This is a genomic window from Vibrio sp. GJ43-1, assembly GCF_055808835.1.
On sequence record NZ_CM147885.1, the window covers coordinates 979,362 to 1,094,704 of the forward strand.

Annotated in this window: 84 protein-coding genes and 20 pseudogenes (1 of these 104 only partly in view); 64 read left to right on the top strand and 40 right to left on the bottom strand. The window is 44.4% G+C overall.

Going from position 1 to position 115,343, the window contains the following annotated elements:
* From AC0L66_RS21775 to AC0L66_RS21785, 3 genes are all read right to left on the bottom strand, one after another.
* Positions 1-700, bottom strand: partial view of a DMT family transporter gene (locus AC0L66_RS21775; protein ID WP_265674084.1) — the 5' portion only. 203 nt of this gene lie to the left of the window's left edge; the window shows 700 of its 903 coding nt (coding positions 1-700); it begins with the start codon at positions 698-700; its stop codon lies beyond the left edge, outside the window.
* A gap of 93 nt (positions 701-793) precedes the next feature.
* A complete protein-coding gene (locus AC0L66_RS21780) occupies positions 794-1,423 on the bottom strand; it encodes a 3'-5' exonuclease (protein WP_265674083.1) in 630 nt (209 codons plus the stop codon).
* A 151-nt stretch (positions 1,424-1,574) separates the two neighbouring features.
* Entirely contained in the window at positions 1,575-3,005 is a 1,431-nt protein-coding gene (locus AC0L66_RS21785; RefSeq protein ID WP_265674082.1) for a sodium-dependent transporter, read from the bottom strand.
* Between the two features lie 680 nt (positions 3,006-3,685).
* Between AC0L66_RS21785 and AC0L66_RS21790 the strand changes: the two genes are divergently transcribed.
* Complete coding sequence (locus tag AC0L66_RS21790; RefSeq protein WP_473569355.1) at positions 3,686-4,258, top strand: hypothetical protein; 573 nt, start codon at positions 3,686-3,688, stop codon at positions 4,256-4,258.
* 92 nt (positions 4,259-4,350) lie between these two features.
* On the opposite strand, the gene AC0L66_RS21795 is transcribed toward AC0L66_RS21790, so the two are convergent.
* A complete protein-coding gene (locus tag AC0L66_RS21795) occupies positions 4,351-4,770 on the bottom strand; it encodes a universal stress protein (protein ID WP_265674080.1) in 420 nt (139 codons plus the stop codon).
* A gap of 581 nt (positions 4,771-5,351) precedes the next feature.
* Here AC0L66_RS21795 and AC0L66_RS21800 point away from each other — a divergent pair.
* From AC0L66_RS21800 to AC0L66_RS21810, 3 genes and pseudogenes are all read left to right on the top strand, one after another.
* Positions 5,352-6,970: pseudogene (locus AC0L66_RS21800) on the top strand (ATP-binding cassette domain-containing protein).
* Between the two features lie 487 nt (positions 6,971-7,457).
* Positions 7,458-8,852 carry a glutamate decarboxylase gene (gene gad / locus AC0L66_RS21805; protein WP_265674079.1) on the top strand — a complete coding sequence of 465 codons (1,395 nt, stop codon included), beginning with the start codon at positions 7,458-7,460 and terminating at the stop codon, positions 8,850-8,852.
* Positions 8,853-8,961: 109 nt separating this feature from the next.
* On the top strand, positions 8,962-10,704 hold the full coding sequence (locus AC0L66_RS21810) for an aspartate:alanine exchanger family transporter (protein WP_473569357.1): 1,743 nt from the start codon (positions 8,962-8,964) through the stop codon (positions 10,702-10,704).
* A gap of 191 nt (positions 10,705-10,895) precedes the next feature.
* On the opposite strand, the pseudogene AC0L66_RS21815 reads toward AC0L66_RS21810, so the two are convergent.
* Positions 10,896-12,339: pseudogene (locus tag AC0L66_RS21815) on the bottom strand (sucrose-specific PTS transporter subunit IIBC).
* Between the two features lie 372 nt (positions 12,340-12,711).
* Between AC0L66_RS21815 and AC0L66_RS21820 the strand changes: the two are divergent.
* From AC0L66_RS21820 to AC0L66_RS21840, 5 genes and pseudogenes are all read left to right on the top strand, one after another.
* A pseudogene (locus AC0L66_RS21820) lies at positions 12,712-13,701 on the top strand (LacI family DNA-binding transcriptional regulator).
* A gap of 191 nt (positions 13,702-13,892) precedes the next feature.
* Positions 13,893-15,560 (top strand): glycoside hydrolase family 32 protein, encoded by a 1,668-nt coding sequence (locus AC0L66_RS21825; RefSeq protein ID WP_473569359.1) that lies wholly within the window; start codon positions 13,893-13,895, stop codon positions 15,558-15,560.
* Positions 15,560-16,483 carry an aminoimidazole riboside kinase gene (locus AC0L66_RS21830; RefSeq protein WP_473569360.1) on the top strand — a complete coding sequence of 308 codons (924 nt, stop codon included), beginning with the start codon at positions 15,560-15,562 and terminating at the stop codon, positions 16,481-16,483. Before AC0L66_RS21825 ends, AC0L66_RS21830 begins: the two co-directional genes overlap by 1 nt.
* A gap of 283 nt (positions 16,484-16,766) precedes the next feature.
* Positions 16,767-17,099, top strand: a complete 333-nt coding sequence (locus tag AC0L66_RS21835) for a zinc ribbon domain-containing protein YjdM (protein ID WP_265674073.1) — start codon at positions 16,767-16,769, stop codon at positions 17,097-17,099.
* 174 nt (positions 17,100-17,273) lie between these two features.
* Positions 17,274-18,818: a glutamate synthase-related protein gene (locus tag AC0L66_RS21840; protein ID WP_265674072.1), complete on the top strand. Its 1,545-nt coding sequence runs from the start codon at positions 17,274-17,276 to the stop codon at positions 18,816-18,818.
* Positions 18,819-18,935: 117 nt separating this feature from the next.
* On the opposite strand, the gene AC0L66_RS21845 is transcribed toward AC0L66_RS21840, so the two are convergent.
* From AC0L66_RS21845 to AC0L66_RS21865, 5 genes and pseudogenes are all read right to left on the bottom strand, one after another.
* Positions 18,936-19,184: an EAL domain-containing protein gene (locus AC0L66_RS21845; RefSeq protein WP_473569361.1), complete on the bottom strand. Its 249-nt coding sequence runs from the start codon at positions 19,182-19,184 to the stop codon at positions 18,936-18,938.
* Positions 19,165-20,844 carry a bifunctional diguanylate cyclase/phosphodiesterase gene (locus tag AC0L66_RS21850; protein ID WP_473569362.1) on the bottom strand — a complete coding sequence of 560 codons (1,680 nt, stop codon included), beginning with the start codon at positions 20,842-20,844 and terminating at the stop codon, positions 19,165-19,167. Before AC0L66_RS21850 ends, AC0L66_RS21845 begins: the two co-directional genes overlap by 20 nt.
* A 222-nt stretch (positions 20,845-21,066) precedes the next feature.
* On the bottom strand, positions 21,067-21,270 hold the full coding sequence (locus AC0L66_RS21855; protein ID WP_473569364.1) for a hypothetical protein: 204 nt from the start codon (positions 21,268-21,270) through the stop codon (positions 21,067-21,069).
* Positions 21,271-21,754: 484 nt separating this feature from the next.
* A pseudogene (gene emrD, locus AC0L66_RS21860) lies at positions 21,755-22,962 on the bottom strand (multidrug efflux MFS transporter EmrD).
* Between the two features lie 374 nt (positions 22,963-23,336).
* Complete coding sequence (locus AC0L66_RS21865) at positions 23,337-25,040, bottom strand: protein adenylyltransferase SelO family protein (protein WP_473569366.1); 1,704 nt, start codon at positions 25,038-25,040, stop codon at positions 23,337-23,339.
* Between the two features lie 168 nt (positions 25,041-25,208).
* Between AC0L66_RS21865 and AC0L66_RS21870 the strand changes: the two genes are divergently transcribed.
* Positions 25,209-26,393: a multidrug effflux MFS transporter gene (locus AC0L66_RS21870; protein WP_473569368.1), complete on the top strand. Its 1,185-nt coding sequence runs from the start codon at positions 25,209-25,211 to the stop codon at positions 26,391-26,393.
* Between the two features lie 233 nt (positions 26,394-26,626).
* On the opposite strand, the pseudogene gcvP reads toward AC0L66_RS21870, so the two are convergent.
* From gcvP to AC0L66_RS21885, 3 genes and pseudogenes are all read right to left on the bottom strand, one after another.
* Positions 26,627-29,492, bottom strand: a pseudogene (gcvP, locus tag AC0L66_RS21875) (aminomethyl-transferring glycine dehydrogenase).
* Positions 29,493-29,577: 85 nt separating this feature from the next.
* Positions 29,578-29,958: a glycine cleavage system protein GcvH gene (gcvH, locus tag AC0L66_RS21880; RefSeq protein ID WP_473569369.1), complete on the bottom strand. Its 381-nt coding sequence runs from the start codon at positions 29,956-29,958 to the stop codon at positions 29,578-29,580.
* A gap of 35 nt (positions 29,959-29,993) precedes the next feature.
* Positions 29,994-31,301: a serine hydroxymethyltransferase gene (locus AC0L66_RS21885; RefSeq protein WP_473569370.1), complete on the bottom strand. Its 1,308-nt coding sequence runs from the start codon at positions 31,299-31,301 to the stop codon at positions 29,994-29,996.
* Positions 31,302-31,731: 430 nt separating this feature from the next.
* Here AC0L66_RS21885 and AC0L66_RS21890 point away from each other — a divergent pair.
* From AC0L66_RS21890 to AC0L66_RS21910, 5 genes and pseudogenes are all read left to right on the top strand, one after another.
* Positions 31,732-32,356: pseudogene (locus AC0L66_RS21890) on the top strand (helix-turn-helix domain-containing protein).
* A 373-nt stretch (positions 32,357-32,729) separates the two neighbouring features.
* A pseudogene (gene gcvT, locus AC0L66_RS21895) lies at positions 32,730-33,864 on the top strand (glycine cleavage system aminomethyltransferase GcvT).
* A 273-nt stretch (positions 33,865-34,137) separates the two neighbouring features.
* Positions 34,138-34,557 (top strand): trypsin-like serine protease, encoded by a 420-nt coding sequence (locus AC0L66_RS21900; RefSeq protein WP_473569371.1) that lies wholly within the window; start codon positions 34,138-34,140, stop codon positions 34,555-34,557.
* On the top strand, positions 34,496-35,203 hold the full coding sequence (locus tag AC0L66_RS21905; protein ID WP_473569372.1) for a S1 family peptidase: 708 nt from the start codon (positions 34,496-34,498) through the stop codon (positions 35,201-35,203). Before AC0L66_RS21900 ends, AC0L66_RS21905 begins: the two co-directional genes overlap by 62 nt.
* A 258-nt stretch (positions 35,204-35,461) precedes the next feature.
* Positions 35,462-36,517: a S1 family peptidase gene (locus AC0L66_RS21910; protein ID WP_473569374.1), complete on the top strand. Its 1,056-nt coding sequence runs from the start codon at positions 35,462-35,464 to the stop codon at positions 36,515-36,517.
* Positions 36,518-36,650: 133 nt separating this feature from the next.
* On the opposite strand, the pseudogene fruA reads toward AC0L66_RS21910, so the two are convergent.
* The 4 genes and pseudogenes from fruA to fruB all read right to left on the bottom strand — a co-directional run.
* Positions 36,651-38,034, bottom strand: a pseudogene (fruA, locus tag AC0L66_RS21915) (PTS fructose transporter subunit IIBC); the annotation flags it as partial.
* 74 nt (positions 38,035-38,108) lie between these two features.
* Positions 38,109-38,403: pseudogene (locus AC0L66_RS21920) on the bottom strand (PTS fructose transporter subunit IIB); the annotation flags it as partial.
* Positions 38,404-38,460: 57 nt separating this feature from the next.
* Positions 38,461-39,429 (bottom strand): annotated as a pseudogene (gene pfkB / locus AC0L66_RS21925) (1-phosphofructokinase).
* A gap of 9 nt (positions 39,430-39,438) precedes the next feature.
* Positions 39,439-40,572: a fused PTS fructose transporter subunit IIA/HPr protein gene (gene fruB / locus AC0L66_RS21930; protein ID WP_473569376.1), complete on the bottom strand. Its 1,134-nt coding sequence runs from the start codon at positions 40,570-40,572 to the stop codon at positions 39,439-39,441.
* A 294-nt stretch (positions 40,573-40,866) separates the two neighbouring features.
* Here fruB and cra point away from each other — a divergent pair.
* Positions 40,867-41,857: pseudogene (gene cra / locus AC0L66_RS21935) on the top strand (catabolite repressor/activator).
* A 127-nt stretch (positions 41,858-41,984) separates the two neighbouring features.
* Here the strand turns inward: cra and AC0L66_RS21940 are convergent.
* Positions 41,985-42,161, bottom strand: a complete 177-nt coding sequence (locus tag AC0L66_RS21940; protein WP_265676835.1) for a hypothetical protein — start codon at positions 42,159-42,161, stop codon at positions 41,985-41,987.
* Positions 42,162-42,455: 294 nt separating this feature from the next.
* On the opposite strand from AC0L66_RS21940, the gene AC0L66_RS21945 reads away from it, so the two are divergent.
* From AC0L66_RS21945 to AC0L66_RS21955, 3 genes are all read left to right on the top strand, one after another.
* Positions 42,456-42,911: a LacI family DNA-binding transcriptional regulator gene (locus AC0L66_RS21945; RefSeq protein ID WP_473569378.1), complete on the top strand. Its 456-nt coding sequence runs from the start codon at positions 42,456-42,458 to the stop codon at positions 42,909-42,911.
* A gap of 29 nt (positions 42,912-42,940) precedes the next feature.
* Positions 42,941-43,480, top strand: coding sequence for a substrate-binding domain-containing protein (locus AC0L66_RS21950; RefSeq protein WP_473569380.1), 540 nt, complete (start codon positions 42,941-42,943; stop codon positions 43,478-43,480).
* Positions 43,481-43,915: 435 nt separating this feature from the next.
* On the top strand, positions 43,916-46,501 hold the full coding sequence (locus tag AC0L66_RS21955; protein ID WP_473569381.1) for a glycoside hydrolase family 3 protein: 2,586 nt from the start codon (positions 43,916-43,918) through the stop codon (positions 46,499-46,501).
* Between the two features lie 223 nt (positions 46,502-46,724).
* On the opposite strand, the pseudogene speB reads toward AC0L66_RS21955, so the two are convergent.
* The 9 genes and pseudogenes from speB to AC0L66_RS22000 all read right to left on the bottom strand — a co-directional run bounded on the left by speB (position 46,725) and on the right by AC0L66_RS22000 (position 59,152).
* Positions 46,725-47,656: pseudogene (gene speB, locus AC0L66_RS21960) on the bottom strand (agmatinase).
* A pseudogene (gene speA, locus AC0L66_RS21965) lies at positions 47,657-49,570 on the bottom strand (biosynthetic arginine decarboxylase).
* A 444-nt stretch (positions 49,571-50,014) separates the two neighbouring features.
* Positions 50,015-50,227, bottom strand: a complete 213-nt coding sequence (gene cspE, locus AC0L66_RS21970) for a transcription antiterminator/RNA stability regulator CspE (RefSeq protein ID WP_265676830.1) — start codon at positions 50,225-50,227, stop codon at positions 50,015-50,017.
* Positions 50,228-50,536: 309 nt separating this feature from the next.
* A pseudogene (locus AC0L66_RS21975) lies at positions 50,537-51,815 on the bottom strand (cytosine deaminase).
* A gap of 16 nt (positions 51,816-51,831) precedes the next feature.
* Positions 51,832-53,079 (bottom strand): cytosine permease, encoded by a 1,248-nt coding sequence (codB, locus tag AC0L66_RS21980; protein WP_265676828.1) that lies wholly within the window; start codon positions 53,077-53,079, stop codon positions 51,832-51,834.
* 451 nt (positions 53,080-53,530) lie between these two features.
* Positions 53,531-54,982 carry an N-acetylglucosamine-binding protein GbpA gene (gene gbpA, locus AC0L66_RS21985; RefSeq protein WP_265676827.1) on the bottom strand — a complete coding sequence of 484 codons (1,452 nt, stop codon included), beginning with the start codon at positions 54,980-54,982 and terminating at the stop codon, positions 53,531-53,533.
* Between the two features lie 338 nt (positions 54,983-55,320).
* Positions 55,321-56,544: a tryptophan synthase subunit beta gene (gene trpB / locus AC0L66_RS21990; RefSeq protein WP_473569384.1), complete on the bottom strand. Its 1,224-nt coding sequence runs from the start codon at positions 56,542-56,544 to the stop codon at positions 55,321-55,323.
* 205 nt (positions 56,545-56,749) lie between these two features.
* Entirely contained in the window at positions 56,750-57,631 is an 882-nt protein-coding gene (locus AC0L66_RS21995; RefSeq protein ID WP_265676825.1) for a LysR family transcriptional regulator, read from the bottom strand.
* Between the two features lie 78 nt (positions 57,632-57,709).
* The gene (locus tag AC0L66_RS22000; RefSeq protein ID WP_473569387.1) at positions 57,710-59,152 is read right to left on the bottom strand and encodes a sugar porter family MFS transporter; all 1,443 of its coding nucleotides are present in this window, start codon (positions 59,150-59,152) and stop codon (positions 57,710-57,712) included.
* Between the two features lie 563 nt (positions 59,153-59,715).
* Between AC0L66_RS22000 and iolE the strand changes: the two genes are divergently transcribed.
* The 8 genes from iolE (at position 59,716) to AC0L66_RS22040 (ending at position 67,663) form a co-directional block, all read left to right on the top strand.
* Positions 59,716-60,462 carry a myo-inosose-2 dehydratase gene (gene iolE, locus AC0L66_RS22005; protein ID WP_473569389.1) on the top strand — a complete coding sequence of 249 codons (747 nt, stop codon included), beginning with the start codon at positions 59,716-59,718 and terminating at the stop codon, positions 60,460-60,462.
* A complete protein-coding gene (locus AC0L66_RS22010) occupies positions 60,452-60,610 on the top strand; it encodes a hypothetical protein (protein ID WP_473569391.1) in 159 nt (52 codons plus the stop codon). Before iolE ends, AC0L66_RS22010 begins: the two co-directional genes overlap by 11 nt.
* A gap of 115 nt (positions 60,611-60,725) precedes the next feature.
* Entirely contained in the window at positions 60,726-62,597 is a 1,872-nt protein-coding gene (gene iolD / locus AC0L66_RS22015) for a 3D-(3,5/4)-trihydroxycyclohexane-1,2-dione acylhydrolase (decyclizing) (RefSeq protein ID WP_428794333.1), read from the top strand.
* A gap of 78 nt (positions 62,598-62,675) precedes the next feature.
* Positions 62,676-63,851 (top strand): Gfo/Idh/MocA family protein, encoded by a 1,176-nt coding sequence (locus AC0L66_RS22020; protein ID WP_265676821.1) that lies wholly within the window; start codon positions 62,676-62,678, stop codon positions 63,849-63,851.
* A gap of 12 nt (positions 63,852-63,863) precedes the next feature.
* Positions 63,864-64,850, top strand: a complete 987-nt coding sequence (gene iolC, locus AC0L66_RS22025; RefSeq protein WP_265676820.1) for a 5-dehydro-2-deoxygluconokinase — start codon at positions 63,864-63,866, stop codon at positions 64,848-64,850.
* A 180-nt stretch (positions 64,851-65,030) separates the two neighbouring features.
* The gene (locus AC0L66_RS22030) at positions 65,031-65,903 is read left to right on the top strand and encodes a 5-deoxy-glucuronate isomerase (RefSeq protein WP_265676819.1); all 873 of its coding nucleotides are present in this window, start codon (positions 65,031-65,033) and stop codon (positions 65,901-65,903) included.
* Between the two features lie 10 nt (positions 65,904-65,913).
* Positions 65,914-66,741: a class II fructose-bisphosphate aldolase gene (locus AC0L66_RS22035; RefSeq protein ID WP_473569393.1), complete on the top strand. Its 828-nt coding sequence runs from the start codon at positions 65,914-65,916 to the stop codon at positions 66,739-66,741.
* A gap of 76 nt (positions 66,742-66,817) precedes the next feature.
* Complete coding sequence (locus AC0L66_RS22040) at positions 66,818-67,663, top strand: MurR/RpiR family transcriptional regulator (RefSeq protein WP_265676817.1); 846 nt, start codon at positions 66,818-66,820, stop codon at positions 67,661-67,663.
* Positions 67,664-67,768: 105 nt separating this feature from the next.
* Here AC0L66_RS22040 and AC0L66_RS22045 read toward each other — a convergent pair whose 3' ends face one another.
* Positions 67,769-68,596, bottom strand: coding sequence for a sugar phosphate isomerase/epimerase family protein (locus AC0L66_RS22045; RefSeq protein WP_265676816.1), 828 nt, complete (start codon positions 68,594-68,596; stop codon positions 67,769-67,771).
* 393 nt (positions 68,597-68,989) lie between these two features.
* Here AC0L66_RS22045 and iolG point away from each other — a divergent pair, with 393 nt between their 5' ends.
* On the top strand, positions 68,990-69,976 hold the full coding sequence (gene iolG / locus AC0L66_RS22050) for an inositol 2-dehydrogenase (RefSeq protein ID WP_473569395.1): 987 nt from the start codon (positions 68,990-68,992) through the stop codon (positions 69,974-69,976).
* A gap of 3 nt (positions 69,977-69,979) precedes the next feature.
* Here the strand turns inward: iolG and AC0L66_RS22055 are convergent, their stop codons facing one another.
* The 4 genes from AC0L66_RS22055 to AC0L66_RS22070 form a co-directional block, all read right to left on the bottom strand.
* Complete coding sequence (locus tag AC0L66_RS22055; protein ID WP_473569397.1) at positions 69,980-70,834, bottom strand: MurR/RpiR family transcriptional regulator; 855 nt, start codon at positions 70,832-70,834, stop codon at positions 69,980-69,982.
* Between the two features lie 377 nt (positions 70,835-71,211).
* Positions 71,212-72,228 (bottom strand): ABC transporter permease, encoded by a 1,017-nt coding sequence (locus AC0L66_RS22060; RefSeq protein ID WP_473569399.1) that lies wholly within the window; start codon positions 72,226-72,228, stop codon positions 71,212-71,214.
* A 52-nt stretch (positions 72,229-72,280) separates the two neighbouring features.
* Positions 72,281-73,774, bottom strand: coding sequence for a sugar ABC transporter ATP-binding protein (locus AC0L66_RS22065; protein ID WP_473569401.1), 1,494 nt, complete (start codon positions 73,772-73,774; stop codon positions 72,281-72,283).
* Between the two features lie 85 nt (positions 73,775-73,859).
* Entirely contained in the window at positions 73,860-74,876 is a 1,017-nt protein-coding gene (locus AC0L66_RS22070; RefSeq protein ID WP_473569403.1) for a sugar ABC transporter substrate-binding protein, read from the bottom strand.
* Positions 74,877-75,559: 683 nt separating this feature from the next.
* Between AC0L66_RS22070 and AC0L66_RS22075 the strand changes: the two genes are divergently transcribed.
* The 3 genes and pseudogenes from AC0L66_RS22075 to AC0L66_RS22085 all read left to right on the top strand — a co-directional run bounded on the left by AC0L66_RS22075 (position 75,560) and on the right by AC0L66_RS22085 (position 80,784).
* The gene (locus tag AC0L66_RS22075) at positions 75,560-77,536 is read left to right on the top strand and encodes a bifunctional 5-dehydro-2-deoxygluconokinase/5-dehydro-2-deoxyphosphogluconate aldolase (RefSeq protein WP_473569405.1); all 1,977 of its coding nucleotides are present in this window, start codon (positions 75,560-75,562) and stop codon (positions 77,534-77,536) included.
* Between the two features lie 11 nt (positions 77,537-77,547).
* Positions 77,548-79,069, top strand: a pseudogene (locus AC0L66_RS22080) (CoA-acylating methylmalonate-semialdehyde dehydrogenase).
* 340 nt (positions 79,070-79,409) lie between these two features.
* Positions 79,410-80,784, top strand: a pseudogene (locus AC0L66_RS22085) (sodium-dependent transporter).
* A gap of 1,203 nt (positions 80,785-81,987) precedes the next feature.
* Here the strand turns inward: AC0L66_RS22085 and AC0L66_RS22090 are convergent.
* On the bottom strand, positions 81,988-82,206 hold the full coding sequence (locus tag AC0L66_RS22090; RefSeq protein ID WP_473569406.1) for a hypothetical protein: 219 nt from the start codon (positions 82,204-82,206) through the stop codon (positions 81,988-81,990).
* A gap of 743 nt (positions 82,207-82,949) precedes the next feature.
* Here AC0L66_RS22090 and AC0L66_RS22095 point away from each other — a divergent pair.
* The 14 genes and pseudogenes from AC0L66_RS22095 (at position 82,950) to AC0L66_RS22160 (ending at position 92,900) form a co-directional block, all read left to right on the top strand.
* A complete protein-coding gene (locus AC0L66_RS22095) occupies positions 82,950-83,372 on the top strand; it encodes a GNAT family N-acetyltransferase (RefSeq protein ID WP_473569408.1) in 423 nt (140 codons plus the stop codon).
* A 158-nt stretch (positions 83,373-83,530) separates the two neighbouring features.
* Positions 83,531-83,947 carry a GFA family protein gene (locus AC0L66_RS22100; RefSeq protein ID WP_265677835.1) on the top strand — a complete coding sequence of 139 codons (417 nt, stop codon included), beginning with the start codon at positions 83,531-83,533 and terminating at the stop codon, positions 83,945-83,947.
* 138 nt (positions 83,948-84,085) lie between these two features.
* Positions 84,086-85,414, top strand: coding sequence for a KAP family P-loop NTPase fold protein (locus AC0L66_RS22105; RefSeq protein WP_473569410.1), 1,329 nt, complete (start codon positions 84,086-84,088; stop codon positions 85,412-85,414).
* 137 nt (positions 85,415-85,551) lie between these two features.
* Entirely contained in the window at positions 85,552-85,926 is a 375-nt protein-coding gene (locus AC0L66_RS22110) for a VOC family protein (protein WP_473569412.1), read from the top strand.
* A 145-nt stretch (positions 85,927-86,071) separates the two neighbouring features.
* The gene (locus AC0L66_RS22115; protein WP_428750215.1) at positions 86,072-86,671 is read left to right on the top strand and encodes a KpsF/GutQ family sugar-phosphate isomerase; all 600 of its coding nucleotides are present in this window, start codon (positions 86,072-86,074) and stop codon (positions 86,669-86,671) included.
* A 143-nt stretch (positions 86,672-86,814) separates the two neighbouring features.
* Positions 86,815-87,200 (top strand): annotated as a pseudogene (locus AC0L66_RS22120) (tautomerase family protein).
* A 101-nt stretch (positions 87,201-87,301) separates the two neighbouring features.
* Positions 87,302-87,928 (top strand): LysE family translocator, encoded by a 627-nt coding sequence (locus tag AC0L66_RS22125; RefSeq protein WP_473569414.1) that lies wholly within the window; start codon positions 87,302-87,304, stop codon positions 87,926-87,928.
* A gap of 205 nt (positions 87,929-88,133) precedes the next feature.
* The gene (locus AC0L66_RS22130; RefSeq protein WP_265678131.1) at positions 88,134-88,556 is read left to right on the top strand and encodes a VOC family protein; all 423 of its coding nucleotides are present in this window, start codon (positions 88,134-88,136) and stop codon (positions 88,554-88,556) included.
* Between the two features lie 162 nt (positions 88,557-88,718).
* Positions 88,719-89,093, top strand: a complete 375-nt coding sequence (locus tag AC0L66_RS22135) for a VOC family protein (protein ID WP_473569412.1) — start codon at positions 88,719-88,721, stop codon at positions 89,091-89,093.
* A gap of 598 nt (positions 89,094-89,691) precedes the next feature.
* Positions 89,692-90,252 (top strand): hypothetical protein, encoded by a 561-nt coding sequence (locus AC0L66_RS22140; RefSeq protein ID WP_473569416.1) that lies wholly within the window; start codon positions 89,692-89,694, stop codon positions 90,250-90,252.
* A 135-nt stretch (positions 90,253-90,387) separates the two neighbouring features.
* Positions 90,388-90,774, top strand: coding sequence for a tautomerase family protein (locus AC0L66_RS22145; RefSeq protein ID WP_112417450.1), 387 nt, complete (start codon positions 90,388-90,390; stop codon positions 90,772-90,774).
* A gap of 150 nt (positions 90,775-90,924) precedes the next feature.
* On the top strand, positions 90,925-91,293 hold the full coding sequence (locus AC0L66_RS22150; RefSeq protein ID WP_428750243.1) for a VOC family protein: 369 nt from the start codon (positions 90,925-90,927) through the stop codon (positions 91,291-91,293).
* Between the two features lie 192 nt (positions 91,294-91,485).
* Positions 91,486-91,863, top strand: a complete 378-nt coding sequence (locus AC0L66_RS22155; protein ID WP_473569418.1) for a hypothetical protein — start codon at positions 91,486-91,488, stop codon at positions 91,861-91,863.
* Positions 91,860-92,900 (top strand): AAA family ATPase, encoded by a 1,041-nt coding sequence (locus tag AC0L66_RS22160; RefSeq protein ID WP_473569420.1) that lies wholly within the window; start codon positions 91,860-91,862, stop codon positions 92,898-92,900. The genes AC0L66_RS22155 and AC0L66_RS22160 overlap by 4 nt, the downstream gene beginning before the upstream one ends.
* Before the next feature lie 30 nt (positions 92,901-92,930).
* Here AC0L66_RS22160 and AC0L66_RS22165 read toward each other — a convergent pair whose 3' ends face one another.
* Complete coding sequence (locus tag AC0L66_RS22165; RefSeq protein ID WP_473569422.1) at positions 92,931-93,887, bottom strand: IS110 family RNA-guided transposase; 957 nt, start codon at positions 93,885-93,887, stop codon at positions 92,931-92,933.
* 782 nt (positions 93,888-94,669) lie between these two features.
* Between AC0L66_RS22165 and AC0L66_RS22170 the strand changes: the two genes are divergently transcribed.
* From AC0L66_RS22170 to AC0L66_RS22190, 5 genes are all read left to right on the top strand, one after another.
* Positions 94,670-95,050, top strand: coding sequence for a nuclear transport factor 2 family protein (locus AC0L66_RS22170; protein WP_473569424.1), 381 nt, complete (start codon positions 94,670-94,672; stop codon positions 95,048-95,050).
* 199 nt (positions 95,051-95,249) lie between these two features.
* Positions 95,250-95,459 (top strand): DUF3955 domain-containing protein, encoded by a 210-nt coding sequence (locus AC0L66_RS22175; protein ID WP_473569425.1) that lies wholly within the window; start codon positions 95,250-95,252, stop codon positions 95,457-95,459.
* Positions 95,460-95,625: 166 nt separating this feature from the next.
* Positions 95,626-96,285: a Bax inhibitor-1 family protein gene (locus AC0L66_RS22180; RefSeq protein ID WP_265678106.1), complete on the top strand. Its 660-nt coding sequence runs from the start codon at positions 95,626-95,628 to the stop codon at positions 96,283-96,285.
* Between the two features lie 155 nt (positions 96,286-96,440).
* The gene (locus AC0L66_RS22185; RefSeq protein ID WP_473569427.1) at positions 96,441-96,815 is read left to right on the top strand and encodes a VOC family protein; all 375 of its coding nucleotides are present in this window, start codon (positions 96,441-96,443) and stop codon (positions 96,813-96,815) included.
* A gap of 147 nt (positions 96,816-96,962) precedes the next feature.
* Positions 96,963-97,469, top strand: a complete 507-nt coding sequence (locus AC0L66_RS22190) for a GNAT family N-acetyltransferase (RefSeq protein ID WP_194664182.1) — start codon at positions 96,963-96,965, stop codon at positions 97,467-97,469.
* Positions 97,470-97,496: 27 nt separating this feature from the next.
* Here AC0L66_RS22190 and AC0L66_RS22195 read toward each other — a convergent pair whose 3' ends face one another.
* Positions 97,497-98,453 (bottom strand): IS110 family RNA-guided transposase, encoded by a 957-nt coding sequence (locus AC0L66_RS22195; RefSeq protein WP_473569429.1) that lies wholly within the window; start codon positions 98,451-98,453, stop codon positions 97,497-97,499.
* A 356-nt stretch (positions 98,454-98,809) separates the two neighbouring features.
* Here AC0L66_RS22195 and AC0L66_RS22200 point away from each other — a divergent pair, with 356 nt between their 5' ends.
* From AC0L66_RS22200 to AC0L66_RS22210, 3 genes are all read left to right on the top strand, one after another.
* Positions 98,810-99,115 carry an NIPSNAP family protein gene (locus AC0L66_RS22200; RefSeq protein ID WP_428750263.1) on the top strand — a complete coding sequence of 102 codons (306 nt, stop codon included), beginning with the start codon at positions 98,810-98,812 and terminating at the stop codon, positions 99,113-99,115.
* 149 nt (positions 99,116-99,264) lie between these two features.
* On the top strand, positions 99,265-99,777 hold the full coding sequence (locus AC0L66_RS22205) for a hypothetical protein (protein ID WP_473569431.1): 513 nt from the start codon (positions 99,265-99,267) through the stop codon (positions 99,775-99,777).
* 621 nt (positions 99,778-100,398) lie between these two features.
* Positions 100,399-101,262, top strand: coding sequence for a hypothetical protein (locus AC0L66_RS22210; RefSeq protein ID WP_473569433.1), 864 nt, complete (start codon positions 100,399-100,401; stop codon positions 101,260-101,262).
* Positions 101,263-101,810: 548 nt separating this feature from the next.
* On the opposite strand, the gene AC0L66_RS22215 is transcribed toward AC0L66_RS22210, so the two are convergent.
* A complete protein-coding gene (locus AC0L66_RS22215; protein ID WP_265677843.1) occupies positions 101,811-102,089 on the bottom strand; it encodes a type II toxin-antitoxin system RelE/ParE family toxin in 279 nt (92 codons plus the stop codon).
* On the bottom strand, positions 102,086-102,370 hold the full coding sequence (locus AC0L66_RS22220; protein ID WP_265677849.1) for a type II toxin-antitoxin system RelB/DinJ family antitoxin: 285 nt from the start codon (positions 102,368-102,370) through the stop codon (positions 102,086-102,088). Before AC0L66_RS22220 ends, AC0L66_RS22215 begins: the two co-directional genes overlap by 4 nt.
* Before the next feature lie 250 nt (positions 102,371-102,620).
* Here AC0L66_RS22220 and AC0L66_RS22225 point away from each other — a divergent pair, with 250 nt between their 5' ends.
* The 11 genes and pseudogenes from AC0L66_RS22225 to AC0L66_RS22275 all read left to right on the top strand — a co-directional run bounded on the left by AC0L66_RS22225 (position 102,621) and on the right by AC0L66_RS22275 (position 112,309).
* Complete coding sequence (locus tag AC0L66_RS22225; protein ID WP_473569436.1) at positions 102,621-102,878, top strand: type II toxin-antitoxin system Phd/YefM family antitoxin; 258 nt, start codon at positions 102,621-102,623, stop codon at positions 102,876-102,878.
* The gene (locus AC0L66_RS22230) at positions 102,866-103,168 is read left to right on the top strand and encodes a type II toxin-antitoxin system RelE/ParE family toxin (RefSeq protein ID WP_265677859.1); all 303 of its coding nucleotides are present in this window, start codon (positions 102,866-102,868) and stop codon (positions 103,166-103,168) included. The genes AC0L66_RS22225 and AC0L66_RS22230 overlap by 13 nt, the downstream gene beginning before the upstream one ends.
* A gap of 170 nt (positions 103,169-103,338) precedes the next feature.
* A complete protein-coding gene (locus tag AC0L66_RS22235) occupies positions 103,339-103,923 on the top strand; it encodes a DUF1294 domain-containing protein (protein ID WP_265677894.1) in 585 nt (194 codons plus the stop codon).
* A gap of 171 nt (positions 103,924-104,094) precedes the next feature.
* Complete coding sequence (locus AC0L66_RS22240) at positions 104,095-104,559, top strand: GNAT family N-acetyltransferase (RefSeq protein WP_473569438.1); 465 nt, start codon at positions 104,095-104,097, stop codon at positions 104,557-104,559.
* A gap of 138 nt (positions 104,560-104,697) precedes the next feature.
* A complete protein-coding gene (locus AC0L66_RS22245) occupies positions 104,698-105,126 on the top strand; it encodes an ester cyclase (RefSeq protein WP_473569440.1) in 429 nt (142 codons plus the stop codon).
* Between the two features lie 159 nt (positions 105,127-105,285).
* The gene (locus AC0L66_RS22250) at positions 105,286-106,233 is read left to right on the top strand and encodes an alpha/beta fold hydrolase (RefSeq protein ID WP_473569442.1); all 948 of its coding nucleotides are present in this window, start codon (positions 105,286-105,288) and stop codon (positions 106,231-106,233) included.
* Between the two features lie 144 nt (positions 106,234-106,377).
* Positions 106,378-107,005 (top strand): annotated as a pseudogene (locus AC0L66_RS22255) (LysE family translocator).
* Between the two features lie 10 nt (positions 107,006-107,015).
* Positions 107,016-107,336: a DUF4144 family protein gene (locus tag AC0L66_RS22260; RefSeq protein ID WP_265677876.1), complete on the top strand. Its 321-nt coding sequence runs from the start codon at positions 107,016-107,018 to the stop codon at positions 107,334-107,336.
* Positions 107,337-107,346: 10 nt separating this feature from the next.
* Positions 107,347-107,679, top strand: coding sequence for a YnfA family protein (locus AC0L66_RS22265; RefSeq protein WP_265677882.1), 333 nt, complete (start codon positions 107,347-107,349; stop codon positions 107,677-107,679).
* A 214-nt stretch (positions 107,680-107,893) separates the two neighbouring features.
* Positions 107,894-108,896, top strand: a pseudogene (locus AC0L66_RS22270) (metal-dependent hydrolase).
* Positions 108,897-109,133: 237 nt separating this feature from the next.
* Positions 109,134-112,309 (top strand): annotated as a pseudogene (locus tag AC0L66_RS22275) (HD domain-containing phosphohydrolase).
* 124 nt (positions 112,310-112,433) lie between these two features.
* Here AC0L66_RS22275 and AC0L66_RS22280 read toward each other — a convergent pair.
* The 3 genes from AC0L66_RS22280 to AC0L66_RS22290 form a co-directional block, all read right to left on the bottom strand.
* The gene (locus AC0L66_RS22280; protein ID WP_473569444.1) at positions 112,434-113,162 is read right to left on the bottom strand and encodes a 3-oxoacid CoA-transferase subunit B; all 729 of its coding nucleotides are present in this window, start codon (positions 113,160-113,162) and stop codon (positions 112,434-112,436) included.
* A complete protein-coding gene (locus AC0L66_RS22285; protein ID WP_265677454.1) occupies positions 113,162-113,818 on the bottom strand; it encodes a CoA transferase subunit A in 657 nt (218 codons plus the stop codon). Before AC0L66_RS22285 ends, AC0L66_RS22280 begins: the two co-directional genes overlap by 1 nt.
* Before the next feature lie 147 nt (positions 113,819-113,965).
* A complete protein-coding gene (locus tag AC0L66_RS22290) occupies positions 113,966-115,177 on the bottom strand; it encodes an acetyl-CoA C-acetyltransferase (RefSeq protein WP_473569446.1) in 1,212 nt (403 codons plus the stop codon).
* Between the last annotated feature and the right edge of the window lie 166 nt (positions 115,178-115,343).

Here is a 115,343-nt window from a genome sequence, read left to right on the forward strand (position 1 = left end):
TTAAGCCTAATTGCCCTATTTGTGTAAATATTCCTACTAAGACTAGCAAAAAGGTTAGCGTTAGATCTGGCATTACAAAGTCATCACCAATTAGGAGTAAGGACAGGGGGAGTGCAACCAGTGGGAAGTAAAAAATGATAACCGAACTGTTTTCCGTCACACTTAACTTTTTGACGATGACATAAGATACGGCACTCCCAAATGCGCCTAAAATCGCGATGCCGACGTTAAATAACGGCAGTTCACTGACACCATTTGAGCCGAGAGTGGGGTACACCATCACGTAGAGACCCAGTAGGCATAATAAAATGCAGAGAATGGTAGAGAACTGAACACGCTCTTTCAAAAAAATGAAGGCTAAAAAAGCGGTAAACACTGGGTGGGTGTATTGCAAAATTGTCGCCTCAGCCAGAGGTAGCGTGGTGATGGAGTAATACACACACATCAGAGCCATCGTGCCTGTTGCACCGCGTGCGAGAAGGAGTTTCTTATTATTGCCCCACACTGAAATCTTCTTACGCTTTACATCACCGTAGCTAATGATCAATGACACGAGTGCGCGGGCAGCGACAATCTCAAACACAGGTAGCCCAAACGTGCTCACGTACTTTACGCACGCCGACATGAAGGCGAAGCCCAGTGCAGAGAGCAGCATAAAGCGCACACCAACAGGGAATAATTCAGTAAGACGAGAGTTCATAGGGCGCTCATAGTTTGAAATACACGTTGGGTTGAGGGCGTATTCAGTGTGATAAATAATTCGTGTTAACCAAAGTCGTCACTGTAGCGTGAATTAACCTTGCGTCGCAGCGTATTTACGTAAGAAATTGTCAACCGACGCTTTAGGCGTTTTAGATAGCTTTTGGATGAGCTCAAAACTCGGCGCGCTGACTTGGTGCTGTTGCTGCAACGTATTGAGCAATACCATCCATAATGACGCGGTGACTTCGGCATCGGCTAACGCACGGTGAAACACCCCATCGTTTTCAATATGATGGTAACGGACGAGATCACCCAGTTTATGGGAAGGTGCGTCTTGCGTTAATCGACGTGACGCCAGTAGCGAGCAGGCAAACGTACCATTATAACGGGCTTGAATTCTGTCAAGCTCAGCGTCCAAGAAGCGTTGATCAAATGATGCGTTATGCGCGACTAGGTTGCTATTTTGGATCCAACATGAAAACTCACTCATGACTTCTTCACAGCTTGGCGCATTTGCCAACATGTGGTTGCTGATTCCAGTGTAATTCTCAATAAAACCACTGATCCTAAAGCCTGGGTTCATCAATGATTGAAAGCGATCAACAGCGACGCCATTCTCTAGCTTTACTGCGCCGATTTCTATGGCTCTATCGCCTTGATTTGGGGATAACCCGGTGGTTTCAAAATCGAGAACAATAACGGAATGGGCAGGAGAAGACATCAACTAATCTCTAATAAACAAGCAAGGTGGCAAAGTCTAACTTGAAGTGTGCAGTAGGGGAATATGTTAGCGTGGAATTCTGACATAAAAAAAGAGGAATCTGCTGATTCCTCTTAAATGATTATATCGAACTTATCTTAGCCGCAATGGCTTACAGTTTCTTAGAAAGGAAACCTGTCAAAGCAATGATACCGATACCCATTAACATGATTGGACCTTTACCACTGTCAAAGCCGCTTGAAATACCAGCAAATGCCACGATTGCTACCGCGACTGGGATAACGTATTTAACCAGGTTGTACCAAAGACCAAATAGTGGGAATTTTACTTCGCCATCGTTGGTGATCTCTTTCTCTAGCTCTTCGCGAGTCAGTCTCCAACCTGCAAAGATACACACCAACATACCGCCAACCGCTAGGAAGATTTTGTCCGTAAGCAAGTCGAAGATATCAAAGGCACCTGTATCGAATAGCGTTGGACCTAAGCCACCTAATGATAGGGAAGCGAAGATACATAGCACAGCCATTACCGCCGCTGCAGAAAGTACTGCAGTGATACGTTTAAAGCCTTTCTCATCGATAAGGTAAGACACGACCACTTCTAATAGTGAAACTGAAGAAGTCAGCGCTGCTACAGACAAGCCAATGAAGAAGAGCAGTGCGAATACCACACCGACGCCACCCATTTCAGCAAACAGCTGAGGAACAACAACGAATACTAGGCCTGGACCTGCAGCAGGTTCCATGCCAAGCGCAAACATCGCAGGGAACATTGCGATACCAGCAAGGATAGCAACACCAGTATCCATTGCAGTAACCATCGCCGTAGTTTGAACTAGGTTCTCTTTCTTCTTAAGGTAGCTACCGTAAGTGATCATACAGCCCATGCCAAGGCTTAATGAGAAGAAGGCTTGACCAAGCGCGGCTAAAACCACACCACTATCTACTTTCGAGAAGTCAGGGCTAAATAGGAATTCAACACCCGCCATCGCGCCAGGAAGCATCAGACCTTTTACTGATACGATGATCAGAATGAGGAACAGGATTGGCATTAGAACCTTACCTGCTTTTTCGATACCACCAGAGATGCCGCGACTTACAATGATGACGTTAAGGAGTAGATAGCCGCCCATCCACATCAGTGGTTGGATTGGGTTAGTGATGAAGCCACCAAAGCTGTCACCAATTGCTTCTGGCGTGCTTAGAAGACCAGTAGACACTTTCTGAACGTAAGCCAGTGCCCAACCACCTACCACAGGGTAGAAACCCATGATTAACAAGCCACTTAGGACGCCGATTACCCCAACGAACGTCCAACGACCATCTGTTGACTTAAAAGCACCAACGGCACTACGACCAGTCTTACGACCTACCGCAAATTCCGTTAGCATTACGCTAAAGCCAATAAAAATAACAAAGGCAAGGTAGATTGCGATGAAAGCACCACCACCGTTTTCACCTGCCGTATAAGGGAATTTCCAAATGTTCCCTAAACCTACAGCAGAACCTGCTGCTGCCATAACGAAGCCTAGCTTCGATCCCCAATTATCGCGGGGCGCTGTGTTTGTATTGCTCGTTGCCACGGTAACTCCAAAATTTTTCTGTTGTGTTTGTTTATACTAGGCGCCGAAAAATGTGATGTAATTTTTTATATACACTTTCTAAAGTTTTACTAGGCGCTGTAATCGTGACAAGTAAAGCAGTTTGTGGTTATAGATGGAAGTGTGAATAGTGCATTTTTCTAACATTTGTCATCAAAATGTTGTTAACTGCTGTTTTTTTGCTCTCATTTTGTCTGAGAGTCTGTTTTTTGAACCATAACTAGAACCTTTAGTGGTCGGACTTTACTCGTTAAGGTGCATACTTGTTACGTTGCACTCATAGAGCATAGATATCTAATTGTTAGGCATGATTAAAGTACTCATGACATGGTCGTCTAGGCGGCACATGGCTTTTTATGAGGGTTGTATAATATATGCACGTGCAAATTATACATTTCGCGTAAATTGTTAACGAATAGTGGCGAATGGTTGATTTATGTTGCTGGTTTTGTCGTGAGATTTGCCAATGTCCATTCGTCAATAGTTAAGTGCTGTTTTGGGAGCGGGGTGGGGTGTAAGGTTTTGTTGTCAGTTGTGATGGTGACTAACAGACTCGTAGTGTGAGCAATCTTCAAAACGCGTTGACAAAATCTAGAGAACTAGAGACGCTTACTGTCAGTCAAAATATTAAGTGACACCTGTACTTTAAGAAGATAGATGAAATGACCGATCTTACCGAAGACCAAGAACACGCACTCGCCACATTCAAAGCTGCCCTTCACCTTCCTAAAGGTGGGTTTCATGTCCTAATTGTTGAGTTGTGTAAACAGTATCAACTGCCATTTCAAACGTGCCGAGCGGTGTTAAAAAAAACGCAAAAGTCGATAGAGTTGAAGGTACGCCTGAATTTCCAAAATGTTGAACCTAGCGATCTGACTCAGGAGCATTGGTTGCGCTTAATTCATGAAACCCTGGCCAATTTAGCAAAAGACAACAAACCATTAATGGAAACCATGACCAGCGGCGAGCGTTATTGCCAATTGATCAGTGACATGCAGCAATCTTTTGATGCAAGCGATCGTGAGATGCAACTGGACAAACTCCTGACGATTTATGAGCAAGAGGTCTACAAATCTTTGGGGGCGATGCTGCATACGTCTGCCCTTTATTGGGAGTTGAGGGATGATTTATTTGCAATGAGTGATGAGCAATTGGCAAAGTTTGCCGATTATCCGCAGCATGTGGATGCCATTAAGCATTTGCAACAGTTGTCACTGCAGATAGAAAGCAACTAAGCTTAGGTGATGAATATCTTGAACAGTCAATAAGCAGCACTATCACTCGCGCTGCTTATTTTTTTATTACGATACGCTTCGTTCAACCAAACTTAGATTGGTACCACTAGAATATCGATAGGTGATTTATTAATAAGGTGTCTGGAGTAAGACACAATGCGGCTCCAGAAATCATGGTGATGCCCGCAGATAAGCAGGTCAACTTCGTTCTCAGCGATAGTGTCTTTTAGCTTGTCACCTAAATCCCCAGTGCCGACTAAGAATCGTTTGATAGGGAAGTCAGTATACTGTTGAAAGGCGACGAGCTTTTCATTTGAGGTGGCGTTGAGCGGCTGGCGTTCAGGCTCAGCTTGAATATCTACTAAATCCGGGTAGATCTCACCGTGGCTACCGTCAATGTGAATAAATGACACTTCAGCACCCATGAGCTTGGCAAAGGATACCGCCTTATCAATGACCACATGACTGTCATCTGACAGCTCTAACGCTACTAAGATATGCTTATATTTCATCACAGTGCCCTCATGTTTTTTCGCTTACCTTAAGCATAGATTTGGATTCATATAAATACTGTCTAAGCTGTCGCAGAACGCATAAAATGATATTAACTTTGCTTCGTAGCGAAGGCTTTGCCGTGATTACGTTGCAATTGTGGCTAGGTAACCGTTGTTTTGCGAGCTAACATCTTAACGGCTTGTTGTCTTTTTTGTCTATTTGGGTTTAAAATTTAGCCATCATATCAAGAGGAGCTAACGCCATAATGAAGTACTAATATCCTGACAGCCATTTTATATCTAATTAATTGGACTCTCGGGGTTAGTGGGCGTTACTTCGTCACCTCTATCTTGCATCAACGTACTATCGTTGGCTTTAGCCAAGCCAAGTTGCAGCCATTACCGCTGTATTTGCTGTTGTTTCGATGCCTTATCTTTAGGGCTTAGAAACTCCGCAATTTAAACGATGGTACCGTTAACTTGGATCTTGTGATCATTCGATAAAAGTAACGTTTAGCCATTCATTCAGAATGGCGTAACCCCTTTTGCATTCGTAGTAAAAGGAGGCGTATATGCCTGCACGTAATACACATCAACAACTGACACACACATCATCCCCATTATCAACGTTAGCTTCGTCATCGAGACCGTTATTGGCAGCCCAACAATTGTCATTCCAACTTGATACTGGTGAATGGCTATTTAAAAACATAAATTTTTCATTGGCAGATCGGTTTACCGGGCTGGTGGGAAGAAATGGTGTGGGTAAATCGGTATTGCTGTCGTTACTATTGGGACAGAGGCGACCGACAGAAGGTCATGTGATACGACATGGGCAGTTTGCGTCTTATTCTCAACAACCTTCGGCACTGTTAAATAGTGACGTTACGATTGCCGAATTTCTAGGTATTTCAGAAAAACGTGCGGCGTTAAGTGCGATTAACCAAGGGGAATGTGAGCAACATTACTTTGATATCCTTGGTGAGGATTGGTCATTGGAGCGTGATACCCAAGAAGTATTAAAATCACTTCGAATAGAGCCTGACTTAGACGCGTATTGCCACTCATTAAGTGGTGGACAAATCGCAAAATTGCAGTTGCACCAGTGTTTTCATTCTGACGCCGATCTGCTTTTGTTGGATGAGCCATCAAATCACCTAGATGAGGAAGGTCGGCAGTGGCTGATTGAACAGTGTCATCATTTTAGTGGTCAGATACTGGTGGTTACCCATGACCGAAATTTGCTTAATCAGGTGGATGCGGTCGTACAAATGACCCATTTAGGGATTGGTTATTTCAAAGGGAATTATGATTCTTATTGGGTGCAGTCGACACTACAGACGACGGCGCTCAACAAGAAAATTGCTCAGCTTAAATCTGAGCAAAAAAATGTGCTCATCAAGCGCAGCGCAGCCAAGAAAAAGCTCAGCAGCGTGCGGCAACAGGAAACCGAGTAAGGCGATCAGGGAGTCAGCCCAAAATCCTGTTAGATGCCATGAAAGATAAAGCGGGGCAAAGTCAAAGTAGCGCCGTCAAACAGCAAAAAAATCAGCAGGCGCACAATGACGCTAAGCTGCTGTCCCTACGAAAGAAGCAGGTGAGCCTCGATCCTCAAGCGTTCTATTTCTCCTCCTTAGCGTCCACTAAGAAAAGGACCTTACTCAGCATAGAAAATTGTGCGTTTGAGTATGGCTGTCGTGGGCGATATTCCTTTGCGATAAAACAGGGTGAACGCTATCACTTACAAGGCCGAAACGGGAGTGGAAAGTCGACGTTGCTAAAGGCTCTACATGGAATTCATCATCGTTTTTTGGGGAAAGTTACTCGTCACGTTGAAACGGTATATCTTGACCAACATTTCAGTCTATTAAATGAACAGCAGTCAATTCTGGAAAGTTTGCTCACATGTATTAGCGGCATGACGTTTGGCGAGGCGAGAACGCTTCTCGCAGGAATTGGGTTTCGTCGAGAGCTGGTTCACCGCAAAGTCGCGCACCTAAGTGGTGGAGAGAAAATGAAACTTTCCATGTTGATTGTGACACATAATGACGATGACACGGTTTTGTTACTGGATGAACCCGATAATCATTTAGATATTGATTCGAAGAATTTACTGGCGAACGCACTTAAAGAATATAAAGGGGCATTTATTCTAGTCAGCCATGACTCAAGCTTTGTTCTGGATGTGAATGTTAATACCGTCATTACCATGGAATAAAAGTTGGTGATAAACACAAGTTAAATTAATCAAGCCTTAGTGACAATAGAGTGAATAATTGCTTTAAAAGTAGGATTATAACCTTAATTAAATAGTGGGTTAAACCTGGTTGAGGCATTGATCAAAATAATCATCGGTCACGACAAAAAATACTTGTCATAGTTAAGCGGTTCTAAATGACACTGATATGTCGGTACTTTACCAATATTAATACTAAATTATGTCTAGTGTGAGTTTGTTTTAAAGTTAATTAAATCAGTGTCTTGAGTTGATTTATTGAGGTTTTGTACACGCAGAGATAATGCCTTCATAAGGCGCTATTGTCAGCTTAATCTTACGCTATCGCGTCATTTACGAGATGTTATGTTCGGTGTGTGTATGTTGCTGACCTCATAAGGGTGATCTATCTTTGTTTTGTCTCATATAAGAAATATCAATCAAGACATTCAAGTAAATCAAAGATGTTTACTATTAGGAGTAACGAATAATGCCTCTTCATGCCAAAGATTCAGTAAGAAATGATCTGTTAGATGATATCTACTCGTCACGCGACCTATCACTTTCTATGCCTAAATATAAAATACCAGAGCAGGAGCACGCTCCAAAGCATGCGTATCAAGTGGTTCATGATGAGTTATTTATGGACGGTAACTCGCGTCAAAATTTAGCCACGTTCTGCCAAACTTGGCTTGAAGATGAAATTCATCAACTAATGGATGAATGCATCGATAAAAATATGATCGATAAAGATGAGTACCCGCAAACGGCAGAAATTGAAGCGCGATGTGTTCATATGTTAGCTGACTTGTGGAATTCACCCGACGCAGAGAATACGTTGGGCTGCTCAACGACGGGGTCGAGTGAAGCGGCAATGCTAGGCGGCATGGCACTAAAATGGGCATGGCGTGACAAAATGAAAAAATTAGGTAAACCAACGGATAAACCTAATTTAATTTGTGGTCCAGTGCAGGTCTGTTGGCACAAGTTTGCGCGTTATTGGGATATTGAATTACGAGAAATTCCGATGGAAGGCGACCGTTTAATCATGTCTCCTGAAGAAGTCATTAAACGTTGTGATGAAAATACCATTGGCGTGGTGCCAACTCTTGGTGTGACGTTCACTTGCCAATATGAACCAGTGAAAGATGTACACGATGCACTTGATAAGCTGCAAGAAGATACGGGCCTTGATATTCCTATGCATGTTGATGGGGCAAGTGGTGGCTTTCTAGCGCCATTCTGTGATCCAGACTTGGTGTGGGACTTCCGCCTACCACGAGTGAAGTCTATCAACGCTTCTGGGCATAAATTTGGCTTGAGTCCACTCGGTGTGGGCTGGATTGTTTGGCGCGATGCCAGTGCATTGCACGAAGATCTTATCTTTAATGTGAATTACCTTGGTGGCAACATGCCTACCTTTGCCTTGAATTTCTCAAGACCTGGTGGACAGATTGTTTCCCAGTACTACAACTTCTTGCGCTTGGGTAAAGAAGGTTATCGAAAAATCCATCAAGCATGTTATGACACGGCAACATACTTGTCAGATGAAATCGAGAAGCTCGGTATCTTTGATATTATTTATGATGGGCGTGGCGGAATTCCTGCGATGAGTTGGTCATTGAAAGAGGGTATTGATCCAGGTTTTAACCTCTTTGATCTGTCTGATCGTATACGTTCACGTGGCTGGCAAATTGCTGCTTACGCGATGCCGCCGAAACGTGAAGACCTTGTGATCATGCGAATTCTCGTTCGCCATGGTTTCAGCCGCGACCAAGCTGATATGCTTGTATCGGATCTAAAACATTGCGTCGAGTTCTTCGCACAGCATCCAATCAGTCACGGCAGTGATGCGAAGGAGTCAGCAGGCTTTAATCACGGTTAACCTCATTAAGAAACCGTCCAAGGGGCGGTTTCTTTGCTAGTCTTTTGAGAGTATCAATTTACATAGTGCTCTCCACTTCGACGTTGTCTCATTTTACGGGAACGTGAGTATGAATATTTCAGATATACCATTTTCGATCATTCACTATATTGCTGAAAACCCATTTGTGTTTTTGTTTTTGTCTATTGGGATAGGGTATCCGTTAGGGAAACTTTCGGTTAAAGGCGTTAGCTTAGGGTCCACAGCGGGCACATTGATCGTAGGTATTGCGATCGCACTGACGGCATACTCTGCCTATGGGCTTCACATCAATGAGCCGGGATTAGTTTCCGACATCTTTTTGATGATGTTTATGTATGCCATCGGTATGAAAGTTGGACCGCAGTTTTTTTCCGGTTTAGCGCGAGGGGGAGTAGATTTTGTTGTTATTGGGCTGATTGTCGTGTGCAGTAACTTCGTCATTGTTTATTTCGGCTCCAAGCTTCTTGGTTTAGCTCCGGGTTATGCTGCGGGGATCATCTCAGGAAGCTATACAGTGACGGCGGTGATGGGGGTGGCACAGTCTGCGATTACGTCTGGGGCATTTAAAGCGCCAGAAGGAATGACGCTTGATCAAGTGAGTGCCAATATTGCAGCAGGCTATGCGATTAGTTACGTTCTCTCTACCGTGTTTATTATTTTACTTATTAAATACCTACCTGCGCTGTTTAAAATCGACCCGGTCAAAGCCGCAAAAGAGGCGGAAGCCGAGTTTGGTGCTGGTGGCGATGCAGAGCCTCTTCCAAGTACCAGCGGCTTTTCAAATCTTGGCGTCTTACCGTTGGATATTCGCGCCTATCAAGTCCAGCATGAAGAGTTAGTTGGGCAAGATGTTCAAGCTCTTTTTCATCAATTTCCCCATGCCGCAATTCTGAAAGTGGTAAGAGGTGAAGAGGTCTTTGATGCGTCTGAAAACCCAACACTTCAATTGGGCGATATCATTGGGGTAAGAGGGAGTTATCATGCGCTTATCGCCGGGGGCAATGCGGAGGTTGGCATTGAAGTTGACGAGCCGCGTGCCAGAAATGTTGATATAGAAGTGGCTGATCTTCATCTTGGTAAGTCTAAATATATTGGTCAGACATTAGAAGAAGTGGGCACCGAGGTGGGCTTTGGTATTTATATTAAAGCGCTGTTTAGACAAGGCCATCAAATGCCGCTGCTTGCTAAAACTGTGATAGAAACAGGTGATGTACTTCGAGTGGCGGGCTCTGACTGGTGTGTTCAGCAAACGGCTAAGAAATTGAATAGTGCGCCGATTGTAGAAAGCACCATAACGGAAACTTTTTACCTGGCGATTGCTTTGTTGATTGGTTATGTGTGTGGTCACTTCAGTGTGACACTAGGAGGCATTCCATTTGCACTAGGCACCTCGGCAGGGTGTATGCTCACAGGGATAATTTTCTCTTTCCTACGTACAAGAAACCCGACCTTTGGCGGACCGATGAGTGAAGGCGCTCGTAGTTTCTTGCAAGATATTGGTCTAAGCCTATTTGTGGCGGTACTGGCCGCAACCGTAGGACCGAAAATACTCGCGTCGTTCCAAGGTATCGTAGTGGTTAAAATCGCGGTATTGGGCTTGATTGCCGCATTACTTCCGCCATTATTGGCGTGGTTGTACGGTCTATATATTCGTAAGATGAATCCGGCTATTCTCGCTGGGGCATGTGCGGGTGGACGAAATAGCACCCCTGCGATGAAAGGAGCTCAGGATGCCGCTCAGAGTGCAATACCCGCGGTTGGGTATCCGGTTCCATACGCGCTTACCTCCATGCTAGTCTTAATTTTTGGTTATTTAGCGATGGTGATTTAGCTAGGGTGATTGAGTAACGGTTAACTAACGAGAAATCTTTACCGACGTTTTGGATTTTAGATACTGGTTTGTCATCGTCTTTAAATACAACGTAATAAGCCCATAGGTCAGGACCTATGGGCTTTTTTATGAGTGGTGCCCCGTTACTGTGACACGCCGTATCTTTTACGTCGCGTGTATTTGGATTCGCACTAAGCCGCTACGGGGGTATTTTCTACTTTGGCATTGTGGCGGGCGCCCAGAATAATCGTTAGAGCAAACGCGACAACAAAAGCGATCAGCATCCCAATGACGTAGTACATAATATCGTTTGGACGAATGGAGATAATGCCAGGTAACCCAGCCGCGCCTAACGCAGAGGCTTTGACGTTAAACATAGTGACAAAGGCGCTAGAAACGGCCGCAGCACAAATAGCAGCAATGAATGGATAGCGTAGTTTTAAGTTCACCCCAAACATTGCTTGGTTCAGTAATGCCAAGCAATGCGGTGACACCCGATGGCATGGCAATCCCTTTTGTTTTGGTATCTTTTGTTGTGAAGGCAACGGCGAGTGCAGCGCCGCCCTGAGCAATATTCGACATTGCTGCGATAGGGAAGATAAAGGTTCCTCCTGTAATCGCGATATCGGCGAGTAATTGCGTTTCAATGGCAATAAAGCTGTGGTGCATACCTGTGATCACAAACGGTGCGTAAATAAAACCAAATAAAGCCCCGCCGATAAAACCTGCTGAATCGTAGAGCCAATTTAGGCTGTCGCCCAGTAAGAAACCAATATCACGAGTGAAAGGACCGACGATGGTAAAGGTTAGGAAGCCAGTAATAAAAATGGCGAGCATCGGCGTAAGTAAGTTATCAAGCACCGATGGGATAATTTGACGTAAGCCGTTTTCTACTTTAGCCAGAATAAAGGCAGAAACTAAAACGGGCAATACGGAACCTTGGTAGCCCACTTTTTGAATCTCGAAGCCAAAAATATTCCAAGTCGGGATCGTACCAGAGACGCTTGCGCCACCAAATCCCCAGCCGTTCAACAGATCAGGGTGAACCATTAGCATTCCCAGTGCTGCGCCAAGGAAGGGGTTACCACCAAATTTTTTAGAAGCTGAAAATGCCAGTAACACAGGTAAATAAACAAAAGGGGCATTGGCAAATGTGTTGATCATCCCTGCTAAATCAGCCATGCCAGGGTAGGCTTCAATAAGCGACAGCCCGTCAATAAATAGCCCTTTAGCCGTAAGAAGGTTGAACACACCCATTAATAGACCACCAGCCACAATGGCTGGGATAATCGGCACGAATATATCCGAGAGTCCTTTGACCGCCTTTTGGACGACATTTTGTTTTTCGGCACCAGCAGAAGCAACTTCACTGGTCGACATGTCGCTCATCCCCGTCAGCTTCGCCATTTCAGCGTAGACTTGATTGACAATACCAGAGCCGAAAATGACTTGGTATTGACCTGCCACTTTAAATTGGCCTTTTACGCCATCAAGATTATCGATTGCATCTTCTTGAAGTAAGGCCTCGTCTTTAACGGCAAGGCGTAAACGTGTCGCGCAATGGGCGAGTGCGGCGAGGTTTTCTTTACCTCCAATGAGTACTAAGAGTTCTTTTGCTATAGCAGGGTAGTTCATAACGGGCTCCGGATATTTCTGGTATATCCCATGACGATAGAGAGGCTGGCGTTGATCACCTCAATGAACAGGGCGGTGCGCTGTTCAAAAGGGCATGGGTATTACCAGTATCAGTTCTTCGAATCGCTGGGTATCGTAATGACTATTTCTTATTGTATTAGGAATAGACTGTTAATTGTTGGGAACGTTTGCAAAATGGATTTTTCGGCAAAAAGAGTCTTTAGTCAAAATTTAATGCAGAAAAGTATGACAATGATCGACTTATTTAGCTAGGTTCTCGCGCTTAGTGTGATCATAAAGCACTATCTTTCATGATTATTAGTTGTCAAACTTGCAAACAATTGCAGAAAAGAACAAAAGGCTGAATATAGCATGGCAAGTTTGCATGACGTCGCGAAGCTCGCAGGGGTTTCAAAGTCTACCGTGTCTCGCGTTGTTAATGATGAGTACGGAGTAAAAGAAAGCACCAAGGTCAAGGTCAGAAAGGCGATTGAAGAGTGCGGTTACTTTGTTAATCAAGTCGCTAAGGATCTAAAATTACAGCAGACCAACTTGATTGGAGTCATTGTGCCAACTGTCTCTTCAGGCGCCGTTTCACAAGGGGCGGACGGTCTAAGTCGGGTGTTTGAACAAGCAGGGAAATACGTACTATTGGCCAATAGCCAGCATAACAATGACAAAGAAGTTGAGTTTATTCGGTTGTTCAATCAAAAACGGGTCGAAGGCATTATTCTCTATGCGACTCACCTTGATAAGGCGTTGGTTAAAGTGATTGGGCAGTCCGACGTGCCAGTTGTGCTGGTGGGGCAAGATGGTTCTTTGTTTGATATACCAAGCGTGATTCATGATGACAGCCGAGTTGGGTTTGTTGCTTCACCAAAGGTTGGTTGAGGCTGGCGCAAAAAAATCGGCTTTATTGGCGTAAATAGCCAGGATATCGCTGTAGATTCAATGCGTTATCAAGGATTGCTTCAGGCCACAGAATTCGCGGGACTCGGTGAACCTTTGTTCCATAGCCGAGGAGAATTTTCTATTGAATCGGGCTTTGAGCAGATGACGGAACTCCTCAATACTTACCCAGACGTTGACGGCGTATTCTGTGCCACCGATCGTATTGCTGTTGGCGCAATTGATGCCATTAAGTGTGCTGGAAAATTGCCTGGCAAAGAGATAAAAATTCTAGGAGTCGGTGATGATGAGCTGGGTAGCGTGTGTTCACCTTCGCTGTCGACATTTCATTATTCATTTGATTCAGCCGGAGAGACGTCGGCACAAGTGTTGTTAGATTTAATTAATGGAAAACAACAGCATATGAGCAAAATGGTACTTGGTTTTAAGAGCGTAGCTAGAGAAACCTGCTAATTATGTAGTACTTGGTGTGGGTGTCGCTGACGAAACTTCGGCGTAACGCGCCGCTTGTTGATTGCGCACTTATGTCATTATTTACTGGTGCGCTCACAGATTTTCGGTTGATGCGCGATTCTAACTTGAATTTTAAGATAGGCTCCTCTAGAGTTGCAAACGTTCCCAAAATATTAACTGTGAGAGTGACTATGTCGTTAGCCTGTTTTATTGCAGACTGTGGTGGAATCCAGAATGTAACCCGTGTACTTATTCCTGATGATGATCTTGTATTTGAAGTTAGGGATATTGATTTAGTGACAGGGACACCACCTTCAATGGATGACGTTGATGGGCAAACATGTGTGGGCATTGATCGAGCACTAGGACAAGTCCGTTACAAAAAGCCAGCGACGTTAACAAGTGCCGACCTGCTTGCTGTTGGTAAGCAGATAGCAAACCAACAGCGTGGAATGGCGCAAACGCGTGAAGTGGCAACAGAGTGTGAGTTTCGTCCACAGTGGCATGTTGCGCCACCGCAGGGTCTGCTTAATGATCCTAATGGTTTCGTCTTTCACAATGGACAGTACCATTTGTTCTACCAATGGTCGCCGTATTCCTGTGAACATAAGGACAAATACTGGGCGCATTTAGTGAGCAAAGATATGCTTGATTGGCAGGGACAACCTATCGCCCTGACACCCTCTGACTGGTTTGACTCTCATGGGGTGTTTTCCGGACATGCTGTAAGTCACGGTGATGAGTTGATGCTGTTTTATACGGGTAATACACGGATTGGCGAGCAACGAGATCGTCATACGACTCAATGTCTTGCCGTGTCAGCCGACGGTGTCACCTTTGATAAAAAAGGCCCGGTTGTCGCAACCCTTCCTCCTCAAGTCACGCCACATTGCCGCGATCCTAAAGTGTTTTACCATAACAACGAATGGTTCATGTTGCTCGGCGCACAGCGAGAGGACTTGCAAGGACGTCTCGCGGTCTATAAATCGAACAATCTTCATGATTGGGTGTATCACGGCTTGTATGGTGAAGAGATGGGGGATTTCGGTTACATGTGGGAATGCCCAGATATGTTCCAACTTAATGGTCGCTGGGTTGCGCTTATCGGCCCGCAGGGAATTGCGTCAACAAGTCCGCATCATACAGTGCCTCATCATAATGGCTATGTTGACGTTGAGTTATCCGATGAACAAGGCATAACATTTTCTGGCTTTAAGAATCTTGATCATGGCTTTGACTTTTATGCGCCACAGACCTTAGCAACGCCAGATGGTCGGCGTGTACTGGTTGGATGGATGGGATTACCAGATGAAATTAATCAACCCAGTATTGACAATGGCTGGATACATCAACTCACAGGCTTGCGTGAATTGACGTATCAAGACGATCGCCTAATACAGCGTCCGCTGCAAGAGCTGAAATCAATGAGAAGTCCTATTGAAGTGTTTGAGCTTAACCATTCGTCAAGAGACTTAGGCACAAAATCGTTTGAGTTACAGGTGGAACTTGAGTGGGGCAGCGAATTCGCGTTATTCAAAGACAGCCATCATGAGCTCAAGATAGTTCTAGACGCGGACACTCGCACGCTATTGCTAGACCGAAGCCAAACCTTAATAAGAGAAGGTGACCAAGTAAGGGAGCTGTCTCTCTCTAGTTCCACGGTAACACTGCAAATTTTGGCGGATTCATCGTCGGTGGAAATTTTTATTAATGATGGTGAGTATGTCATGACTAGCCGCGTGTTTACCCCGCTTAGCGCGACCAGCATAACGCTGTCTGGCTGCGCGACGTTTTCATTTTGGAGGTTGGCTTTACCAAAGTTGAACTCTGCAAGTAGTAACCAAGAAGGGTGTGAGTAATGAACAGAGTATGGTTGTCTGGTGATGCGGTTGTTGACTTAATTCCTGAAGGGGATGTGAATTATCTGAAGTGTCCAGGTGGCGCGCCAGCCAATGTTGCAGTCGCCATCGCTCGTTTAGGTGGAGAGTGCGCTTTCTTTGGCCGTGTAGGTGACGATCCACTTGGGCGATTCATGAAGCAAACGCTAAGTGATGAAGGGGTGGATACCAAGCACATGGTATTGGATGCGGCGCAGCGTACCTCTACCGTTATCGTTGATCTTGATGCTCAAGGAGAGCGAAGCTTTACCTTTATGGTAAAACCTAGCGCCGATCAGTTTCTTACCCAAGGCGATATACCACGATTTCAGGCTAAACAGTGGCTTCATTGCTGTTCCATTGCTTTAGCTAATGAACCGAGCCGAAGTAGCACGATGGCGGCGATGCAGAATATCAAAGCCGCTGGTGGTTTTGTGAGTTTTGATCCAAATCTTCGTGAAGAAGTGTGGGCAAACCCGGGTGAGATTCGAGTGGTGGTACTTAATGCGATTGAAATGGCCGATGTGGTTAAATTTTCCGATGATGAATTGTTGTATTTGACTAATACCAACACGTTGGAAGAAGGGTTAGCCTATATTGCCCCCCTTAATATCCCTCTGGTTCTCGTGACTCAAGGAGCAAAAGGCGCTTTGATTATCCATCAAGGGTGTCAGCAGTTGATCGCTGGTCAAAAAATGCAACCAATCGATACAACAGGAGCAGGAGATGCGTTTGTTGGCGGGCTACTGACACGTCTGGCGCAAAGCGATGAATGGGACAGTATCGCGACCATCATGGAAGCCGTTCAGTGGGCTAACGGCTGTGGCGCGCTAGCGACAACTAAAAAAGGAGCAATGAGCGCGCTACCAACTGAGCCTGAATTAATGGCGTTTATTCATCAGTAATCGTAGCAATTCAGTCGCGTTGGAGTGAATAAACCACTGTGGGAACAACGAAGCCGAGTAGGAACGATTCTCATGGTAGGAGATGGTTTTTTATTGCAAGATCTCGCTTCTTATTGTTGAAATAGGTTCCTATCGCCAATTGCTAAGCTTAGTTAGCGGTTATGCTGTACTCACAGCGCCAGTTGCCATTGTGCGCTGTGATTCATTTATTGAAAAGTTACTCGCTAACGCAGAAAGGACCCATTACCATACCAGGCAGTTTTACTAACAGAAGTATCATAATATGCCATTACCTCCTTGCCTTGCATGCCAATCCAACTATGTTTATCAAGACCAAAATCAGCTCATTTGCCCTGAATGTGCGTATGAGTGGAACCCCCAGCAATTATTGGATGAACGGTTTGTTGTCCATGATGTAAATGGCGCGCTGCTGGAACAAGGGGATAAGATCACAGCCATCAAAGATCTCAAAGTAAAAGGTAGCTCTATGGTCGTTAAGATAGGTACAAAGGCGGTGATTAAGCGAATTATCGAGGGTAAAGATCATCAGCTTGACTGCAAGGTCGATGGTGGGGTTGAAATTTTAGTTACCGCGAAGTATGTCAAGAAAGCATAATAAGGAACCGAACTATTACGGGAAATGGTCATTACTGGAAGTCCTATAAAAGCGTTTGGCATCGTTCTCGACTAAGCTCATCTAAGTCTCTTATAACAATGAGCGTTTGATTAAGCGTGAAGCTTTTCATTAAAAAGCGCCTGACCATAATACACATGGAACAAAGGATGGACTATGAGCAAGCCGATTATCTCCAATAACGTACCAATCAAAACCGATCTGACCAAAGACAAAGAATATTATTACTGCACGTGTGGTCGTTCATCTAATCAACCTTTTTGCGATGGTTCTCACGCGGGGACTGAGTTTAAACCGAAGAGTTTTGTTGCGGCTGAAAGTGGTGATGCGTATTTATGTCGTTGTAAACATACTCAAAATCCACCGTATTGTGATGGTTCTCATAAACAATTTACCCAGCAGCAAGTTGGGCAAGAAGGACCAGGAGTTCAAATACAATCGCCAGATAGTATGCCAATCGCAACCGTCACAATAGAAGAGCCTACCGTCGAATTTATCCACCAATTGGCTCGAGATGGTTTAAAAAAAGTCGGTCATCATGGACCGATGACGTCGATGGGAGTACCGCGGCATCTGTTGCCACATTGGGATGACTTACAAGTGATGGTGGCGCAAATGGCGACGAAGCCATTACTGGAGGATGTATCAGTTGCAACGGAACTTGTGATTGGCCCTATGGCGAAGAAACCCCTATCGCTAAAAATCCCCTTATTTGTGTCCGATATGAGTTTTGGAGCGTTGTCCGAAGAAGCCAAAGTCTCTCTTGCGACAGGCGCGGAGTTGGCTGGCACAGGTATTTGTTCTGGTGAGGGGGGAATGTTACCGGAAGAACAAGCGGCAAACTCGCGCTATTTTTATGAACTCGCGAGTGCGGGTTTCGGTTATGACGAATCAAAATTGAAAAACGTCCAAGCGTTTCATTTTAAAGGTGGACAAGGCGCAAAAACAGGAACGGGTGGGCATCTTCCAGGCAGTAAGAATATAGGAAAAATTGCCCAAGTTCGTGGCATTGAAGCAGGCACAGCTGCTGTCTCTCCACCGACGTTTAAAGATCTTCACACCGCAGAAGACTTTAAGCATTTCGCCGATCGAGTTCGAGAAATCACGGGAGGGATCCCCATTGGCTTTAAATTAAGTGCTAATCATATTGAAGAGGATATTCAATTTGCGCTCGATGCCAGTGCAGATTACATCATTCTTGATGGGCGAGGGGGTGGCACAGGGGCAGCTCCGGCAATGTTTAGAGACCACATCAGTGTGCCGACAATCCCCGCGTTAGCCCGTGCTCGAGCGTATTTAGATAAGCAAGGCGTCAGCGGTAAGGTAACATTAATCGTGACAGGTGGGCTGCGAGTGCCTATGGACTTTGTAAAGGCCATGGCGTTGGGTGCTGATGGCGTCGCGATATCGAATAGTGCAATGCAATCTATTGGTTGTGTGGCCGCTAGAATGTGTAATACCAATAATTGTCCAGCAGGTATTGCCACTCAAAAGGCCGATCTACGACAACGGCTTAATGTCGACAAAGCCTCAAAGCAACTTAATAATTTCTTTGACGCGTCAACCGAACTGATGCAAGTGATGGCGAGAGCCTGTGGCCATAATGCGCTAAGCCAGTTTAATCAACATGATTTGGCTACTTGGAGTAGAGAGATGGCACAGTTATCTGGAGTGCGGTATTCGGGGGTAACGTCTTTGTAGCGCCAATTAATTTGTTCATATAACGTGAGAGTCGCGGTAAGACTTGATGCGATAGCAATGCGCTACAAAGTGACAAACGAATAGTGAGCTCTATGCATTGTGACTGAGCTCACTTTGTTAACACGCTGGGCGCAATAGCGCTTCGATGTTTTCTGGGTGGGTTGGTTTACTAAATAAATAGCCTTGTACCACATCGCACGACATCGGTTTAAGCATTTGGGCTTGCTCTTGATTCTCCACTCCTTCTGCAACCACGTAGTACCCGAGGTTGTGAGCCATACCTATCATTGACTCCACGAGGTACTGTGATTTTCTATCGACTAATATATCGTCGATAAAGTACTTATCAATTTTTAGTACATCCACATCTAAGTGTTTTAATGAGGCGAAGGACGAATAGCTTGGTTCCAAAATCATCAATGGCGAGTTTAATACCCAGTGCTTTTAGGCGTTTAAACACGAGTTGATGAGTTGGTTTAGTTTGAATCACCGTTTCAGTGACTTCTAATTCAAGATCGTTCGGGTCCATTTTTGTTTCGTAGAGAACTCGTTCGATTAATGGAATGAAGTCTGGATCTAAAAAGTGCGCCGCTGAAATATTTACCGCTAGGCGTATTCGAGAGTACCCTGCATTCTTCCACATGACGGCTTGTTTACACGCTGTCGCTAGAACGTACTCAGTGAGCGGCTTAATCATTCCAGTTCGTTCGGCGATTTTAATAAATTCGTCGGGGGAGACTTGGCCAAGCTCTGGGTGATACCAGCGACAAAGTGCTTCGACGGTAATCACGCGCTGAGTATTCAACTCTACTTGCGGTTGATAAACAATGGTGATGTCTTTGTTGTCTATTGCACAACGTAATAACTGCTCGACGTTGAATTGGTATTCAGCTGCTATGGTGAACGCTTTGTCATAGGTAACATATTGATTTTTACCTGCATCTTTAGCTCGATACAACGCGGTATCAGCGGACTTCAATACCGTTGTGACATCTCGGCCGTGCTCCGGATAATGAGCGATGCCAATACTGCACGATTGCACAAATTCTCGACCTGAAATTTCAGTGGTTTGGGAGATCTCATTTAGGCAACGTAGCGCAATTTGTTCGCTGTTTTGTGTCGTCGCTGACTCTTTAACAACAATGCAAAACTCATCTCCTCCTAGACGGGAGATTAAATATGAATCATTGATGATCGGCGTTAATCGTTTGGCAATGTCTTGAAGGTAACGATCACCGACATCATGTCCAAAGCTATCATTAATATTCTTGAAGTTATCTAGGTCAATAAATATGACGCCAAAGCGTTGCTTGTTTTGCTGAGCTTCTTTTACTAGTGTTTCAAGCTTAAGGTAGAAATAGGCTCGGCTTGAAAACCCAGTCAACTCGTCGGTATACGCTAATTCTTTGATACGTTTTTGGTTTTTATCCCGCTCCATCACAATGCTGGCGAGCATCGCAGCGGATTCAAGGCTTTTTGATTCGTCTTTGTTTGGTGTTGCGGGGTAGTCGTAATACATGCCAAATGCCCCAAGTACTTCACCACTGGAGCTTTTAATAGGCTCAGACCAACAACTGCGCATTCCATGGGGGAGGGCAAATTGTTTGATATTTTTCCATCTTGGGTCAGTCTCGATGTTTTCTACGATGACACGTTTACTGGCATAAGTTGAGGTGCCACAAGAGCCGATATCCGGACCTATCTTTAATCCGTTGACGGCTCGGCAGTATTCTTCGGGCATACTCGGTGCACCACCATGAATTAAGGTATCACCGTGGAGCTCTAACATTGAGCAACGTAGCCCAGGATGACGAGACTCATATAATAAACCAATTTTGTTATAGATATCGGCGGCAGGGATACCTTTACCGATCATTTCTAGGATTTGGGTATGTTGTTTATTAAAGTCGCGGCGGTTGTGATGGTTCACTCGTCGATAATTTGCGCGAACACTTCTTGCGAGGTGAGCAGACTGGTTCCAAGTCATTTTGAGCAGCTGTGGAGCGATTATTTTTGATAAATTCATATAAAGTCCACATCGGGCTCTAGGGTATCAGTGCTGCGAATGAGACCCTGATAATGATGGTTGTTAATTATACATATTTGCAGTGCGTGAGAAAGGAGAATCTAGCCAGCAGATTTCGTGGTCGGAGTAGAGGATCATGCATTGTGGGTTGAGCGCGTTTAATAAAGATAATGAACGCGCCCTATGGATATTATGAACAGTTAATATAGTGGGTGTTTACCGCTATCTCGCCTTTAAGAGTGTCATCAATTTACCTTGTTTCCACATTGCTACTCCTGATATTGCCACGACAGGAACAATAATAAATAACACGAGAGTCATAAAGGTTGGGCTAGAGTTCAGTGGCGAGTACAGCGCCGTTCCAATAAGTAACGCACCGATAATATGCACCCATCGTAATATTAGTCTTGTTGTTCGAGCATTCATTATGTCTTCTCTTTTCGTTGTATGTAGCCACAATACAATGTGGCTTGTTATTCATTTAAAGATTGCGACGAACGGTTTGGTTTAATCGTGAACGGTGAAATAAAGGGATAAAGAGATAAAGAGATAAAGAGGAAAGATACAGAGGATGATGAGAATGGCTATCACGAGAAGTAATATAAATGTTTCTCTTTTATGTGTTGTTTTTGATGCAGCTTGATGTTGGATAGGTAGTGGATTGGAAGGCTCCAGCCGCATGAATGCGTATCTGCGACGAGTGTTGTTAGAATATGGATGATAACCGACGAAGCCAAGAGACGTTAGCTCGTCGTATCGCTTACTATCGCGAGAGAACACGCAATAGTAAGCGTGCTAGGGCGCTTAGATTTCTCGATAGCGCAACGTTGAATGTGAGCGCGCTATAGGACTCTACTCCGCAATATTTGGGCATATAAAGCTGAGTAGAGTCCGCAGTAATTAAGTCGGATTAAACCATTACTGTATCACTAGCATTATTCGGACCATTATCTCGTTTCGCGATATGCAGGCCCCACATAGCGAGTAATGCCATGACCAGCATGATGATACCGAGGGGTAATTGGCTGGTTGCAGGTATAATTGACGCCCCTAATGTAGTAAGACCTGCTCCTAGATTTTGCATGCCCCCTAGTACCGCACCACCTGTTCCAGCGTGATTTGGGAATGGCGTGAGTGCCCCTGTTGTTGCAGCTGGAAAGAGAACACCCGCCCCGAGAAAGTAAAGAGTCGAGCCAATAGTGAGTGTCCAAGCATCCGTCGAACCTTGCATACCCGGAATTAACACCACGATCGAGCCAATCATAATAGCAATCAATCCGAACTTAAACGCAGAACGGTTGCCGTAGCGTTTTGCGATGACCGATGAGAATCCCGCACCTAGCAAATAGCCAGGAATAGGTAACACAAACAAAATGCTTACGGTTAAGGCAGACAGCTTGAGCACGCCCGCAAATAACACTCCCGCAGCTGCTTCAAATACGGCGACACCAGCAAAGGTTGCTACTAAGCAGATCACATAGCCTTGGAATCGTTTATCAGACAGAACAACGCGATAGTTTTCCATTGCTGAGCTTTTTGTTCTTCGTTCGGCTGGCAATGTTTCCGTAAGTTTTGATGACATAATGATCACCACAGCAACGGCAAATAGGGTTAAAAACAGGTAGCTTGATCGCCAGCCCATTGTTTCAGTCAACACGCCACCTAGTATCGCGCTAATAGAGGTGAAAATATCACGCACATGCTAATAATGCTGTTTGCTCTGTGCAATTCTTCACCAGAAAAGCAGTCACGAGAAAGCGTTCTAGACATTGCGCCGCCACTGCCAATTCCGGCACCTTGAATAAAGCTACCGAGCAAAAATAATTCAAATGAGTGTGCGAATAGGCTGGTGAGAGCACCAATTAAATAGATCGCGAGTCCTGCAATAATAATAGGCTTGCGGCCGAGTTTGTCGGACAAAGGGCCATAAATAAACTGAGACAGTCCATAAGGAATAAGGTAGCACGCCATCACCGCTTGAAGCATCGCTGGATTGACACGAAACTCTTGCGCCATTTGTCCAATCGACGGCACATACATGGTTTGAGTCATCTGCCCTACAGCGGTAAGGATGGCGATAAGAAAGGTCAGTTTAGCTAATGGATATTTGGGTGCCATTTCTTTTGGTTCTCGTTGTCATAGCGTGAAGTTAATTTGGTGATAGAAAGCCATGAGGGCTTTGAGGCGCAGATAGTAGAGTTTCGACGTTGTTCTAGCAATAAAAAAGTGTGATATTAATCACGATAAATATTTTACTTATGCATTAGTAAAAGTAATGGAAGTGAGTCAATGGAAATCGCAGTTTAATGCCACTTAGTTGGGTTGTTGGTCATGAGAGAAAGTAACAGAAAGGAATAGAAGTGGCTTCGTGGGCGGTAAGGTAACCGACTCATCAGAGAATCAGAGAATCAGAGAATCAGGGGGTCATGCCTTTTGTTTCACATTTGACCCCGGTAGGTTCTACATTATTGAGCGTCAGATTTAGGGGCAGACTAAGACGAACAACTATAATGCGTTATGCCACCCACATCGAACAGACTCAATGGTCTTAGCCGATAATATTTGTCTTCAATCTCTTGTGACTGATCGCCATAAGGATTCTCCAACATCGCTTGAAGCTCATGAATCAACCCAAACTCTTGCTGTTCCGCTTGTTTGTAAGCGGGCACTACTAGCCACTCACGCCACGTATATTTCGGGTTAACTTGCTTCATTCGCTTTGATAAATCGTCGAGACTTAGCGAGGAGTCAATCTGGCTTCGCCAATGACTCAACCAATCCTTCCATTGTGTCATCAGTTCTTCTTCTGGTGTTGTATAGAAGCTCTGTTCCAACGTCGAAACATCATTTGGGATACGCGACAGTTGGCGAAAGAAGATGGTGAAATCCACGTGGGTCTGCACCATTAACTGAAACAGCGCTCGTAGAAGGTCACTGTCGGGTTTCTCAAGGCCGAGCTTCGTCGCCCACATACCGCTTAACTTCTCATGCATTATGGTTGAAAAATCATCTTGTATTCGCCCGAGTTTCTCAATGGTATCGGCGTCTGAGTCAATAAGCGGCATCAAAGCGGAACAAAAGCTTTCGAAATTTTTCTCGGCAGCGAGCGGTTGGTTGAAAAAAGAAAAATGACGCCCGCCTCCTGTCCAAGGTTGAAAATAAAGTTCAAAACGCTCACAAAATCCAAATGGGCCGAAATCGAGCGTGAATCCACCCACTGCGCAGTTGTCACTGTTAAAGTTACCTTGGCAGAAGCCAACACGCATCCATTGTGTGATTAACGAGGTGAGCCTATCTCTAAATGCCATCGCGAGTGCGAGTATTTTGTGCGAAGTTGATGCGTTTTGGTCTATCTGTTCTGAATATTCGCGCTCTATTGCATGATTAACTATCATCTCGAGTTCACGAATGGCATCAGGGTGAGTTTGACTGCGAGCTCGACGGGCAAATAACTCAAGCTGGCCAACTCGTATAAATGATGACGCGACACGAGTGGTGATTGCTACAGGGTTTGACACCATGATATCTGGATTGTCCGAGTGTGAGCCATCCGTGTACCAAGGTCGGTTGACTCTTTCTGATTGCGATACAAATAAACTTAGGGAACGCGTTGATGGTACACCTAACGCGTGCATAAATTCTTGCGCAAGAAATTCTCTAACACTCGAGCGTAGCACCGCTCGACCATCGGCCCCGCGGCAATATGGTGTTGTGCCACCGCCTTTTAATTGCATTTCCCAACGTTGGTTGTTAAGAATGCCTTCAAAGACAGAAATAGCCCGCCCATCGCCATAACCGTCACCCGTTTTAAATGGGCATTGTTCGATGTACTCGGTTCCATAAATGGAGAGAGCATACCCTGTTGCCCAGCCGAACGTCTTCATTGGACTCGGAACATGACTTAACTCGCCTGAGAACAAGTGACGGAATGCATCAGTTTGCGCAAATGCATCATCTAGCCCCAGTTCCTGAAAAAGCGAGCGGCTGTGGCTGACATAAATAGAGTGCGCGATTGGCGTCGGTTTAACTGGAACATAGTGGCCAGTAAACACGGGCCTGATCTGGTAGTCTTCACCTGTGCTAGTGGCATCAGGGTCGCGGTTAAGCGTATCCATCAATGAATAGTCAGCGGCTTTCGCTAAAGCCTCAATAGTGGATATTCGCTCATTTACCTTATTGCGTTCCGCTTGACTCATCCTTTTTAACCTCTCTATGTTCAAGTTTTAAACCTGTAAACTGATATCTTAAGGGAAAGTACTCAGTAAGTAGGACTTCTATTATAAAAACGAGCTAACCGTCAGTGGATTAGCCTAATCGATCATACAATATGCTTTACCGTTTCTGCCATTTACTACGGAATATCAATGACTAAAGGAATTCGCTACAAAGTTATTCTTCTCGCTTGCCTTATCATCAGTGTTGGTCAACTTAGCATGGGCTTGGTGTTTCCATCTCTACCGTGGATCGCGAAAGATTTTAATATCACACTTGATGAAGCTCAGTTACTGGTGGGCATCTACCTTTTAGGTTTTGGGCCTTCTCAGTTTTTGTATGGGCCGATATCGGATGCAATAGGTAGAAAGAAAGTACTATTAAGTGGGCTTGTGATTGCTCTTATTGGCTTAGTGCTCATCATCTTTATGCAACACTCGTTTGAAGGTATGGTGTTTGGACGATTTTTGCAAGGGCTGGGAACGGGTTGTTGCGCCGTACTTGCTAGGGCATCGACACGCGATCAGTTTAGCGGTGCACAACTACCATTGGCAATGTCATATATTGCAATGGCGGCATCAATTACCCCTGTCATCGCGCCCGTTTTAGGCGGTTTTATTAACTATCACTTTGGCTGGAGCATGGTGTTTGTTTCGCTGTTTAGCTACGTTGCGCTGGCATGGGTTGTCATCGCCGTTAAGTTTAAAGAAACCGTCGCAGAAAAATCCTCGATTCCTTCCCCTAGAATGATGATCACGCAATACCGTGAATTGCTTAGGTCTAGTTATTTTATGAGCTTTGCGAGTGTCGGATGGCTGAATTTTAGTCTGATGATTACAACGGTCTCGGTAATGCCATTTATCATGCAAGATCAAATTGGAATGCATTCTGATGAGTACGCATTATGGGCGCTTATTCCCGCGCTGGGTATGATTTTGGGCACGACACTTTGCAATCGAGTTCGCCCCATTATTGGTAGTAGAAAAATGCTACTGTGGACTCCGGTGCTTCATGTTTTTGCCGCGTTTTGGCTATTTCTATGTCCACTTGAACCAGTCTACTTGATGTTAGGTCAGCTACTCATGATTCTGGGTAACGGTATTGCTATGCCTTGTGCTCAGGCCATGGTGATGTTGCCCTACAAGAAGCAAGCGGGTGCAGCAGCAGCGTTGTCTGGTGGTGGCCAAATGATCGTATCGTCAATTGTCAGTATGTCTTTGGTGCAACTGGGGTTAAGTAAACCGTGGCATTTATCGATAGTGATAGCGGTATTTGCCGTAATTACGCTGTGCAATATTATCCGTGGGTTTAACGTCGCTCAGCCGACTGAATGCTGAGTATGGGTAAGCTATTGAATAATTAGGGATGTTGTGATTCTTTGTCTCGAGTGGATAACGTAAAGGGGGGCAGTGATATACGACATCATCGTAGCAAAGAATATAGCACTTACAGAAAAGGCGAACCAAACGGTTCGCCTTTTGTTATTCAAAGTCAGTTTCCGATTTAGTTATCGGTTTCTAACTCAGTTATCACAGTTTCCAACTTGGTTATCTGTGATCAACCGTAAACCCTAATCAATATAGTTATCGATGCTTGGGCAGCTACATACTAGGTTTCTATCGCCGTAGACGTTGTCAACTCGGTTAACGGTTGGCCAGTACTTAGACGCTTTCGCCTGTCTTGATGGGAAACAAGCGAGTTCACGTGAGTACGGACGTTCCCAAGTGTCAGAAGACAGATCCACTTGAGTATGCGGTGCATTAACGAGCGGGTTATTGTCTAGCGGCCAGACACCGTCTTTCACTTGTGTCATCTCTTTGCGAATGGCAATCATCGCTTCGCAGAAACGGTCTAGTTCTTCTAAATCTTCCGATTCAGTTGGCTCTACCATTAACGTGCCTGCTACTGGGAATGACATAGTTGGTGCGTGGAATCCATAGTCCATTAGACGCTTGGCAATGTCTTCTTCGCTAATGCCTGTTTCTTCTTTTAATGGACGAATGTCAATGATGCACTCGTGCGCAACACGGCCATTTGCTCCACGGTAAAGAACAGGATAGTGAGGAAGCAAGTTTTCCATCACATAGTTCGCGTTTAGAATCGCGACTTTAGTGGCTTCGGTTAGGCCTGGTTCACCCATCATCGCGATGTAAGCCCACGAGATTGGCAAAATAGACGCGCTGCCCAAGTCTGCTGCCGACACGGCGTAGTCTTCGCCTTGTACACCGTTCTCGATGTGACCTGGTAGGAAGGGTGCTAGGTGCGATTTAACACCAATAGGACCCATACCTGGACCACCGCCGCCATGAGGGATACAGAAGGTTTTGTGCAGGTTAAGGTGCGAAACATCAGAGCCAATAAAGCCCGGAGTCGTTAGGCCAACCTGTGCATTCATGTTAGCGCCATCTAGGTAAACTTGACCGTCTAGCTTCATGAACCATTTCACAGACTTCTTTTACTTGCTCTTCATACACACCGTGTGTTGAAGGGTAAGTGATCATAATACTGGAAAGGTTTTCGCGATGTTTTTCGATTTTCGCAGCAAGATCGACCATGTCGATGTTGCCTGCATCATCACATTTCACCACAACTACTTTCATGGAAACCATAGAAGCCGTTGCTGGGTTGGTACCGTGCGCAGAGCTTGGGATCAGACAAACGTTACGGTGACCTTCGCCGCGGCTTTGGTGGTAGCGTTGAATCGCAATAAGACCAGCGTATTCACCAGATGCACCTGAGTTTGGTTGCAATGAGAAGTCATCGTAGCCAGTAATTTCACAGAGTTTTTCTTTAAGATCTTGTGCCAAAGCCGTGTAGCCAGCCGCTTGCTCTAAGGGTGCGAACGGGTGGATGGAACCAAATTCCGGCCAAGTGACAGGGATCATTTCCGCCGCCGCGTTTAGCTTCATAGTACAGCTGCCCAGCGGGATCATACCGTGCGTTAGTGAGAAATCTTTATTTTCCAACTGCTTAAGGTAACGCATCATCTGAGTTTCACTGTGATGCGTGTTAAATACTGGGTGCGTTAAGTAGCGAGTGCTACGGCGGCAGTTTTCTGGAATGGCGGCAAATTCGTTGCCCGCAATTTCACTAGAAAGATCGTTAACGGATTCGTTTACGCCAAATACGTTAAACAAAGCGTTAATATCGTCAACCGTGGTGGTTTCATCACAACTGATACCCAACTTGCCATCTAACTTACGTAAGTTAAGGTCAGCATTTTGTGCCGCAGTAAATAGCGCATCGGTTTGCTCACCAGTGTTGATGGTGATGGTATCGAAAAAGCTATTATTTGCTAATTCAAAGCCTGACTTAGTTAGGCCAGCCGCCAAAATCGCCGTCATGTGGTGAGTACGACGAGCGATGGTTTTTAGACCTTCCTCACCGTGATAAACCGCATAGAAAGACGCCATGTTGGCAAGAAGAGCTTGCGCAGTACAGATGTTTGACGTGGCTTTTTCGCGACGGATATGCTGTTCACGCGTTTGCATTGCCATACGAAGTGCTTGGTTGCCGTTGCTGTCAATAGAGACACCAATGACACGACCTGGCATGGTACGCTTATGTTTTTCTTTGGTTGCCATGAATGCGGCATGAGGGCCGCCGTAACCCATAGGCACACCAAAACGCTGTGCAGAGCCAATGACAACATCCGCGCCCATTTCGCCAGCAGGCTTGAGTAGCGCTGACGCGAGTAGGTCCGTCGCCACCGTCACTAAAGTCTTATTGGCTTGCGCTGCAGCAATAATATCGGTTAGGTCGTGTACTTGGCCTGTTGTACCTGGGTATTGAACCAAAGCGCCAAATACGTCTTGCTCCGCTAGAGAATCTAGTGAACCAATGACGACATCAAAACCAATGAACTCTGCTCGGGTTTTGACGACTTCAATGGTTTGTGGGTGCACATCATCGGCGACAAAGAAGGTTTTGCTTTTGCTTTTTCCAGCACGCTTACAAAGCGTCATCGCTTCCGCTGCGGCTGTTGCTTCATCCAGTAGAGAAGCGTTCGCAATTTCCATACCCGTCAGGTCCATGACCATTTGTTGGTAGTTCAGCAGCGCTTCTAGGCGGCCTTGAGAAATCTCAGGCTGATAAGGCGTGTACGCCGTGTACCAACCGGGGTTTTCTAATACATTTCGCAGAATAACGTTAGGAGTAAAGGTGTTGTAGTAACCTTGACCGATAAATGAACGTTTGATTTGGTTCAGATTCGCGAACTTTTTCATTTCAACCAGCATGTCGGACTCGCTCATAGGTGCGGCCAGAGTCATGGGTTGTTCTAGGCGGATCTGTGCTGGAACGGTTTCTGTGATGAGGGCATCAAGATTTTGGACGTTGATGGCATCCAGCATTTTTTGTTGGTCTGATTTATTCGGACCGTTATGGCGAGCAACAAACTCGTTTTGTGTGCTTAGCGTGTTAAGTAATTCAGTCATGGTTCCTTTACCTTCTCAAAGATCCTCTGCGAGACCCTTAAAAAACAAGCTGCCCAAAATTGGGCAGCTTTGATTCGTGCTTGGCTTACTCGTCTTCGATAGACGCAAGATAGTCTTCAGCGCTCTTAAGATTGTCCAGTTCAGATGCATCAGCCATCTTCACTTTAACAATCCAACCGCCTTCATAAGATTCTTCGTTAATAAGCTCAGGGCTGTCTTCAAGCTCTTCGTTGATTTCTACAATTTCACCAGTGATTGGCGCGTAGATATCAGATGCTGCTTTCACAGACTCGACAAGAGAAAAGCTCTCACCGGCTTCAATTTCGTCTTCGACTTCTGGTAAGTCAACAAATACCACATCGCCCAGCATTTCTTGGGCGTGCTCTGAAATTCCGATAGTCACGGTGCCGTCACCGTTATCACGAACCCACTCATGGCTGTCAGAAAACTTCAAAGTGTTATCCATTGCTATATCTCCAAATATTTAAGGATGTTTATTCTTTATTGGTACAGTGGGAAGCGAGCGCACAAGGCTTTCACTTCTTTTTTAATGCGTTGCTCAACGTCTGGGTTGCCCTCGGGGGATTCAACCAAGCCATCCAGAACGTCACCAATCCACTCTCCGATGAGTTTAAATTCTTCAGTGCCGAAACCACGTGTGGTTCCAGCTGGTGTTCCTAAACGAATACCAGAAGTAATCATAGGCTTTTCGGTATCGAATGGGATGCCATTTTTATTACAGGTAATGCCAGCACGCTCAAGCGCTTCTTCTGCTTTGTTGCCTTTAAGGCCTTTTGGTCTTAGGTCAACCAGCATCAGGTGAGTGTCGGTGCCGCCCGTTACGATGTCGCAACCGCGAGTTTGCAATACTTCAGCAAGAACTTTTGCGTTCGCGATCACTGAATCAATATAAGTACTAAATTGTGGCCCTAATGCTTCACCAAACGCGACCGCTTTTGCGGCGATAACGTGCATGAGAGGACCACCTTGTAAACCCGGAAATACCGCAGAGTTTATTTTTTTGATGATGTCTTCGTGGTTAGTAAGAATCATGCCACCACGTGGGCCACGTAATGTTTTATGAGTCGTTGTTGTAACAACATGGGCGTGTGGCAGCGGGCTAGGGTGTGCACCTGTCGCGATGAGACCTGCGATATGTGCCATATCGACCATTAAGATGGCGTCTACTTCATCGGCAATCGCGCGGAATTTAGCAAAATCGATGGTGCGTGGGATAGCAGAACCGCCCGCGATGATCATTTTGGGTTTGTGCTCGATGGCCAGTTCGCGAACGGCGTCATAATCGATTTCAAGCGTGGTTTTGTCTACACCATATTGAACGGCATTGAACCATTTACCAGACAAAGCTGGGCGAGCTCCGTGGGTTAGGTGACCACCAGCATCTAGTGACATGCCCATAATGGTATCGCCAGGTTGCAGCAGCGCCAGTTTCACCGCGCCATTAGCTTGTGCGCCAGAGTGAGGTTGAACGTTTGCGTATTCACACTTAAAAAGAGATTTAGCGCGTTCGATAGCAATAGCTTCAACGGTGTCGACATGTTCACAGCCACCATAGTATCGGCGATTTGGATACCCTTCGGCGTATTTGTTTGTTAGACAAGTCCCTTGGGCTTGCATGACCGCTTTGGAAACAATGTTCTCAGAAGCAATAAGCTCAATTTGTTCATTTTGGCGAGTAAATTCGGCTTGAATGCCAGTGAAAACGGCGTCGTCAGTCGCTGAAAGATTGGTTGAGAAAAAGTTTTCTAAGCTATGGCTTTGGTAGCCTTTTAGGTACTGAGCAGTCATGGCAGTTTACCTTCCGTTATTTGTTCAATATGACGTTTATTCAATATGACGATTATTCAAACTATCTGTTATGTAGAGCTCGTAATGTGGTGCTCTTTTACGATTGAATAACGTTTGTCTTTGTACTGCGTGAACAAAATAACTTGTTCAAAAAGGCAGCGTGAATAGGTCCCAATGACTAGGACTAAATCATTCAGTTAAGGTGGGATTGAGCCACTTCACTGATTGCGTCAATGCATCTCTTCATCTAACAAGTCGGTAACATACCTCGCGGGGCGTGAACAATCAATCAAAAATTTCCTATAGGAAACACAGTTTCCAGTTTTGTTAACCAGCGCACGCTTTATTTTTGACCATGACCTTTAATGAATAAGTCGCTTCATGCAACAATGTGGACAGGATAAAGGAAGCGACTATTTAGAGGGATAATATGTCTGAAGACATCTATGATGAGTACCCATCGTTGACGCTAGCGAAAGACGCAGCGGATGAACATATTGAACCGCTTAAGCTAGGTGAACGATTAAAAGATATTCGAGCAAAAATGGGGCTGACATTGGAAGAGGCCAGTCAACGAACAGGCTTGGCACGCTCTACATTGAGCAAGATAGAAAATGAACAGATCTCTCCAACGTTTCAAGCGATGCAGAAGTTAGCGACAGGCCTGCAAATAGATATGCCACAACTCTTTGAACCACCAAAGAAAAAAGTGGCGACTGGCCGCCGAGACCTGACTAAGCAAGGGGAGGGGAAACCTCACCCAACGCCAACTTATGAACATGAGTTGCTTGCGACGCAGCTTTCTAATAAAAAAATGATGCCGTTTAAAAGCACAGTCCGAGCGCGTGCTTTTGAAGAATATAGTGATTGGGTTCGTCATGATGGAGAAGAGTTTTTACTCATCCTTTCAGGCACCGTACGCTTCTTTTCTGAGTTCTATGAGCCGAGTAGAAATGAACGCGGGTGACAGTGTGTATTATGACGCCAATATGGGGCATATGCTGATTTCTGTCAGCGACGATGATGCGCATATTTTGTGGGTGACGGCGAAATAGTCAGCAAACAGGTAGGTTTCTTATAATAAAGGCAAACGTTTGCTTTTGTGGCTAAATGCACATAAATCCCATCAAATAGGGCAAAAAAAACGTGAAACAGGCGGCTTTGTTCGCTTTTTGTTTTGTGATTGATTTGTTAAATGTCACATTTCTATCTGTTCGAATGTTGTTAATGATGAAAAATTGGCGCATTCTTGTTTATTATAGGAAACAAGGTTTCTGGCAGGTGTATTTTTAATCATTGAGTTTATTAATGATACATGGCAAGAAACGCTCTAAAGCAAATTAATGGGCTCTAGCGACGAAAGCGTTAGAGCTAATAAAGATGACGTGAAAGTTAAACAACGGCTGATTACAGCTCACGGAGAATAAAATGGCACAAGAACAAGTGACTCAAGATCTACTGACGACACCTTTACACGCTCTTCATGTTGAAGTTGGCGCTAAAATGGTTCCATTCGCTGGTTACGATATGCCAGTACAGTATCCTTTGGGTGTAAAAAAAGAGCATTTACATTGTCGTGATGCTGCTGGCCTTTTTGATGTGTCGCATATGGGTCAATTGCGTTTACACGGTGAGAATGCCGCGAAGATTCTTGAGTCATTAGTTCCTGTTGATATCATTGATTTGCCTGTCGGTAAGCAGCGTTATGCTTTCTTTACTAACGAGCAAGGCGGCATTATGGACGACCTGATGGTGGCGAACCTTGGCGATCATCTGTTTGTTGTTGTGAATGCAGCATGTAAAGAGCAAGACATTACTCATATCGAAGCACACCTTACGGATGGCGTTGAGATGGAAGTGATTCAAGACCGAGCATTATTGGCGATTCAAGGACCCAAAGCGGCGCAAGTTTTAGCGCGTTTGGCACCGGAAGTTGCCGATATGCTGTTTATGGATGTAAGAACCGTTAATTTGCTGGGCGCAGACTGCATTGTGTCGCGCAGTGGTTATACCTGTGAAGATGGTTACGAAATTTCTGTTCCGGCGGAGCAAGCAGAGGCACTAGCTCGCAAGCTTACTGCTGAAGAAGACGTGGAATGGATTGGCCTTGGTGCTCGTGATTCACTGAGACTTGAGTGCGGCTTGTGTTTATATGGCCATGATCTTGATACGACAACGACGCCAGTAGAAGCAAGCTTACTGTGGGGTATCCAAAAAGTACGTCGCGCCGATGGTGAGCGCGCTGGTGGCTTCCCAGGTGCGGATATCATTCTAGATCAAATAGAAACGAAAGCGGTTAGCCGTAAGCGTGTTGGTTTGGTTGGGCAAACTAAAGCGCCTGTTCGTGAAGGCGCAGTATTATTTGATGCAGATGACAATGAAATTGGTGTTGTCACCAGTGGAACTGCGGGGCCGACCGCAGGTAAGCTTGGTTTCTATGGGCTATGTGAAAACAGAGTTTATGGCAGTGGGTACGGAAGTCTTTGCAGAAGTGCGTGGCAAAAAGCTAGCAATGACCGTTGAGAAAATGCCGTTTGTGCCTCAGCGTTATTATCGTGGTTAGTCAGTATCCTGAATAGAAAGTACCGTGGATAACAAGTGCCGCTGACAGTCAGTGGTTATTTTGAAGACACCGCATTATGCGGTGTTTTTTTATGGCTATAAATACGTAAAAATGAACACTATCGGCACTTTAATTGATAGGGGTTTGAGTCATAGTGTGCATATTGAGACTTGGCTCGCGATGGAGTTTTTGGCATTTGCATAGCATCGCTTTGGGTGATATCAATTTATCAAAGTACATGTAATACGATAGTCAACAAGGAGTAACTATTTCGTGGCTAAAATCTTCAGTAAGTTGTCTTTAGTTCCTATTTTGCTCTCAACGTTAGCCTTAAATGTGGCTGCTGACGAGACCATTCACTCATCAGTGGCAGTTTCGCCATATATAGTCAATGGTTCGTTTGCAAATGTGAGTGATTATCCCTCATTTGTTAGCTTGTTTTTTGATATTAGGGAATATTATGACTTCTATATAGAGACACCATATTGTGGGGGGACATTACTTAATGAGCAGTATGTACTTACAGCTGCTCACTGTATTTATGGTGATGCGGAGGCACAACTTTTTACTATGGTTACGCCCATGTTGCAGTATGAAAGTGACTATATGTATATGTACACAGAAAAAAAGAGTGGTAGCGATCTATCACCCTTCGGATTATCGAAACGATATTTATCAGTTGTTACCCAATGATATCGCAATATTAAAGCTTGACTCAGCACTCAGCAATGGTAAGGCGCTTGTTCTTCCTGAGGATGAAAGTTACCGCAGCGGTGGTAATGTATTTACTGCGGTTGGTCACGGTAATACTAAGTCATATTTCGATGGTACTCAGTGGTTACAAAAGGTTGATCTGAATTGGGTCGCTAACGATGTCTGCGCGGGAGAATTTATTGACGGAAGTTACCTAGAAAGCTTCCATCTTTGTTTTACTGGTGATTATTCTGTCGCAAATGACTTACTTGCTGGGACCTGTCAAGGCGATTCTGGCGGTCCGATTTATTGGGATAATAACGGTATACAGACTCAAGTAGGTATTACCAGTTTTGGTCCTGCCAAATGTGGCGATACTGAGCGAGGTGTCACTTCGGTATTTACCGAAGTTGCCGATTACTCTGATTGGATAACGGATGTCTTGAATGGACAAGTAGTACCGACTTACGTATCGACAGATGAAAAGAGAAGGGCATATTTGATTAGCCAAGGGCTTGATATTAGCCCGAATGGTAGTAGTGCATCCAGTGGCTCTGGTGGTGGAGCTATGTCTCTATTTGCGTTGTTGATGCTCACACTTTTTGGCTGGAAGAGAGAGCGTAGCGTTAAGCCAAGTCACATTTGATTCTTTTTTTTATATCGACCTCGTAGCGCACTGTGGCTACGGGGTACTTTGTTTTCTATTCTAAATATAAGCGCGTAGCCAGCAGCCACACCGCTTAGATACCATTCTTAAAAATGATACTTGCTCAGTAAGTTCTGTTAAACGGGCTTAGAGAGGGTTTTCTCCATCCTTTTCAGCTTTTTTCTTTCTATACTGTTAATGAAAACACAACAAACTATCCAATTTGTGATGTGTATATTTGTATAGAGGGGGCTTTATATGGCAAGGATGTTGAAAAGGCACACTCGCAGGATAACTCTGAAAGCACTGCTATCTGTTTGTGCATTCGGTGTGTTTCCTATTCATGCTGCCGATGTTGATATCGCTCCTATGATTGTCAATGGTGAGAATGCCAACGTGGCGGATTACCCCTCCTACGTTGGTCTATATATCGATTCTACGGAGTATGATGGTCGCTACTCGGGCGGGGCCTATTGTGGCGGGACGCTACTCGACTCGGATCATGTCCTCACCGCTGCTCATTGTATTCAAGGCGATCTTGCGGCTGGCCTATTTACCACGGTGCTGCCAATGTTAGAAAATGAGAGCAACTTTCTCAATTCAGATCGAAGACGCGTGGTTGAAGTGTATATTCACCCAAGCTTTTCAAATAATATTACCGCTCTGCTGCCTGATGACGTGGCAGTGCTTAAATTAGAAACGTCAACGTCTTCTGGCACTGCTGCGACGCTCGCCTCTTCTGACCGTTACCGCTCTTCAAGCTATACTTTTACCGCCGTCGGACATGGTAACGTACGTTCCAATGTTGAAGGAACAAACATCTTGCAGCGAGCGAATTTGGTGTGGGTCAATAATTCAGTGTGTGGAGCCAACTTCAGAAATGGTGGAAATTTGACGGATAAGCAAGTGTGTTTCACTGGCGCAGTCAGTCCATCGACAGGCTTAAAAGCGGGTACATGCCAAGGGGATTCCGGTGGACCAATTTATTGGGATGATGGCGGCGTACAAACTCAAGTCGGCATCACGAGTTTTGGCCCATCCACCTGCGGTGACAGCAGTTCGGCGGTGACGGCAGTGTATACTGAAATCAGCGACTATCGTAGTTGGATCACCAGTGTGCTGAATGGTTTTGAATCACCATATTACGTGTCGAATGATCTCGCAAGACAAGATTATATCGCTCAGTATGGTCGAGTGGTGTATACCGGAGGTACGTTTGCGTCTGGTGGTTCATCAGACGGTGGGGGTAGTGTTCATTGGCTCTGGATCTGGCTATTAACGGGCGTTGCTGTGATAAGAAAAGTGAAGCCTTAAATAGTGACCAGCGTTGTGATTTTAACGTGTGGTGACGTTAATGTTATGCCTCATTGGCATTAAAAACGAAAAGGCGCTGTTAATGCAGCGCCTTTTTATCGAGACATGTTAACTCAAGTGGGAGTGTGCTCAATTAAGCGCCAGCAACTTGCGCGGCTTCTGCACGACGCTTCAAGAACGCGTAAGTAAAGCCTGTGACTGCAGTACCAGCGGCGATAGCAACTAAATACATCAGTACAGGAGAAATTGCACCAGGAATAAGTAGTACGAACAGACCACCGTGTGGTGCCATCAGTTTTGCGCCTACTAGCATAGATAGTGCACCCGTTAGCGCGCCACCAGCCATACATGAAGGGATCACACGCATTGGATCTTTCGCTGCAAATGGAATGGCGCCTTCAGAAATAAAGCACATGCCCAATACGAAAGAGGCTTTGCCTGCTTCACGTTCGCCTGCTTCAAATTTATCCTTAGCAAGGAAAGTGGCAAGGCCCATACCCAGCGCCGGAACCATACCAGCGGCCATGATAGCGGCCATAGGAGCATAAGTTTGAGAAGCCAGTAGACCAACACCAAAGGTATACGCTGCTTTGTTGACTGGGCCACCAAGGTCGAAACACATCATACAACCCAAAATAACACCTAGCAGAACCGCATTCGCAGAGCCCATGTTATTTAGGAAATCCGTCATTGCCGACATAATGCCAGCCACAGGACCACCCACGATGTATACCATCACAAGACCAGTAAATAAGCTGGCAATAAACGGAATGATCAAGATCGGCTTGAGCGCTTCCATTGATTGTGGCAACTGGACTTTATCGGCAATAAGCTTGGCTGAATAACCCGCTAGGAAACCTACCACGATACCACCTAAGAAGCCAGCACCAGTCGAGCTTGCTAGCATGCCGCCAATCAGACCGGGTGCAAGACCTGGACGGTCAGCAATGGAAAAGGCAATGAAACCAGCAAGAACAGGAATCATTAGTGCAAACGCGCTGCCACCACCTATGGTCATAAGCGCGGCAGGTAGAGACCCTTCTTCTTTAAAGGCTTCAATACCAAATACGAACGAAAGGGCGATAATCAAACCACCAGCAACCACTACAGGAAGCATGTGAGATACACTTGGTCATTAGGTGCTTATAAACGCCTTTTTTCTCTTCGGTTGCGGGTGCTTGATTATTTCCACCTGTGTGAGCATAAGGAGAGGCTTCAGAAAATGCCTTGTTGATCTCTTGTTCGGTTTTTTTCAATGCAAGACCTGTGCTGGTCTTGTACATGTTTTTACCGTTAAAACGATCCAGAGGCACTTCAATGTCGGCTGCGATGATAACAAGATCAGCATCGGCGATATCTTGATCCGTTAGCTGATTTTTTGCGCCTACTGATCCGCGTGTTTCCACTTTAATTTGATGACCAAGGCGTTTTGCTTCGTTTTCCAGTGCTTCTGCTGCCATGAACGTATGCGCGACACCAGTCGGGCAAGCCGTGATAGCGACAATTTTTTTCGTGGTAGCCAGACTGTCGTTATTCACAGGCTCGGTAGACGAAATGGTGAGTACGGCTTCTTGGCTTAATGGTTGAGCATCACTGATCGCTTTGCTTAAAAACGCTTTAGGGTCACTCGTGCACTCAGAAATACTGGCTTGATAAACACGTTTACCAATTAGACGCTGCGTATCAACGGGCGCGTTTGCTGCAATGATAATAGCGTCAGACTCTGCGATTTGTGCCTCAGTTAATACTTGAGTCTCAACAACACTAGAGTGGCATTCAACGCGGGCATCGTGGCCGAGTGCTTTGGCGGCCTGATCAAGTAATCCGGCGGCAATAATACTGTTTGCTACCCCGCTAGGGCAGGCGGTAATAATTGAAATTTTCATAGGTTCGACCTTTATGTCCATTTTGTCGTGTTAAATCAGAGTCATCAATACAGATGCTTAACGATTTAGCGCTTGTGACTGTATTTGTTTTTGTAGGGATACAACGTCTTCTTTACTTGGCACACCAACGCCAACCTGACCAACGGCCAGAGCGGAAAGGGCAGTAGCAAAGGAGAGTAATTCTAGTTTTGGCATGGCTTGCATGTGACCCCAGCAGAGCCCCGCAACCAAAGTATCGCCAGCACCTACGGTGCTAACTACGTGCATTTTGGGCGGCTTAGCTTGAAGCCATTGATTATCGTGTAACCATAGAACGCCCTCTGCACCCATCGAGACAACGATATTGTCGATGCCTTTATCTGAAAGCGTTTCTGCCGCTTCCAAGCATTGTTCTTGAGTGGTGAGTTCACGCCCGACAAATTGCGAGAGTTCTTCGTCATTGGGTTTTATTAACCAAGGCTTAGAATCTAGACCTTGGGTTAAGGCATCGCGGCTGCTATCAAACAGAACACGTTTGCCGTTGTTTTGTAGTTGTTCGATCCACTTCGCACACTGTTCTGCGCTAATTCCACGAGGTAAGCTACCTAAGCAAAGACAAAGTAATCATGAGTGAGCATCAATTGTTCTAGCGTCGCTTCAAACTGAGTGATGGCTTGTGCGTCCACCAGTACACCAGGAAAATTGATATCATTGACGTCACCGTTACTTTCAACAAGTTTGACGTTAATTCGTGTGGAACCCGAAACACGGATGAATTCATCTTTGGCGTTGAGTTCATCAAACAGCTGGCAAAACAGCTCTTGATTATCTGTCCCTAGAAAGCCCGTAACAGTGACGTCTGCGCCTAAGTCGGATAATACTTTGGCAACGTTTACCCCTTTACCAGCGGCGTGCAGGGAACCTTCGTTCACTAAGCTGACCGAACCTTGATTGAGCTTGTCTAAGCTGCTTGGTGAGATCCAATGCTGGGTTGAGGGTAATCGTGACGACTTTATTTGTTAGTGAGGTATCTAATTGAGTGTTCATAATCAATCCTTACCCTTCACCAAGACCTGAGTTGATGGCTTTGCCAATCGCCTCTAGTGCTTGCTGTGCATCTGCGCCGTCCGCGCTAAATTGCAACTCATGACCGTGCTTAACTCCCAGAGCAATCACTTTCATTAGGCTTTTTGCGTTGACCACTTTACCGTCGCCATTTAGATTGGATACTTGAATGGTGGAGTCAAACTTCTTCGCTTCAGCAACTAACATTGCGCCTGGGCGAGCATGTAAACCATGAGCATTTTTGATTTTGAACACCGCTACGTTATCGTTTTGCGTTTCAGCTGTGGCGGTTTGTTCACCCGTAAAGAAAGCCAAAAGTTGTTCTGTGGAAAGTGACAACAGTTTGCTTTGCTCTTGCTTAAATACGAGTTCAGTAATTTTACTAAGCATGGCTTCGTGAGCGTTGTTGCACGCAGCGAAAGCAATCAACGCTTGGACTGGCGTGCCATCAAGTTCACATTGGTTGATGGTTGAGACAAAAGCCATCCCTGTGCGGGTAACGGCTTTGTCGCTGCTGACAAGCCACAAACCGTTACCAAGGTGAGTAGGAGACTTGGTCACAAGGTCCGCAACAAACTCCGCGCCAGTACCTCCGGTGTTTTTAAGTAAACCACCCGCAACGGCAGCCATTTGAAGCATGTCACTTGCAGGGAAATTAAGTTGGATCAATGAAGCATCAAAATCGGCTTCAAGTTGCACTTCGCCATTCAATAGCGCCATGATCTCTTGTTCGGTTTTTGCTTGTTTCAGTTTTTTCTCAACGCCGTCGGCTGACAGCACTTTAGTGAGTTGTTTCAAAATGCCCAAGTGTTCATCTGATTTAGCCGCAATACCAATGGCGATATAAGCGATATTGCCATTGCCCCAATCCACACCGTTAGGGAAGTGATGCACGGCAACGCCCGTCATTTTCACAAGATCACGGGTATCTGTCGTGCCGTGAGGGATCGCAATGCCATTACCTAGAAAGGTAGAGTTCTGACCTTCACGATTCAGCATACCGTCGACGTAACCTTCTTGAACGAGCCCTTTTGCCGTTAGGTCGGCTGCGATTACTTTAATGGCGTTCAGTTTGTCGTTTGACGATTGATTAAGTTTAATGTTGTCGCTGTTTAATTGAAGCATGTTCGCTTACCCATGTTATTCTTGTTTTTGAACCGATTCAGTTAATGACTGACATAAAACTGAATCGATTCAGCAAAATTTCAAAAAAATTCAGCAAACCAAATTTTGTGTGTTGGCTTTGCTGTAGCGATGTCCTATCGACGATGTATCACTATAAATATAGGCCAGTTTTCAAAAGTGTGAACTTTGCTGAATCCTTTCAGCTTTTATACTGAACCGATTCAGCATATAATTCAACTTGTCAGTATGGTTGGAATTCATTTATATGATCCATCGCACAGAAAGGATCGAGATATGACTTTGGATGAAATAGCAAAGCTTGCCGGGGTATCAAAGACCACAGCAAGTTATGTGATTAACGGGAAAGCACAGAAATATCGGATTTCTGAAAAAACCCAAAAAAAGGTGATGGCAGTCGTCGAGGCCCATAATTATCGCCCCGATCACGCAGCCTCGTCGCTGCGGGCAGGACATAGCCGTTCATTTGGTCTTATTATCCCGGATCTTGAAAACTCCAGTTACGCGAGAATTGCTAAGCTCCTAGAGCAAAACTCTCGGAAGGCGGGATTCCAAATTTTAATTGGTTGCTCAGATGATGATCCAGAAACGGAAAAACGGGTCGCAGAGGCATTAGTGTCGCGTCGAATTGATGCGTTATTCGTTGCCAGTGCCATCACTGAAGCCAGTGACCACTATCTTCCAATTCAGCAACGGGGGACGCTTAGTTATTGCGATAGATCGCTCGTTAGATGATGAGCATTTTAGTTGCGTGATCAGTGAAGACTTTGGTGCTGCGTTTAATTTGACGTCTTCAGTATTGGATGAAACGACCACCAGTATAGGGTTAATTGGTGCACTACCTTCACTCAACATCTCTCGTGAACGTCAGTTAGGTTTTGAAGCCGCGGCTAAATTGGTGACAACACATTCTGTGGTGGCTTATGGTGAGCACTTTAATCGTGAAGAAGGTAAACGTTTGTTGGAAAAGTGGCTCGACGCTGACCAACTACCAGACTCGATTGTGACAATGTCGTACACTTTGCTTGAGGGCGTTTTGGATGTTTTCTTAGAAAGGCCCGAGCTGATGAGCAAAGTGAAGTTGGCGACCTTTGGTGATAATCGACTATTGGATTTCCTTCCTTTCAAAGTCAATTCCTCTCCGCAACAGTTTGACCTTATTTGTGATAGCGCGATGGAACTAGCCTTGAATGCTGCGGCTAAGCGCTACAACCCTGGTATTGAGTTGATTCCGAGAACGATGACGATACGTCACACTTCGGATTAATTGGCCTATTGAATCAGTCTCGAAGGGCGGCATGTCCTGACATAAAAAACAGCGTAGCGGTTTGCTTAACCTTTACGCTGTCTATTTATTTGCTGCATCGAAAAGAGTATTTGGTCCGCCGAAAAGATTACTGCTGAGCGCAGTTGATGTCACCTAGCGCTGTGCAGATCTGTTTTTCTTGTTTCGCCTCTGCTTCCATTTTGTTGCCAATTTCTTGATTGTTACGGTTCTCATTGGGTGCCGCGCATCCCGCTAAAATAGCCGCTAACCCTAATGCACATACCACTGCGAATTTAGAACGCATAACGAACTCCTTGTTAATTATTGTTACATAAACTTATCATCTTTATTTCGGTGGTTATAGTGATTAATTATATAGCCGCACTGATTGCTCATTAATTGACTGAGTTATAGGGTGAATATCACGGTAACGAGGCATTTTCGCACAGAACACGATATACCATAATGCTTATGTTCCTTACCCGATACTCTGTCGGCTTACCTATGAATACAAAATATGAGGTTTCCCTTTTCTTATTGGTTCGAAATTCGTAATGTTATGACTCAACAGGGAATAATAAGAGAATCCACACCACCAATGTCAGCTCAAAAAATGTCAGCTCAAAAAGCCACCATCTATGACGTCGCCAAACGGGCAGGCGTGTCAGCAAGCACTGTTTCACGCTATCTAAACCGTACGTCTTTTATCGCGAAAGACAAAGTAGATGCCATCGAGTTGGCGATATTTGAAACGGGGTTTAAGCATAAATCTCGTAAAGGCGAGCCAGATACGAAAAGGAATATGACGATAGGTGTGATTGTCCCATCATTTGATGCGCCATACGTCAGCCGGATTTTACTTGGTATGGATGAGCAGATGCACAAGCACAGTTATGACCTTATTATCGAGACCACGAATTGGGACATCGCTCGAGAGCGCAGTGAGCTGAATGATCTGGTCAGCCGCCAGGTAGATGGTGTGATTATTATTGGTGGTGAATTGGTTGAGAGTGAAATCGCTCAGGTGACCGCAGACATACGCGGCGACTTCTGATGTGTCGCAGTGGCTCTGGATTGCTGCCTATGATTAACGTTGATAATGAAATTGGCGCGTATCTTGCCACGAATCATCTGTTGCAACTAGGGCATAGCAAAATTTTTCATGCTATGGGCGCGAGAGGTAATATTGAAACAGAGCAGCGATTAGCAGGCTTTAAAAGGGCAATGACAGCGGCTGGGTTGCCAAGTGGCGAGCCCACATGGATTTCAGCGAATTTCGAACCAGACGAAGCGTGTCAGAGAACGATTGAAAAAATTGAATCTGGTGCTGAGTTCACCGCCGTGTTTGCCGCAAATGATCTCTCTGCATTTGGTGTTATTCAAGCCTTGCACCGAAAGGGGTTACGTGTGCCTGAGGATGTGTCAGTTATCGGTTTTGATGACTTGCCTATCGGCGACTTTTATATCCCAAGGTTGTCGACGATGCGTCAGCCGTTTGCACAGATGGGCGAGATCGCGATTCGTTATCTGTTGGATCTTATCAGTGGTAATAGGCCGGACTATGACATTCCCCCCGTGTCGATTGTGGTTCGAGACAGCACGAGTAGCATTGCGCTAAGCTAAGCTAAGCTAAGCTAAGCTAAGTTAAGTTAAGTTAAGTTAAGTTAAACTAAGCTAAGTTAAGCTAATTACTAATGGTCATTAATTAGCTAAATCAAGATGTACAGAATGTTGTGCGCAAATATTGGCCATGTGAATGTTCATACTTAAAGGTTTATTAGTAAGTTTCATGGTAAATAACTGATAAGTAATGATATAAATGAAGCTGGATAGATAAGTTTCATAGCATCTGAAGGTATTGTGGAATGTTTCTGAGTTTTGCTACCTACCCTGAGAGGGGCGTATACCCTGTGATTTAGGTCACGAATGAGTCTCTCGTTCGCTTATATCATCACGGAACATTTTGAGTTCAGTGCACCTTCACCTCTAACGCCTCTGCGAGAGCGTGCATTGGCATCTTATTTATACCTCCGGTATCACATCCTTAGGACATTTCAAATGACAACAATCACGCCGTATTTCTCAGACTGGCCTACCATCAACTCTTCTATTAAAAAAGATCCTACGATTGAGAAGGAAATTGTCCGTATTGTTGCTTTGATGACGGCAGAAGAAAAACTGGGTCAGATGATACAACCTGATCTTCGAGGCGTCACACCTGAAGAAGCGAAACAATATAAACTTGGCTCTATCCTAAATGGAGGCGGCGCGTGGCCAAATGAGAATAAACGCTCTTTAGCGCAAGATTGGGCGGATAAAGCCGATGAATTTTGGCACGCAACGGAAGAGGCATTCGCAGACCGACCATTTCGCATACCATTTATGTGGGCAACAGATGCCGTGCACGGTCATAATAATGCGTATAGCGCGACGGTATTTCCCCATAATATTGGACTTGGCGCGGCGCGAGATCCTGAATTAATTCGTCGAATCGGAAAAATTACCGCATTGGAAGTCGCGGCAACGGGCTTAGATTGGACATTCGCTCCGACCGTAGCGACACCTAGAGATCTTCGCTGGGGCAGAGTATATGAAGGCTATTCTGAAGATCCTGAGATCACTTACGCTTACGCGTCACAAATGGTGATTGGCTTACAAGGTGACCAGAATGAACTGAAAAGTGAGTATAAAGTCATCTCTAATGTAAAACATTGGGTAGGGGATGGCGGAACTCAGGCCGGAGTCGATCGTGGGGTGAACGCCTACTCCGAAGATCTGCTGCGTAACATTCATGCAATGGGCTATTTCAGTGGCTTAGAGGCTGGGGCACAAGTGGTTATGTCGTCATTTAACACTTGGGAAAATCCGGCTAACTATGATCATTCTCCACACAGTGATATCACTGGAGAGGGTGATGCATACAACTATAAAATTCATGGCAGCAAGTATCTTTTAAACGATGTACTTAAAGACAAAATGGGCTTTGACGGATTGATTGTGACCGATTGGCATGGTCATGCGGAAATTAATAAATGCACAGACGGTAACGCTACGTATGCGATTAATGCTGGTAACGACATTTTAATGGTACCGGTTCATGAACACTGGATTGAAGTGTATCGCTCGGCATTAGCGGATATTCACTCTGGCGTTATCTCAATGGCACGTATTGATGACGCCGTAACGCGGATTTTGAGAGTGAAAATGAGAGCAGGATTATGGACGAAACCCGCGCCTAGTCAGCGCGTGCTTGCTGGTAACCAAAGTTTGCTGGGTGCACGGGCACACCGAGAGGTGGCTCGTGAAGCCGTACGTAAATCTTTAGTGTTATTGAAAAATAAGAATCAAATACTGCCACTGAGTAACAATCAGAAAGTGCTGATAACAGGCAGCGCCGCCGATGATCTTCAAAAACAATCGGGTGGTTGGAATCTGACGTGGCAGGGTGATGAAAACACGTTAGAAGACTTTCCTGGAGCGACGACACTGAAAATGGCGTTAGTGGCTGAACTCGGAGAGCATAATGTCACGTTTGACCCAGCGCTCAAAGAAGAAGTAAAGCCAGGTGATATCGCGATTGTGGTGATTGGTGAAGATCCCTACGCGGAAATGATGGGCGATATTAAAGCGTGGCAAACCCTAGAATTCGCCCAGTTGAAGCGCAGTTATCGCAAAGATGTTGAGAAAATACATCGCTTACATGCAGCGGGCGCCAAAGTTATTACGGTGTTCTACAGTGGTCGTCCTTTGTATCTTAACGAAGAAATAGCGATGTCTGACGCATTCGTTGCTGCTTGGCTTCCTGGTAGTGAAGGCGAGGGCATTACCGATGTATTGGTCGGGGATGAAGAGAGACGCCCACGTTATGACTTCCAAGGTAAGCTGTCTTATAGCTGGCCAAATAAAAAACAGAGTGCGACCGTGAATCGAATTCCTCCGCACATCCCCAATTACCAAGTATCAGAGCATGAGCAAGATCCTCATGGGGAGCATGCGCCATTGTTTAAGTATGGTTACGGGTTGAATTATTCCTCGTTATTACAGCAGCGCGATCTGGATCAGCTTGATCTCGATACGAGTGATGGTTCCTCTGAAGGCAGTGTACCTCCGGCAATAGAGTTGTATGGTGTTCGCTCAACGATTGGTGATTTTCAGTTACTTGTTGCCCAAGCACCCGGTGAAAATGGAGTTGAAGTGTCTCGGAATAATCCAATGAGCTTTGCATCGATCGAGACTAAACCCTATAACTACCAGCAACAGCAAGATGCAGTAAGCCTTCAATTCAAAGCGGCTGGCGCGTCAGTGTTCATTGCAACAACGGATGGGGAAACCGAAGACTTCAGTCGTTTTGCACATTCAAAAGGTGGTTTGAGTTTTGACGTTAAGGTTAGCGAGTGCCCAGTCGGTAGCGTGTATGTAGCAGTGCAATATCGACAAGAACATGGCTTAGTGGCGAGTGTTGTGAAAATTGATATTACGGAGCAACTGCAAACTCTTGATGAGTTTGTGACCGTCACGGTTTCAAGCGAAGAATTTATTAACAACGGGGTGGAATTAAGCCAACTTGATACGCCATTTATGTTGTTAGCCGACACACGATTTGCGATGGTATTAGCGAACATCCGCTGGTGGAATGCGCCTTAGTTTGTTGAAAAACGCACTCAGTCTATTAAAAGCGATATTCGATTAAAAGCGTTAGCCTATTAGGTTAACTGGGCTAATGAAAAAAGGGGGATTCATTGAGAATCCCCCCTTTTTGTGATCTGGGTTGTTGATGAATGCTAGCTATCGACTTTAATGACCAGAGTTAGCTTCTTATCATCGGGCTTAGATTCTTATCATCGCGCTTAGCTTCGAGTGCGTCGCTTTAATCGGCAACCGTTGGTTTTGACGCCAATACGTACAGTAACTCAAGAGCAATAGTCGCCCCGGCTAATGCAGTAAGATCGCTCTGGTCGTACGGAGGCGATACTTCAACCACATCCATGCCAACTACGTTCATACCTAGGCTAAACCACGGATAATTTTCAACACTTTATCAGAGTTAAGGCCACCACAAACTGGGGTGCCGGTACCCGGAGCAAAGGCGGGATCTAAGCAATCAATATCAAACGTGATATAAACCGGTTTATCACCTGTGATGGCTTTAATCTGCGCCACGATTTCTTCGACACTCATATCATTAGCTTGCATGGCATTAATGACGTTGAAACCATGATCGTCGTAGTCATATTCCGTGCGAATCCCAACCTGAACCGAGTGCTTCGGTGAGATCAGGCCTTCTTTTGGCGCATGATAAAACATCGTCCCGTGATCGTAGCTGCTGCCATTCGCATAAGTATCGGTATGAGCGTCAAAATGAATCAACGCCATTTCACCGTGGTGTTTTGCATAAGCACGTAAAATTGGCAGCGTAATGAAGTGATCACCACCAAGTGCGAGCATGGTTTTGCCATTTTTTAAGATGTCGCTTGTCGCGGCTTCTAAACGATACGTAAAATCTTCAGCATCACCACAGTCAAAAACCAGATCACCTGAGTCGATGACTTTGAGTTTATCAAATACGTTAAATGTCCAAGGGAACTTTTTCCCTTCCCACGCAAGATTGACAGACGCACGTCGGATAGCATCTGGGCCTAAACGCGCGCCGGGACGGCCAGAGGTCGCCATGTCGAGTGGTACACCTAGAACCACCACATCAGCGTCGGTTCCAATCGGGTTTCTCACGTAAGGACGGCGGACAAATGTCATCGCATTCGAATACAGAGAATAATCAGTTTTTGTAAACAAATCATTCATTTATAAATCCTCTAGATAGGTATAATCGGATTAGGCCATACTCTAACTCTTCTAAAATAAGCGCTTGCTCGTCAGTATGAATATGACGCTCAACCAGTTCTCTATAGTTACTACGAATAGCATCAACGTCAATGTGCACATAACGCATCATGTCTTCCACCGTATCACCAAGATCGATGGTTGCGAAATCAATATCACCACTATCTGTGACATTCACCACTGCACTGTGTGTATCACCAAATAAATTGTGCATGTCGCCCAAAATTTCTTGGTAAGCGCCAACAAGGAAGAAGCCCATTAAGTAGGGTTGATCCTTGTTCCATGCAGGAAGCCAGTAATGTGGATTCAATACCTTGCCCATCAACATACTGCTCAATGGTACCGTCTGAATCACAAGTAATATCAAGCATAATGGCTCGAGTTTGGTCTTCTCTGTCTAAACCAGATAATGGAAGAACAGGGAATACCTGCTCAATACCCCATGCATCGGGTAATGATTGGAACAGCGAGAAATTCACAAAGAACTTATCGGCCAATCGCTCGTTCAATTCGTCAAGAATTGGACGGTGGAAACGGTTTTTGTTGTCCATCTGACGATGCAATTCGCCATAAATGGTTAAGCTCAATTGCTCTACCCATGCTCTTTGGTGCAAATCCACCACACCTGTTGCGAACAGGGTTTGAGCTTCTGATAGATCGCTTTGCGTATCGTTATAAATTTCGATCAACGCACGAGCATCGGTTCCCGATTTTAGGTTTTGCCAGTTCTGCCACATGTTTTGCAGTAAAATCGGCGCTTCCTCAGACGGCGCATCCACTTGCTCGCTGGCATAGCTTTCAGTACCAATAACATTGGTGATAAGCACAGCGTGATGCGCGGTTAATGAACGGCCAGATTCTGAAATGATCACTAAGCGCTTTTTCGTCATACAGCGCACAGACGTCACCTACCGTGCTAACAATGTTACGAGCATATTCAGCCAGCCCGTAGTTCATAGAGCTGCTTGATTGGCTGCGAGTACCATCGTAATCAACCGCTAGGCCACCACCTACATCAAAGTAGGCAATCGGCACAGACATTTTACGCAACTCGCAGTAAAAGCGAGCCGATTCGTTCACACCATTACGTACGTCACGAATATTCGCCATTTGCGAGCCCAAGTGGAAATGCACAAGTTGCAGCATATCCAATTGATCTTCTTGCTTTAGGCGCTCAACGACTTGTAGCACTTGCGAAGCGGACAAACCAAATTTAGATTTATCACCGCCACTTGATTGCCATTTTCCTGCACCTTGAGACGCTAAGCGAATACGTAAGCCAATGCGTGGCTTAACATTGAGGCTACGGGCCTCTCTTAATACCGTATCAAGCTCTGACAGCTTTTCTAACACGATAAAGACTTTGTGCCCTAGCTTCTCACCAATGAGTGCCAAACGAATGTACTCACGGTCTTTATAGCCGTTACAGACGATGACAGAGCTTGCACGTTGCGCCATTGCAAGCACGGCAAGTAGTTCGGGTTTGCTGTAGGCTTCTAGGCCGAGCTGCTTAGTTTCTGCTTCAGCTTGGCTTGCTAGGATTTGCTCAACCACATCTTTTTGTTGGTTTACTTTAATTGGGTAAACCAGCAAGTAATCATTTTGATAACCGTAATCATTAATTGCTTGGTTAAAAGCGTCACAGATACCGTGGACACGTTGGTGAATAATTTGCGGAAAGCGCACCAACGCCGGAAGTGTGAGACCTTTATCTTCCAAAGCCTGAGCGATACGAGTTAAGGGAATATGATGTTGAGCATCTTGACGTGGTGAGACGTAAACGTCGCCATCATCATTGATACCGAAGAAGTTTTGGCTCCAATGTTGCACATTGTAGTTAGCACGAACATGGTCAAGTTTGGAAGTGTTAGTCACGGCTTATATTACCAAAGCAATAGGTTTTACTAATCTTTCTCGATTGGATAATGAATATTAGCGTTAACCTGAAAAATTACACCCCGTGATTGTCGTCCTTGATGGTCACGAAACACCTCTTAGCAGGGCAAAGTTGTGGAGAAAACGCCCTCTAGAGTCGGACGCATTAACGGATAAAAAGGCGCCTGAGTCTAATGAAAGATTTTTATCGATTCGATAGAGAATTATTGTCGTGAGAGGGGGCTGGTATGTCCTTGATTATGCGTTGGTTGATGAGGTCTTTGAACGTCTGATATGGGGGGCTTCCAAACGATGGAAGTTGGAGAGATTAAGCGAGTGTAATTGGCTAACCACTTGTTTTTAATGGGTTAGTGGTTGTTTTGCTAACGAGCGGGTATAAAAAAGGCCTCGATTACTCGAAGCCTAGAAATTTTTAGCGCGCTGTTATTGAGGAACAACGTTAGTCGCTTGTGGGCCTTTTTGACCTTGTTCAACTTCGAAAGTGACCGCTTGGCCTTCTTTTAGAGTTTTGAATCCGTCACCAGAAATAGCACGGAAGTGAACGAATACGTCTGCTCCGCCATTTTCTTGCTCGATGAATCCGTAACCCTTTTCTTCATTGAACCATTTTACTTTGCCAGTACTTGTGTTAGACATTTTTTGTCCCTTACCTTTCAGATTAAAACGCTCGCCTTGCGGCTGTCTTGCTTAGTGGTTCTGTTTATTTAATCGAGGCGTAAATGGATAAAACGAATGACAAATACTCGCATATGGAACTATCTGACAATACAACTCGCACTCTTTTTACTCTTACGTTAAATAACTCTGAACACCAGAGCAAAATTAGTTTAGCACAGCAATTGGGCGATTAAATGAAATTCTCATGACGACGAGCACAAAACAGGGCAACAATTATACAATTGTTGCCCTGGGTAGAAGCCGATATGAAGGGGGATGTCCTTCGGGCTAGCGCTTAAATGTGACGTCTTCAACCGCATCTAAGTGAATCTGCGTTTGTGCAGGTTTCGTTGTGGCAATAATCTCACCCTTGCGGATTGAGTAACTGACTAGGTACTTGGCGTCGAACGGCATCAAATCCATTGTCGGCAGGCAGAAGCAATAAGCTTCCGTCTTTACCCAAGTCTAATCCATGCGTGGCCTGGATATTGAGGGTCTTAGCTGAATTGGTACTGATCAAATCCAACGATTGATTGATTTGATCATAACCCATGACTTGGCAGACATGCAGGCCCATGTGCAGTACTTGTAGCATGTTTGCTGTACCTAATGGATACCAAGGGTCAAAGACATCATCATGACCAAAGCAGACGTTAATATCAGCAGCAAGCATTTCTTTTACGCGTGTGACACCACGACGTTTCGGGTAGTCATCAAAACGACCTTGCAGGTGAATGTTCACCAACGGGTTAGCAACAAAGCTGATACCCGACATTTTTAAAAGACGGAATAGGCGTGAAGCATACGCACCATTGTATGAATGCATGGCTGTGGTGTGGCTGGCTGTGACCTTGTCACCCATTTCATATTTGTGTGCCAGTGCCGCGAGTGTTTCAACAAAGCGTGACTGCTCGTCGTCAATCTCATCACAGTGGACGTCAATCAAGCAATTGTACTTGTTGGCAAGCTCAAATACGTAGTGCAGTGATTCGATACCGTATTCGCGCGTGAATTCGAAGTGTGGAATCGCACCAATCACATCTGCGCCAAGCTGAACCGCTTGTTCGAGTAGTGCTTTACCGTTGGGATAAGACAAAATGCCTTCTTGTGGGAACGCAACGATTTGAATGTCGACCCACGGTTTCATTTCTTCGCGTACTTCCACCATAGCTTTAAGCGCAATGAGTGTTGGATCAGAGACATCAACGTGGGTACGAACATGTTGGACACCATTGGCGATTTGCCATTTTAGCGTCTGCTTAGCGCGCTTTTTAACGTCTTCAATAGACAGTAATGCTTTACGCTCTGACCAGCGCTCAATGCCTTCAAATAGTGTTCCAGAAATGTTCCAACTCGGCTCTCCAGCCGTTTGCGTGGTATCTAAATGGATATGAGGTTCACAAAATGGTGCGACGGCCATGTGTCCGTCAGCATTGATGACGCGATCAGCCTGCATTGGTTGTGAGCCTGCGGCCTCGATTGCCGTGAACACGCCGTTTTCAACAAGAATGTCAAAGCGACCTTCTCGTTGATCAATCGCGGTATTTTGAATGAGTAGAGATGACATAACTGGCACTTCCTAATTATTGAGTATCAGCGCTAGCAAGTGCTGCACTGTTTTTATTGAGCATTGGGTTTAATACAAGATAGCTCAAAGCACCACCGAGTACGGCATTCACTGGAACCACACCTGGTAAGAAGTGTCCTGCCGCTACACCCAACGCGACCGCAATAATACCTGCCCAGTTCACCGTTTGGAATTGAGTAGTTTCAAAATGCTGATACTTTTTACGATTCGCAATGAAATCCGCAATGATAACGCCGCCGATAGGAGGAATCGCAATGGATAGGAACGTCAACCAACCAACAAAGTTGTTGTATAACCACAGTGCGCAGAGTGTGCCTACGACACCGTTAGCCATAGAGATGTATTTGCTTGGCAGTCCCGTTACATTGGAGAAACCTAAACCAGACGCGTAAAGCGCGTTATCGTTGGTGGTCCAAATGTTCAAACCAAGCACAATGATAGCAGGCAGTAGTAAGCCCTGTGCAATCATCACTTCAGAAATATCAGATTGACCCGTTACTGCCGCACCAGCTGCGCCGAAGATAAACATCAGTGAGTTACCAATAAAAAAGGCCGTCATGGTAATAAACACCGCGCCTTTTGGTTTCTTACCAAAACGAACGAAATCGGCAGTGAGCGTACCTGCGCTGACAAAGGAACCAACGACCATCGCAAGTGCGACTGAAAAGTCTATGGGTTCGGATGGTTGTATTTTTTGTAGCTCGGCGACACCGCCAACGCTATCAACCGCTGTGAATACAGAGTAACCACCGAGTATAGCAATAGCAGGCACCGCGATAGTAGAAAGTACCATCAAGGCAGAAATGCCAAAGTAAACAGTCGCCGTCATTAGTAGGCCACTGACGATAATTAGCGTATTGGTATCAATGCCTGTGGCTTTTTGTACTGGAATAGCAAACATCGCCACGCCAACACCAAACCAGCCTACTTGAGTGCCGCCAAGTAAAATTGATGGAAGCCATGAGCCTTTAGAACCAAAAGAGAAACGAGCAAGAAGGTGTGTAGAGAGGCCAGTAGAAGAGCCGATGTAACCAAGAAAAGAAGTATAGATGCCGAGGATTAAGTTGCCGATGAGAACCGCGAGGAAGAAGTCATTAAAAGAGAGTCCGGTACCGAGGGAACCACCTGTCCACATACTTGCGGAAAAAAATGTCAGTCCCAGCATCACCATAGTGAGTGACGCTACCCCTTTCCTAGCCGATGTGGGAACCGGTCCAAGACTGTAGTTATTATCCGCAGCCATTTTTTACCTCTCGTTAAATCAAAATACTTAAGTCAAATTCCTTACGGAATGCCTGCTTATTTCGCGCAAACGGCGTGCATTATGGAGATGTAACTTTTAGAGTCAAGTAGAGTTTTTGAGCGAAGAATACAATAAATATGGCTTTATGATATTTTTGTTATTTAAAACAATTCATTAGTATTCTCATGAGTCATTAAAAAACTATTCAATTTGTTTACTTTATGATGTTTTTATCTAAAGCAAAGGATTGCTAGTGAGATTGAGTGGTGGAATGGTCATTTCTATTGTTATGCTTGTAGAGGCATAGGTGCGATATGATTGATCTAGCGAGCGATTTCTATGTTGATATGTTTGAACAAGCGCGCTGATCTAACTTAACGTCATTTGTCCTAGTAACAAAAAAGGCACCTTGTTGGAACAATAAGGTGCCTGATAATACGAATGACGATTATTAGTTCAGCTTAGTCCATGCTGATGTCCAATGGCTGCCCACACCCGGTTCATACTGCGTTGCAGTGGGTGACCACTGAATACAGTAGCCTGAATATGGGAAAGGTTTACATTGATAAATCTGACCATCCGTCGCTAATACCTTCGTCCCTTCTGTGTATTGAGACAAGCTATTTGGGAAAACGAAATCGTAATCGCCAGGCTCAGTTGCATCGACTAACATGAAATCACGCGTTGTTTGATCAATCAGGTTATCATTTTCATCTTTTACGCGAGTCACAAGCATGTGATGCCCCGGCTCGGATTTAGACAATAGCAGGCTGACATTTTTTGATTCACCATCTGCTAGTGTAACCTTCTGGTTAGCAAGCGATTCTTGGCCGTGGTTGTAGACGTCCATTTCAACTTTAACGTTACCCGTTGCCGAGATGACCAGTGCGAGCTCTACGGGGGAATCCGATAGAATATATTCTGGTTGTAGTCCAGAAATGTCGACACCAATCACAGGTGGAGGCGTTACGATGTCATAGCCAATTTCCACGCGCTCTAAAGCACTATTTTCAGCGACATACAGAGGGTTTGCTCCGTAAATAGGCGTGGCATTTCCCTGACTGTCCATGGAGCCCGCTTTAATATCGGTGCGATCGCTATTGATTTTAGTCGCAAGAGCATGAGCCCATTGATTAGCTTGGCCTTGGTCAGCGCTTTCAATCGTAATGCTGGTGGAAAGGTGTGGTAACTCGCCATTGTTATCAAACACACGAGTATAGACAGAATCACCAGTATTAAGATCCATTGTCGGGTTGATGCTACCAGCTGGTGTCCAACCCGGAATACCAGGGTTTTCGCCACTAAACTCGACATCAATAACATTGTAGAAAGCGGCAGCGGTATCGCCCACATCCCAGACAGCAAGAATGACTTGATAACCACTACGTTCCGGCACTTGGCATTGGTGTGACATCAGTTTAGGTGGTTTTTCCATATTACCGTTAACGACACAGAAAGGAGTCAAATCCAACGAGTCGCGAGTGAGTGCTTGATTAGGGTTCCAATCTGGCTTCGTAATATAGTATTTCCAGTCCCTAGTGACGTGGTTTGCGGTAAACGTCCATTCAAAATTTTGCATCCCAGAGGTAATAGGGCGTTTGACCCAGCGGTCAGCTGTTTGTTCGTTGAGTGGGGAAAATTGAGTGAGCCCAGCGCTAGCAATTTGCCCATCTACAGGCCCGCCTTGAGGAAAACCTTCAGGTCCTTCAATACTTTGTGGTTCCCACTGTACTGAACCACAACCCGTATTTTTTTCACCCGTGCTGGCGGGGAATTTACATAATGTCCCCCTGGCTTCCGCAATACCATTTTCAATGGCTGATACATAGCCATGGCTAAAAACCTGTGGGCTCATTGCAAGCCCGATAGCAACCACTGGTAAAAGAACTTTTGAATTCTTCATACTATTCCCTTCTCTTATAATTTTAACGGTACATCTCTTGTAAATGGTTTGGACGTACTGCTGCGCGGATCTTTACTTTCGTTACGTTCGCACGTGCAAACGTTAGCCAGTAATTTAGCGTCATAAAATAAGTGAGGCGAATGGGTTGCGTGTTTTATGGAATTAATTTCTACATTTTCGCTTTTATATCCAAAAAATCACATTGACAAGATGATTATTCTAAATGTTTGTACTATGAATGGAGTTAATATTGATATTATCACTTACTGAGAAAGGTACTGCTGGCGAAGCTAGAACTTAGCATCGCCAGTGAAAGGGGTTTTAGTCTGCGTGTCGCGTTAAACTAATGTCTCTATTCCGTAGTCGCTGCCATAGTTTTCAACGACAAAATCGATGTCTTTGTCACCACGGCCAGACAAGTTAAGCAATATCGATCCTTTTTCACCTAGTTGAGCTAGCTTAATAGCATAGGCCACCGCATGAGCGGACTCGATGGCTGGGATGATGCCTTCTAGTCGAGATAGTTCAAAGAATGCATCGATGGCTTCTTGATCGTTGATGTGGCCATAATTCACTCGCCCAGAATCTTTTAGGTAGGCATGTTGTGGCCCAACCGACGGATAATCTAACCCACTTGCAACGGAGTAAACTTCTTGCGGTTCGCCGTTTTTGTCCGTCAGCATATAAGACTTGAAACCGTGCATGACTCCAGGCTCACCGAGTGTCAGCGTGGCCGCATGCTCACCAACGGAATGCAAATCGCGACCGGATGGTTCAACACCATAGATGGCGACTTGGTCGTCTTCTAAGAAGGCGCTAAAGAGTCCCATGGCGTTAGACCCACCTCCAACGCAGGCAACAAGATTGTTAGGTAAGGTATTGGTCATCTCTTGAAACTGGATACGAGCCTCGTTACCAATAATGGATTGGAAATCGCGAACCATCGCAGGGAAGGGGTGGGGGCCAACCACGGAACCAATTGCGTAGAGTTGAGTGTGTGGATCTGATAAATAAGCTTCAAATGCGGCATCTACCGCCTCTTTTAATGTTTTACGACCATGAGTGGCGGGGATGACGTTTGCTCCTAAAATACGCATCCGTACCACATTTGGGTGCTCTTTAGCGATATCCACTTCGCCCATATAAATATCACACTCAAGTCCGACTAATGCAGCTGCCGTCGCCAAGGCAACACCATGTTGTCCTGCGCCTGTTTCTGCAATCAGTTTCTTCTTACCCAGCTTTTTGGCGATTAAGGCTTCGCCCAAACAATGGTTGATCTTGTGAGCGCCAGTGTGGTTCAAATCTTCACGCTTTAAGTAAATATCAGCGCCGTATTTCTGTGAGAGATTTTGAGCATGGAAAATAGGACTTGGGCGACCAACAAAATGCTTATAAAGGCGGGCCAACTCGGCCTTGAAAGCCGGATCTTGGCGACATTCATCGTAGGCTGCACTAATCTCATCCATAATTTCTTGAAGCTGAGGTGGAATAAAACTTCCCCCATATTCGCCGAAATACCCGTCTTTATTTGGCATTTTGTGCTCAAAAGTATTTTCCATGATCGTTATCTCATCGGTTGTGAACGTTAGCTTGTTATAACGCAAATGAATGCATGTACACATGGATTCATTGCAAACTTGTGATTACTCACAATAGAAAATCGCGAGCGAGGAAGGGCGATGTGCTGAGAAATGTGGTGTCGCTAATATGCTCGGTGACACTCGAGGTATTGATTGACCTTGTTAAACGAGTTGCTTTTAACCGCTACGCTAACAGAAACTCTTTAAAGTGGATGGCGACGGCTGACGCCGTAGCAGGTGGCTGATAATAAACATTTAAGCTCCAAACACTGGTATCAAAATCCTCCAAAATGGGGATGATTTCGCCACGCTTAATGTAATCGTCGACCAAAAATAATGGCAAGTAGGCAATACCTGCCCCGTTTAATGTTGCCTGCAACAATAGGTCGCTATCGTTGACCTCAAGTGACTTAGGCACCTTTACTATCTGGCATTCATTATTTTGATGAAACACCCAGTCATTGCTGCCAGTCAGGGTGGTGGCAAATAGACATTGGTGGTTGGTTAACTCACAAGGAGCGGCGGGGGTCATATGTTTTGTCAGGTAGTCCGGTGAAGCGACAACGACAAATGGACTTTGCATGATTTCGCGGCGTACCAAATGCAGATCGCGCTCTCGGTAACCCTGATAGGAGGCATTGGCGCTGATGGTGATATCACTGTCAGCAGCATGATCGAGCGCCCAAGGGGTGATGTTGAGATTGAACGTCACGTTCGGGTTAGACGTTAAGTATTGGCTTATTTTTTCCATTAAGAAATGGTTAGCAAAGACGGGTGTGCAGATAATATCGATATGGCCTTTATCGTATTGTTGATAATCTTGCATGCTACGCACCACGGCTTCCGAACGATCGACAATAATGGAAAAATCGTCGAAGAGTTTTTGACCCGCGGGTGTGGGTTTCAACAGGCGGTTATTACGTCGATATAGGGGCAAGCCAAACTTTTGCTCCAGCTCTTGTAACCATCGGCTTCCTGCGGAAACGGAGATATTCAGTTTTCGGGCCGCCGCTGAGATCGAACCTGTGCGTACGACATAAATAAAGAACGCCATTTTATCTAACATAGATTCTACCGCGGCTTATAGTGAAAAAGAAAACAGGCTATTCACTCAAATAGCCTGTTATTACGATGGTTGTGTGATTTATACAGTTGCTTCAGTTGTCTTAACTGGCGCTTTTTTGCCTAACTTTTTAGCCATGACCTTTTCCATATCTTCAAGGCTAACCCCTTTAGTTTCAGGGACATATTTAACAACAATCACCATACAAATCAGTGACAATGCTGCGAATACCCAGAAAGCAAAGGCGCCATTGAAGTTCTCTTTTAGATACGGGTTTTCATTGAGCATAGGGAAGCTTTGAGTGACGATGAATCCCGTAAACCACTGAGCACCAACCGCGATAGCCATCGCTCGTGAACGAATGCTGTTCGGGAATATTTCAGAAATCATGGTCCAGCATGCGCAGCCCCACGACGTCGCATAAGCCACCACATACAAACACAAGGCAAATAAAGCAGCGTAGCCTTCTGTTCCGGTGTAGAGGACATAGCCCACAATCGTCATGCCCAATGCACAGCCAAGCGTGCCGTATTTCATTAGTGGTAAGCGACCAACTTTATCGATTAAGTACATACCTAGTGCGTTACCAAGAATGAAAACAATGCCGACAAACGTTGTTTGGAATAACGCGTTTTCAGTACCACCCGCGATAGGTTTTAGAATTTCAGGTGTATAGTACATGATGACGTTAATACCAGTCAGTTGTTGCGCGGCGGCAACAAAGGTACCAATGACTAAAATTGAAAATAGAAGCGGTGAGCGTAGGCTGATTTTGCTGTTTTTTGATGCGTTTGCTGGCACTAATGATTTTTGAATATCAAGAATAACACGGTCAGCATGTTCAGGGTTTGATATACGGGAAAGGGTTTCTTTTGCTTTACCAAGTTGGCCCTTCAATACAAGCCAGCGTGGCGATTCTGGAATCATGATCAGTAAGCAACCAAATAATGCTGCAGGCAATACCTCTGATGCCAACATCCAGCGCCAACCGACATCAACCAGCCAAGCTTCAGACATGCCTTTGGCGATTAGGTAGTTAACGTAGAAGACGCCGGCTTGACCAATCACAGCAGATTGTTGGAACATACTGACCGCACGTCCTCGAAAATCTTTAGGCGCGACTTCCGACATATACATTGGAGAAACCACACAAGCGATGCCAACTGCCACGCCGCCCACGATTCTTAATAATACATAGATGGTAAAAGTGGGAGCAATGGCAGAACCAATGGCGGATATAATGAATAGTACCGCTGATAAGAATAATGCGCTTCGACGTCCATATTTAAGAGCAACGGTCCCCGCTGATACCGCGCCAATGATACTGCCCAGAACAACACTTGATACGGCCCAGCCAGTCTGCGCTGGTGTTAAACCGAAATAATCTCTAATGGGTCCAATAGCACCTGATATTACGGCGGTATCGTAGCCGAGCAAGATCCCTCCTAATGCGGCGATACAACAAATTCTAACGATATAGGCGATATTGTGTTTATGAGACTGTGTCTCAGAGTTAGGTGACATTACATGCTCCTTTGTATGAGACCCGGCACTAACTTAACCATCAAATAAGGCAGTGTGGGCAGCTATCCGATCAACCAATGAATGTAGGGTAAGCGTATCGGATTCAATAAGTCGCCAGCGAATATAATAATAATTGTAAATACGTTTGATAAATATTTTTCATATTGGCGACGAGGTAAATCATAAAGCCTCAGGCTAAATAGGGCTATAAATTAAATGACCCATTGTTTTATAATGTTAACTCGATCAACATATGGAAAATATTTATCGAATGTCATGGTGGTGTTAAGTTGTTGATTTAATCCAATATATTGCAAGTGTGATCTGTGCCACTTTTCCCCTTTAGCCCGCGAAAACCCTAGCTTTTTTCAACTTTCATTTAAATTTTCCATTAATTCATTTCGAGTGAAAAATATTTTTCATGTTGTGTTTTTTAGATTATATTGGTCCCCAGTGAAGCAAACTGGTGCGGTCAACCTTTCTATCACATACGCATTTGCAGTGATTAGAAAATAACGGACCTCATTACATTTAACTTATAAAAACATTTTTGGAGTACGAACATGAGCAAAGTTCAATATGGAATTAGTCCTTTAACTTGGACAAACGATGATATGCCAGAGCTTGGTGGCGAAATCCCGTTGGAGACATGTTTGAGTGAAATGTCGGAATCTGGCTTTACTGGCACAGAGCTAGGGACAAAATACCCAAGAGAGCCAGAAGTTCTTATTCCACTGCTTAAAAACCACAATTTAGTGCTGGCGTCTGGTTGGTTCAGTGGCAATTTAATGACATTAACCGCCGAAGAAGAAATTGCAGAAATGCAAGGTCACATCCTCCTACTTAAAGCGGCTGGCTGTAAAGCGATGGTTTACGGTGAAGTGAGCAATACGGTTCATGGTGATATTACTAAGCCATTGTCATCTCGCGTTATTTTAACGGATGACGAGTGGAAAACGTACGCGGACAAATTGACAACGGTCGCTGACTACCTATTAAACAAGCACGATATCAAACTGTCTTTCCACCACCACGTGGGCACGATTGTTGAGACAGAAGAAGACATCAACCGCTTGATGGAACTGACGGGTGATTCTGTGTACCTCACTTTGGATACTGGTCACATCACGTACGGTGGTGGTAATCCAGTCAATATTATTGAGCGCTGGGGTCACCGTATTGGTCATATGCACTTTAAAGATCTGCGTATTGAAGTGATGAATGCGGCGCGTGATGCAGACAAATCATTCCTAAATGCAGTGCTTGATGGCGTGTTTACCGTTCCAGGTACCGAGCGATGTGAATTATGACGACGTGTTTGCGGCGCTTAAAGCTCGTAACTACGAAGGCTGGTTATTAGTCGAAGCCGAGCAAGACCCGGCTAAAGCACATCCACTAACGTTTGCAAAAACCGCGTACGAGAACATCACAGGCTACGCGAATAAATACGGCTTGTAATAAAAAATGGCTTATTGAAGGGGAACCCAACAATAAGCCCAAAAGTCGACATATATGGAATACGCAATTGGCACGGCAATGTACCAATTGCGTGTAAGAAATATCGAGGAAGAAGATGAAAACTGTACGCCTAACTGTTGCTGAAGCCCTAGCGAAATACCTTGCAGCGCAGAAAATTGTAGTCGATGGAAAAGAAGAGCAACTGTTTGGTGCTGCCTTTGCCATTTTTGGTCACGGCAATGTGACATGTTTTGGTCAGCAGCTTAAGAATATCGAAGAACAAATCCCGACGTGGCGTGGTCAAAACGAGCAATCCATGGCGACCGCGGCCATTGCTTATGCAAAAGCGAATAAACGCCAACGTATTGGCATCGCGACGAGCTCAATTGGACCTGGTGCAACGAACATGGTCACTGCAGCGGGTATTGCTCATACTAACCGTCTGCCTCTCTTACTTATTTCGGGTGATGCTTACGTTAGTCGTCTACCAGACCCTGTGCTTCAGCAACCAGAAAACTTTGAAGATCCATCGGTCACCTCTAACGACGCGTTCAAACCTCTTACTCGTTATTGGGATCGTGTGTTGTCGCCTTCACAGCTGATGCATACGCTACCTCAAGCGCTAGATACCATGCTTGACCCAGCAACTTGTGGTCCAGTTTTCCTTGGCTTGCCTCAAGATGTCCAAGGCATGGCTTATGATTTCCCAGAAGTCTTTTTTGCTGAAAAATGTCACCGAATCCGTCGCCCTGAGCCGGAAATGATTGTGCTTGAAGAAGCGAAAGCGATTCTAACTCAAGCGAAAAAACCACTGATTATTTCTGGTGGTGGGGTGCATTACTCATTGGCGACCGATGAACTTGCGGCATTTGCTGCTAAGCACAATATTCCAGTGGTGGAAACCATTGCTGGTCGCGCCACTATGCTGCAAGACAACCCGTTGAATGCTGGGCCTATTGGTGTGACAGGTTCTAATTCTGCCAACCATATGGCGAATGAAGCCGACGTGGTGGTTGCCATTGGTACGCGTTTACAAGACTTCACCACTGGTTCTTGGAGCGTATTTAAAAACCCAGATATGCAACTTATTAGCATCAACGTGGCTAAATTTGATGCGATTAAACACCGTTCACACCCAGTGTTGGGTGATGCACAAACCTGTATGAACAAGCTTTCAGGCCTGTTGGCGGACTGGCGCTCAAGTGACGAGTGGGCTGCGAAAGCCAAAGCAGAAGCGGATGAGTGGAAAGCGTTGGTTCACCGCCGCACCCACCCACAAGACGGTGAATTACTGGCGGGTACCTCTTCTTATGCTGAGGTAATTGGCAAACTTAATCACAGTATGGAAGAGGGTGACACCGTTCTGACTGCCGCTGGTGGCTTACCCGCCGAGCTCTCGATGAACTGGCAAAACTACCAAATTGGTAAATTTGATATCGACTTTGGTTATTCCTGCATGGGCTACGAAATTGCGGGTGGCTGGGGCGCTAAAATTGCCAACCCTGATAATGATGTCGTGGTTCTTGTCGGTGATGGTTCATACCTAATCCAAAACTCGGACATTTACTCGTCAGTGCTAACTGGGCACAAAATGATTGTCGTAGTGTGTGACAACGGTGGTTTCGCCGTTATCAACAAACTACAAAACAACACGGGCAACGAGTCATTTAATAACTTGCTAGAAGATTGTCGTCGACCAGATGGTGAGTTGGCTCGCGTCGATTTTGCCAAGCACGCTGAAGCACAAGGCGCGATAAGCGAAAAGTTAACCTCAATTACTGAATTTGATGCCGCGTTTGCAAGAGCAAAAGAAGCGGACCGCACTTACGTCATTGTTGTTGATATTGACCCGGTTTCTCCAGCTGCTTGGTCTAAGTGTGACTGTTGGTGGGAAGTTGGGCTTCCTGAAGTGACTCGCAATGAAGAGACCGCCAAGAAAGTGGCCGACTGGGAAGAAGGTCGCGTCAGTCAGCGTCGCGGTGTTTAAAAAGAATATTACAAAATCTCAATAACTTAACCACGATACATCCGTGTGATCGGATGTATCAGGTAACGGAGCAAAATTATGTTTAATGAAGAACGTCGCTTTGAACAACCTCTACGCTGGGCAATGATTGGTGGAGGACGTGGTAGTCAGATTGGTTATTCCCACCGCAATGCTGCGCAGCGTGATGGTTTGTTCAAATTAGTCGCTGGAGCGTTTGATCTTGACGCCGATCGCTGCCGTGACTTTGGTACCAACTTGGGCTTAGCTGGCGATCGTTGCTACGCCAACTATAAAGAAATGTTTGCTGCGGAAGCGCAGCGTGAAGATGGCATTCAGGCGGTGTCTATCGCAACACCAAACTCAACGCACTATGAAATCTGCAAAGCAGCTCTAGAAGCCAATCTTCATGTGGTCTGTGAAAAACCGATCACTTTTACTTCAGAAGAAGCAGAAGAGCTAAAAGTCATCGCCGCTCAAAACAACCGTGTCATTGGTGTGATGTACGGCTACAGCGGTTTCCCTATGGTTCAGCAAGCGCGTGAAATGGTACAGCGTGGTGATTTAGGTGACATTCGCGTCATCAACATGCAATTTGCTCACGGGTTTCACAATGAAGAATATGAACTCAACGATCCAGGTTTGAAATGGCGTGTTAGCCCAGAAGTTTCAGGCCCAACTTATGTGTTAGGTGATATTGGCACCCACGCCTTTTACTTGTGCGAAGTGATGACAGGCTTAGAGGTCGACCGCTTGTCTTGCATGCGTCAAAGCTTCATTAAGTCACGCACGCCGTTAGAAGATAATGCGCACGTCATGATGGAATTTAAAGGCGGCGCGGTCGGGACACTTTGGGCATCAGCGGTGAATGCAGGTTCTATGCACCAACAGAAAATCCGAATCGTCGGCTCAAAAGCGTCGATTGAATGGTGGGATGAGCAGCCCAACCAACTTCGATTAGAAGTCCAAGGTGAGCCGTCGCGCATCTTAGAGCGTGGCATGGGTTACTTGCACCAAGATGCACCAGGTGTGGCAGCGAATCGCGTTGGCGGTGGTCATGCAGAAGGCTATTTTGAGTCTTGGGCGAACCTTTATCACCGTTTTGCACTGGCTTTTGATGCCGCTGATCGTGATGACCAAAATGCCTTGTCTGAGATTTGGTTCCCAGGCATTGACGCTGGTATCGAGGGGGTTCGTTTATGCGAGAAGTGTGTGGAGTCTGCAGACCAAAATGCGGCTTGGGTAGAATACAACTAATAGGGAAACACTATGACTAAGATTGCACTCCCTCAGGATCGCAAGCTCGACGCCATCGTGTTAGGTCGCGCTGGGGTTGACCTTTATGCGCGTGAATTTAATACCGACATGGCCGACATTACCGGTTTCAACAAATTTGTGGGCGGATCAGCAGCAAACATTGCGGTGGCGATTAGCCGCTTGGGCGGTAAAACCGGGTTTATTGGCTGTGTTGCCAATGATGCGTTTGGCGGCTACGTCAAAGGCTACATGCAAGAGCAGGGTATTAACCTTGACGGCATGATGACGGATGACTCGGGTTCTCGTACCTCGGTGGCGTTTACTGAAATGAAGCCCAGTGACTGTACGGTTCTTATCTATCGTAACAACGCCTCTGACCTCACTATCAAGCCAGAGCAAGTGAGTGCGGACTATATTGCCAGCTCAAAAACACTGGTGGTAACGGGTACTGCGCTATCTGAAAGCCCAAGCCGAGAAGCCACGCTTATCGCGATGGAACATGCTCGCAGAAGCGGCACGGTGGTGATTCTTGATGTGGATTATCGTCCTTATTCATGGCGCACCGATGTGGATGCGTCGATTTACTACGGCATTGCCGCAGGTTTGTCTGACATCGTGATTGGTAATCGTGAAGAGTTCGACATGATGGAAACCGTCCTTGCACCAGGCAACAAAGATGATGACCAAACCGCGCAGCGTTTTTTACGTGAAAACACGCAGGTTGTTGTGATCAAAGCGGGCGAGCTGGGCTCTAAAGTGTATTGCAAAGATGGCTATAAATTTGAGCAAGGCATTTTTAGAGTGAAAGCAAACAAACCGTTTGGCTCTGGTGATTCATTTGCAGGTGGACTGATTTGGACCTTGGTGAACGGCGGTGAACTAGAGGACGGTGTTCGTCATGGAACCGCGGCGGCGGCCATTAACGTGAGTGGTACCAGTTGTACAGAAGCCATGCCAACAAAAGAACAGTTGCTCGACTTTGTAGAGAGTAGAGCATAACGCTTTGGGCTTGAACCTTCATTTATCACGAGGGTGTAAGTCAGCCGGGTCGGTATTTTTATAGTAATAAGACACTATGGATTGCAACCATCTCGACCCGGCATTTTTGTCCGTAATGAGTGAAACAATAAAAATTATGTTGAGTGGCGAAGACGACTCAACGATAGAGGAGAAAGAAATATGGGTAAGCATATACCCCCGTTCAACAACCAAAACCAGCCGATTGTCGATGTGAATGATGACGTCACCCCGCTTTGTTATTTTAACCAAGTACGTTTGAGCCAGAGCGAGCAACATATCCATACCGTTGAAGGCTATGAATCTGTGATTGTTCTCGCGGGTGGCACATGTTGTATTACGGTGAGTAATGGCAGCGATGAACCACAGGTGTTTGATAATATTGGTAAACGACGAACCGTTTGGGATGGTGAACCAGAGTCTGTCTATGTTCCTCTGGGCTATACCGCAACTATCGATTGTGTCAGTGAGGACGCGGACGTGATGATTGCAGGCGGTAAATTTGATGCCTCGTTAGAACCGTTTTGTGTACGAGCAGACGAAGTGGAAATGGTTCAGTACGGTTCTGATGACACAAAAACACACCGTAAAATCAAACACGTTTTGGGTCAAAGTAATGCAGATAAACGCGGACGTTTACTCGTAAGCGAGTTGTTTACTGTCGGCGCTGGTGGTTGGTCGGGTTTCCCACCGCATAAACATGACGAAGACCGCATCAAAGAAGATGGCAGCAAAGAAACGCTGTATGAGGAAGTGTACCAATTCCGCTTCAACCCTGACTTTGGTTTTGGCGCTCAGTTCCTTTATGAACATGAAGACGACTTTGGCCCGGTGTACCACGTTCGAACGGGCTCTGTGATTGCGATAGACAAGGGTTATCACCCTAGCGTCGCGGCGCCTGGCTATGAAATGTATTACTTCACTATCATCGTGGGTAAAACCTCGAAGTCTTTAGTTCAACACTTTGACCCTCACCATGAGTATCAGGTTGAGACCATTCCGGGCATCAAGGACATGATAGCCAAGTTTAAATAAGGGGAACGTTATGCTGGTTAATTTAAACGATTTATTGCCTGACGCTGCAGCGTCTAATTACTCGGTACCGTGTTTTAACGTTTTTGGCTTTGAGGATGCGCGCGCCGTTGTGGAAGCGGCGGAAGAAGTGAACAAAGCGGTGATCTTGGCATGTAATAAAGACGTGGTGGATTTTTATGGCGTCGAAACCGCGGCTGCGATGTTTCTGGGTCTCGCCACCAAAAGCACAGTGCCAGTGTGTTTGCATCTAGATCATACTTACGAAGAAGACATCGTGTTTCGAGCGCTAAAAGCGGGTTTTAGTTCTGTTATGTTTGACGGCTCTCAGCTTAGCTTAGAAGAGAATATTGCACGCACTCGTAAGGTCGCGGATGTGGCGCATGCGCTTGGCGCATCGGTAGAGGGTGAAATAGGGTCGGTACCTTATGATGAAGGTAGAGAGCATATTAAAACGATTGATACGAGTCCGGAAGACGCCGCGAGATTCGCCCGCGAAAGTGGTGCCGATTGTGTGGCTATCTCTGTAGGAAATATCCACCGTTTGACGGAGCCAACATGCACCATTGATTTTGGTTTGCTTGACCGGATCGCCGCTGAAGTGCCTATTCCATTAGTGATTCATGGAACCAGTGGAATTCGTGATGAAGATATGGAAAAACTCAAGCACAGCAGGGTTTCAAAGTTCAATATCGGTACCTGCTTGAGGCAGGCTCTTGGCAACAATTTACGTGGTTATATGAATGATGAGCCTGAAAAATTTGACCGTATTTACTTCATGCAAAAAGCGATGCCATACGTGAAAGAAGAAGCAATACGAAACTTTGAGCTTTTATCTTAGAATTAATACCCCAGAGTGCTGAGCCTTGGGGTATTATTGATTTTATAACACCAGAAAAACAGGAAAGATGTAGGGTATGGAAGTTGAAACTACGGAAATTCTTCAAGTGCCTGCTGATTTAGATTCGCTAAAAGAGCTGATCGTAAAGCGTTACGACACGCTTAGCCAACGGTTACAACAAGTGGCAGATTATGTGTTGGCTCAACCAATGATGGTCGCTGTTGAAACGATGGCAACGATTGCGGAACAAGCCAATGTCCCGTTATCGACACTCAGTCGATTTTCCAATGCAATGGGCTTTAGCGGTTTTAGCCACATGCAGGCGTTGTTTCGTGATCAGTATCTAAACAGACCTCGTGATTATAAAGACCGAGTGCGCAAGGCAAGAGACCAAGACACATATCGACCTGAATCACCTACCGCGATCTTCAATGACTATTGTGCGGCGAATGTGGATGCGATAGAAAAACTGCAAGTATCAGTCTCGCCTCATAAATTAGAACGTGCTGTCAGCTTAATGGACCAAGCTGAGACCATTTATATCCAAGGGATGCGCCGAGCGTACCCGGTGGCGTTCTATCTTTGGTATGCGTTGATGAAATCGGATAATAACGTGGTTCTGTTAGATGATCACGGTGGCATGCTAACGCCGATGATACGTAACATGAATGAGAAAGATGTGCTCTTTACAGTGACGTTCGCACCGTATGCGATGGAAACGAGTAACGTGATTGAATGCGCGCACGACAGAGGCGTTCCTATTATTGCTATTGCGGATAATCAGATGATGGCGCACGGCAGTAAAATGGACGTATGTTTTGAGGTAGAGGAGGGCGAAGTGATGGGCTTTCGTTCTTTGAGCTCTTCAATGTATCTTGCTCAGACATTAGCCGTTAGCTTAATGTGCCGAGAAATTAAGTAGCGTGAGGGGGACAATATTTCGCTCACCTCAATATGAAAAAGCCGATGATTCATCGGCTTTTTTTATGCTTTCAATTTATTGAGGATTGGTCGCACTTTTTTCAGATCAGTTAAATAGACGTTTCATGCCGAAAAGCATACTCGTCGCCGTGTCGTAATGGTCGCCTTCCCACAGCTGGTCATTTAAAAATTCCCCAGAGTAGAACCCATCATACCCCGTGCTTTGTATCGCCGCTGTCCATTCTTGTAGAGGGATCTCCCCTTGTCCTATTAGGCAGTTACGCAGTTCTTTTTCATCAACCCAAGGTGCGCCTATATCAGGGCGGTGACCATCCGATATATGGACGTTGTAGATTAGAGATGCGTCAATCTTCGCGATGTCTTCCGGTGTCGCGCCACGACACGCCCAAAAATGCCACGTGTCTAAAACAAAACCAAAATTATCGCGATTTACCGCATCGTGCAGCTGGAAGTAGTGTTTCAATGTTGCAATTGGCGTCCATGCCGCGCCTTCATATTGAAAGCGAATGCCATGTTCTTTACCGATGTCGGCGATGCTCCGAATATTTTGAGCGGTAATTCGGATGTTATCCTCAGTGGATAGTCCAGTAAGCGCTTCGAATGCGTTTAATTGGATGGTTGGTGCGCCAATATCTTTAGCAAACTGACATAGAATTTCGGTGTCTTTGAAAAGCTGCTTTTGCGCAGCGCTGCCTGTGCTCTCGACACTCCCGATAATATCAATAGCGGAAGGAGCGATATTAGCATCTTGTAGGCGAGTTTTTAGCTCTTGGCTAGTGAGGCCAGCGTTGATGTAACGCCATAGTTTCTCTGTGTGAATCTCTAGACCGTCATAGCCAGTCTCTTTGGCTAGACGAATATCGCTAACAATATTGTTGTGCAATGAGCACATTCCATGCAATGCGTAACGCATAAATTATCCTTCTATAGTTATGAGCCGTCATCTTGCTATCCACGTTCGATTTCGTCGGTGGCGTTTAACAGAGTAAACTCTATTTTCAATCGCGTGATAAATATTTTCCAATTCCTTTTTCTCTTTATGTGACTACACATCAGTATTTACATTGAACTAGGCATTGTGTGAGTTTTTTGGTAGGTTTTTAGGGGGTTTTAAGGTAACTTTGTGTGATAATTATTTTTCATCTTGTCGTTGTTGATGCGTATTTTTTGGACTGCGGTTTATTAGTAAGCGTAGGGTTGAAGAGCGAAGACGAGAAATAATAGGCTTCATGGATGCGGTATTCGCATTTATCTTTTTAACGCTTACGTTCAGTAATGACGTACGTGACATGGCAAGGAAATTAGTATGTTTAACATTGCTTTATTTGGTGCGGGCCGTATTGGTAAAGTACACGCCGTCAATATCCATAATCATCCTGACACCAAGCTGTATTCGATAGTAGACCCTTATGTTGAGGGAGCCAATCAACTGGCTCTGCAATATAATGCAAAGATCCAAACAATAGAGGAGGCAATGCTAGACCCAGATGTACATGGGGTGTGTATAGGCTCTGCAACGGATACTCATGCCAATTTTATTGAGCTTGCAGCACAAAATGGTAAAACTATCTTGTGTGAAAAACCGATAGATTTGGAGCTCAGCCGTGTGCGAGATTGTTTGGCAGTGCTGGCGAAAACCCCGGTTTCTATGCTAGTTGGATTCAATCGTCGATTTGATCCGCAATTCAAAAAGCTTAAGTCGCAGTTTGGCGCTGGTGTGATTGGAAAAGCAGAATCATTACTGATTACTTCGCGAGATCCCTCTCCCCCTCCTGCCAACTATGCTAAAGCCTCGGGTGGTATGTTTCGTGATATGAGTATTCATGACCTTGATATGGCTCGTTATATTCTAGGCGAGGATCCTATCGCTATTACCGCTCACGGAAGCTGTATGGTAGACAAAGCAATCGGAGAGGCTGGGGATATTGACACTGCGGTTATTGTCATGAATTTTCCATCAGGTGCTATCGCCACTATTTCAAACAGTCGTCGCTCTGGGTATGGTTATGATCAACGTATGGAACTGCATGGTGAGAAAGGGCTACTACAAGTGGGCAATATGAAAGAAGATCTCGTTCAGCACTGGGGTGAAAGTGGTTGTGTTAGTGCAAAACCACAATACTTCTTTTTAGAGCGATATGAGCAAGCTTACATTGCCGAGTGGGCCCATTTTGTCGATGTTCTAGCAGGAAAAGCAACGCCTATCTGTGATGGCAACGATGGCGAACGCGCCTTGGTACTAGCCGAGGCGGCTTTAGAGTCGATGCAAACAGGTAAAACGGTGCTTCTTTAATTCTTATCGATTTGGCAGCACGTATTTTTCAGGAGTGCTGCCTTGTTTAAATGCGAGCGCGACCGCGATGGACTGCACTAAACATAACGAAGCGGACTGTGAGCGAAAAGCGTCAACCTTCGCCTCTTTCACGACAAAACATACGTCACTGTACTCCGCCAACGGACTGACTAGACTGTCGGTAATCATGATTTGCTTCGCCCCAGCTTTACTTGCTAATTTATTTAGATTGACGGTTTCCTGAGCGTAGGGCGAAAAGCTGATTGAAACCACGGCGTCGTTTGCTCCAACCATACTAAGTTGTTCTTCATACATACCTCCTAATCCATCAATCAGAAATGCTCGGCACTCTAAGTGGCGCAGCGCATAAGTAAAGTAGGAAGCAACACTGAAAGAACGGCGTTGCCCAATGAGATAGATGTTGTCAGCGCTGGCTAAAATGTCGAGTGCTTGCTGAAGCTTTTCGGGCGATGTTTGCTGAGCAAGCTGCAGCATGGCTTGGGAATTTTCGTTAGCAAACTCATGTAAAATGTCCAAGGGTGTTTCTCTAGGGTGATCGTCACTGAGCGCTTTGACTAACTTTGCCCGCTGTGTGTAGCTGGTTGTCTCATCGACCAGGTGTTGACGAAATATTTGTTTCAGTTCATTAAAGCCACTGTAATTAAACGCATTCGCAAAACGGATTAATGTTGATGGGGGAACATCGGCGGCTTTGGCAATAACGGCGACGGTATCGAAGGCAATGCTGTTGGGGTTTTCCAGAACGTAGTGGGCGACTTGCTGCAAGCGTTTGCTTAACTTACTGTGTTGTTGACGAATTTGGCTTTCAAGTTCGCTAAGGTTGCTTGCAGAACCCATAATAAATACCTTTAGAATGTCTACGCCAGACGCAGCTGGCTTGGTGAATGACTATAGTACAGAGCTATTCACCGATGTGAAATAGCGAAAACAGAAATGAAACACTTATTTCATTACTTCATTATTTTTAACTCTAGATTTTGTATTAATTCGGCTTTTTAGCATCAGTCACCTTTCGTCATCGTCATTTTTGGCAACGCCTCCCTTTAGTCACAGTCACCGCTTTAGGTGTCGCGTATTCGTCAACGTGAGCTTGCCATACCGTAATAAAAAAAAGCCACGATAGCAGGACACTTCGTGGCACGGAAAACCTCAGGGGAGGTCCCTACATTCAATCTTCTGTGGTAACGGTGTATCTAGAGTGAGTTGTATGACGGCTATTTGCTTTTCTTCTGGCGCTTCATATCAAAGATAACCGCGACAACAATCACCAAGCCTTTGACGACTTGTTGCCAGTAAGCGGAAACATTGAGTAGGTCGAGACCATTTTGCAGTACACCCATGATCATCGTGCCGACAATCGTGCCTTGAATGGTACCAATTCCGCCAGCGTGCGATACGCCGCCTACCGTTGCTGCCGCAATCGCATCAAGTTCGTACATGTTACCCAATCCAGGTTGCCCGGAGTTAATACGAGCCGTCAGAATTAAGGCTGCAATACTAGCGAGGAAACCTGCATAGACATAGACCAGGATTTTGTATTTTGTCACGTTAATCCCTGACACATAGGCGGCGGTTTCGTTACCACCGATGGCGTAAGCGTATTTGCCAAATCGGGTGTAATTGAGTAACAAATAAGTAAATAGCGCCATGACGAGGAATATCACCACAGGCACTGGAATACCCGCAATGCTACCTTGACCTATCCATTGGTAGGAATCGATTAGGCTACTGATAGGGCGACCGTCTGAATATAAAAGCGCAGCGCCACGAGCGATGATCATCATGCCTAAGGTAGCAATAAATGGTGGGATGCCCGTGTAAGCGATCAGTGCTCCGTTAATTAAGCCACAAAAAGCCCCCACACCGAGCGCGACCAAAATAGGCACAATAACCAGCAGTTCAGGCAAGTTTGGGTACATTCTCATGCCCCAGTCGAGGGTTTGCGCGGTACTGGCTGATACCACGGCTGCTACCGCTAACACCGAACCTGAAGATAAGTCTATCCCGCGGGTGATGATGATGATGGTGACGCCTAACGCAAGTAGACCGATACTGGCCATCTGTGTCATTACATTGAGTAAGTTAGCGACGGTGAGAAAAACCGGCGATAAAATGCTCATGACCACGCACATGGCGACAAAGACGACATAGATGGCGTATTTGGAAATAAAACGAGTTTTGTTGCCAGTTTTCGGTTGATCCGACGTGGCTTGAAGAAGTTTAGCTATCATAACTACTTTCCTTGATAGGTTGGGCTAGCTTGCGGTGCCAATTAAACACGTATTAATTGAACGCTAATGACATGACTTGTTGCTGAGAGGCCTCGTGACCATCCAGTTCGCCTTTGAATTGACCATCATGCATGACGAGAATGCGATCACTCATGCCAATCACTTCTGGTAATTCTGATGAGATCATGACCAGGCTTTTCCCCATGCCTGTGAGCAGACGCATCAGTTTGTAGATCTCGGATTTTGCACCAACGTCGATACCTCGTGTTGGCTCGTCGAGAAACAGAATGTCTGGCTTGGTTAGCATCCAACGAGCCAGCAATACTTTTTGTTGGTTGCCACCGCTTAAATTATCAATGGCTTCAGACATGCCAGGGGTTTTCACTTTGAGTGACGAGCATTGCGTTGAGCAGTCTTTCTGCATTTTTCTGACATCAAGTAAATTACTGACCTTATGGCGGTAAGCGTCAAGGTGAGCAATGGAGGTATTAGCAAAAATATCCAACATCAAATACAGACCAGAATGGCGGCGATCCTCGGTAAGAAAGGCCATCTTGTGGTTGATGGCGTCGGTAGGGGTTTTGATTTCAACGTTGTCACCGTTGATCCAAATTTCGCCTACGTCTTTTTTTCTCACTCCAAACAGCGTTTCAATCAGTTCGGTGCGACCAGAGCCCACCAGTCCGGCTATTCCAAGGATCTCGCCTTCATGAAGCTTGAAGCTGATATCACTGAACTGACCCTCAACAGAGAGGTTTCGTACGTCTAATCTCACTTTGCCTGGTTTAGCCGTGATTGGCGGATAAACGTCACCAAGATCGCGTCCTACCATCATGTGAACGAGTTCGTCGTTGTTAGTGGAAGCCGCTTCACGTTCACCAATGAAATTGCCATCTCGAAAGACGGTGATGTCATCACAAATACGGAAAATCTCATCCATTTTGTGGCTGATATACACCACTGCGACGCCTTGGGATTTGAGTAATTCAATGATCTCGAACAGATGGTCAACTTCTTTGCCCGTTAAAGCAGAAGTGGGTTCATCCATAATGATGATCTTAGAGTGATAGGAAATCGCTTTTGAAATCTCGATCATTTGCATGGTGGCAACGGTAAGTTCACTCATGGGCGTGCGAGGGTCTAAGTGTAAATCCAGCTTTTCCAATAACGTGGTGGTATCACGGTACATCTTGCTATGGTCGATGAGATTGAAAGGCCCCTTAGTGGGCTCTCTACCCAACCAAATGTTTTCAGCAATGCTGCGGTGAAGAATAGGGGACAGTTCCTGATGAATCATCGAAATTCCAGACTCAAGCGCATCTTTAGCGTAGGTGAAGTTGACGGGAGTTCCTTGATAGCGAATGGTGCCATCGTCTCGTTGATATATCCCAAAAAGCACTTTCATTAGGGTGGATTTTCCGGCACCATTTTCGCCCATTAAGGCCATGACGCGCCCCTTTCTTAATGTCAGTTGCACATTATCGAGGGCTTTAACTCCAGGGAAGGATTTAGAAATACCACGCATTTCCAAGAGGGCTTGACTCATAATTACAGCTCCGTTTGAAATGTTCTATGCGCTAGTTCTACTTGAACGGTAAGACAGCACATAGAACATATGAGTAAAGGTGACGTTAACCTTGTTTAGCTTTGAACTCAGCAAGGTTGTCTTTGGTGACAAGCTCGGCAGGTATCCATGTGATTTTTTCACGCGGTTGTTTTTTGATGCCATTGAGTGCTGCGTCGATCGCGCCGCGAGCCTGACCACCGCCGTCTTGGAACACGGTGGCATCCAGTGCGCCGCTTTCAATCGCCATTAATCCATCTGGCGTTGCATCCACGCCAACCACAATGGTGTCATCAAGTTTGCCTGCGGCACGCAGTGCCTGAATAGCACCCAGCGCCATGTCGTCGTTATTGGCAATGATGACATCAAGTTTGTCGCCCGAATTGATCCAGTTTTCCATCACGACCATGGCTTGCGAGCGCTGCCATAACGCGGTTTGCTTACGAATGATGTTGAAGTCAGGTTTGTCTTGGAAATAATCTTCGACACCTTCAGTTCGAAGGATCGCGGCTTCAATGGTCATCATGCCCATCAAAATACCGATGTTGCCACCATCACTTTTATTGGCGACGTACTTCGCTTGTTCTTTACCAAATTGCAGCTCTTCAGAGCCGACGTAAGCCACTCCTTCTGGAAGGTAAGAAGGGCGTCGGTTGAGGTAAACCAATTCGATCCCTGCATCCAATATTTTGTCTGTCATCGGTTGCGTTGCATCGGTATTTACTGCAAGCACCAAAATAATGCCGTCGACTTGTTGGATGATGAAGTTTTGTACCTGACCGAGCTGCTTAACCGTATCTTCTTTAGCATCGACAAAGATGAGTTCAATATTGTCTTGCTTCTCTGCATAGGCGGTCATTGAGTCTTTCATATTGACTAAGAAAGTATCGTCAAAGTTAGGAATGGCGACGCCAATTGTCACAACATCGCTTTTGCTCTCTTCTCCGCCACACGCGACAAGGCTCATTAAACCAATAGCAACGAGGCCCGTTTTTACCACTCGTTTAGTGGTCTCTTGATAGCAAGCAATCTTATGCGAGAAGCGGGTTACACATTGAAAAAGAGTGTTCATTTTTGATGACATTGACTGTCTCCTTGTTGTTATCACTTTTACTGCCTATCACGGGACGTTTCACAATGTAATGTCGACGATTAATGAATAGGCATTATAAATTGGGTCTTTTTATTCCATTAAAGGGTGATATTTATTGTGTATTTTAAATGATAAATATTTTTCATTTGTTTCGCTGATAACTATATAGATAGAAAATTATTTTTGCCATTAGATAGTGAGCACAATTGTTATAATTGTTACATAGATCTTGTAGGTGTTAATTTTTGTGATATGTCGCAGTTTTATAACTTGATGATAAATAAAGGTAAAATATCAAGGTTGTTTCTGTTTTTATCTCTAAGTTATTGATTTAGATTGGCTAAAGAATTTGGGTTACAAAAATAATTCGATGAAAAAAGAGTTGGAAAATTTTTTCTATTTTTTCATTTTTTAGCGTAAGACTAAAGTCTAATGACAAGCCGGTAATGTAACCGTGATCACTCATTTGGATTAAATATTTCGTTTTCCTTTGATTTTAGAACATACATTTCATATAAAGAGTAAAACAGAATGATCGTTCTCTTCATTAACCTAATTTCATTTTGTTTGATTGATCATCTTTTCAGTTGGTAAAACAGCACACACTGTTGTTGCTATTGGAACCGCTAAAGCGCAGTGAGTGAAATGAACGCTTAGTCGTAGGGAATAGAAATATGAAGTTGGAAGATAAAACGCTGGATTTAATTTGTTTGGGTAGAGTCGCGGTTGATCTGTATGGGGAGCAAATAGGCTCGCCGTTAGAATCAATGAGTACATTTGCAAAATACTTAGGTGGTTCGTCTGGCAACGTTGCGTTTGGCACGGCTAGGCAAGGGCTAAAGTCTTCCATGCTCGCTCGAGTGGGTGATGAACATATGGGACGATTTGTACGCCAAGAATTGCAATCTGTCGGCGTTGATACAAGCCACCTAATTACTGATAAAGAGCGGTTAACGGCATTAGTGTTGCTGGGGATTAAGGACGAAGAGACGTTTCCGTTGGTGTTTTATCGAGATAACTGTGCAGATATGGCGATCAGTGTGGACGATATTTCTGAATCCTATATTGCCTCGGCAAGATGTTTAGCCATTACCGGGACACATTTATCCCACCCACGAACGCGTGATGCGGTACTGCTGGCCTTAAACTATGCGAAAAAACATGATGTTAAGACAGTGCTCGATATTGATTATCGTCCGGTATTATGGGGTTTAACTGCATTAGGCGACGGAGAAACGCGCTTTATTGGATCCGATGAAGTAACACAACAGTTGCAGCACGTGCTGGGTCTTTTCGATGTGATTGTTGGTACGGAAGAAGAGTTTCATATCGCGGGCGGATCAACGGACACGGTGGAGGCGCTGCGTACAGTACGGCGTGTGAGTCAGGCCGATCTTGTATGTAAACGAGGTGCATTAGGATGCTCTGTGTTTACAAACGAAATACCTGAGTGCCTTGATGACGGTATCACGATTGAAGGGGTGCGTGTTGATGTCCTTAACGTTTTAGGCGCAGGCGACGCGTTTATGTCCGGGCTGTTGCGTGGTTATCTCAATAATGAAGGTTGGGAGCACGCTTGTCGTTATGCCAACGCCTGTGGCGCTTTGGTGGTATCTCGACATGGTTGCGCGCCAGCGATGCCAACGAAAGAGGAGCTCGACAACTACTTACTCAGGGCATCAAGCGTACCGCGTCCTGATCAAGACCAGCATTTAAACCACTTACATCGTGTCACGACTCGAAAAAAACACTGGAACGATTTATGTGTTCTGGCTTTTGATCATCGCAGTCAATTTGAACAAATGGTTCTAGATACGGGGGCAGATCGGTCTCAAATCGCCCCGCTAAAAGCGTTGATCTACCGTGCGTCACAAGAGGTCTCTGCTGAGGAAGGGCTAGCCGAGCAGTCGGGTGTGCTTTGCGACAGCCGATTCGGTCAGTCGGTTCTGAATGCGGCGACAGGAACAGGGGTGTGGATAGGTCGGCCCATTGAACTTCCGGGCTCTCGACCGCTGCAACTTGAGCATGGGAATATTGGTTCACAACTCCTTTCATGGCCTGTGGATCATGTGGTGAAATGTCTTGTTTTTTGTCATCCAGATGACGAGCCGACGCTTCGTCACGCGCAGGAAAAGACGGTGAAGGACGTGTACCAAGCTTGTTGCCAGTCGGGGCATGAACTGCTTCTTGAAGTTATCTTACCGAAAGGCTGTGAATCAAATGATGAGTTTTATGTTGCGTTATTGCAGCAATTCTATGCAATCGATGTCAAACCCGATTGGTGGAAATTGCCACCATTGTCACCTTCTTCGTGGCGTTGCGTAGAACGAATCGTCCATGAAAATGATCCTTATTGTCGAGGAGTGTTGATTCTCGGTTTAGATGCGCCGATCGATGAGGTAAAAGCGGGTTTTAACGCAGCGGCAGATTGCTCGCTTGTTAAAGGCTTTGCAGTGGGGCGCACTCTCTTTGGTCTACCGTCTAGCTTATGGTTATCGAATGAGATAGGGGATGATGAGTTCGTCGCTCAAGTAAAAACCAACTACCAACGATTAATTACTGCATGGCGTGAGCGCCAATTGAACGAGCCGAATTCAAATTCAGTGCAGAGCCTTTTACAAACAGAATCCACTACATTGGTATCAAATTAAGGAACGCAGTTATGGAAACCGTATTTAACTTTATTAATGGTGCAGTTCATGATGCTGTTGGTGAACCGCAGTCTAACCGTATCTCTCCCATTTTTGACCCCGCGACAGGGCAGCAGACTAAGCAGGTTAGACTGAGCGATGAGGCGCAAACCCAACACGCGATTGCAGCCGCTCAACATGCTTATGCCGACTGGGCGAAAACCTCGCCACTAAAACGGGCCCGAGTATTATTTGCCTTTAAAGCGTTAGTGGAAGAGAACCTAGAACGCTTGGCTCGTTTGATTTCTAGTGAACATGGAAAGGTGTATTCGGATGCTATTGGAGAGCTAGCGCGTGGGCTTGAAGTGGTGGAGTTTGCATGTGGCATTCCGCATTTACAAAAAGGCGAACACTCTTCTAATGTGGGGACAGGGGTGGATAGCCACTCACTCATGCAACCTTTAGGGGTTTGCGTTGGTATTACCCCGTTTAATTTCCCAGCAATGGTTCCAATGTGGATGTTTCCGATTGCGTTGGCGACGGGTAACACGTTTGTATTAAAACCGTCAGAGAAGGACCCTTCTCTGGCAGTCGAGCTAGCGCTCTTGCTTAAGCAAGCGGGTTTACCTGACGGTGTATTCAACGTGGTTCAAGGGGATAAGGAAGCAGTGGATGTTCTGCTGACGGATGAACGTGTTCAAGCGGTGAGTTTTGTTGGCTCAACGCCCATAGCAGAATACATTTATGCAACGGCTTCTGCGCACGGCAAACGATGCCAAGCATTAGGCGGTGCCAAGAATCATTGCTTAGTGATGCCCGATGCGGATTTAGATATGGCCTCTAATGCCATTATGGGCGCGGCTTACGGCGCGGCGGGAGAACGGTGTATGGCGTTATCGGTGGTGGTCGCGGTGGGAGATGAAACCGCGGATCGCTTAATTGATAAATTACGAACCCAAATAGCAACGATGCAAGTGGGGCCGGGTATTGTTGAAGGTAAAGAAAATGACATGGGGCTAGGTGATTTCTGCGCCGCATAAACAAAAGATTTGTGACCTTGTCACAAATGGGGTTGAGCAAGGCGCGTCTTTGTTGGTTGATGGGAGAGATTTGACAATCTCAGGCTACGAGCAAGGTTATTTTGTGGGACCGACCTTGTTTGATCATGTCACGCCAGAGATGACCATTTACCAAGAAGAAATCTTTGGTCCGGTACTCGCCATCGTCCGTGTGCCCAATTACGCCACCGGACTGGAATTGATTAATCAGCATGAGTACGGTAACGGCACGGCGATTTTTACTCGCGACGGTGAAACCGCTCGTCAGTTTGAAGAAGAAGTGCTTGCCGGGATGGTTGGCGTGAATGTGCCACTGCCCGTACCCATGGCGTTTCACAGTTTTGGCGGATGGAAGCGCTCTATCTTTGGACCGCTAAATATGCACGGTGGCGACGGTGTTCGTTTTTATACACGCATGAAAACTGTGACAAGCCGATGGCCTGCCAGCGTGCGTTTGGAAGAGCACGCTAGTCGCTTCAATTTTCCTACGATGTAACGTTAAATTGGTCGTTATCAAGCAGTCGCTCCGGCGACTGCTTTTTTTTGAGCCGCAGTTGCCGTTTTCCGAGCGATGAAAATATCTTGGCATTGAATGAGTGCGTCCCTTTCGCACTTTTTGATGTTAATACCGTAATTCTACGGTTTCGTTTGCCACTCTCTCTTCCTACTATACGCAGCGCTTTTTCTAGTGACGCGTGATCACACAACGCGTCGCTTTCATTACTGCTCAGAAACACAATCAAATTCATCTATTTTTTAACATTACTTTCGGAGATGTTGTGGCAAGTCACCTTTCACAATCAAGAGATACATGGGGATCAAAGCTTGGCTTTGTTATGGCCGCCATGCTGGTTCCGCGGTCGGACTTGGGAATATTTGGAAATTCCCGTATACCGCTGGTGAAAGTGGGGGTGGGGCGTTTGTTCTTATCTACTTAGCTTTTGTTATTTTCATCGGATTTAGCGTGATGTTGACGGAATTTGCTATTGGTCGACATACCCAAAAGTCAGCCGTTGGTGCATTCAAAACAACGGATCGACGTTGGACATTTACTGGTGTCATTAGCGTGGTGAGTGGTTTGTTGATCATGGGCTTCTACCCTGTGGTAGGGGGTGGTCTATCGCTTACGTCTACAAAGTCGCAACGGGGCTGCTTAACACTCCTGAATTAATCAGTGACAGCTTTAGCGGTTTTATTTCAACACCACTAGAACCATTAATGTGGATGGGTGCTTATCTCATATTGAACGTTCTCATTGTCATGAAGGGTATTTCTGGTGGCATTGAAAAAGCTCAGTGAAATCTTAATGCCCATGCTGTTTATCATCTTGATTGTAGTGTCAGTAAAGGGATTATCTTTACCTGGATCAAGTGCGGGACTGGAGTTTTTATTTAGCCCAGACTTTTCAAAAGTAGACAGCAACGTTGTATTAGCGGCACTTGGTCAAGCGTTCTTCTCTTTGAGCTTAGCCACAGGCTGTATGGTGACGTACGGTAGTTATCTAAAGAAAAAAGAAAACCTAGTACAAACAACCGCGATGGTGGTAGCAATGGACAGTGGGGTTGCATTGTTGGCTGGTATTGCCATGTTCCCAGCGATGTTCGCATTTGGTATGGAGCCTGCGGCTGGTCCGGGGTTAGTCTTTGTTGTGGTACCGCAGCTGTTCGCAGAAATGGGCGGTGTAATAGGTTTGCTATTTGCGTTACTTTTCTTTGTAGGCCTTAGTGTGGCAGCGCTGACTTCTTCAGTATCATTATTAGAAGTGGCGGTTTCATACTTGATTGACGAAAAAAACATGACACGCGCAAAGGCAGTGCTTGTCTCTAGTATAACAATGATTAGTATGTGTACGTTGTCATCATTATCGCTAGGTGGCATTGGTCCCACACTGTTCGATACTGGTGTTTTTGATATTTTTGACTTACTTACCGACAAGATTTTCTTAGCGGTATGCGGCATGTTTATTTGTATCTTTGCTTAGGTTGGAGATTGGATAAAAAAGATTTAGAAAATGAAATCACCAATAATGGTGAAGTGTCATTTCCTCTGTTTCATGTTTGGTACGGTTTGGTGAAATACGTTATTCCTTTCGCCATCGCGATAGTCGCCTTTATGGGTGTGAAAGCAGGCTTTGAAAGCGGGAAAGGCGAAATAATGCTACTTGGTATCGCATTCATCGCATTCACAGTTGTGGTTTCTAAACGATTTTAATCGGCATATTCAACATAAAAACTAGGCTCTGGAATAGAGCCTAGTTTTTGATATCTTGTTATCACTCACTGACTTCAGTCCTATCCCTCCACTATCAATCCTTTTTTGCCGACTAGACGGCAGGTTCGTCAACCCTCATCACTGTGCGCAATACTGTTTTTATACACAGTTCTTTTGATTTGGATACAAAAGCCGAACTTATACGGAAAAACTCAAGCTTTTGTGATGAGCAACAAGTTTAGTAATCACTAGCTGGCTGATTTTAAAGCAGTAATGCTCTAACATAGAATAATTCTATGATAATAGAAGGCGGTAGCGTGCGAGAAAGTACGGAATAAGTCCGTCTATAAAGCGTTAGTTGCACTTAGAAATTTAGTGGTCAAATCATTGTCCCTTTAGCTATTCAGCGACAAGCCCCACTGCTTAACTTTCTTTCCGGTGGCAGCACCAATTAGTCGTTCGCTTTAGCCATCGAGGTTTCGCGGCACTGCTTTTTGTGTCCGTCCGGGAGCAACGAAAGTAACATCTTCCTCAACCCGTTTTTCAGTGACTTCGGTGGGGTCTTTTTCGCGCCAACTCGCATTTATCGAAATATGTCAGTTCTGTCAGCTATCAAGCACGGCGTGGTGGTAGTAATTTAGTTTGCGGCAAGCAATGAGCACCTTGGTGCAAATAAGAGAATAGGGCGTAGGCAACTAACAAACTACTCAAGTGGACGCCATAAGCTTGGCGGTTTTGGTTTGAAGTTAAGTGCGCTTGGTAAGTTAATCGTTAGCGCCACTTAGCAGGGCGTTAGTTGCACTTAGAAATTTAGTGGTCAAATCATTGTCCTTTTAGCTATGCAGCGACAAGCCCCACTGCTTTACTTTCTTTCCGGCGGCAGCGCGAAAGAGTCATTCGCTTTAACAATCGAGGTTTCGCGGAGCTGCTTTTTGTGTCCGTCCGTGAATAACGGGAGTGACATCTTCCTCAGCCTGTTTTTCGGTGACTTCGGTGGTGTCTTTTTCACGCCAACTCGCATTATTCGAAAGATGTCAGTTCTGTCAGCTATCAAGTATGGCTTGGTGATAGTAATTTAGTTTGCGGCAAGTAATTAGCATCTTGGTGCAAATAAGAGAATAGGGGCGTAGGCAACTAACAAACTACTCAAGTGGACGCCATAAGCTTGGCGGTTTTGGTTTAAAGTTAAGTGCGCTTGGCAAGTTAATCGTTAGCGCCACTTAGCAGGGCGTTAGAAAGGTTGCTGGAACATAAAGCAAATGGTAGTAATTGGTTCGTCGTTCGCTGATGCGGAGAGCACAATCTAAGCATCAAATTCGTGTTGGTCATCGCAGTTTCTTTGGTGTTGTCGCCATTTAGTTTTGGCGCAAGGGTAATATGCCATTGTATTTGGTCACATCCAACTCGTTGTTCTAGTGGCAATTACCTTCACCGAGAGTTATACGGGTAGCTTGTTCTAGCAAACCTCAAGTGTAAACAATGTTGAAAGTATGCTCTAGTTAAGAGCAACGTGCAGCAACCCAGTTGCTTTGAGTTTAACGGCAGTAGTTGCTTTGTCAGTGTTGTAAGACGTTCGTTCACGGCGAGTGAGTTTCTAACAAGTTACTCAAACGGACGCCATACGCTTGGCGGTTTTGGTTTGGAGTTGCGTGCGCTTGGTTAGTTAGTCGCAAGCGCCGCTTAGTAAGGCGTTAGTTGCACTCAGAAATTTAGTGGTCAAATCATTGTCTCTTTAGCTATGCAGCGACAAGCCCCACGGCTTAACTTTCTTTCCGGTGGCAGCGCGAAAGAGTCATTCGCTTTAGCCCTCGAGGTTTCGCGGCACTGCTTTTTTTGTCCGTCCGTGGGCAACGAAAGTCACATCTTCCTCAACCCGTTTTTCAGTGACTTCGGTGGTGTCTTTTTCGCGCCAACTCGCATTAATCGAAATATGTCAGTTCTGTCAGCTATCAAGCACGGCGTGGTGGTAGTAATTTAGTTTGCGGCAAGCAATGAGCACCTTGGTGCAAATAAGAGAATAGGGCGTAGGCAACTAACAAACTACTCAAGTGGACGCCATAAGCTTGGCGGTTTTGGTTTGAAGTTAAGTGCGCTTGGTAAGTTAATCGTTAGCGCCACTTAGCAGGGCGTTATGAGCACACGCAAGAAAGGAAGTCTGCGGGAAAATGAAGTACTCAGAAAGGGAAGCATGTAGTAATGACTTCGAGTTTTTGTTCGAGTTAAAGAAAGCGGCAGAATACGAGGCGGTGTCACGTGTTTTTGGTTGGGACGAATCATTTCAGCGTCACTTACACGAAATTGAATGGTCTCAGGCTAAACCTACAATAATGGAACTCAATGGTAAGAGAATCGGCAGCTACTTATTGCAATCACAAGACGGTGGCTACTACTTCGGTCGTTTCTTTTTGCTTCCAGACTATCAAGGTAAGGGTATTGGAAGTGCTGTTATCAAAGACTGTATTAGCAAAGCCAAGTCGCAACCCATAACTCTGTGTTACCTTGTGGGTAATCAAGTCCACAGCCTATATGAACGATATGGCTTCAGGGTTACACATCAAGATGAGCACTTTGTATACATGTGCAACTAGTGCTCATAACAAACGGTTCAAGTGGATTCGTAACGCTCGGCACTTTTAGCGTCAATATTGGCTTGTGTGATTACGGTGTTTAATTTTAGTTCGGTGGTGCGTCACTCACCACTTAACCGGGCGTTAGCTGCTATAGCCAACTCAGGAGGAGTAAGCATATGGAATATCCATTGGAAGGATCGTGCCAATGTGGTGAGGTTCACTATAAATTGTATGATGCACCACTAGCGGTTTTTGCATGTCACTGTACAGAGTGCCAAAAACTATCAACGAGCCCGTTTAGTGTAACAGCAGTGATAGATTCTTCGAAAATTGAGTTCGAAGGAAAGCTCAGCAGCTGGGAAAGAATCGCAGAAAGTGGAAATAGAAACCAAGCCCGTTTCTGCTCTAGCTGTGGAAACAGAGTTTATCACTTTAACCCTGACGAACTGTCAACAGTAAAGTTAAAACTCAAACCTATTAACCTCAAAGATGAAAGTATCTTTGAGCCAAAGGCGCACGTGTGGGTCAGCGAAAAGTTAGGCTGGTATGAGCTCCCAGAGGGCGTCAAGGTCTTTCCCAAGCAACCAAAATAGCAGCTAACAAACGCTTCAAGCCGACAACCAACGCGTGGCATTTTTGGTTTAAGCAAGTTTAGTGATTAAGGTGCTTTGCTTTGGCTCCGCATTGCGTTGGTTGCAGCTTAAGCGGGCGTTATGTGATAGGAGAAAATTTTGAGACTTACGATTCCTGATTTAAATTTAACAATGGACGAAGGTTTTTCGCCTGAAGTTGATATCTTCTCACGTAAAGAATTTGGTGAGAGGTTGTCAAATCTAATTATTAATTCCAATGAAAATTTGGTCTTAGCATTAGATTCTCAATGGGGTGAAGGAAAAAGTACATTTATTAAAATGTGGTGTGGGGAGAACCAAAACCAGAGCGAAAATTCATTTGAAGCTATTTATTTTGATGCATTTGAAAACGATTATCAAAAGGACCCGTTTTTAGCTCTAGCTTCTGAGATTTACGAGTTACTAGAAGATAGTACTGAAATAAAAAGAACAGAGTTTAAAGAAAAAGCTACTAAAGTTTTCAAAGCTTTCAGCCGTGGTTTAATTAAAACTGGTATCAAAGTTGGTACAGCAGGGTTAATTGACGGCTCCGATATTGATAAGGTAGAAAAGGAATTATCAACGCTACTAGCAGATCAAGTTGATTCAGTTATCGCTTCTAAATTTGAGAGTTCAAAAGCTGATAAGCTAGCATTATCTAATTTTAAAAGTTTCATCTCTGATATTGCCATAAATCATACTAAAGGTAACCGAATCGTTTTCGTTATCGATGAACTAGATCGCTGTAGACCCGATTTTGCTTTAGAGCTATTAGAAAAAATCAAGCATTTGTTTTCAGTGCCGGGCATAACTTTTTTACTTGTAATGAACCGCTCACAACTTGAAGAATCCGTTAAATCACGATATGGCATTGGCATAGATTCTTCAACATATTTACAGAAATTCATAAACGTGTGGTTGGCGCTTCCAAGAGTAGACTCCCAAAATTACAATGATTTTGGTGAGATTTTTGCTCAAGATTGTCTCAATAAAATGGCTGCAAATGAACCAATTCTTAATAAGGAAGCATTTGGAACATTGTCTGAGTTGATAAAGTATAATCAGCCATCATTCAGAGATATTGAGAGAATGCTTACATACTTCGCTATCATTGAAAATGTCAGGAATGATCAGATGGTGAAATATTATCAATCAATGATGGCATTGGTATGCTACTTAAAGGTTGCATCACCTCGTTTACTTGATTCGATCATAAAGCGAAATGTAACACACACCGACGTATTGAAGTCCCTAAGATTGGAAAACCCCGAGTTGTTAGATTGTTATGCACTTGAGTATTTAGCTGTAGAGATTGAGTTTGACTTAGCGTCAGAAGAAAGACGTACACAAATGTTTGAACAAAATTTACTTGATCGTTTTGAGATGCGCCGTATATCTCCAAATGTTATTGGTTATTTTTGTGGTCTATTAAACAATATGCACCCGTGACAGCTATCACATAACAAAGCAATCAAGGTGATGCGTTACACTCGGCGGTTTTGGTATGGAGTTCAGTGTGCTCTGTTGGTTCAGTGGGGCACACCTTATTGCAGGCGTTAGGCGCAAACGTACAACAAGGAAAGTGTATGAATTTAAATCAAGTAACCTTGGCGGTTCATGATATGGAATTGGCGGTCAAGTTTTATACAAAGCTTGGCTTGAATCAAATTGTTGGTGACGAGTATTATGCTCGGTTTTCCTTTCCTGATGGTGATGCAACTTTCTCAGTCTATCTAGACATGGAAAAACAAGGCTTAGATTGTCGCGGTGTAGTTTACTTCGAGCATGAAAAACTGGATGAACTCGTTATGCATCTTAAGTCTGAAGGTATCGAATTCACTCATGAGCCAACAATGCAAAGTTATCTTTGGAAAGAAGCTGCATTAACTGACCCGTCCGGCAATAAAATCAAACTGTATTGGGCTGGCGAAAATCGGTTAAACCCACCGTGGAAGCTTTAGGCCAGGGCCTAACAAGTGCTTCAAGCAGATTCGTAACGCTTGGTACTTTTAGCGTTAATTTAGGCTTGAGTGATTACGGCGTAAAACTTAGCTTGAGTGGTACGTTACTCACCACTTAAGCAGGCGTTATGCAAAAGGAGATTTAATGAAAATCATAGATCGCGTTAAATTTGTTTTGAGTGAAGAAGCAAAAGCTATCCAATCTGTACATGTTAATGACTCCTTCGAAGAAGTAGTAAAACTAGTCGCAGACTGCTCTAGTAAGGTAGTTACAACAGGTATAGGAAAGGCTGGTCATATTGCTCACAAGTTTTCAGTCACGTTAAGTTCTACTGGTTCTCCTTCGGTGTTTCTTCATCCTGCTGAAGCTGCACATGGAGATTTGGGGATTATTAGTCCCAACGATATATTAATAGCGTTTTCTACTAGTGGTAAATCACGAGAAGTTATTGAAATATTGGAGCTAGCTAGGCATTTGGGTGTAACGCATATAGTTGGTGTAACCTCTCACCCAGACTCAGAGTTGAGAAAGCATTGTGAATATGTGTTGGACATGGGAGTTCATAAGGAAGCTTGTCCATTGGATCTCACTCCGACCACTACAATCGCTGTAATGTTAGCAATGAGTGATGCAATAGCGATCGCTGCAATGGAAGTGAACGGGTTCACAAAAGAAGAATATGGATTAAGGCATCACGGTGGTTACTTGGGAAGAAAGGCACGTACGGACAATCAACCAAATTAGCATAACAAGCGCTTCAAGTTGATTCGTAACGCTTGGCGGTTTTGGTGTTAATTTTGGTTTGGGTGATTACGGTTTAAAATTTGGCTTAAGTGGTGCGTAACTCACAACTTAAGCGGGCGTTATGCGTATTAAAAGGAGTGCCTATGATCGTAATATTTGGAATAAAAGAGCGTTTAGACCCAATAAAAGCAAAATTATCAGATGTAATTCATCTGTGTATGCGTACAGAGTTAGGAATGCCTGAGGACAAAAGAGCACACCGTTTTATACCGATGAACAAAGAGGATTTCTATTATCCAGGGGGAGGAGTGATGCTTATACTGTACTTGAAATTAATATGATGTCGGGGCGTACAGAAGAAACGAAGAAGTCTCTCATCAAAGCGTTATTTATTGCAATTGAAAATGAGATGGGCATTACTCCAGTAGATATTGAAATTGTCATTAAAGAGCAGCCTGCTCATTGCTGGGGTTTCAGGGGTATGACTGGTGATGAAGTGAGAGATCTTACATATAAGGTCAATATCTAATATGTAGAGCGGATTGTACGCTGCATGATGTTTAGTAGCGTTGTTTTCTCGCCTAAAGTAGTAATAATTATTAATCGTAAACTTTCATACAAGGATCGTAAATGTTTCCGTTAGAAGTATTTGTAACTTACACGCTAGCTTGTTTGTTACTAGTGATATCACCTGGCCCTGATAATTTATTAGCGATTGGGCGCGGTTTAAGCCAAGGCAAATTAGCAGCAATAGTGTCTGGTTCATCATCTGGTGTAGGTATTCTTTTTCATGTAATGACTGCAACTTTTGGGCTGACTTTATTGATACAGACATCATCAATTGCGTTCTATGCTGTAAAGCTTGTTGGTGTAGCATATCTAATGTGGCTTGGTATAAAAGTTCTGAAATCAAAGAATTTATTCACATTAGAACCCGCGAAGAAACAATCGCTAAGTACTGTTTTTGGGACGGGCTTTTTGTCCGCGGCATTAAACCCAAAACCAGGTATGTTTGTTTTAGCGTTTGTTCCTCAGTTTGTTAATCCAAGTTTGGGGTCGGTGACAACTCAGATGATTGGCTATGGTACATGGTTCGCTTTACTGACAGCGATAGGCTTTAGTTTGATGGGTGTGTTTTCTTCCCAGTTATCAAATTGGTTTAGGAACAAACCACGATTAGTGGCAGGTCTTAATATTGGTGCAGGTCTTACATTTGTATCATCAGGTCTAGCTGTGGCATTTATGCGGCAGCGTTAATTTGATCCGCATAACAATGCAATCAAGGTGATGCGTTACACTTGGCGGTTTTGGTATGGAGTTTGGTGCGTTTTGCTGATCCAGCGGGGCACACCTTATTGCAGGCGTTATGCGATTGAACAAATCTCAGCTTGACCTCTAGTTAAGTTCAGAGATTAAGATGCTTCGATTGATACTCATGTCATTGATAAAAGGATAATTTAATATGACCAAAATAGAGCATTTAAATATTACAGTTCCAGATATTGACGAAGCATTCGCGTTTCTCTCTATAGTTGCACCGGACTTTCAAGTGAGAAAAGATGTAAAATCTCCGGATAGACATCGTTGGGCTCATGTTGGCAACGAGCAAAGTTATTTTGCGCTTCAAGAACCCCACCTAGACTCAATAACTCCAAACAGCGTTCAAAAGACGTATAAAAATTGTGGCGTAAATCATATTGGTTTAGTCGTGGAAAACCTCGAAAGCATAGAGGCTAACCTTATCGAACAGGGCTATTGTCGAGGTATTTTTGCTCCTGAAGAAACATATCGAAAGCGCGCTTACTTTTTCGATAAAGCTGGTTTTGAATGGGAGTTAACCGAATTTTTGTCCGCAATACCCGATGAAATGTACTTATATGAGTGAGTGGCAAAAATCGCATAACAAACGCTTCAAGTTGATTCGTAACGCTCGGCACTTTTGGCGTCAATTTGGGCTTATGTGATTACGGAGTCCAAGTTAAGTTCAGTGGAGCGTCACTCACAACTTAAGCGGGCGTTAGGCGCAAACGTACAACAAGGAAAGTGTATGAATTTAAATCAAGTAACCTTGGCGGTTCATGATATGGAATTGGCGGTCAAGTTTTATACAAAGCTTGGCTTGAATCAAATTGTTGGTGACGAGTATTATGCTCGGTTTTCCTTTCCTGATGGTGATGCAACTTTCTCAGTCTATCTAGACATGGAAAAACAAGGCTTAGATTGTCGCGGTGTAGTTTACTTCGAGCATGAAAAACTGGATGAACTCGTTATGCATCTTAAGTCTGAAGGTATCGAATTCACTCATGAGCCAACAATGCAAAGTTATCTTTGGAAAGAAGCTGCATTAACTGACCCGTCCGGCAATAAAATCAAACTGTATTGGGCTGGCGAAAATCGGTTAAACCCACCGTGGAAGCTTTAGGCCAGGGCCTAACAAGTGCTTCAAGCAGATTCGTAACGCTTGGTACTTTTAGCGTTAATTTAGGCTTGAGTGATTACGGCGTAAAACTTAGCTTGAGTGGTACGTTACTCACCACTTAAGCAGGCGTTAGTTGCACTTAGAAATTTAGTGGTCAAATCATTGTCCCTTTAGCTATGCAGTGACAAGCCCCACTGCTTAACTTTCTTTCCGGTGGCAGCGTGAAAGCGTCATTCGCATTCGCCCTCGAGGTTTCGCGGAACTGCTTTTTTTGTCCGTCCGTGAGCAACGAAAGTAACATCTTCCTCAACCCGTTTTTCAGTGACTTAGGTGGTTTCTTTTTCGCGCCAACTCACGTTAATCGAAAGATGTCAGTTCTGTCAGCTATCAAATACGGCGTGGTGATAGTAATTTGGTTTACAGCAAGCAGTTAGCACCTTGGTGCAAATAAGAGAATAGGGGTGTAGGCAACTAACAAACTACTCAAGTGGACGCCATAAGCTTGGCGGTTTTGGTTTGAAGTTAAGTGTGCTTGGTAAGTTAATCGTTAGCGCCACTTAGCAGGGCGTTATATGCTAGTCGTTTAAATTTAGAGAGTGATATGTTTAAAAATATTAGAGAGAAACATGAACATCATGTTATGAGTCTTGAGTTGGCTCTAGGTGAATCTGAGCTATTAGGCTTGTCTCCGTCAATTCCTGATTATAGAGCACTTACTCGTCAAGACATGGAAGCGTTGTTTCAAATCATTGATAGCGTACAACCTAAGTTAAATTACGACCATATGGGAGGGGCTTGTTTGTATGTGCATTCACATCTAAAAGAAGCATTTGCCCAACAAGGGTATAAATCGGAATTGGTTTTTGGCGATGTACTTGTTAATGGTCAGCCACACATGGGATGCGATTTAGGTACGCTGAAAGATCAGTTGAATACTGGTGTTTCAGATGCATCGCAGAAAGTTCACTGTTGGTTGTTACTAGAAAGTGGGCAATTTTTTGATGCGTCATTGTTTAGAGATATTACTAATGGTTTGTATGCGGCAGAGCTTTATGGCTATGGAAATACTGGGCTAGATGGATTTCATTTTGAGTACAGACCAATGCTCTTAGGAGCAGCATTCATTTCAAAAACCAACCCTAACCCGCAAGTGCGCATATAACAAACTGTTCAAGAGTGATTCGCAACGCGTGGGATTTTTACTATGCGTTGTGTTTAGTGTTTAAGGTGGTATGCGGTTGCTTAGGTATTGCGTTGCTCACCCCTTAACAGGGCGTTATACGTTTAAGGAGAAACGATGATAATCATCTACGGAATTAGAGATAGACTAAATCCAATTAAGGCAAAGTTATCTGATGTTATTCAGTCTTGTATGACTGATATATTGACGCTTCCAGCTAGTAAGCGTGCTCATCGAATTGTTCCGCTCGATAAAGAAGACTTCTATTTTCCTGCCGATAGAAGTGACTCATATACAGTAATCGAGATTAACATGATGGAAGGTAGGAAACCGGATACTAAGAAAGCATTAATTAAAGAACTTTTCAATCGAATTGAAACTGAGCTAGGTATTTCGCCAGTGGACATTGAAATCACAATCAAAGAGCAACCAGCACATTGTTGGGGTTTTCGTGGCATGACAGGGGATGAGGCGCAGGATCTCAAATATCGGGTCAACGTATAACAAATTGCTCAAGTCGACAGCTAACGCTCGGCGATTTTGGTTTGGTTGAGTTCAGTGATTACGTGGCTTTGCTCGGGTGTTGTGTTCGTTAGCTGCAACTTAGCAAGGCGTTATATGCCTCTTGAGTTTTGATGAATAAAAGGAATTTCAATGATTTTAAATCATGTCTCCGTTGGAGTTAAAAATATCGAATCAGCAGTGAATTTCTACGACGCTGTGTTTGAAACTCTATCTATTAATCGAACGCACCTAATTGAAGGTGTCGCGGCAGCTTACGGCACTAACTTCGAGTTTTGGGTTGGTCTACCGTCGGAAGGTTATGCGTCAAATGGTAATGGAACTCACATAGCCTTTAATGCTTGCAATCAAGAGGCAGTTGATAACTTTTACGCAATAGCTGTTAAGTTAGGTGCAATATGCGAGGGGAAGCCAGGTTTACGCCCAGAGTATGGAGAAAGCTACTACGCTGCTTTTGTCCGAGACCTTGATGGTAACAAGATAGAAGCGGTTTCAATGTAGTAAGTCGTAAGGCATATAACAAATGCTTCAAGTGGATTCGTAACGCTTGGCAATTTTGGTGTAACTGTCGACTTATGTGTTTACGGTGGTCAATTTAAGTTTGGTGGTGCGTCACTCACCACTTAAGCAGGCGTTATATCTCAAGTTGCATACTTACAATTCCATGATAAAATTGATTTTTTTCTATGACAGGTGCCTAAATTGAATATTGAAGTGCCGGATGAACTGATTCAAAAGGGGATAAGTTACCTCTTAGAAAGTCCAGTTCTGTTCGGTTTAACAGTGGTATGTGGCGTGAGCGGGCATCTCATATTTTTTATGATATTTACCTATTTTAGTGACCAAAATGCCACAAAAACTTATCTAAATACCATGTTGGGTAAAATCTCGCTTGGTGCTCTCCTCTATGCAGTGGTCGCACTACCGATCTATATAGTTGAATACGGCTCAATGAGCATTGAGTACAGCAAACTCATGGCGATTGTTCCATCAGCAATTATCATTGGTCTTTTTCTTCAAGCTGGTTTTTTTGGTGTCTTTATATATAGAAAAGGGAGTGCTAGCGCATGAGTAGTGCAAAAGTCATTAACGTAGTTAGTGGTAAAGGTGGTACAGGAAAAACGCTCCTTACAGCAGTGTTGGCTGATATCCTTGGGAATGAAGGTTACTCTGTCTTAGTTGTTGATCTTGATGTTTTTGTTCGAGGTTTAACGTCACTGTTATATTTTCATAGAAAAGAGACAATTCAGTTAACTCAAGAAGACAAAATGTCGGTAGCTGAATATTTCATTGATAAAGGTGATGTAGAGGTTTCTGGGAAAACCAAATTTTCGAATGAACGTTATCGTTCTTTTGATGTTATTCCATCAGTTACCAGAGTAGATGAAGTCCTTAACTTTAAAGATATCATGCCGGATGACAAGCAAGAAGCTAGAGAAATTATATCGTCAATGCTAAAGCGTCTTGATAAAGGATATGACTTTATTATATTCGATAGCCGTGCTGGCTATGATGAATTGATCTCTGCTACACACTTTTTATCTGATATTACGTTGTGTATTGAAGAAGAGGATGATATTTCAAAAATAACATCCGATAACTTGGTTAAGCAATTGGAGCAGGATGCTAATGTTCCTATCTTCAGGCTGACAAATAAAGCTCGTGGAATAAGGTCTGAAAATGACTTGTCATCTCGAGGAATTGACTATTTGGGTAAAGTTCCATTCGATATGGATGTGATGGAAAGCTTCGGCACAGCTTACTTTTGGGATGATATAAGCCGAACATTATACAAGTCAGCCTTAGCTCGCGCATGGAATAACTTGTCGTCTAAACTTAAGCTTAATAAACCGGTGACTGAAAATAGAATTAACCTTATTGGTAGTGAGAGGTTGGAAGAGCGACTTCAATTTATTAGCTTGAAAGATAGGGTGATATTCGTATATAGCTTAATGATTACCATAATTGGCTTATCCTACGGCATATTTGGTGCAAAAGGGTTATCTATATTTTGGGATGAATTTGGTACTAGTCAGAGTCTCGCATTAGTTATTGGTATATCGGGTGTATTTTCTTCTATGTACCTTTTACTCAAACGAAAACGATAGAGATATAACAAACGAGTATGGCGTCAATAACTAAATTTTGGCGCTGTTTTCATCCCACATCGTTCCATCTCTCAGCATTGAATTTAGAGTTACAACCATCTTCCTAACACAAGCAATGATAGCGACTTTCTTGGGCTTTCCTGCATCCAATAAACGTTTATATGTTGCTTTAAAAACAGGGTTACATTGCATAGCGGACATCATTGCCATGTACAATACAGTGCGTACTTGAGCACGACCACCTTGAATAACTCTTTTGCCTCTATGGCGGCCACTTTCCTTGGTGATTGGTGCGACACCGACTAGAGCAGCAGCTTGTTTATTCGTGATATAACCAAGCTCTGGAACGTTACTAATAATAGAGGCTGCTGCGATATTTCCTATTCCTGGAACACTTTGAAGTAGGGTGTTCTTGGCGTGATATTCAGGGCAAGTATCGATTAATTTAATGAGTTTCTTTTCTATCTTATCAATCTGGTTCTTCATTGCAGTTAAGATAGGTTTGATGGTGGAATGCATCTCTTTAGGTAGGATTTGGATACGATTTTTTTCCATCGTTTGCATTGAGAGAAGTTGGTTTCTTCTGATGACTAAGTCACTCATAAGCCGGATGTTTTCGGCTTTTAGCTCGGTTAGTTTTGGTTGTATAGCTTCGGCATAATGAGCGATTAGCTCTGAGTCTAGTCTGTCATTTTTAGCGCGCCTGCCAATCGCACCAGCAAAGCGTTTTATGTGTAAAGGATTAGCTATAACGAAAGGAAGATTCGCCTCAGAGCATGCCATGATAAATGGCATTTCAAGGCGACCTGTTGCTTCAACAACGATGCGTTTTGGCTGGTGCTTCGCAATAGTTTTAATTGCCTGTTTTATTCCTTTATCATTGTTTTCGACAGTAAAAAATAGGTCTAATGGGCGGATGTGAATGTCTAATTGTGACTTACCAACATCAACGCCGATATTTATGTTTTGAAGTGCAGTAGGATTCATAATAAGCTAACTCATGCTTGCGTAATACGGGCTCAAGTCCCAGTCGAGTATTCGAGGTTAGTGCTTGGAGCTTTAGACAGCGATCATGTTTGTTATCGGTCTCTCAATGGAGGAGCCAGCGTTTAAACGATCTACTGTATAAAGAGCTTTAGTTGCGGCTAAAGCTAGGGTCTCACGTTACCCGATTTCATGAGTTATTATCCATACAAAGCATTTAAGAGTGATTCCCAACGCATGGCATTTTCCATTCCATCGTTGGGTTTTGTGTTTATGGCGGTCTGGTTAAGTTTCGTAGTAGCGTTGCTCACACCTTAATGCGGCGTTAGTTGCACTTAGAAATTTAGTGGTCAAATCCTTGCCCCTTTAGCTATGCAGCGCCAAGCCCCACTGCTTAACTTTCTTTCCGGTGGCAGCGTGAAAGCGTCATTCGCTTTAGCCCTCGAGGTTTCGCGGAACTGCTTTTTGTGTCCGTCCGTGAGCAACGAAAGTAACATTTTCCTCAGCCCGTTTTTCGGTGACTTTGGTGTTTTCTTTTTCGCACCAACTCGCATTAATCGAAAGATGTCAGTTCTGTCAGCTATCAAGTACTGCGTGGTGATAGTAATTTAGTTTGCGGCAAGCAATGAGCATCTTTGGTGCAAATAAGAGAGTAGGGGCGTAGGCAACTAACAAACTACTCAAATGGACGCCATAAGCTTGGCGGTTTTGGTTTGAAGTTAAGTGTGCTTGGTAAGTTAATCGTTAGCGCCACTTAGCAGGGCGTTAGGTGCTCAGAGGAAATAATGAATTCAAAGGAAGTTGTCCTAGCTTTTTGGGATGCAATGAAAACTAATGATTTTGCCAAAGCAAGTGAATGGCTAAGCCCCAATTTTGAAGGTTTCTGGCCTCAATCAGGTGAACTCATCACTGGCAGATGTAACTTTACTTCTATCAACTCTTTTTACCCTGCAAACGGTATTTGGGAGTTTGAAGTACACTCGGTGGTTTGCGATGGTGCAACAGTTGTGACTGATGTTTCAATTACAGATAGCGTCCAAAAAGCGCGTGCTATCACTTTCCATACCGTTGAAGACGGACTAATCAGTAAGCAAAAAGAGTTTTGGCCAGACCCAATGGAAGCGCAAGAATGGCGAAGCCAGTGGGTAACGGTTGCGGAAGAATAGGCAACGCACCTAACAAACTACTCAAGTGGACGCCATAAGCTTGGCGGTTTTGGTTTGAAGTTAAGTGCACTTGGAAAGTCGGTCGTAAGCGCCACTTAGCAGGGCGTTATAACTTGTCTGTCCAATTACACTTATTGAGGGGAGTTATATACTCTTCCCAATTGTCTAACATTTTTTATGTTCAAATATTGAGGCTGCGATGAATTTTCTCCGTAAGTATAAAATAAGCGTCCTTTTTTGTATCAGCGGTATCTTGTGTTTAATTGCTTATAACATCATCGGTTCATCCGTAGATGAGAACGGTTTTTTAGTAGAGCCATTTGGGTTCATTCCTTTATTTTGGTTTTTTCAGCTACTGGCGTTGGTGGCTTTGGTTGTCACCTTCGTCAAACATAGAAAGGCTCAGTAAAGAGGATAGCGAAGCCACAAGCACACGAGGATGCATCGTTATAACAAACTGATTAAGTGGACGCCATAAGCTTGGCGGGTTTGGTTTGAAGTTACGTGTGCGTGGCAAGTTAATCGTTAGCGCCACTTAGCAGGGCGTTATGTGAATAGGGAAAGGAGTACGAAGGATGATGGAATCGAATGTTTTTGAACGCACTAACAACGGAGAGCAAGAAGTAAGCTCTCGGCTGTATAATTTTACGATTGGAGCGGTGTTGTGTTGGGGCTTTTGGATTAACTGGTTAATGGTTGGGAATATCCCGGTTGAGTCAATTGCAGCTATTAACCCTTGGGTCTTTTTCATCGGCTATTTTGCGAGTTGCTTCTTTGGAGTCTACTTATTCAGTAAATCTTCGAACCCATTGGTTAGTTTTGTCGGCTACAACTTTGTAGTTATTCCTTTTGGATTAATCATCAACTTAGTTGTATCACGCTATGACCCATCCTTGGTTTTAAGTGCGATTAAGGTTACAGGTCTAGTGACTGGAATGATGATGCTACTGGGAACAATTTTCCCTGCATTTTTCCAAAGAATCGCTGGTGTATTAACTATTGCGTTAGTAGTTGTACTTGTGGTCGAGCTCTTTCAAATATTTGTACTTGGAATCCACCAAGAATGGATAGACTGGGCTGTTGTTATCCTTTTCTGTGGTTATATTGGTTATGACTGGGGACGAGCAAATCAAATTCCCAAAACATTAGACAATGCAGTAGATAGCGCAGCAGCGCTATACATGGATATTATTAACCTGTTCTTGAGAATACTTAGAATCATGGGGCGCAAATAGAATTCACATAACAAACGGTTCAAGTGGATTCGTAACGCTGGGCACTTTGGGCGTTAATTTAGGGTTTTGTGATTACGGTGTATAAATTTGGTTCGGTGGTGCGTTACTCACCACTTAACCGGGCGTTAGGCGCAAACGTACAACAAGGAAAGTGTATGAATTTAAATCAAGTAACCTTGGCGGTTCATGATATGGAATTGGCGGTCAAGTTTTATACAAAGCTTGGCTTGAATCAAATTGTTGGTGACGAGTATTATGCTCGGTTTTCCTTTCCTGATGGTGATGCAACTTTGTCAGTCTATCTAGACATGGAAAAACAAGGCTTAGATTGTCGCGGTGTAGTTTACTTCGAGCATGAAAAACTGGATGAACTCGTTATGCATCTTAAGTCTGAAGGTATCGAATTCACTCATGAGCCAACAATGCAAAGTTATCTTTGGAAAGAAGCTGCATTAACTGACCCGTCCGGCAATAAAATCAAACTGTATTGGGCTGGCGAAAATCGGTTAAACCCACCGTGGAAGCTTTAGGCCAGGGCCTAACAAGTGCTTCAAGCAGATTCGTAACGCTTGGTACTTTTAGCGTTAATTTAGGCTTGAGTGATTACGGCGTAAAACTTAGCTTGAGTGGTACGTTACTCACCACTTAAGCAGGCGTTAAATTACAAGGATAGTTTTGTGGAAATCAAGGAAGTAAATTCGATCTCAGGTCTAGTTGACCAATTAAATCTACTGTTAGCCGATTGCATCAATAGCGGAGCGTCTGTCGGTTTCTTAACTCCTGTTGATGAAAACGAAGTGAAATCATATTGGTCGTCCGTTGAATCAGATCTTGAGTCGGGTACGAGAAGGGTGTTTGTTGCGTATGACGGTGAAAGTGTAATTGGTGCTGTTCAACTCTCGCTATGTTCTAAGCCTAATGGTTCGCATCGAGGTGAAGTTGAAAAATTAATGGTTCATACGGATGCGCGAGGAAAAGGTATTAGTAAAAAGCTAATGTCACTGATGGAAGATGTAGCAACTGAAATAGGGTTGTCATTGCTTGTACTCGATACACGTTTAGGTGATGTCGCTTCTTCGTTATATCGAACTATTGGCTATACTGAAGCAGGTCAAATTCCTCAGTTTGCACGAAGCTCTACAGGTGAGCTAGAAGGCACAGTTTACTTCTTCAAAATATTGTAATTTAACAAACGAGTATGGCGTCAATAACTAAATTTTGGCGCTGTTTTCATCCCACATCGTTCCATCTCTTAACATCGAATTTAGAGTTACAACCATCTTCCTAACACAAGCAATGATAGCGACTTTCTTGGGCTTTCCTGCATCCAATAAACGTTTATATGTTGCTTTAAAAACAGGGTTACATTGCATAGCGGACATCATTGCCATGTACAATACAGTGCGTACTTGAGCGCGACCACCTTGAATAACTCTTTTGCCTTTATGGCGGCCACTTTCCTTGGTGATTGGTGCGACACCGACTAGAGCAGCGGCTTGTTTGTTCGTGATATAACCAAGCTCTGGAACGTTACTAATAATAGAGGCTGCTGCGATATGTCCTATTCCTGGAACACTTTGAAGTAGGGTGTTCTTGGCATGGTATTCAGGGCAAGTATCGATTAATTTAATGAGCTTCTTTTCTATCTTATCAATCTGGTTTTTCATTGCGGTTAAGATAGGTTTGATGGTGGAATGCATCTCTTTAGGTAGGATTTGGATACGATTTTTTTCCATCGTTTGCATTGAGAGAAGTTGGTTTCTTCTGATGACTAAGTCACTCATAAGTCGGATGTTTTCTGCTTTTAGCTCCGTTAGTTTTGGTTGTATAGCTTCGGCATAATGAGCGATTAGCTCTGAGTCCAGTCTGTCATTTTTAGCGCGCCTGCCAATGGCACCAGCAAAGCGTTTTATGTGTAAAGGATTGGCTATAACAAAAGGAAGATTCGCCTCAGAGCATGCCATGATAAATGGCATTTCAAGACGACCTGTTGCTTCAACAACGATGCGTTTTGGCTGGTGCTTCGCAATAGTTTTAATTGCCTCTTTTATTCCTTTATCATTGTTTTCGACAGTAAAAAATAGGTCTAATGGGCGGATGTGAATGTCTAATTGTGACTTACCAACATCAACGCCGATATTTATGTTTTGAAGTGCAGTAGGATTCATAATAAGCTAACTCATGCTTGCGTAATACGGGCTCAAGTCCCAGTCGAGTATTCGAGGTTAGTGCTTGGAGCTTTAGACAGCGATCATGTTTGTTATCGGTCTCTCAATGGAGGAGCCAGCGTTTAAACGATCTACTGTATAAAGAGCTTTAGTTGCGGCTAAAGCTAGGGTCTCACGTTACCCGATTTCATGAGTTATTATCCATACAAAGCGTTTAAGACGGATTCCCAACGCATGGCGTTTTCGGCTTACTTCAATTTAAGTGTTTATGTCACAATGGTTTAGGTAGGGTGGTTAGCGTTGCTCACCACTTAACGCGGCGTTAGGTGCTCATCAATCAAAAGGAATTGAACACAATGGTTACATGTTACGTTCGGTATATTATCGACCCTTTCAAAGTATCTGAGTTTGAAGAGTATGCAAAAATGTGGATACCGTTGGTTACCCGATTAGGTGGGCAGCATAACGGGTATTTTCTACCTTCAGAGGGTGCAAATAACGTAGCTCTAGCGCTATTTACTTTTCCAAGTCTAGCGGACTACGAGGCGTACCGTAATAAGTCACTAGCTGATAGTGAGTGTATTAAAGCATTTAAGTTTGCAGACGATACACGCTGTGTTTTAAGTGTAGAACGTAGTTTCTTTAGACCAGTGTTTAACTGATAGTACGCACCTAACAATCGCTTCAAGTTGATTCGTAACGCTTGGCGGTTTTGGTGTTAATTTTGGTTTGGGTGATTACGGTTTAAAATTCGGCTTCAGTGGTGCGTAACTCACAACTTAAGCGGGCGTTATGTACTACGAGGTAATTAATGAAAATAGACCAAAACTATATCGAACAACTCATGCTACCTTTAGCTGACGATGCTATTCCAACACTGATGGAATATTTTGATGCACTAAAAACTTTTGGTATCCAAATCGAGGATGAAAACGGAACGACCAATTCCAAGTTTGAAGCTCACTTTAAGCTCCTCGTATCGAAAAAATTGATATCGAACATGGACGGTGCAACAGACATGAAATCCTTAGGTATTACTGTTAGTAAGAACAATATGATTATATTAGGTAATAATCGAATTATGAAATCAGCTCAGGAAGATGCAGCTTTGCCACAAATTAATATTGGTTCAATTACTAGCGGTACAGTTCAAGTAGGTAACCATAACTCTCAAGTAACAAATATAAATATTACTGAGCTTGTAGAAAAGATTTCGCAATCAGGAGATACCGAGGCTAAAAAACTAGTTAAAGAGCTTTTAAGTAACAGCACAGTAGCTAGTGTTGTAGGCGCTGGTGTATCGGGGCTGATTAGTCTGCTTTAAATACGTACATAACAAATTGTTCAACTGGATTCCAAAACGCTCGGCACTTTTGTAATGCTCTGCTTTTGTGGTTAAGGTAGTTATATTAAGTTTGGTGGTCTTCGTTTTCTCACCAATTAACAAGGCGTTATGTGTTTCCAATATGATGGAGTCAGGTGTGTATAGTTTGGTATATGAGCTTTCAGCGCCAATAGTTCTTTGTGGATTAGCATTCGGCTCTGGTTTGGCTATTTCTGAGTTTCCGAGCTTTTCATTCGACCATTGGTTATTCATTGGACTGCATTTGTTTGCTTTTTCAGTTATTTGGATTGAATCAAACAGTCCTAGTAGGAAAATCACGTGGTGCACAAGGTATTATCAAAGATCAGCTAAGATAAAATATGCTATATGGTCTAATAGCGCCCTTAAAGCCTTCTTGTTGCTGTCTATGATAGCTTTTTTAACAGGTATATACATTGCTCAGTAGGATACACATAACAAATGCTTCAAGCGGATTCGTAACGCTCGGCGGTTTTGGCGTCAACTTTAGGTTGTGTGATTACGGTGGTCAAAATAGGTTTAGTGGCGCGTTACTCACCACTTAAGCAGGCGTTATAACGTTTGGCAAGCAATGGAGCAAGTATGGAAGTTTTTAACAATCGAGAGCTAGCTTCAGTTACTTTGGTAATTCTATTTTTTATATGGGCATGCTACAAAAGCAAAGAAGTCATTTCAGCCTTTAAGCTTGTACTACGTTCTTTTCTACAAAAAGCGATAATCATTACATTAGTATCTTTGGTCGTATACCTATCCATAATCATCTTCGCATTGCATAGCATTGACATATGGAACGTTGGACAGTTAAAAAATACGATTTTGTGGTTTATTTTCGTCGGCTTTGTGCAGCTACTTAATACAAATAAAATAAAAGATCCAAATTTATATCTGCAACAGTCACTTAATGATCAAATTAAAATTATTGTATTAGTTGAGTTTTTGGTGGCGTTTCATTCTTATAGTTTTACTGTGGAGTTATTGTTGGTATCCGTTATCACCATTCTCGCATGTTGTACAGCCTACGCTCAGGGTAAGCCAGAATATATATCTGCGAGCAAGTTTTGTAACTATTCACTTGCAATTATAGGAACGTTAATACTTGCTGATACACTTATAACAATATACCAGCAACCATCGACATTTTTTGCGGTCGATACATTCAGGGATTTCTTAGTACCCATGCTTCTGTCGGTAGCCTTTTTACCATATATGTATGCTTTCTATTACTTCCTAGCTTATGAGAGAGCATTTGCAATTACACGAATTTACACTGACTCAAAGGCTCTTCAACGTTACGCAAAAATCAGGTCTTTTGTCGAGTTTAAAGGTAAGCATCAAATGATCTTGGAGTGGCTTCGATATTCGTGTAAGTCAGAATTTGAGTCAAAGGAAACTATCCAGTGCTCGATAGAGAAGTTTAAAATAGAGCGGCAACTATCAACGTTATAACAAACGCTTCAAGTGGGATTCGTAAACGCGTGCCGAACTCGCTTCGCTCAAACATAGCACACGTTCACTCACCCCTTAAGCGGGCGTTAGTTACACTTAGAAATTTAGTGGTCAAATCATTGTCTCTTTAGCTATTCAGCGACAAGCCCCACTGCTTAACTTTCTTTCCGGTGGCAGCGCGAAAGAGTCATTCGCTTTAACAATCGAGGTTTCGCGGAACTGTTTTTTGTGTCCGTCCGTGAGCAACGAAAGTAACATCTCCCTCAACCCGTTTTTCAGTGACTTAGGTGTTTTCTTTTTCGCGCCAACTCACGTTAATCGAAAGATGTCAGTTCTGTCAGCTATCAAATACGGCGTGGTGATAGTAATTTAGTTTGCGGCAAGCAATGAGCATCTTTGGTGCAAATAAGAGAGTAGGGGCGTAGGCAACTAACAAACTACTCAAGTGGACGCCATAAGCTTGGCGGTTTTGGTTTGAAGTTAAGTGTGCTTGGTAAGTTAATCGTTAGCGCCACTTAGCAGGGCGTTAGTTTGCCCACCGACTACAATCAGTCTGTAGGAAATTTCTGCTTCTGGTGTAGAACTCGCATTACACGAATTGTTGAGCCATCAACCCAGTAGGAAACGATCATTGAGATTTCTGGGATAATTAGCAATCGTCCTCGAATACCATCACGTTGAACACCCATAAGTGGTTGCTCAAGTAAATTTTCTACTTTAGCTTCAATGATTTCGTCAGTTTTGTCTGCCGCATCAGGGTTGAAGTCATAAAGAAACTCAAAGATCTTCTCACGATCATTTAGCGATTCTTCTTCCCATAAAATCATTGTTGCCCTCGGCTACGAATCTTTGCTTTTCTTTCAGCCATTCGTGCTTTTGCTGAGTCATGGTCAACAAATGAAGCTTTTCCTGAGTCAAACTTCTCAAATGCTAGGTCTACTTGTTCAGTTAACCAAGCGTCGTGAGATAATGCTTTGCGTTGTTGTTCAGCCATTTGCTCAGTAAGTTCGCGACAAGCATCGCTAAGTGTGCGTCCTTGGCTCTCAGCCATTTGCTGAGCTAAGCGTTTAATTTCGTCATCAACACGAAATTGAATTCTAGTGTCCATGATTAACTCCTAAATTGACGTGTGTACAAATGTTAGCACTGGAGTTGGGAAAGGACAACTAACAAACGCTTCAAGTCGATTCGTAACGCTCAGTACTTTTGGTGTCAATTTTGGCTAATGTGATTACGGTGTCCAAGTTAGGTTCTGTGGAGCGTTACTCACAACTTAAGCGTGCGTTAGCCGTCATGGAGCTTGCGATACTCAAAGTGATAGAATAGTATCACTTTAGTATTCCTTTGGAGCAGCTTTCATGAAAGTAGAACTAGTTACATCACTTAAACGTCAAGCAACTAAGATCCTCGCCGATCTCCGCGACACCAAAGAACCAGTGTTAATTACTGAGCATGGTAAGCCATCTGCGTATTTAGTTGATGTTGATGACTACGAATTTATGCAGAATCGATTAGCTATTCTTGAGGGTATTGCACGAGGTGAGCGTGCACTAGCTGACGGTAAAGTGGTAAGTCATGATGAAGCCAAGGACAAGATGTCAAAATGGCTGAAATAATCTGGACTGAACCAGCGTTATCTGACCTTAATGATATCGCTGAATACATCGCTCTTGAAAATATCGTAGCTGCAAAGCAGTTAATACGTACGATCTTCTCCAAAGTCGAACGCCTACAACCCTTCCCGGAGTCTGGTCGTATTCCACCCGAATTAGCACATTTAAGTTATCGTGAAGTTGTCGTTAATCCATGTCGTGTTTTCTATAAACAAGATGGTGACAAAGTGTTTATTCTGTTTGTTATGCGTGCAGAGAGAGATTTGCGTAAGTTCTTGTTGAGTAAGCAATAACCTTTGGGAATGAGCGGCTAACAAGAAATTTAAGCTGATTCGCAACGCTTGACACTTTCGGTTTGAATCGGCTTTAGTGTTTACGGCACAATGGTTTAGGTAGGTGGCAGCGTTGCTCACTACTTAATTTGGCGTTGGCCCACAGGCGTCAAAATTAACGAAGGACGATGATGAAAGGTCAAATAGTAGAATGGAATGATACTAAAGGTTATGGGTTTATTTTGTCTGTAGGCGGTAAGCTGAGGGTGTTTTTTCATATATCATCCATTACAAACCGAGGTTATCGCCCTAAATTACATGATAGTGTTACCTTTAACGTCGTTGCGGATAAAAAGGGGCGTTTAACTGCTGAAAATGCGGTGGTTCAAGGTGTCAATGGCTTTCCTTATACAGTGATATTTGGTTTTGGCTTTTTGGGTGCAGCAACGGTATCAATAACCGTATTCAACGGTGAAACACTTCTGATCCCTTTGTATATAGTATTGAGTGTTTTTACATACTTTATGTTTGCTTGGGATAAACAGGCGGCACAGAATGGCAGCTGGCGAACGCCAGAAAATACGCTATATACCCTATCCTTGGCCGGGGGTTGGCCAGGAGCATTATTAGCTCAATTTCAGCTACGACATAAATCGAGAAAGCAACCTTTCAAATTCATCCTTTGGGTTACAATCGTTCTTAATATTGCTGGGTTCGTTTGGTTGTTTAGTGAATCAGGTAGGAGCCTAGTTCATAGTGTATTAACTGGCTTTTAGCTCAAGTTACGCGTTAAGTGATGTGGGCTAACAGGTGCTTCAAGCAGATTCGTAACGCTTGGGACTTTTAGCGTTAATTTAGGCTTGAGTGATTACGGCGTAAAACTTAGCTTGAGGGTACGTTGCTCACCACTTAGCAGGGCGTTAGCTGTACTCACGCGAGGTAGTACGATGATAAAAATTAGAGAGTATGTTGAAGCGGATGCACAGGCACTTTGGGATATCCATTTTTATACTATTCGCAATATAAATATTCGTGATTACAACCAAGCGCAAGTCGAGGCTTGGGCTCCAGAAAGTCTGGAATTGTCTATCTGGATAAATAGAATGAAAGGCTTGAATCCATTTGTGGCTGAAATTGACGGTATCGTTGTAGGTTATACAGATCTTCAATCTGATGGATTAATTGATCATTTCTTTTGCCATCATGAGTATCAAGGTCAGGGTGTTGGCAGGGCATTGATGAATCATGTATTTGCTGTTGGTAAAGAGCGGGGTATTTCTCGTTTTTACTCAGAAGTTAGTATTACAGCTAAGCCATTTTATGAGCACTTTGGGTTTAAAGTGGTTCAGTCTCAAGAAATGGACGTTCGTGGGCAAAAGCTAAGAAATTTCGTAATGGAAAAGTCCAGCTAACAAACGCTTCAAGTCGATTCGGAACGTTCGGCACTTTTGGCGTCAATTTCGGTTTATGTGATTACGATGTCAAAGTTAGGTTCAGTGGTGCGTCACTGACAACTTAAGCAGGCGTTAGCAGAATAGAAGGAATAATTGATGTCAGTGGAAGAAGTGGTTAGAGGTTTTATCGAACAAGTAAGATCAGGGAAAAATCCAGATTTAGTAAACCAGTATCTAGCCCCAGTAGTTGTCGCGCATCAGATTGTTTCTGGAGTCTCAGAAACAATTAAAAGAACGCCTGAAAACTATCGTGAACACGTTGAAGAATTTCTAGAAGCTTATGGTGATTTTGACCTGTCAATAGAAGAGTTTTTAGTTCAAGGTCAAAAGGTCTACGTACGTTGGCGTCAAGAAGGACGCCATAAGGGAGTGGTTTATGGTTATGAACCGACAGGTTTAGAACTGTCTACAGTAGGAAGCGCAGTGTACCGAGTCAGTGAAAACCAAATAGCGGAATATTGGATTCAGCAAGAGAATCAAGGTTTACGGGAGCAGTTGGAAGCCAACCTTAAGAAATTCAGCTAACAAACGAGTATGGCGTCAATAGCTAAATATTGGCGCTGTTTTTGAGCCACTTCCGCGTGTCGACTCGCTTACATTTAAGCGCTGCTCATACTTATTGACCTCTTCTAGAGGCGTTATGCGACAGGGTAGTCGCTAGTCAAAAATCAAAAGGATAACCACATGGCAAAATATGTTGCTACCTCTCTGATTGGGCTCATTGTTATCGTTGTTTCTGCATACCTTATTATGCCTGCTTCAACGCTATTTCAATATCTGATCATGACTGAAAGAAGTATGGCTAATCTTGAAGTGAAGCAGGTCAAGGTCGATGAGTTAAACATTGAATATCTTCGCGGCGGAAGTGGTCCTCAATTAGTTTTACTCCATGGCTTTGGTGCCGATAAGGATAACTGGAATCGATTATCAAGCTACTTAGTTGGTGAGTTTGATGTCATCGCTATTGATATACCAGGCTTTGGAAACAGCACAAAGAATATAGAACTGGACTATGATGTTCGCTCTCAAGTAGAAAGACTAAAGCGGATATCTGATGCTCTAGGCTTAGACGCATTTACTTTAGCTGGCAGTTCTATGGGGGGATATATTGCAGGAAATTTTGCTGCCCAATACCCTGAAATAATTGACCATTTGTGGCTTATCAGCCCATTTGGTGTTGAGGGTTCGGAAGTCAGTGAAATGTTTTCAGCGACTAAGAAGGGCTTGCCCCCAGTCGTCTTGCCTCGAACCGAAGCAGAGTTTTCAGAACTGTTCGATTTTTTGTTTGTTGATCCTCCCTTTATTCCTTCACCAATCGTGAGTTATTTATCCAGCAAAGTCAGTGAAAGTCTGGAGATAAATACAAAAATTTTCGAGCAAATACACAGAATGAATAATGGCACCCCCCAGCCAGACTTGCCGCTTGAAAAGGTCTTAGCTAACTACGATGGATCAGTTCTAATATCGTGGGGTGACAAAGATAGGGTGTTGCACGTATCGGGAGCTTCGGTTTTAAAGCAGGTGATTCCGCAAGCTAAGTTAGACATTGCCTCAAATGTGGGTCATTTGCCTATGGTTGAGCAACCCCAAGCGACGGCTGAGTCGTTCTTAATGTTTACAAGAGAGCGTTAATCGCTAACCCTATCATAGTTCGCTTAAGTGCATGCTTAAGTGTGTGGTACGTTTCCGTAAAATAAGGTACAAGAGTAGTAAGGGGTGATTAATAAGGCTTATTGAGCCACGTTAGCATTCCAACAAAGAGAATAAGGAGGTGACATGTTTCCAATTGAAGTTTTTCTGCCCTATACAGTGGCTTGTCTGTTGCTGGTTATTTCACCGGGACCTGATAATTTGCTGGCCGTTGGGCGCGGTCTAAGTCAAGGCAGGGTAGCGGCAATAGTATCGGGGTTTTCGTCTGGCGCGGGGATCCTTTTTCATGTTATTGCGGCAACGTTTGGTCTTACCTTACTTATTCAAACCTCAGAATTGGCGTTCTATGTCGTCAAGACTGCGGGCGCAGCGTATTTGATTTGGTTGGGGATAAAGGTATTGCGTACCCGCAGCTTGTTCTCTTTGGAGCCGCACGAAAAAACAATCAATAAAAGCGATTTTCTCGACAGGCTTTTTATCCGCGGCCCTGAACCCAAAACCAGGTATGTTTGTTCTGGCTTTTGTCCCCCAGTTCGTCAACCCAGCATTAGGCTCGGTCACTGTTCAAATGGTTGGTTATGGCGTTTGGTTCGCATTACTTACCGCGATTGGTTTTAGTTTGATGGGTGTTTTTGCATCGCAGTTATCCCATTGGTTTAAGCGCAAGCCTAAATTGGTATCAGGTCTAAACGTAGGGGCAGGATTAACATTTATCTCTTCAGGGTTAGCTGTAGCGTTTATGAAGCAGCGGTAAAGAGAAAGTGATGATTCAATGGCCATGTGTTTTAAAGCTAGACGGTGATTATGAACTCATATTTTTAGACTCTGAGTTAATGTTTGCTAGCGAGTTTGAATCGTTAATTTGGAGTGATTCGGATCGCTTAATCGACAGTGGTGGTCAACGTTATATAATTAGCCAATCGAAGGGGAATTATACGTTTGTAGCAAGCGGGGGACGATTGTCATTAACAGCAGTCACGCAGTTAATTCAGCAACATGAGTTTTCAAAGGGCGAAATGTGCCTGACTAAAATACAATTTTCATCTGTGGAAGAAGCAATACAATCGCTGGCGACGGAAGAATAAGGATATCTACTTGTTAGAAATGAAAACCATCGGTCTGTTTTTTATAACAGCAATTGCAGAAATATTAGGCTGTTACTTGCCTTATCTGTGGTTAAAAGAAGATAAGTCGGTTTGGCTTTTGATCCCTGCAGCATTCTGTCTTGCTTTATTCGCTTGGTTGTTGTCGTTACACCCTACAGCTGCGGGTAGAGTTTATGCCGCATATGGTGGCGTTTATATCTTTGTAGCCGTTCTTTGGCTATGGCTTGTTGATGGGATCCGCCCAACGTTGTGGGATATTATTGGCGTATCAGTGGCTTTACTCGGGATGGCAATTATCATGTTCGCACCAAGAGCGACCTAAAACAATAGATAGCGTTAGTCGTCAAGTTTAACGCTATCTATTCTTTATCTTTCCTTTATCTTTCCTTTATCTTGTTAATTTTCCTCTCTCCTTCCGTTCAAATTTTCTAAAATGCTCTAATGTAAAGTTTAGGCAATGTCCTGTTACTAAGCATAATTTAGTGCTATAGCTGAATGTACTATGTTCACGGCATTTAGCGAGCAATGAGTTATCTATGGATCCACTAACACAAGGCTTACTAGGCGCCTCTTTGCCTCAGTCGGTGAGTAAAAAACAACACATAGTCGTTGCAGGGGTGTTAGGGCTACTTGCCGGAATGGCGCCGGATTTAGATGTGCTGATTCGCTCACAGAGTGATCCCTTATTGTTTTTAGAATTTCATCGACAATTTACTCATTCACTGTTTTTTATCCCTATTGGAAGTTTAATTTGTGCGCTGGTTTTGCATCAATTGATCGCAAAAAAACGCGGGCTGTCGTTCAAACAGAGTTGGCTTTATTGCGCTTTAGGTTATAGCACTCATGCGTTGCTGGACTTTTGCACGACTTATGGCACTCAGCTGTTTTGGCCACTAACCAACGAGCGTTATGCTTGGAATACAGTCTCTGTCATTGATCCCGTATTCACACTGCCCATATTGATATTGCTGGTATTTGCCACCCTAAAGCGACAGCCGTGGTTAGCTCGTATTGCGTTTCTATGGGCGCTGATCTATCCGACGTTAGGAATGATACAAAGGGATAGGGCTGAGGCTGCCGGATGGCAATTGGCTAAAGAACGGCAACACTTTCCCGTTCAGCTGGAGGCTAAGCCGAGCTTCGCTAACATATTGCTTTGGAAAGTGGTTTATGAAGTCGAGGGCAACTACCATATTGATGCGGTGAGGGTAGGCGCATCGGTAAAAACCTATCCAGGAGAATCCATCAGCAAGCTCAATATTAATAAAGACTTTCCTTGGCTCGATCTGCGTTCGCAGCAAGCGATAGACATTGAACGCTTCCGATGGTTTTCCAATGGTTATTTAGCGCAAGACCCCACCGATGAGTTGCGTATCATCGATGTCCGATATTCGATTGTACCTAATCAACTTAACGCACTGTGGAGTATCAAACTATCACCGTCAGCGCATGCCGATAAGCACGTAGAGTACCAGACTCATCGCGACAATACGCTTAGCCTCCAGACAACGCTTCTTTGATATGCTCACTGGCCTTTAATCGCGCCCTCATTAAGAAATCTCTGTGAACACTAACACCGCTGTTTTGAGATGGACCGCACAACTTCATATAAATAAGTAGCTTACAGGTCGTTAAACTTAAGTTTAGTTTGCGTTGCAAAAGCAATTTATCGCTAACCTGCTAATCTTCAAAAGGAATTTGAGAAATATGGATTTTTCCAAAAAACTGATTGTCAGGCCGTGCCATCAATGATGGCGGCTCAAGGATAGAGTAATAATGAATAATACCAAGGTTTCATTCCGGATCACGGTGGTAGGAATGTTTGTCGTTGCGACAATCCTGACCGCGATAGTAGCGGTTTCTCTGCAATATTATTTTAGTAAAAAAATGGCGACGGAACAGACTCTGTCTAGCCTTACTATGGTTTCTCAACAGTTGAATGAAGTCATAGGCAAAGTGGACGCTGACGCAACCAATACCATACAACTTCTCTCAAAAATTAGTCGCTCAATCAGTCATCATTTATCTGAACAAGAGGTGAGGGCGATTTTGTCTGAGGCGGTAAAAGATAACGACTTGTTTTACAGCATTTATGTTGGTTCAGAAAATGAGGACTTTTACCAAATAATCAATCTAGAGTCCTCGCCTGATGTTAGGAAAAGGCTTGGTGCAAAAGCAAGTGATCGTTGGGTTGTCATTACAGTGCGAGGTATAGACAGCAAACGAACAAGAAAGACGGCTTATTTTGATGATGCGTTCAATTTGAGAGCGGAAACGCTCGTGAGCAGTAACTATTACCCCACCACTCGGCCATGGTACATCAAGGCCAAATACGATTCGGTGAGTAAAACGGATCCATATTTATTCCATCATCTGCAGGTTACCGGACAAACTTACTCCTTGGCATTTCACTCGCAAAAAGAGAATATCAGCCAGCAGGTCATAGGGATTGATATTATTTTATCATCGTTAGCAGAACAGATTTCTGCTACCTCACTTGGCCTGAAGGAGGATAGTGAAGTTGAAGCGTTTGTTTACTCCAAATCCGGGAATATTATTGCCTCGAATAAACAACCTTCAGAGCAAGATTCGTTTCCCGAAAGTCCAACACTTAACCTTACTGAAAGGCAAAAAGCGATCATTGCAAGTACGAATCCTGTTCTCATTTCCAATCAAAATGATTGGGGCCCAATGGATTATTCAGTAGCAGGTAAGCCCAATGGTTATGCTATTGACATTATTACTCTTATCTCCCAGTCCACAGGTATTGAATTTGATTTTGTGAATGGATTTTCTTGGGAAGAGCTAACTCAGAAATTTGTGCAAGGTGACTTAGATGCGTTGCAATCAGTACAGAAGCAGCAGGGAAGTGTTGTTGATTACGCAAAAGGCATATACACACAGCCAATCTACGAATTGCCTTTTTCCGTTGTGACCAAAATGGATACCGACATTATTTCTAATTATGCGCAATTAGAAGGAAAGAAGGTCGCTATTATCGCCGATTGGTCGATAATTCCCACGTTAAGAAAAGACTTTCCCGGTGTTGAGCTAGTAGAATTTGAAACTCTGAATGCAGCGTTTGATTCGGTCGAAACCGGTGCGTGTTTCGCAGTGCTGGATTCAAAGTCGGTACTTTCATTTGGTTTGGATAGACTGTTTTATTCAGACCTAAAAGTTAACTCAAATCTGATCGACTTAGGTGAAATGTACTCGATGGATTTTCACATCGTATTAAGCCGTGAACTTGCCGATCTTGTTCCTATAGTCAACCTAGCGATAAATAATATCACTCCAGCGCAGCGTTCAGCGCTTGCGGGTAAATGGTTCCACAGTCAGGGTGACAAAAGCGACAATACAGTGCCGTATACCGAGCTTTATGACATGGTTCAGTCTGCAACGCTGAGCGATGACATTATCGCGATGACGTTAAATGGAGAAGAGAAGCATGTTTATCTAAAAGAGATCGAAACGGGCAAGCACTATTCTGAATACTTTGCGGTCGTCATTCCTGAGCGAGAGATCTTTGAGACCGTTCGATCTCGAGTGATTACCTCAATATTTATTACCTTGTTGTTAATGTGTTTAACGCTACCGCTCGCATGGGTGTTTGGGGCTCCCATTGTACGACCTATCAAGCAGTTGATTGTTGAAGCTGAGAAGATACAGGATAGGCGTTATGAAGAGGTGGCAGTGGTTAGAACACCGATAAAAGAAGTGTGGGACTTATCGGTTGCCATTAAAGAGATGGCCAAAGAGCTAAAGCAACATGAAAAGACGCAAGAAGAGTTTGTCGAATCGTTCATTAAGCTAATCGCGCAAGCTATTGATGATAAGTCACCATACACCGGAGGACATTGCCACCGCGTACCTGAATTAGGCATGATGTTGGCGGACGCGGCAGAGAAATCTCAACTTGAACAATTTGCTCAGTTCAGGTTTAACAACGATGATGAAAAGCGCGAGTTTAGAATTGCGGCATGGCTGCATGACTGCGGAAAAATAACCACTCCCGAACATATTGTCGATAAAGGCAGCAAGCTTGAAGCTAACTACAATCGTATTCATGAGATTCGTACCCGTTTCGAAGTACTCTGGCGTGATGCTGAAATTGCATCGTTACAACAGCGACTAAACGGTGAACACAGTACAAAGCAAATTGAGTCTGAGTTGTATCAAGCACACGAGAAACTTAAGCAAGATTTCGAGTTTGTTGCTAATGCCAACGTCGGCGGCGAGTTCATGAGCGAGGAAAAAGTGGCGCGAATTAAGGACATTGCGTCAGCGGTTTGGGTTCGCCATTTTGATGACACGATGGGTTTGTCGCTACAGCAGAGGCGAGCAACAGGGGAGAGAGTACATCACTTCCATTTGAAGAGAGACTTCTGTCTGATAAGCCAGAACATATTATTAAACGTGAGCAGCCTATCTCGTTTGACCCTAAACATCAGATAGACATGACAGTCCCCGAGCATCTATACAACCTTGGTGAAGTGTATAATTTAACCATAACACGTGGCACCTTAACCGCTGAAGACCGATTCAAGATTAATGAGCATATGATAGGCACCATTAAAATATTGGAGAGTATCCCTTTCCCTCAAGAGCTTAGCCGCGTCCCACGTTATGCCTCAACCCACCACGAAACGATGAAGGGGACAGGGTATCCCAGAAAACTAAAAGGTGAAGAGTTGTCGATACCAGAGCGAATACTCGTGGTTTCCGATATATTCGAGGCCCTAACAGCAAGTGATCGCCCGTATAAGACCGCCAAGCCGATCAGTGTGGCGATTGATATCATGTATAAAATGGCACTGGATGAGCATATCGATATAGAAACATTCAAGCTGCTATTAAGCAGTAATGCTTATCTCGTCTATGCACAGAAATACTTGAAACCGGAGCAGATTGATGTGGTCGATGTCGCAAAGTATTTCCCTGATTTAAAATAGGGAAATAGCAGAGGCGTGCCAGTTAAGTAGACTCAAACAAAAAAGCCCACACATCTCGCTGTGTCACACAGGATGTATGGGCAATACTGACGTGGAGCGTCATAACAGTTTGTCGCGTAATAATTTACAGCATGGGTTGTGGCATAATGGTTAGTGGTTTGGGGATCACTAATGTGGCTTCTGTAGCTTGCTGAACTTCCTCTGGGGTGTAGCCGGGGGCTATTTCGGTTAATATCATTTGTGAATCGTGGATAACAATAACGCCCATTTCCGTGACGACCATATCGACTTGGTTGAGTGCGGTTAATGGTAAGGAGCAGGTTTGTAGTAGCTTATGCTTCCCTTTGGCGGTGTGCTCCATTGCCACAATCACTTTCTTTGCACCGACGACTAAATCCATAGCGCCACCCATACCGGGGACCATTTTTCCCGGTATGATCCAGTTAGCGAGGTTCCCTTGCTCATCGACCTGCAACGCACCCAAAACGGTGACGTCCACATGCCCGCCACGAATAATGGTAAAAGAGTCTGCACTATCGAAATAACTGGCACCAATACTCGCGGTGATGGGTTGACCTCCGGCATTGACTAAATCGGCGTCGCGATTATGTTCATTAGCAATAGCATCAATGCCCAATAAGCCATTCTCAGATTGAAGAAGTAGTTCAATATCGCTACTAATTTCGTTGGCGACAAGCGAGGGTAAACCAATCCCTAGGTTAACCACATCGCCATCGTGCAACTCTTGTGCAACACGCCAGGCTATGTTTCGGCGAATGGCGGCTTTATCGGTAATTTTTTTGCCGATAGGAGTATCACGATAAAGTGACAGAGTCTTGAGGAAATTTGTCATTATTTTGCCTCCGTGTGATAAACATAATCGACATAAAGCCCTGGAGTGTGGACACTTTCCGGTGCTATATCGCCAAGAGGCACCAAAGATTCGGCTTCGACAATAACGAGATCAGCGGCGGTTGCCATTAACGGGTTGAAATTTTGCGTCGTCTTGTTGTAGAAAACGTTGCCTTTTACATCCACACGCGAACCACGAATAAAGGCGAGATCTGCACGCAGTGGTTTTTCTAACAAGTAATCTTGGCCGTCTATGTTGAGGACTTGCTTTCCTTCTGCAACCATAGTGCCCAAACCAGTAGGAGTGAGGATTCCGCCTAATCCTGCGCCTCCAGCTCGAATACGCTCCGCTAACGTCCCTTGAGGAACGAGTTCAACGTCTAATGTGCCCGCATTCATTTGGTTGCCTGTTTCCGGGTTTGTCCCTATATGAGAGGCAAAGAGTTTTTTAATACGCTTGGCAGCAATTAAGCGACCCGACCCTGATGTTTGCGTACCCGTATCGGTGGAGATAAGAGTGATGTCTTTAATATTGTGCTCAAGTAGCAAGTCGATAAGACCCTCTGGTGCGCCATTCGCCATAAAACCACCAATCATGATAGTCATGCCGTCATGTAGCTTTTCTGCAATATCGCTGCCTGTGATTTTCTTTCTCATCCTTTACCCTTATACATCATTTGCCTTTATAAAGAGGCTTAGTGCTAGACGTTGTTAGTACTATTTTTGGCTACTCTAGATTCTGTTTTTTAAGTTTTACTTTACGTTTTAGTTTTAGTTTTAGTTTTACTTTACGTTTTCGTTTGGCTAAGCCGCACATCGCTTAAGGATGACTGCTGTCCCCATTCCTCCGCCAATACACAGGGATGCGAGTCCATAATCTTTGTTTTGACGTTCTAATTCATAAACGAGACTGACAATAATCCGAATACCGGAGGCACCGAGTGGGTGACCTAAAGCAATTGCTCCGCCATTATGGTTGGTGCGTTCTAAGAGCCAGTTTTGGTCAACATTGTGCTGTTCAGCTAATTGCTTGGCCACACCAAGTGCTTGAGCGGCAAAGGCTTCATTGAGCTCAAAAACTTCAATGTCTTGCAGTGATAACGTAGTTTTTTCCAGTGCATTGGCAATGGCCGGAACCGGTCCTAATCCCATCATGTCGGGAGACAACCCTGCCTGAGCGTAACTAACCACTTCCGCTATTGGCTGTAACTGATATCGTTCCACGGCTGATTTTGAAGCCAGAATGATGGCAGCGGCGCCGTCGTTAATGCCAGACGCGTTGCCTGCAGTCACGGTTCCCTCTTTTTTAAACGCAGGACGCAAGCGAGCTAGGCTGTCTGATGTGGTGTTCGCCTTTGGATACTCATCCATTTCAACGGTATATTGCTGACGACGTACCGAGACCTCTATTGGTTCGATTTCGGTTCTGAAACCATGAGTTTCCAATGCGTTTGCGGCTTTCAGCTGGCTACTTAATGCGAACGCATCTTGCTCTTCACGCGAGATAGATAGCGACTCTGCGATGTTTTCTGCAGTCATGCCCATATGATATTGATTAAAGGCATCGGTTAAGCCGTCAGTAATAATGCTATCTTCTAGAGAAATACTGCCCATACGAACGCCGCCTCGGACTTGATGAGTCTGTATAAATGGCGCTTGCGACATACTTTCCATACCACACGCCACAACAATTTCAGCATCCCCCGCTTTAATATGACTGGCCGCATCCATGACAGTTTTCATTCCACTGCCACAAATCATATTGAGGGTATAGGCCGGAACCGTTTCGGGAATACCTGCTTGCATGGCCGCTTGACGACCGGGCCCCATGCCAATGCCAGCGCTAAGGACATTACCAACGATGACTTCGTCAATCAGGGTTGGGTTGATATGACATTGGCTTAGCGCACCTTTAATAGCCGCAGCGCCTAATGTAGGGGCGGGAACCGGAGATAGGGCACCGTTGAAACTGCCGATAGGCGTTCGTTTTGCTGCAACAATATAGATAGGTTCCATGGTTTTATCCTGTATCAGTATGCGCTGAAAGTAGCGACTAAATTCGAGTGATGAATCCATTCTAAAAGATGCAGTGAGAGGGGTGTTATAGCCATTGGCAGAAACGCGGTTTGCATAAATGCAAAACGAACGAAGAGGGGTTTGGAGTATATTGATTGGGTGTAAG

What these genes read in the sequence shown, in the direction of transcription:
- AC0L66_RS22215 (WP_265677843.1), bottom strand. Translation starts at nt 102,089, where the DNA reads ATGATTTTATGGGAAGAAGAATCGCTAAATGATCGTGAGAAGATCTTT.
- gbpA (WP_265676827.1), bottom strand. Translation starts at nt 54,982, where the DNA reads ATGAAGAATTCAAAAGTTCTTTTACCAGTGGTTGCTATCGGGCTTGCA.
- AC0L66_RS22235 (WP_265677894.1), top strand. Translation starts at nt 103,339, where the DNA reads ATGAAAGGTCAAATAGTAGAATGGAATGATACTAAAGGTTATGGGTTT.
- AC0L66_RS22285 (WP_265677454.1), bottom strand. Translation starts at nt 113,818, where the DNA reads ATGAGAAAGAAAATCACAGGCAGCGATATTGCAGAAAAGCTACATGAC.
- AC0L66_RS21830 (WP_473569360.1), top strand. Translation starts at nt 15,560, where the DNA reads ATGAACAGAGTATGGTTGTCTGGTGATGCGGTTGTTGACTTAATTCCT.
- AC0L66_RS22030 (WP_265676819.1), top strand. Translation starts at nt 65,031, where the DNA reads ATGGGTAAGCATATACCCCCGTTCAACAACCAAAACCAGCCGATTGTC.
- AC0L66_RS22225 (WP_473569436.1), top strand. Translation starts at nt 102,621, where the DNA reads ATGAAAGTAGAACTAGTTACATCACTTAAACGTCAAGCAACTAAGATC.
- AC0L66_RS22145 (WP_112417450.1), top strand. Translation starts at nt 90,388, where the DNA reads ATGATAATCATCTACGGAATTAGAGATAGACTAAATCCAATTAAGGCA.
- AC0L66_RS22130 (WP_265678131.1), top strand. Translation starts at nt 88,134, where the DNA reads ATGACCAAAATAGAGCATTTAAATATTACAGTTCCAGATATTGACGAA.
- AC0L66_RS21870 (WP_473569368.1), top strand. Translation starts at nt 25,209, where the DNA reads ATGACTAAAGGAATTCGCTACAAAGTTATTCTTCTCGCTTGCCTTATC.
- iolD (WP_428794333.1), top strand. Translation starts at nt 60,726, where the DNA reads ATGAAAACTGTACGCCTAACTGTTGCTGAAGCCCTAGCGAAATACCTT.
- AC0L66_RS22060 (WP_473569399.1), bottom strand. Translation starts at nt 72,228, where the DNA reads ATGATAGCTAAACTTCTTCAAGCCACGTCGGATCAACCGAAAACTGGC.
- AC0L66_RS22240 (WP_473569438.1), top strand. Translation starts at nt 104,095, where the DNA reads ATGATAAAAATTAGAGAGTATGTTGAAGCGGATGCACAGGCACTTTGG.
- AC0L66_RS22115 (WP_428750215.1), top strand. Translation starts at nt 86,072, where the DNA reads ATGAAAATCATAGATCGCGTTAAATTTGTTTTGAGTGAAGAAGCAAAA.
- iolE (WP_473569389.1), top strand. Translation starts at nt 59,716, where the DNA reads ATGAGCAAAGTTCAATATGGAATTAGTCCTTTAACTTGGACAAACGAT.
- trpB (WP_473569384.1), bottom strand. Translation starts at nt 56,544, where the DNA reads ATGGAAAATACTTTTGAGCACAAAATGCCAAATAAAGACGGGTATTTC.
- AC0L66_RS21790 (WP_473569355.1), top strand. Translation starts at nt 3,686, where the DNA reads ATGACCGATCTTACCGAAGACCAAGAACACGCACTCGCCACATTCAAA.
- cspE (WP_265676830.1), bottom strand. Translation starts at nt 50,227, where the DNA reads ATGTCTAACACAAGTACTGGCAAAGTAAAATGGTTCAATGAAGAAAAG.
- AC0L66_RS22195 (WP_473569429.1), bottom strand. Translation starts at nt 98,453, where the DNA reads ATGAATCCTACTGCACTTCAAAACATAAATATCGGCGTTGATGTTGGT.
- AC0L66_RS21955 (WP_473569381.1), top strand. Translation starts at nt 43,916, where the DNA reads ATGACAACAATCACGCCGTATTTCTCAGACTGGCCTACCATCAACTCT.
- AC0L66_RS22260 (WP_265677876.1), top strand. Translation starts at nt 107,016, where the DNA reads ATGATTCAATGGCCATGTGTTTTAAAGCTAGACGGTGATTATGAACTC.
- iolC (WP_265676820.1), top strand. Translation starts at nt 63,864, where the DNA reads ATGACTAAGATTGCACTCCCTCAGGATCGCAAGCTCGACGCCATCGTG.
- AC0L66_RS22170 (WP_473569424.1), top strand. Translation starts at nt 94,670, where the DNA reads ATGAATTCAAAGGAAGTTGTCCTAGCTTTTTGGGATGCAATGAAAACT.
- AC0L66_RS22045 (WP_265676816.1), bottom strand. Translation starts at nt 68,596, where the DNA reads ATGCGTTACGCATTGCATGGAATGTGCTCATTGCACAACAATATTGTT.
- AC0L66_RS21825 (WP_473569359.1), top strand. Translation starts at nt 13,893, where the DNA reads ATGTCGTTAGCCTGTTTTATTGCAGACTGTGGTGGAATCCAGAATGTA.
- AC0L66_RS22135 (WP_473569412.1), top strand. Translation starts at nt 88,719, where the DNA reads ATGAATTTAAATCAAGTAACCTTGGCGGTTCATGATATGGAATTGGCG.
- AC0L66_RS22290 (WP_473569446.1), bottom strand. Translation starts at nt 115,177, where the DNA reads ATGGAACCTATCTATATTGTTGCAGCAAAACGAACGCCTATCGGCAGT.
- AC0L66_RS22165 (WP_473569422.1), bottom strand. Translation starts at nt 93,887, where the DNA reads ATGAATCCTACTGCACTTCAAAACATAAATATCGGCGTTGATGTTGGT.
- AC0L66_RS22125 (WP_473569414.1), top strand. Translation starts at nt 87,302, where the DNA reads ATGTTTCCGTTAGAAGTATTTGTAACTTACACGCTAGCTTGTTTGTTA.
- AC0L66_RS22205 (WP_473569431.1), top strand. Translation starts at nt 99,265, where the DNA reads ATGAAAATAGACCAAAACTATATCGAACAACTCATGCTACCTTTAGCT.
- iolG (WP_473569395.1), top strand. Translation starts at nt 68,990, where the DNA reads ATGTTTAACATTGCTTTATTTGGTGCGGGCCGTATTGGTAAAGTACAC.
- AC0L66_RS22140 (WP_473569416.1), top strand. Translation starts at nt 89,692, where the DNA reads ATGTTTAAAAATATTAGAGAGAAACATGAACATCATGTTATGAGTCTT.
- AC0L66_RS22280 (WP_473569444.1), bottom strand. Translation starts at nt 113,162, where the DNA reads ATGACAAATTTCCTCAAGACTCTGTCACTTTATCGTGATACTCCTATC.
- AC0L66_RS22065 (WP_473569401.1), bottom strand. Translation starts at nt 73,774, where the DNA reads ATGAGTCAAGCCCTCTTGGAAATGCGTGGTATTTCTAAATCCTTCCCT.
- AC0L66_RS22230 (WP_265677859.1), top strand. Translation starts at nt 102,866, where the DNA reads ATGGCTGAAATAATCTGGACTGAACCAGCGTTATCTGACCTTAATGAT.
- codB (WP_265676828.1), bottom strand. Translation starts at nt 53,079, where the DNA reads ATGGCTGCGGATAATAACTACAGTCTTGGACCGGTTCCCACATCGGCT.
- AC0L66_RS21995 (WP_265676825.1), bottom strand. Translation starts at nt 57,631, where the DNA reads ATGTTAGATAAAATGGCGTTCTTTATTTATGTCGTACGCACAGGTTCG.
- AC0L66_RS22035 (WP_473569393.1), top strand. Translation starts at nt 65,914, where the DNA reads ATGCTGGTTAATTTAAACGATTTATTGCCTGACGCTGCAGCGTCTAAT.
- AC0L66_RS21910 (WP_473569374.1), top strand. Translation starts at nt 35,462, where the DNA reads ATGGCAAGGATGTTGAAAAGGCACACTCGCAGGATAACTCTGAAAGCA.
- AC0L66_RS21850 (WP_473569362.1), bottom strand. Translation starts at nt 20,844, where the DNA reads ATGAATTTATCAAAAATAATCGCTCCACAGCTGCTCAAAATGACTTGG.
- AC0L66_RS21840 (WP_265674072.1), top strand. Translation starts at nt 17,274, where the DNA reads ATGAGCAAGCCGATTATCTCCAATAACGTACCAATCAAAACCGATCTG.
- AC0L66_RS22000 (WP_473569387.1), bottom strand. Translation starts at nt 59,152, where the DNA reads ATGTCACCTAACTCTGAGACACAGTCTCATAAACACAATATCGCCTAT.
- AC0L66_RS22095 (WP_473569408.1), top strand. Translation starts at nt 82,950, where the DNA reads ATGAAGTACTCAGAAAGGGAAGCATGTAGTAATGACTTCGAGTTTTTG.
- AC0L66_RS21780 (WP_265674083.1), bottom strand. Translation starts at nt 1,423, where the DNA reads ATGTCTTCTCCTGCCCATTCCGTTATTGTTCTCGATTTTGAAACCACC.
- AC0L66_RS22245 (WP_473569440.1), top strand. Translation starts at nt 104,698, where the DNA reads ATGTCAGTGGAAGAAGTGGTTAGAGGTTTTATCGAACAAGTAAGATCA.
- AC0L66_RS21940 (WP_265676835.1), bottom strand. Translation starts at nt 42,161, where the DNA reads ATGCGTTCTAAATTCGCAGTGGTATGTGCATTAGGGTTAGCGGCTATT.
- AC0L66_RS21950 (WP_473569380.1), top strand. Translation starts at nt 42,941, where the DNA reads ATGATTAACGTTGATAATGAAATTGGCGCGTATCTTGCCACGAATCAT.
- AC0L66_RS22200 (WP_428750263.1), top strand. Translation starts at nt 98,810, where the DNA reads ATGGTTACATGTTACGTTCGGTATATTATCGACCCTTTCAAAGTATCT.
- AC0L66_RS22185 (WP_473569427.1), top strand. Translation starts at nt 96,441, where the DNA reads ATGAATTTAAATCAAGTAACCTTGGCGGTTCATGATATGGAATTGGCG.
- AC0L66_RS22180 (WP_265678106.1), top strand. Translation starts at nt 95,626, where the DNA reads ATGATGGAATCGAATGTTTTTGAACGCACTAACAACGGAGAGCAAGAA.
- gad (WP_265674079.1), top strand. Translation starts at nt 7,458, where the DNA reads ATGCCTCTTCATGCCAAAGATTCAGTAAGAAATGATCTGTTAGATGAT.
- AC0L66_RS22100 (WP_265677835.1), top strand. Translation starts at nt 83,531, where the DNA reads ATGGAATATCCATTGGAAGGATCGTGCCAATGTGGTGAGGTTCACTAT.
- AC0L66_RS21865 (WP_473569366.1), bottom strand. Translation starts at nt 25,040, where the DNA reads ATGAGTCAAGCGGAACGCAATAAGGTAAATGAGCGAATATCCACTATT.
- AC0L66_RS22210 (WP_473569433.1), top strand. Translation starts at nt 100,399, where the DNA reads ATGGAAGTTTTTAACAATCGAGAGCTAGCTTCAGTTACTTTGGTAATT.
- AC0L66_RS22040 (WP_265676817.1), top strand. Translation starts at nt 66,818, where the DNA reads ATGGAAGTTGAAACTACGGAAATTCTTCAAGTGCCTGCTGATTTAGAT.
- AC0L66_RS22070 (WP_473569403.1), bottom strand. Translation starts at nt 74,876, where the DNA reads ATGTCATCAAAAATGAACACTCTTTTTCAATGTGTAACCCGCTTCTCG.
- AC0L66_RS21945 (WP_473569378.1), top strand. Translation starts at nt 42,456, where the DNA reads ATGTCAGCTCAAAAAATGTCAGCTCAAAAAGCCACCATCTATGACGTC.
- AC0L66_RS22220 (WP_265677849.1), bottom strand. Translation starts at nt 102,370, where the DNA reads ATGGACACTAGAATTCAATTTCGTGTTGATGACGAAATTAAACGCTTA.
- AC0L66_RS22055 (WP_473569397.1), bottom strand. Translation starts at nt 70,834, where the DNA reads ATGGGTTCTGCAAGCAACCTTAGCGAACTTGAAAGCCAAATTCGTCAA.
- AC0L66_RS22250 (WP_473569442.1), top strand. Translation starts at nt 105,286, where the DNA reads ATGGCAAAATATGTTGCTACCTCTCTGATTGGGCTCATTGTTATCGTT.
- AC0L66_RS22020 (WP_265676821.1), top strand. Translation starts at nt 62,676, where the DNA reads ATGTTTAATGAAGAACGTCGCTTTGAACAACCTCTACGCTGGGCAATG.
- AC0L66_RS21885 (WP_473569370.1), bottom strand. Translation starts at nt 31,301, where the DNA reads ATGACTGCTCAGTACCTAAAAGGCTACCAAAGCCATAGCTTAGAAAAC.
- AC0L66_RS21835 (WP_265674073.1), top strand. Translation starts at nt 16,767, where the DNA reads ATGCCATTACCTCCTTGCCTTGCATGCCAATCCAACTATGTTTATCAA.
- fruB (WP_473569376.1), bottom strand. Translation starts at nt 40,572, where the DNA reads ATGCTTCAATTAAACAGCGACAACATTAAACTTAATCAATCGTCAAAC.
- AC0L66_RS22150 (WP_428750243.1), top strand. Translation starts at nt 90,925, where the DNA reads ATGATTTTAAATCATGTCTCCGTTGGAGTTAAAAATATCGAATCAGCA.
- AC0L66_RS21810 (WP_473569357.1), top strand. Translation starts at nt 8,962, where the DNA reads ATGAATATTTCAGATATACCATTTTCGATCATTCACTATATTGCTGAA.
- AC0L66_RS21795 (WP_265674080.1), bottom strand. Translation starts at nt 4,770, where the DNA reads ATGAAATATAAGCATATCTTAGTAGCGTTAGAGCTGTCAGATGACAGT.
- AC0L66_RS22175 (WP_473569425.1), top strand. Translation starts at nt 95,250, where the DNA reads ATGAATTTTCTCCGTAAGTATAAAATAAGCGTCCTTTTTTGTATCAGC.
- AC0L66_RS22110 (WP_473569412.1), top strand. Translation starts at nt 85,552, where the DNA reads ATGAATTTAAATCAAGTAACCTTGGCGGTTCATGATATGGAATTGGCG.
- AC0L66_RS22075 (WP_473569405.1), top strand. Translation starts at nt 75,560, where the DNA reads ATGAAGTTGGAAGATAAAACGCTGGATTTAATTTGTTTGGGTAGAGTC.
- AC0L66_RS22160 (WP_473569420.1), top strand. Translation starts at nt 91,860, where the DNA reads ATGAGTAGTGCAAAAGTCATTAACGTAGTTAGTGGTAAAGGTGGTACA.
- AC0L66_RS21855 (WP_473569364.1), bottom strand. Translation starts at nt 21,270, where the DNA reads ATGAATGCTCGAACAACAAGACTAATATTACGATGGGTGCATATTATC.
- gcvH (WP_473569369.1), bottom strand. Translation starts at nt 29,958, where the DNA reads ATGGATAACACTTTGAAGTTTTCTGACAGCCATGAGTGGGTTCGTGAT.